Origin of the sequence: Bradyrhizobium sp. 22 (genome assembly GCF_000482425.1) — a bacterium.
In the GTDB taxonomy this organism is placed as follows: Bacteria; Pseudomonadota; Alphaproteobacteria; order Rhizobiales; family Xanthobacteraceae; genus Bradyrhizobium; species Bradyrhizobium japonicum_B.
The window spans coordinates 172,757-284,615 of record NZ_KI519399.1; the positions used below are offsets into that span (position 1 = coordinate 172,757).

The 111,859-nt window shown below is 65.6% G+C and carries 108 protein-coding genes and 2 tRNA genes (1 of these 110 only partly in view); 58 read left to right on the plus strand and 52 right to left on the minus strand.

Annotated elements, in window-relative coordinates:
- On the plus strand, positions 1–221 hold a 221-nt coding region (locus tag K410_RS36390; RefSeq protein ID WP_155253595.1), incomplete at its 5' end, for a transposase.
- Between the two features lie 132 nt (positions 222–353).
- Here K410_RS36390 and mtaB read toward each other — a convergent pair.
- Both mtaB and dapF read right to left on the minus strand, forming a co-directional pair.
- Positions 354–1,607, minus strand: coding sequence for a tRNA (N(6)-L-threonylcarbamoyladenosine(37)-C(2))-methylthiotransferase MtaB (gene mtaB / locus K410_RS0102070; protein ID WP_028133296.1), 1,254 nt, complete (start codon positions 1,605–1,607; stop codon positions 354–356).
- On the minus strand, positions 1,607–2,482 hold the full coding sequence (gene dapF, locus K410_RS0102075; RefSeq protein ID WP_028133297.1) for a diaminopimelate epimerase: 876 nt from the start codon (positions 2,480–2,482) through the stop codon (positions 1,607–1,609). Before dapF ends, mtaB begins: the two co-directional genes overlap by 1 nt.
- Before the next feature lie 299 nt (positions 2,483–2,781).
- Between dapF and K410_RS37935 the strand changes: the two genes are divergently transcribed.
- Both K410_RS37935 and K410_RS0102090 read left to right on the plus strand, forming a co-directional pair.
- Positions 2,782–3,585, plus strand: coding sequence for a GyrI-like domain-containing protein (locus tag K410_RS37935; protein WP_028133298.1), 804 nt, complete (start codon positions 2,782–2,784; stop codon positions 3,583–3,585).
- On the plus strand, positions 3,582–4,307 hold the full coding sequence (locus tag K410_RS0102090; RefSeq protein ID WP_155253196.1) for an SIMPL domain-containing protein: 726 nt from the start codon (positions 3,582–3,584) through the stop codon (positions 4,305–4,307). The genes K410_RS37935 and K410_RS0102090 overlap by 4 nt, the downstream gene beginning before the upstream one ends.
- Positions 4,308–4,413: 106 nt before the next feature.
- On the opposite strand, the gene K410_RS0102095 is transcribed toward K410_RS0102090, so the two are convergent.
- Positions 4,414–5,478, minus strand: a complete 1,065-nt coding sequence (locus K410_RS0102095) for an MBL fold metallo-hydrolase (RefSeq protein WP_028133300.1) — start codon at positions 5,476–5,478, stop codon at positions 4,414–4,416.
- Positions 5,479–5,849: 371 nt separating this feature from the next.
- On the opposite strand from K410_RS0102095, the gene ffh reads away from it, so the two are divergent.
- From ffh to K410_RS0102140, 8 genes are all read left to right on the plus strand, one after another.
- Positions 5,850–7,397, plus strand: coding sequence for a signal recognition particle protein (gene ffh, locus K410_RS0102100; protein ID WP_028133301.1), 1,548 nt, complete (start codon positions 5,850–5,852; stop codon positions 7,395–7,397).
- An 85-nt stretch (positions 7,398–7,482) separates the two neighbouring features.
- The gene (gene rpsP / locus K410_RS0102105; protein WP_028133302.1) at positions 7,483–7,815 is read left to right on the plus strand and encodes a 30S ribosomal protein S16; all 333 of its coding nucleotides are present in this window, start codon (positions 7,483–7,485) and stop codon (positions 7,813–7,815) included.
- A gap of 9 nt (positions 7,816–7,824) precedes the next feature.
- Positions 7,825–8,400, plus strand: coding sequence for a ribosome maturation factor RimM (gene rimM / locus K410_RS36405; protein ID WP_049819900.1), 576 nt, complete (start codon positions 7,825–7,827; stop codon positions 8,398–8,400).
- A 119-nt stretch (positions 8,401–8,519) separates the two neighbouring features.
- Positions 8,520–9,275, plus strand: coding sequence for a tRNA (guanosine(37)-N1)-methyltransferase TrmD (gene trmD, locus K410_RS0102115; RefSeq protein WP_028133303.1), 756 nt, complete (start codon positions 8,520–8,522; stop codon positions 9,273–9,275).
- A gap of 110 nt (positions 9,276–9,385) precedes the next feature.
- Positions 9,386–9,769: a 50S ribosomal protein L19 gene (gene rplS, locus K410_RS0102120; protein WP_028133304.1), complete on the plus strand. Its 384-nt coding sequence runs from the start codon at positions 9,386–9,388 to the stop codon at positions 9,767–9,769.
- 349 nt (positions 9,770–10,118) lie between these two features.
- Positions 10,119–11,525, plus strand: a complete 1,407-nt coding sequence (gene leuC / locus K410_RS0102130; protein ID WP_028133305.1) for a 3-isopropylmalate dehydratase large subunit — start codon at positions 10,119–10,121, stop codon at positions 11,523–11,525.
- Positions 11,526–11,621: 96 nt separating this feature from the next.
- On the plus strand, positions 11,622–11,831 hold the full coding sequence (locus K410_RS0102135; protein WP_028133306.1) for a hypothetical protein: 210 nt from the start codon (positions 11,622–11,624) through the stop codon (positions 11,829–11,831).
- 90 nt (positions 11,832–11,921) lie between these two features.
- Complete coding sequence (locus K410_RS0102140; protein ID WP_028133307.1) at positions 11,922–12,215, plus strand: DUF1330 domain-containing protein; 294 nt, start codon at positions 11,922–11,924, stop codon at positions 12,213–12,215.
- A 4-nt stretch (positions 12,216–12,219) separates the two neighbouring features.
- On the opposite strand, the gene K410_RS41505 is transcribed toward K410_RS0102140, so the two are convergent.
- Together K410_RS41505 and K410_RS0102150 are read right to left on the minus strand one after the other, a co-directional pair.
- Positions 12,220–12,480: a hypothetical protein gene (locus K410_RS41505; RefSeq protein ID WP_028133308.1), complete on the minus strand. Its 261-nt coding sequence runs from the start codon at positions 12,478–12,480 to the stop codon at positions 12,220–12,222.
- 27 nt (positions 12,481–12,507) lie between these two features.
- Positions 12,508–12,789, minus strand: a complete 282-nt coding sequence (locus K410_RS0102150) for a hypothetical protein (RefSeq protein ID WP_028133309.1) — start codon at positions 12,787–12,789, stop codon at positions 12,508–12,510.
- 154 nt (positions 12,790–12,943) lie between these two features.
- Here K410_RS0102150 and K410_RS0102155 point away from each other — a divergent pair, with 154 nt between their 5' ends.
- The 4 genes from K410_RS0102155 (at position 12,944) to K410_RS0102170 (ending at position 15,578) form a co-directional block, all read left to right on the plus strand.
- The gene (locus K410_RS0102155) at positions 12,944–13,342 is read left to right on the plus strand and encodes a metallopeptidase family protein (RefSeq protein ID WP_028133310.1); all 399 of its coding nucleotides are present in this window, start codon (positions 12,944–12,946) and stop codon (positions 13,340–13,342) included.
- A gap of 122 nt (positions 13,343–13,464) precedes the next feature.
- Entirely contained in the window at positions 13,465–14,070 is a 606-nt protein-coding gene (gene leuD / locus K410_RS0102160; protein WP_027573022.1) for a 3-isopropylmalate dehydratase small subunit, read from the plus strand.
- Between the two features lie 80 nt (positions 14,071–14,150).
- Positions 14,151–14,936, plus strand: coding sequence for a glycosyltransferase family 32 protein (locus tag K410_RS0102165; protein WP_028133311.1), 786 nt, complete (start codon positions 14,151–14,153; stop codon positions 14,934–14,936).
- 222 nt (positions 14,937–15,158) lie between these two features.
- Entirely contained in the window at positions 15,159–15,578 is a 420-nt protein-coding gene (locus K410_RS0102170) for a hypothetical protein (RefSeq protein WP_028133312.1), read from the plus strand.
- Positions 15,579–15,596: 18 nt separating this feature from the next.
- On the opposite strand, the gene K410_RS0102175 is transcribed toward K410_RS0102170, so the two are convergent.
- Together K410_RS0102175 and K410_RS0102180 are read right to left on the minus strand one after the other, a co-directional pair.
- Positions 15,597–17,078 (minus strand): tetratricopeptide repeat protein, encoded by a 1,482-nt coding sequence (locus K410_RS0102175; RefSeq protein ID WP_049819901.1) that lies wholly within the window; start codon positions 17,076–17,078, stop codon positions 15,597–15,599.
- A gap of 159 nt (positions 17,079–17,237) precedes the next feature.
- Positions 17,238–18,914 (minus strand): methyl-accepting chemotaxis protein, encoded by a 1,677-nt coding sequence (locus tag K410_RS0102180; protein WP_028133314.1) that lies wholly within the window; start codon positions 18,912–18,914, stop codon positions 17,238–17,240.
- 509 nt (positions 18,915–19,423) lie between these two features.
- Here K410_RS0102180 and K410_RS0102185 point away from each other — a divergent pair.
- A complete protein-coding gene (locus K410_RS0102185) occupies positions 19,424–20,362 on the plus strand; it encodes a helix-turn-helix transcriptional regulator (protein WP_245269314.1) in 939 nt (312 codons plus the stop codon).
- A gap of 38 nt (positions 20,363–20,400) precedes the next feature.
- Here K410_RS0102185 and K410_RS0102190 read toward each other — a convergent pair whose 3' ends face one another.
- The gene (locus K410_RS0102190; protein ID WP_028133316.1) at positions 20,401–21,282 is read right to left on the minus strand and encodes an HpcH/HpaI aldolase/citrate lyase family protein; all 882 of its coding nucleotides are present in this window, start codon (positions 21,280–21,282) and stop codon (positions 20,401–20,403) included.
- Between the two features lie 111 nt (positions 21,283–21,393).
- Here K410_RS0102190 and K410_RS0102195 point away from each other — a divergent pair, with 111 nt between their 5' ends.
- Entirely contained in the window at positions 21,394–22,038 is a 645-nt protein-coding gene (locus tag K410_RS0102195) for a carbonic anhydrase (protein WP_028133317.1), read from the plus strand.
- 124 nt (positions 22,039–22,162) lie between these two features.
- On the opposite strand, the gene K410_RS0102200 is transcribed toward K410_RS0102195, so the two are convergent.
- Entirely contained in the window at positions 22,163–23,197 is a 1,035-nt protein-coding gene (locus K410_RS0102200; protein WP_028133318.1) for an aspartate-semialdehyde dehydrogenase, read from the minus strand.
- Between the two features lie 117 nt (positions 23,198–23,314).
- Here K410_RS0102200 and K410_RS0102205 point away from each other — a divergent pair, with 117 nt between their 5' ends.
- The gene (locus K410_RS0102205; RefSeq protein ID WP_028133319.1) at positions 23,315–24,100 is read left to right on the plus strand and encodes a hypothetical protein; all 786 of its coding nucleotides are present in this window, start codon (positions 23,315–23,317) and stop codon (positions 24,098–24,100) included.
- Positions 24,101–24,256: 156 nt separating this feature from the next.
- On the plus strand, positions 24,257–24,646 hold the full coding sequence (locus K410_RS0102210) for a hypothetical protein (protein WP_028133320.1): 390 nt from the start codon (positions 24,257–24,259) through the stop codon (positions 24,644–24,646).
- Positions 24,647–24,708: 62 nt separating this feature from the next.
- On the opposite strand, the gene K410_RS0102215 is transcribed toward K410_RS0102210, so the two are convergent.
- Together K410_RS0102215 and leuB are read right to left on the minus strand one after the other, a co-directional pair.
- Positions 24,709–25,344: a DapH/DapD/GlmU-related protein gene (locus K410_RS0102215; RefSeq protein ID WP_028133321.1), complete on the minus strand. Its 636-nt coding sequence runs from the start codon at positions 25,342–25,344 to the stop codon at positions 24,709–24,711.
- Positions 25,345–25,495: 151 nt separating this feature from the next.
- Positions 25,496–26,608 carry a 3-isopropylmalate dehydrogenase gene (leuB, locus tag K410_RS0102220; RefSeq protein ID WP_028133322.1) on the minus strand — a complete coding sequence of 371 codons (1,113 nt, stop codon included), beginning with the start codon at positions 26,606–26,608 and terminating at the stop codon, positions 25,496–25,498.
- Between the two features lie 220 nt (positions 26,609–26,828).
- On the opposite strand from leuB, the gene K410_RS0102225 reads away from it, so the two are divergent.
- Positions 26,829–28,025 carry a YbfB/YjiJ family MFS transporter gene (locus tag K410_RS0102225; protein WP_028133323.1) on the plus strand — a complete coding sequence of 399 codons (1,197 nt, stop codon included), beginning with the start codon at positions 26,829–26,831 and terminating at the stop codon, positions 28,023–28,025.
- A 126-nt stretch (positions 28,026–28,151) separates the two neighbouring features.
- On the opposite strand, the gene K410_RS0102230 is transcribed toward K410_RS0102225, so the two are convergent.
- From K410_RS0102230 to K410_RS0102245, 4 genes are all read right to left on the minus strand, one after another.
- On the minus strand, positions 28,152–28,934 hold the full coding sequence (locus K410_RS0102230) for a molybdopterin-dependent oxidoreductase (protein WP_028133324.1): 783 nt from the start codon (positions 28,932–28,934) through the stop codon (positions 28,152–28,154).
- Positions 28,935–28,947: 13 nt separating this feature from the next.
- Entirely contained in the window at positions 28,948–29,577 is a 630-nt protein-coding gene (locus tag K410_RS0102235) for a cytochrome b/b6 domain-containing protein (protein ID WP_028133325.1), read from the minus strand.
- A gap of 183 nt (positions 29,578–29,760) precedes the next feature.
- On the minus strand, positions 29,761–30,315 hold the full coding sequence (locus K410_RS0102240; protein WP_028133326.1) for a fasciclin domain-containing protein: 555 nt from the start codon (positions 30,313–30,315) through the stop codon (positions 29,761–29,763).
- Positions 30,316–30,713: 398 nt separating this feature from the next.
- Entirely contained in the window at positions 30,714–31,475 is a 762-nt protein-coding gene (locus K410_RS0102245; RefSeq protein WP_028133327.1) for an SDR family oxidoreductase, read from the minus strand.
- A 115-nt stretch (positions 31,476–31,590) separates the two neighbouring features.
- Between K410_RS0102245 and K410_RS0102250 the strand changes: the two genes are divergently transcribed.
- Entirely contained in the window at positions 31,591–33,120 is a 1,530-nt protein-coding gene (locus K410_RS0102250) for a malonate--CoA ligase (RefSeq protein WP_028133328.1), read from the plus strand.
- 120 nt (positions 33,121–33,240) lie between these two features.
- On the opposite strand, the gene K410_RS0102255 is transcribed toward K410_RS0102250, so the two are convergent.
- The gene (locus K410_RS0102255) at positions 33,241–34,101 is read right to left on the minus strand and encodes a sulfite exporter TauE/SafE family protein (protein ID WP_028133329.1); all 861 of its coding nucleotides are present in this window, start codon (positions 34,099–34,101) and stop codon (positions 33,241–33,243) included.
- A gap of 476 nt (positions 34,102–34,577) precedes the next feature.
- Here K410_RS0102255 and sdhC point away from each other — a divergent pair, with 476 nt between their 5' ends.
- The 4 genes from sdhC to K410_RS0102275 all read left to right on the plus strand — a co-directional run bounded on the left by sdhC (position 34,578) and on the right by K410_RS0102275 (position 38,119).
- Positions 34,578–34,976, plus strand: coding sequence for a succinate dehydrogenase, cytochrome b556 subunit (gene sdhC, locus K410_RS0102260; protein ID WP_028133330.1), 399 nt, complete (start codon positions 34,578–34,580; stop codon positions 34,974–34,976).
- Complete coding sequence (sdhD, locus tag K410_RS0102265; protein WP_049819902.1) at positions 34,973–35,389, plus strand: succinate dehydrogenase, hydrophobic membrane anchor protein; 417 nt, start codon at positions 34,973–34,975, stop codon at positions 35,387–35,389. Before sdhC ends, sdhD begins: the two co-directional genes overlap by 4 nt.
- A 4-nt stretch (positions 35,390–35,393) precedes the next feature.
- Entirely contained in the window at positions 35,394–37,229 is a 1,836-nt protein-coding gene (gene sdhA / locus K410_RS0102270; RefSeq protein ID WP_028133332.1) for a succinate dehydrogenase flavoprotein subunit, read from the plus strand.
- Between the two features lie 107 nt (positions 37,230–37,336).
- A complete protein-coding gene (locus K410_RS0102275; protein WP_028133333.1) occupies positions 37,337–38,119 on the plus strand; it encodes a succinate dehydrogenase iron-sulfur subunit in 783 nt (260 codons plus the stop codon).
- 45 nt (positions 38,120–38,164) lie between these two features.
- Here K410_RS0102275 and K410_RS36410 read toward each other — a convergent pair whose 3' ends face one another.
- The gene (locus K410_RS36410; protein ID WP_245269315.1) at positions 38,165–39,475 is read right to left on the minus strand and encodes a GAF domain-containing protein; all 1,311 of its coding nucleotides are present in this window, start codon (positions 39,473–39,475) and stop codon (positions 38,165–38,167) included.
- A 238-nt stretch (positions 39,476–39,713) separates the two neighbouring features.
- On the opposite strand from K410_RS36410, the gene K410_RS0102285 reads away from it, so the two are divergent.
- The 8 genes from K410_RS0102285 (at position 39,714) to K410_RS37940 (ending at position 50,508) form a co-directional block, all read left to right on the plus strand.
- On the plus strand, positions 39,714–41,327 hold the full coding sequence (locus K410_RS0102285) for a GMC family oxidoreductase (protein ID WP_028133334.1): 1,614 nt from the start codon (positions 39,714–39,716) through the stop codon (positions 41,325–41,327).
- A gap of 324 nt (positions 41,328–41,651) precedes the next feature.
- Positions 41,652–43,838 (plus strand): hybrid sensor histidine kinase/response regulator, encoded by a 2,187-nt coding sequence (locus K410_RS0102290; RefSeq protein ID WP_028133335.1) that lies wholly within the window; start codon positions 41,652–41,654, stop codon positions 43,836–43,838.
- Between the two features lie 52 nt (positions 43,839–43,890).
- A complete protein-coding gene (locus K410_RS0102295) occupies positions 43,891–45,843 on the plus strand; it encodes an ABC transporter ATP-binding protein/permease (protein WP_028133336.1) in 1,953 nt (650 codons plus the stop codon).
- A 236-nt stretch (positions 45,844–46,079) separates the two neighbouring features.
- Positions 46,080–46,904, plus strand: a complete 825-nt coding sequence (locus tag K410_RS0102300) for an FkbM family methyltransferase (protein ID WP_028133337.1) — start codon at positions 46,080–46,082, stop codon at positions 46,902–46,904.
- Positions 46,905–46,929: 25 nt separating this feature from the next.
- Positions 46,930–47,316: a VOC family protein gene (locus tag K410_RS0102305; protein WP_028133338.1), complete on the plus strand. Its 387-nt coding sequence runs from the start codon at positions 46,930–46,932 to the stop codon at positions 47,314–47,316.
- 65 nt (positions 47,317–47,381) lie between these two features.
- Complete coding sequence (locus K410_RS0102310; protein WP_028133339.1) at positions 47,382–47,867, plus strand: pyridoxamine 5'-phosphate oxidase family protein; 486 nt, start codon at positions 47,382–47,384, stop codon at positions 47,865–47,867.
- Positions 47,867–48,109 (plus strand): hypothetical protein, encoded by a 243-nt coding sequence (locus tag K410_RS40935; protein WP_028133340.1) that lies wholly within the window; start codon positions 47,867–47,869, stop codon positions 48,107–48,109. The genes K410_RS0102310 and K410_RS40935 overlap by 1 nt, the downstream gene beginning before the upstream one ends.
- Positions 48,110–48,294: 185 nt before the next feature.
- A complete protein-coding gene (locus tag K410_RS37940) occupies positions 48,295–50,508 on the plus strand; it encodes an OmpA family protein (RefSeq protein ID WP_063831404.1) in 2,214 nt (737 codons plus the stop codon).
- Positions 50,509–50,566: 58 nt separating this feature from the next.
- Here K410_RS37940 and K410_RS0102335 read toward each other — a convergent pair whose 3' ends face one another.
- A complete protein-coding gene (locus K410_RS0102335) occupies positions 50,567–51,523 on the minus strand; it encodes a homocysteine S-methyltransferase family protein (RefSeq protein WP_028133344.1) in 957 nt (318 codons plus the stop codon).
- Positions 51,524–51,752: 229 nt separating this feature from the next.
- On the opposite strand from K410_RS0102335, the gene K410_RS0102340 reads away from it, so the two are divergent.
- On the plus strand, positions 51,753–52,373 hold the full coding sequence (locus K410_RS0102340) for a TetR/AcrR family transcriptional regulator (RefSeq protein WP_028133345.1): 621 nt from the start codon (positions 51,753–51,755) through the stop codon (positions 52,371–52,373).
- Positions 52,374–52,382: 9 nt separating this feature from the next.
- On the opposite strand, the gene K410_RS0102345 is transcribed toward K410_RS0102340, so the two are convergent.
- The 7 genes from K410_RS0102345 to K410_RS0102375 all read right to left on the minus strand — a co-directional run bounded on the left by K410_RS0102345 (position 52,383) and on the right by K410_RS0102375 (position 60,198).
- Positions 52,383–54,140 carry an alkaline phosphatase gene (locus K410_RS0102345; protein ID WP_028133346.1) on the minus strand — a complete coding sequence of 586 codons (1,758 nt, stop codon included), beginning with the start codon at positions 54,138–54,140 and terminating at the stop codon, positions 52,383–52,385.
- 164 nt (positions 54,141–54,304) lie between these two features.
- Positions 54,305–55,642: an argininosuccinate synthase gene (argG, locus tag K410_RS0102350; RefSeq protein WP_028133347.1), complete on the minus strand. Its 1,338-nt coding sequence runs from the start codon at positions 55,640–55,642 to the stop codon at positions 54,305–54,307.
- Positions 55,643–55,736: 94 nt separating this feature from the next.
- Positions 55,737–56,513, minus strand: coding sequence for a phosphatase PAP2 family protein (locus K410_RS0102355; protein WP_028133348.1), 777 nt, complete (start codon positions 56,511–56,513; stop codon positions 55,737–55,739).
- A 54-nt stretch (positions 56,514–56,567) separates the two neighbouring features.
- Positions 56,568–57,062 carry a hypothetical protein gene (locus K410_RS0102360; protein ID WP_028133349.1) on the minus strand — a complete coding sequence of 165 codons (495 nt, stop codon included), beginning with the start codon at positions 57,060–57,062 and terminating at the stop codon, positions 56,568–56,570.
- A 127-nt stretch (positions 57,063–57,189) separates the two neighbouring features.
- Positions 57,190–58,392, minus strand: coding sequence for a dual-specificity RNA methyltransferase RlmN (gene rlmN, locus K410_RS0102365; protein ID WP_028133350.1), 1,203 nt, complete (start codon positions 58,390–58,392; stop codon positions 57,190–57,192).
- Between the two features lie 193 nt (positions 58,393–58,585).
- Positions 58,586–59,251: an invasion associated locus B family protein gene (locus K410_RS0102370; protein ID WP_028133351.1), complete on the minus strand. Its 666-nt coding sequence runs from the start codon at positions 59,249–59,251 to the stop codon at positions 58,586–58,588.
- Between the two features lie 107 nt (positions 59,252–59,358).
- Positions 59,359–60,198, minus strand: a complete 840-nt coding sequence (locus K410_RS0102375) for an SDR family oxidoreductase (RefSeq protein WP_028133352.1) — start codon at positions 60,196–60,198, stop codon at positions 59,359–59,361.
- A gap of 221 nt (positions 60,199–60,419) precedes the next feature.
- Here K410_RS0102375 and K410_RS0102380 point away from each other — a divergent pair, with 221 nt between their 5' ends.
- Entirely contained in the window at positions 60,420–61,394 is a 975-nt protein-coding gene (locus tag K410_RS0102380) for an NADPH:quinone oxidoreductase family protein (RefSeq protein WP_028133353.1), read from the plus strand.
- 29 nt (positions 61,395–61,423) lie between these two features.
- On the opposite strand, the gene K410_RS0102385 is transcribed toward K410_RS0102380, so the two are convergent.
- Both K410_RS0102385 and K410_RS0102390 read right to left on the minus strand, forming a co-directional pair.
- Complete coding sequence (locus K410_RS0102385; protein ID WP_028133354.1) at positions 61,424–61,816, minus strand: YkvA family protein; 393 nt, start codon at positions 61,814–61,816, stop codon at positions 61,424–61,426.
- Positions 61,817–61,917: 101 nt separating this feature from the next.
- The gene (locus K410_RS0102390; protein ID WP_028133355.1) at positions 61,918–62,208 is read right to left on the minus strand and encodes a 4a-hydroxytetrahydrobiopterin dehydratase; all 291 of its coding nucleotides are present in this window, start codon (positions 62,206–62,208) and stop codon (positions 61,918–61,920) included.
- Positions 62,209–62,360: 152 nt separating this feature from the next.
- Here K410_RS0102390 and K410_RS0102395 point away from each other — a divergent pair, with 152 nt between their 5' ends.
- Both K410_RS0102395 and K410_RS0102400 read left to right on the plus strand, forming a co-directional pair.
- Complete coding sequence (locus tag K410_RS0102395; protein ID WP_028133356.1) at positions 62,361–63,806, plus strand: TAXI family TRAP transporter solute-binding subunit; 1,446 nt, start codon at positions 62,361–62,363, stop codon at positions 63,804–63,806.
- Positions 63,807–63,979: 173 nt separating this feature from the next.
- On the plus strand, positions 63,980–65,521 hold the full coding sequence (locus K410_RS0102400) for an alkaline phosphatase D family protein (RefSeq protein ID WP_028133357.1): 1,542 nt from the start codon (positions 63,980–63,982) through the stop codon (positions 65,519–65,521).
- Positions 65,522–65,544: 23 nt separating this feature from the next.
- Here the strand turns inward: K410_RS0102400 and K410_RS0102405 are convergent, their stop codons facing one another.
- Positions 65,545–65,928, minus strand: a complete 384-nt coding sequence (locus K410_RS0102405; protein ID WP_049819903.1) for a response regulator — start codon at positions 65,926–65,928, stop codon at positions 65,545–65,547.
- Between the two features lie 181 nt (positions 65,929–66,109).
- Between K410_RS0102405 and K410_RS0102410 the strand changes: the two genes are divergently transcribed.
- From K410_RS0102410 to K410_RS0102435, 6 genes are all read left to right on the plus strand, one after another.
- The gene (locus tag K410_RS0102410) at positions 66,110–66,874 is read left to right on the plus strand and encodes a Crp/Fnr family transcriptional regulator (protein WP_028133359.1); all 765 of its coding nucleotides are present in this window, start codon (positions 66,110–66,112) and stop codon (positions 66,872–66,874) included.
- A gap of 72 nt (positions 66,875–66,946) precedes the next feature.
- On the plus strand, positions 66,947–67,663 hold the full coding sequence (locus tag K410_RS0102415) for a prolipoprotein diacylglyceryl transferase (protein ID WP_028133360.1): 717 nt from the start codon (positions 66,947–66,949) through the stop codon (positions 67,661–67,663).
- Complete coding sequence (locus K410_RS0102420) at positions 67,660–69,090, plus strand: radical SAM protein (RefSeq protein ID WP_028133361.1); 1,431 nt, start codon at positions 67,660–67,662, stop codon at positions 69,088–69,090. Before K410_RS0102415 ends, K410_RS0102420 begins: the two co-directional genes overlap by 4 nt.
- Complete coding sequence (locus tag K410_RS0102425) at positions 69,087–69,377, plus strand: hypothetical protein (RefSeq protein WP_028133362.1); 291 nt, start codon at positions 69,087–69,089, stop codon at positions 69,375–69,377. Before K410_RS0102420 ends, K410_RS0102425 begins: the two co-directional genes overlap by 4 nt.
- 238 nt (positions 69,378–69,615) lie before the next feature.
- Positions 69,616–71,442: a translational GTPase TypA gene (typA, locus tag K410_RS0102430; protein WP_028133363.1), complete on the plus strand. Its 1,827-nt coding sequence runs from the start codon at positions 69,616–69,618 to the stop codon at positions 71,440–71,442.
- A gap of 205 nt (positions 71,443–71,647) precedes the next feature.
- Positions 71,648–72,892 (plus strand): flavin monoamine oxidase family protein, encoded by a 1,245-nt coding sequence (locus K410_RS0102435; RefSeq protein ID WP_028133364.1) that lies wholly within the window; start codon positions 71,648–71,650, stop codon positions 72,890–72,892.
- A gap of 101 nt (positions 72,893–72,993) precedes the next feature.
- Here the strand turns inward: K410_RS0102435 and K410_RS0102440 are convergent, their stop codons facing one another.
- The 4 genes from K410_RS0102440 to K410_RS0102455 are packed head-to-tail and all read right to left on the minus strand — an operon-like array spanning position 72,994 to position 76,095.
- Positions 72,994–73,401, minus strand: a complete 408-nt coding sequence (locus tag K410_RS0102440; RefSeq protein ID WP_028133365.1) for a thiol-disulfide oxidoreductase DCC family protein — start codon at positions 73,399–73,401, stop codon at positions 72,994–72,996.
- The gene (locus K410_RS0102445) at positions 73,401–74,720 is read right to left on the minus strand and encodes an SDR family oxidoreductase (protein ID WP_028133366.1); all 1,320 of its coding nucleotides are present in this window, start codon (positions 74,718–74,720) and stop codon (positions 73,401–73,403) included. The genes K410_RS0102440 and K410_RS0102445 overlap by 1 nt, the downstream gene beginning before the upstream one ends.
- Positions 74,721–74,728: 8 nt before the next feature.
- Positions 74,729–75,199, minus strand: a complete 471-nt coding sequence (locus K410_RS0102450) for a DUF2269 family protein (RefSeq protein ID WP_028133367.1) — start codon at positions 75,197–75,199, stop codon at positions 74,729–74,731.
- Entirely contained in the window at positions 75,196–76,095 is a 900-nt protein-coding gene (locus K410_RS0102455) for a dienelactone hydrolase family protein (RefSeq protein WP_028133368.1), read from the minus strand. Before K410_RS0102455 ends, K410_RS0102450 begins: the two co-directional genes overlap by 4 nt.
- Positions 76,096–76,361: 266 nt before the next feature.
- Between K410_RS0102455 and K410_RS0102460 the strand changes: the two genes are divergently transcribed.
- Together K410_RS0102460 and ppa are read left to right on the plus strand one after the other, a co-directional pair.
- Positions 76,362–76,871, plus strand: coding sequence for a GNAT family N-acetyltransferase (locus K410_RS0102460; protein WP_024338772.1), 510 nt, complete (start codon positions 76,362–76,364; stop codon positions 76,869–76,871).
- 194 nt (positions 76,872–77,065) lie between these two features.
- A complete protein-coding gene (gene ppa / locus K410_RS0102465) occupies positions 77,066–77,602 on the plus strand; it encodes an inorganic diphosphatase (RefSeq protein WP_028133369.1) in 537 nt (178 codons plus the stop codon).
- A 178-nt stretch (positions 77,603–77,780) separates the two neighbouring features.
- On the opposite strand, the gene folD is transcribed toward ppa, so the two are convergent.
- Genes folD through K410_RS0102480 form a run of 3 tightly spaced genes read right to left on the minus strand, consistent with a single transcriptional unit; the run spans position 77,781 to position 79,341 of the window.
- Positions 77,781–78,665, minus strand: a complete 885-nt coding sequence (folD, locus tag K410_RS0102470; RefSeq protein ID WP_028133370.1) for a bifunctional methylenetetrahydrofolate dehydrogenase/methenyltetrahydrofolate cyclohydrolase FolD — start codon at positions 78,663–78,665, stop codon at positions 77,781–77,783.
- A gap of 10 nt (positions 78,666–78,675) precedes the next feature.
- Complete coding sequence (locus K410_RS0102475) at positions 78,676–79,035, minus strand: DUF167 domain-containing protein (protein WP_028133371.1); 360 nt, start codon at positions 79,033–79,035, stop codon at positions 78,676–78,678.
- A 15-nt stretch (positions 79,036–79,050) separates the two neighbouring features.
- Positions 79,051–79,341, minus strand: coding sequence for a YggT family protein (locus K410_RS0102480; RefSeq protein WP_028133372.1), 291 nt, complete (start codon positions 79,339–79,341; stop codon positions 79,051–79,053).
- A 201-nt stretch (positions 79,342–79,542) separates the two neighbouring features.
- On the opposite strand from K410_RS0102480, the gene K410_RS0102485 reads away from it, so the two are divergent.
- Positions 79,543–79,618 (plus strand) — tRNA-Ala (locus tag K410_RS0102485).
- A gap of 111 nt (positions 79,619–79,729) precedes the next feature.
- Here K410_RS0102485 and K410_RS0102490 read toward each other — a convergent pair.
- From K410_RS0102490 to K410_RS0102520, 7 genes are all read right to left on the minus strand, one after another.
- Positions 79,730–80,542, minus strand: coding sequence for an enoyl-CoA hydratase (locus K410_RS0102490; RefSeq protein ID WP_028133373.1), 813 nt, complete (start codon positions 80,540–80,542; stop codon positions 79,730–79,732).
- A 114-nt stretch (positions 80,543–80,656) separates the two neighbouring features.
- Entirely contained in the window at positions 80,657–81,451 is a 795-nt protein-coding gene (locus K410_RS0102495; RefSeq protein ID WP_028133374.1) for a glutamine amidotransferase, read from the minus strand.
- A 124-nt stretch (positions 81,452–81,575) separates the two neighbouring features.
- Positions 81,576–82,355 carry an SDR family NAD(P)-dependent oxidoreductase gene (locus K410_RS0102500; RefSeq protein ID WP_028133375.1) on the minus strand — a complete coding sequence of 260 codons (780 nt, stop codon included), beginning with the start codon at positions 82,353–82,355 and terminating at the stop codon, positions 81,576–81,578.
- A gap of 185 nt (positions 82,356–82,540) precedes the next feature.
- Positions 82,541–83,071 carry a tellurite resistance TerB family protein gene (locus K410_RS36415; RefSeq protein WP_049819904.1) on the minus strand — a complete coding sequence of 177 codons (531 nt, stop codon included), beginning with the start codon at positions 83,069–83,071 and terminating at the stop codon, positions 82,541–82,543.
- Between the two features lie 220 nt (positions 83,072–83,291).
- Entirely contained in the window at positions 83,292–84,701 is a 1,410-nt protein-coding gene (locus K410_RS0102510; protein WP_028133376.1) for an adenylate/guanylate cyclase domain-containing protein, read from the minus strand.
- A gap of 51 nt (positions 84,702–84,752) precedes the next feature.
- Positions 84,753–86,123 (minus strand): cytochrome P450, encoded by a 1,371-nt coding sequence (locus tag K410_RS0102515; protein ID WP_028133377.1) that lies wholly within the window; start codon positions 86,121–86,123, stop codon positions 84,753–84,755.
- 34 nt (positions 86,124–86,157) lie between these two features.
- Positions 86,158–87,528, minus strand: coding sequence for a hydrolase (locus K410_RS0102520; RefSeq protein WP_028133378.1), 1,371 nt, complete (start codon positions 87,526–87,528; stop codon positions 86,158–86,160).
- A gap of 147 nt (positions 87,529–87,675) precedes the next feature.
- Between K410_RS0102520 and K410_RS0102525 the strand changes: the two genes are divergently transcribed.
- Positions 87,676–89,364, plus strand: a complete 1,689-nt coding sequence (locus tag K410_RS0102525; RefSeq protein ID WP_028133379.1) for an MFS transporter — start codon at positions 87,676–87,678, stop codon at positions 89,362–89,364.
- A gap of 83 nt (positions 89,365–89,447) precedes the next feature.
- Here the strand turns inward: K410_RS0102525 and K410_RS0102530 are convergent, their stop codons facing one another.
- Complete coding sequence (locus K410_RS0102530) at positions 89,448–89,663, minus strand: hypothetical protein (protein ID WP_028133380.1); 216 nt, start codon at positions 89,661–89,663, stop codon at positions 89,448–89,450.
- A gap of 174 nt (positions 89,664–89,837) precedes the next feature.
- Positions 89,838–90,146, minus strand: coding sequence for a hypothetical protein (locus K410_RS0102535; RefSeq protein ID WP_028133381.1), 309 nt, complete (start codon positions 90,144–90,146; stop codon positions 89,838–89,840).
- 253 nt (positions 90,147–90,399) lie between these two features.
- Between K410_RS0102535 and K410_RS0102540 the strand changes: the two genes are divergently transcribed.
- Complete coding sequence (locus tag K410_RS0102540; protein WP_028133382.1) at positions 90,400–91,449, plus strand: polysaccharide deacetylase family protein; 1,050 nt, start codon at positions 90,400–90,402, stop codon at positions 91,447–91,449.
- A gap of 67 nt (positions 91,450–91,516) precedes the next feature.
- On the opposite strand, the gene K410_RS0102545 is transcribed toward K410_RS0102540, so the two are convergent.
- From K410_RS0102545 to K410_RS0102565, 5 genes are all read right to left on the minus strand, one after another.
- Positions 91,517–91,909 (minus strand): hypothetical protein, encoded by a 393-nt coding sequence (locus tag K410_RS0102545; RefSeq protein ID WP_028133383.1) that lies wholly within the window; start codon positions 91,907–91,909, stop codon positions 91,517–91,519.
- Between the two features lie 356 nt (positions 91,910–92,265).
- Positions 92,266–92,341, minus strand: a tRNA-Thr gene (locus K410_RS0102550).
- Between the two features lie 99 nt (positions 92,342–92,440).
- Entirely contained in the window at positions 92,441–94,210 is a 1,770-nt protein-coding gene (locus K410_RS0102555) for a heme biosynthesis HemY N-terminal domain-containing protein (RefSeq protein ID WP_028133384.1), read from the minus strand.
- Between the two features lie 36 nt (positions 94,211–94,246).
- Positions 94,247–95,485 carry a COG4223 family protein gene (locus K410_RS0102560; RefSeq protein WP_028133385.1) on the minus strand — a complete coding sequence of 413 codons (1,239 nt, stop codon included), beginning with the start codon at positions 95,483–95,485 and terminating at the stop codon, positions 94,247–94,249.
- A gap of 64 nt (positions 95,486–95,549) precedes the next feature.
- Positions 95,550–96,296, minus strand: coding sequence for a uroporphyrinogen-III synthase (locus K410_RS0102565; protein ID WP_028133386.1), 747 nt, complete (start codon positions 96,294–96,296; stop codon positions 95,550–95,552).
- Between the two features lie 158 nt (positions 96,297–96,454).
- On the opposite strand from K410_RS0102565, the gene tsaD reads away from it, so the two are divergent.
- The 3 genes from tsaD to K410_RS0102580 all read left to right on the plus strand — a co-directional run bounded on the left by tsaD (position 96,455) and on the right by K410_RS0102580 (position 99,036).
- Complete coding sequence (gene tsaD / locus K410_RS0102570; RefSeq protein WP_196236047.1) at positions 96,455–97,522, plus strand: tRNA (adenosine(37)-N6)-threonylcarbamoyltransferase complex transferase subunit TsaD; 1,068 nt, start codon at positions 96,455–96,457, stop codon at positions 97,520–97,522.
- A gap of 1 nt (position 97,523) precedes the next feature.
- A complete protein-coding gene (locus tag K410_RS0102575) occupies positions 97,524–98,504 on the plus strand; it encodes an NAD(P)H-dependent glycerol-3-phosphate dehydrogenase (protein WP_028133388.1) in 981 nt (326 codons plus the stop codon).
- Between the two features lie 118 nt (positions 98,505–98,622).
- The gene (locus tag K410_RS0102580) at positions 98,623–99,036 is read left to right on the plus strand and encodes an EVE domain-containing protein (RefSeq protein WP_028133389.1); all 414 of its coding nucleotides are present in this window, start codon (positions 98,623–98,625) and stop codon (positions 99,034–99,036) included.
- A 122-nt stretch (positions 99,037–99,158) separates the two neighbouring features.
- Here K410_RS0102580 and K410_RS0102585 read toward each other — a convergent pair whose 3' ends face one another.
- Positions 99,159–100,325, minus strand: coding sequence for a DNA topoisomerase IB (locus K410_RS0102585; protein WP_028133390.1), 1,167 nt, complete (start codon positions 100,323–100,325; stop codon positions 99,159–99,161).
- 400 nt (positions 100,326–100,725) lie between these two features.
- Here K410_RS0102585 and acs point away from each other — a divergent pair, with 400 nt between their 5' ends.
- Both acs and K410_RS0102595 read left to right on the plus strand, forming a co-directional pair.
- Positions 100,726–102,672 (plus strand): acetate--CoA ligase, encoded by a 1,947-nt coding sequence (gene acs, locus K410_RS0102590; RefSeq protein ID WP_028133391.1) that lies wholly within the window; start codon positions 100,726–100,728, stop codon positions 102,670–102,672.
- A 421-nt stretch (positions 102,673–103,093) separates the two neighbouring features.
- Complete coding sequence (locus K410_RS0102595) at positions 103,094–103,609, plus strand: L,D-transpeptidase (RefSeq protein ID WP_028133392.1); 516 nt, start codon at positions 103,094–103,096, stop codon at positions 103,607–103,609.
- Between the two features lie 54 nt (positions 103,610–103,663).
- Here K410_RS0102595 and K410_RS0102600 read toward each other — a convergent pair whose 3' ends face one another.
- On the minus strand, positions 103,664–104,245 hold the full coding sequence (locus tag K410_RS0102600; protein WP_049819905.1) for a thermonuclease family protein: 582 nt from the start codon (positions 104,243–104,245) through the stop codon (positions 103,664–103,666).
- Positions 104,246–104,445: 200 nt separating this feature from the next.
- Between K410_RS0102600 and K410_RS0102605 the strand changes: the two genes are divergently transcribed.
- The 4 genes from K410_RS0102605 (at position 104,446) to cysN (ending at position 110,201) form a co-directional block, all read left to right on the plus strand.
- Positions 104,446–106,164 carry a methyl-accepting chemotaxis protein gene (locus tag K410_RS0102605; protein ID WP_028133394.1) on the plus strand — a complete coding sequence of 573 codons (1,719 nt, stop codon included), beginning with the start codon at positions 104,446–104,448 and terminating at the stop codon, positions 106,162–106,164.
- A gap of 154 nt (positions 106,165–106,318) precedes the next feature.
- On the plus strand, positions 106,319–107,338 hold the full coding sequence (locus K410_RS0102615) for a sulfotransferase family protein (RefSeq protein WP_028133395.1): 1,020 nt from the start codon (positions 106,319–106,321) through the stop codon (positions 107,336–107,338).
- A 5-nt stretch (positions 107,339–107,343) separates the two neighbouring features.
- A complete protein-coding gene (gene cysD / locus K410_RS0102620; RefSeq protein WP_028133396.1) occupies positions 107,344–108,306 on the plus strand; it encodes a sulfate adenylyltransferase subunit CysD in 963 nt (320 codons plus the stop codon).
- Positions 108,306–110,201 carry a sulfate adenylyltransferase subunit CysN gene (cysN, locus tag K410_RS0102625; RefSeq protein WP_028133397.1) on the plus strand — a complete coding sequence of 632 codons (1,896 nt, stop codon included), beginning with the start codon at positions 108,306–108,308 and terminating at the stop codon, positions 110,199–110,201. The genes cysD and cysN overlap by 1 nt, the downstream gene beginning before the upstream one ends.
- A 77-nt stretch (positions 110,202–110,278) precedes the next feature.
- On the opposite strand, the gene K410_RS0102630 is transcribed toward cysN, so the two are convergent.
- On the minus strand, positions 110,279–110,488 hold the full coding sequence (locus tag K410_RS0102630; protein ID WP_028133398.1) for a DUF1674 domain-containing protein: 210 nt from the start codon (positions 110,486–110,488) through the stop codon (positions 110,279–110,281).
- Positions 110,489–110,678: 190 nt separating this feature from the next.
- On the opposite strand from K410_RS0102630, the gene K410_RS0102635 reads away from it, so the two are divergent.
- Positions 110,679–111,859, plus strand: partial view of an RsmB/NOP family class I SAM-dependent RNA methyltransferase gene (locus K410_RS0102635; protein WP_028133399.1) — the 5' portion only. It continues 166 nt past the right edge of the window; 1,181 of the gene's 1,347 nt are visible here — the first part of the coding sequence; its start codon is at positions 110,679–110,681; its stop codon lies beyond the right edge, outside the window.

Genomic DNA, 111,859 nt, shown 5'->3' on the forward strand with positions numbered 1-111,859 from the left:
TCCGTCCCAACAGGCACCATCCGGAACTGCCGGCCCGGCTCAAACGCTACAATCTTCTCATCGCGCGACGACGAGCCCAGGTCGAGACCACTTTCGCCACCCTCAAACGCCGCATGCGACTGACCTGCATCCGCTACGTTGGTCTGATGAAGGCAAGCGGGCAGGTCCTACTCGCCTCGATCGCCTTCAACATGAGGCGGTGGGCCACGATCGCGGCCTGAGCCGCCCACCGAGGGCGACAACTACAGACTTGCCGGGCAATTGCCGTGTCCGTGTCCCTCTCTCCTGACGGCCTCAGCCTCAAAGGCCGATAATGCAACAGGCCCACAAGGGGAGAAGGGAAAAGCAGCGAGCTACGCAGTCAGCCGCTCGCCATCGCTGCCGGTAATCTTGCGCGACACCAAGCTTCCAACACGCTCGCCTGCAATCGCCACCGGCAGATAATGCTCGGTGCGGCCCTGCGCCTCGCTCTCGATCAGCACCTGCCGCGTCATTCCCACCTCCGCTTGCAGCCGCTTGCGCAGCGCCGCTTCGCCTACCGCGCGCAGCCGTTTCGCACGCTCCTTGATCGCCGGCCCCGCCACCTGCGGCATCCGCGCGGCCGGCGTGCCTGGGCGGGGCGAATAGGGGAAGACGTGCAGGAACGTCAGCCCGCACTCCTCGACGAGGTCGAGCGAACGCGAGAACATCTCGTCCGTCTCGGTCGGGAAGCCCGCGATGATGTCGGCGCCGAACACGATGTCGGGGCGCAGGCGGCGGACCTGGTCGCAGAACGCGATCGCGTCCTGCCGCGAATGCCGCCGCTTCATGCGCTTCAGGATCATGTCGTCGCCGGATTGCAGCGACAGGTGCAGATGCGGCATCAGCCGCGCGTCATCGGCGATGGCATCGAGCAGATCGGAATCCGCCTCGATCGAATCGATCGAGGAGATGCGCAGGCGCTTCAGCTCCGGCACGTGCCGCAGGATCTGCTTGGTCAGCAGGCCGAGCTTCGGCGCGCCCGGCAGGTCGGTGCCGTAGCTGGTGAGATCGACGCCGGTCAGCACGATCTCGGCATGGCCGCGCATGGCTAGCGTCCGGACCTGCTCGACCACCGCGCCCATCGGCACCGACCGCGAGTTGCCGCGGCCGTAGGGGATGATGCAGAAGGTGCAGCGATGGTCGCAGCCGTTCTGCACCTGCACGAACACGCGCGGCAGGCCGCTCGCATAGCCGTCGACGAGGTGCGGCGCCATCGCCCTGACAGCCATGATGTCGCTGACGGCCATCTTCTCGCAGGCGCCGAGGTCCAGAGCGCTGCGCGTCTCCTGCCACGCAGACGCGCGCATCTTGTCGTCATTGCCGAGGACGCGATCGACCTCGGCCATGTCGGCGAACATCGCCGCTTGCGTCTGTGCCGCACAGCCGGTCACGACGATGCGCGCACCGGGCCGTTCGCGCTTCAATTTGCGGATCGATTGCCGCGCCTGCGCCACCGCCTCGTTGGTGACCGCGCAACTGTTGATGACGATGGTGTCCTCGAGCCCGGCAGCTTCGGCTTCGCGGCGCATCACCTCGGCCTCGAAGGCGTTGAGGCGGCAGCCGAAGGTGACGATGTCGACGGCCATCAGGCGACCGGCGCGAACAGCGCCGGATCGAACCTGCCCTCATATTCGAAGGTCGCGGGGCCCGTCATCAGCACGTGGTCGTCGCGCTCGCGCCATTCGATGCCGAGCTTGCCGCCGGGCAGCGTGATCTCGACCTTGCGCTCGGCACGCTTCAGGCGCGCCGCGGCGACCGCGGTGGCGCAGGCCGCCGAGCCGCAGGCCTTGGTCAGGCCGGCACCGCGCTCCCAGGTGCGAATCGTGATGTGCTTGTCATCGACGATATGGGCGAGCGTGATGTTGGCGCGCTCCGGAAAGATCGGATGGTTTTCCAGCAGCGGGCCGAAACGCTCAAGATCGTAGCCGTCGACGTCGTCGACCCAGAAGATCGCGTGCGGATTGCCCATGCTGACCACGGAGGGCGAATGCAGGATCGGATTGTCGATCGGCCCGATCTGCAATTCGATGTAGCGGGTGTCGCGGAACTCTTCCGCCAGCGGAATGTCCTGCCAGCCGAACTTCGGCGCGCCCATGTCCACGGTGTAGAGATCGGGCGACGGACCCTGCCAGGCGTTGAGCAGGCCCGCAGCGGTCTCGAACGTCGCACTGGTCTGCCCGGTCTTCTCGAAGATGCGGCGGACCACGCAACGCATGCCGTTGCCACAGGCGCCGGCCTCCGAGCCGTCATTGTTGTAGATGCTGATGAAGGCCTCGGTGCCGCCCAGCCGCGGCCTCGAGAGCACCATGAGCTGGTCGTAAGCCACGCCGCCATTCGCGGACGCCACCGCGCGGGCGTCGTCCGGCGTCACCCGGCCAGCGGAATCGCGCATGTCGACAACGACGATCTCGTTGCCGATGCCGTTCATCTTGGCAAATGTGTGGTTGGCCAGCGCGCTCATGAAAATTCCTGAATTTCGCCCGTCTTATATGGCGATCCTTGGCCCTCTTGGCCAGTGATTTGCGGTTGCGGCAAGAGGTCTGCCAAGGACCTGCCATGACGCATCTGTCATGGGACGAATTCCGCACTCGCGTGTTAGAACGGCGCCGCTCGCCGCGAGCCGGGATGCGGGGCCGGGCTCGAGCCGGATGAGGCCTTGGTGGGCAAGGTCTTGGTGATTAAGGCCTTGGTGGTGAAGGCCTTAGTGGTGAAGGTCTTAGTGGTGAAGGCCTTGATTTTGAAGGTCTTGGGGAGAATGAAATGATCGGGTTTCGTCGTCTTGCTCTGGCCGCGCTGATCCCGGCAGCGGCCTTGTCGCTTGGCCTGCCTGAGGTTCTGGCACAAACCCCAAGCGCCGCAACGCCAAGCCCCGCAACGCCAAGCCCGGCACCGGCCGCCTCCGCAAGTCCCTCGCCGGTCCCGTCGGCGACCCCCTCCCCGGCCGCGAGCGCGTCGCCCGCACCTGCGGCAGCGCCGTCGCCAGCAGCCAGCGCTTCGCCGGCACCTGCCGCAACGCCCTCGCCCGCCGCCAGCGCCTCACCCTCGGCCAGCCCAACGGCCCCGCCGCCGGCGGCCGCTGCAACCCCCGCCCCGGTTCAGACCGCCGATCCGTTCGGCCTGGAGACCACGCTCGAGGCCAGGAAGGTCGTGATGGTCAAGGGCACCGCGAACTGGGACTCGGCCTTCGACACGCTGATCGACGCTTTCAAGGCACTGAACACGCTGCTGGACAAGCAGGGTATCAAGGCGGCCGGCAATGCGATGGTCGTCTACACCTCGACCGACGACACCGGTTTCACCTTCCTGGCCGAGATCCCGGTCGAGCAGGACCCCAAGAACTTGCCCAAGGACATGAGCATCGGCAAATCGCCGGAGGGCAAGGTGCTGAAATTCGTCCATCGCGGCTCCTACGACAACATGGACAACACCTACGAGGCGATCACCAATCACCTCGACGACAAGAGGCTGGAAGCCAAGGACACCTTCATCGAGGAATACCTCACCGACCCCCTGAAGACCGTTGAAGACAAGCTGGTGATCAACGTTTTCGTGCCGCTGAAATGAGATTCATGAAGAGCCCTGCCATCCTTGCCGCGTCCCTTGCCGCCGTTGTTGCCGCCGCGCTGCCGGCAACGCCCGCGCGCGCCGATGATTTTCCGTCCGCCATTTCGGTCAGCGGCGAAGCCAATATCTCGGTGGCGCCGGATCTCGCGCAGATCGACGCCGGCGTCGCCAACGACGCCAAGACCGCGAAAGAAGCCTCCGACGCCAACAACGCCGCGATGGGTAAGGTGCTGCTGGCGCTGAAGGGCGCCGGCATCGCCGAGAAGGATTACCAGACCTCGCGCCTGTCGCTGCAGCCGCAATACGGCCAGAACAGATCCACCGGCGCATCCCCGGTGGTCGGCTTCCGCGCCTCTAACCGCGTCACCGTCAAGATTCGCGACGTCACCAAGGTCGCGGCCATCATCGACACGCTGGTCGGCGCCGGCGCCAACGACATCGGCAACATCTCCTTCGAGGTGACGCAGGCCTCGAAGCTGCTCGACGACGCACGTGAGCAGGCCGTCGCGGACGCGCGGCGCAAGGCCGAGATCTACGCCAAGGCAACGGGCGTGACGCTCGGCGCCCCGCTGAGCGTGTCCGAGGGCGGCGCGCCGGTGCCGCTGTTCAAGCCGCGGATGGCCGACCGAATGGCCGCAGCCCCGCAGGCCGCGGTCGCGCCGGGCGAGGAGACGCTGTCGGTGACGGTGAATGTGAGCTGGGCGATCAAGCAGGTGCAATAGCTCCCGCGTCCCGGACGCGCTGCAGCGTGAAACGCTGCTGCGCAGAGCCGGGACCCAGCAGCGCATCACTAACGTGCTGCGCTGCGTCCGGGGCACGCGGAGAGACCTAAATCTCCACCACCTGTCCCGGCTGCATCGCCACGAACCGCTCCTGCGGAATCTTCGCCGCATCGAGAGCCTCGACCAGCGCCTTCGCCGGCGCATCGATCGCCTCATCCGTCAGCTGGAACGTGCCATGGTGATGCCCGAGCGCGGCCTCGGCGCCGCAATCCGCCAGCGCCTTCACCGCATCTTCCGGGTTCATGTGCTGGTCGCGCATGAACCAGCGCGGCTCGTAGGCGCCGATGGGAAGGATGGCGAGGCGCAGCTTGCCGTGCCTCTCGGCGACGCGGCGAAAATGCCGGCCATCGCCATAGCCGGAATCGCAGACGACGTAGATCTTCCCGGCCGGCGTCTCCAGGACGAAGCTCGCCCACAGCGCCTTGTTGCGATCGAACATGCCGCGCGCCGTCCAGTGCCGGGTCGGCGCCAGATGCACGGCGATGCCGCTGCCGAGCTCGACGCGGTCATGCCAGTCGAACGCCTCGACCTTGATGCTGGAATCCCAGCTGCGCATCGTGACGTCGTTGCCGAGCGGGGTGACCACGCGCGGGGCAAAATTCTTGGTGAGCCGCGACAGCGTCGCGATGTCGAGATGATCGTAGTGCCCGTGCGAGACCAGCACGACGTCGATCTTCGGCAGCTTCTCGAAGGCGATGCCGGGATCGTTGTGCCGCTTCGGCCCGGCGAAGGCGACCGGCGACACCCGCATCGACCAGACCGGATCGACCAGGATGTTGAGGCCGCCGGCCTGGATCAGCCAGCTGGCGTGGCCGACGAAGGAGAGCCGCACCTTGTCGCCGTCGACCCGCTCCGGCGGGGTGTCGGCGTGGGGGCTGGGGGCCCAATCCGGCCATGCCGCGCGCTGGCGCTTGCCGCCCAACTGCCAGCGCAGCACCTCACGCAACGATTTCGGCGGGGCTCCGTCCGGATCGAAAAAGGTGAGGCCGTCGAAATGATCGGAGACCGGGCCGTCATAGGTCTTCATACGGGACATCCAGAGCGAGGGAGCACCGACCAGGGCGCCGGCCCCGGCAAACAGTCCGAACAGGCGGCGGCGGGTGATCGGCACGGGGGTTTCAGCGGTGGTAACGGAGGCGGGTCATCAGTTCTATATGGGCGGATCCCGGCGAAAAGGAACCGGCAGCCGAAATCGCTCTCTTTTCAAGATCTTGCCCTGGCAACGCCGCCCCGGCACCCTAACTTTCCTTGACTTTTGGGCGGGAGCGGCGTTTAACCCCGCCACTTTCTCGGAAAGGCTTTCTTTTCGACCCGCCGACCGGCCCTCGGGGCCGGAGGTCAACGCCCGACAGCGCTGTGCGCCCTCGGGCGCAAAGGTGTTTGGAAGATCGTTTAGCCAAGGAAGCGGTCATCCCCGCGAAGGCGGGGCATGACAGCGGTGAACGCGGCAACCCTGCGCGAGCAGGACAAAGGACAACGGCATTGTTCGACAATCTGTCGGAACGGCTTGGCGGAATTCTCGATCGTCTGACGGGGCGCGGTGCGCTGACCGAAAAGGACGTCGACGCCGCGATGCGCGAGGTGCGCCGCGCGCTGCTGGAGGCTGACGTCGCGCTCGAGGTGGTCCGCAGCTTCACCGAGCGCGTCCGCGAGCAGGCGATCGGCGCCACCGTCGTCAAGTCGGTCACACCCGGCCAGATGGTGGTCAAGATCGTCCATGACGAGCTGGTCAATACGCTGGGCAGCGAAGGCCAGACCATCGACGTCAATTCCGTGCCGCCGGTGCCGATCATGATGGTCGGCCTGCAGGGCTCGGGTAAGACCACCACCACCGCAAAGCTCGCCCGCCGCCTGGTCCAGCGCGACAAGCGCAAGGTGCTGATGGCCTCGCTCGACGTCTATCGTCCGGCGGCGATGGAGCAGCTCGCCGTGCTCGGCCGCGACCTCGACATTCCGACGCTGCCGATCGTCGCCGGACAGCAGCCGCCGCAGATTGCCAAGCGCGCGCTGGAGGCCGGCAAGCTCGGCGGCTACGACGTCGTGCTGCTCGACACCGCCGGCCGCACCACGCTCGACGAAGACATGATGGCGGAGGCGGCCGCCATCAAAGCGGCGGCGAATCCACATGAAGTGCTGCTGGTCGCGGACAGCCTCACCGGCCAGGACGCCGTGAATCTCGCGCGCTCGTTCGACCAGCGCGTCGGCCTTACCGGCATCGTGCTGACACGTGTGGACGGCGACGGCCGCGGCGGCGCCGCGCTGTCGATGCGCGCCGTTACCGGCAAGCCGATCAAGCTGCTCGGCACCGGCGAAAAGACCGATGCGCTGGAGGATTTCCACCCCGACCGTATCGCCGGCCGCATCCTCGGCATGGGCGACGTTGTCTCGCTGGTCGAGCGCGCCGCCGCCAACATCGACGCCGAGAAGGCCGCGCGCACCGCCGAGCGCATGCGCAAAGGTCAGTTCGACCTCAACGACATGCGCGAGCAGCTGTCGCAGATGTCGAGCATGGGCGGCATCAGCGGGCTGATGGGCATGATGCCCGGCATCTCCAAGATGAAGAACCAGATCGCGGCCGCCGGTATCGACGACAAGATCCTGAAGCGCCAGGTCGCCATCATCGATTCCATGACCCGCGACGAGCGCCGTCATCCCGACCTGCTCAAGGCCAGCCGCAAGAAGCGCATCGCCGCGGGCAGCGGCCAGAGCGTCGAGCAGGTCAACAAGCTGCTGAAGATGCACCGGAACATGGCCGACGTGATGAAGGCCATGGGCTCGGGCAAGCGCGGCCCGCTCGCCGGCATCGCGCAGGCCATGGGTTTTGGCGGCGGCATGAAGATGCCGTCTCCCGAAGAGATGAAGGCCATGCAGGAGAAGATGCAGGCCGGCGGCGGCCAGGGCCTGCCGAGCCTGCCGAAGGATCTGCCGCCCGGTCTTCGCCAGGGCCTACCGAATGTGCCGGGGCTCACGGGCCTCAGCGGCAAGCCGACCCTTCCGGGGCTCGGCGGCTTCCCCGGCAAGAAGAAATGAGGAATTCGTCGCACGAGATCATCAGCGTCTCGTGCAACGCGGAATACCAATCAATCGAACAAACCGTACTTTGAAGGAGAACTGAATGTCCGTCGTTATCCGCCTCGCCCGCGCAGGCACCAAGAAGCGTCCCGTCTATCACGTCGTCGTCGCCGATTCCCGCTTTCCCCGCGACGGCCGCTTCATCGAGCGTCTCGGCTATTTCAACCCGCTGCTGCCGAAGGACAACGAGACCCGTCTCAAGCTCGACATGGAGAAGGTGAAGGCCTGGCTCGCCAAGGGCGCGCAGCCGTCGGACCGCGTGGCGCGCTTCCTCGACGCCGCCGGCGTCAAGAAGCGCGAAGCGCGCAACAACCCCGAGAAGGCCGTGCCGCGCAAGGAGCGCAAGGCGCAGGCCGAAGCCGCCGCGAAGGGCTAAGGCCAGATCATGTCGGCGCTGGTCTGCGTCGCGCGGATCGGCGCCGCGCATGGTGTTCGCGGTGCGGTCAAATTGTGGACCTTCACCGAAGATCCCTTTGCCGTGAAGCGCTATGGCCCGCTGCTGTCCAAGGACGGCAAGCGCCAGTTCGAAGTCGCACAGGCGCGTGAGGCGAAGGACCATTTGGTCGCGACGTTCAAGGGCGTCACGACCCGCGATGAGGCCGAGCGCCTCAACGGCATCGAGCTCTACGTCGCGCGCGACAAGCTGCCCGCGACGGAAGAGGACGAATATTACCACACCGACCTGATCGGGCTCGCCGCCATCACGACGGACGGCGATGCGCTCGGCCGCGTGCTCGCGATCCACAATTTCGGCGCCGGCGACATCATCGAGATCGCCCCGCCCAAGGGCGCGACGATGCTGCTGCCGTTCTCGAACGCGGTGGTGCCGGAGGTTGACGTTGCGGGAGGCCGCGTCGTGATCGCGCTGCCGCAGGAGGTCGAGGGGGAGGACAAGGACAACGATCCATCCGCGAGTCGTCCCCGCCTAGTGCGCAAAGCGCACGGGGGCGGGGACCCATAGCCACAGGCCGTGGTTTTTTAGCTAAGCTGATAGCTCCGATCATCGCAAAATGACGTGCGGTGGTTATGGATCCCGGGCTCGCGCTTCGCGCGCCCCGGGATGACGAGAACTGAGATCCGATGCCCCATCCCTCACCCTGGCGCGCGACGGTGCTGACGCTGTTTCCGGAGATGTTTCCGGGGCCGCTGGGCGTGAGCCTCGCCGGCCGGGCGCTGGCGTCCGGGATCTGGCAGCTCGAGGCGCGGGACATCAGGGCCTCCGCCACCGACCGCCACCGCAGCGTCGACGACACCCCGGCCGGCGGCGGCCCGGGCATGGTGCTGCGGGCCGATGTCCTGGCGGCGGCCATCGATGCGGCGGAGGCAGGACCCGAACGGCCACGCCTGCTGATGAGCCCGCGCGGTCGGCCATTGACCCAGGCCCGTGTCCAGGAGCTCGCCTGCGGGCCCGGCCCGCTGATCGTCTGCGGGCGCTTCGAGGGGGTCGACCAGCGGGTCATCGACAAGCGGGGGCTGGAGGAGGTCTCGATCGGCGATTACGTGCTGTCCGGGGGCGAAATCGCCGCGTTAGCCCTGATCGACGCCTGCGTCCGGCTGTTGCCGGGGGTGATGGGCAAGGAGGCCTCGGGAACCGAGGAAAGCTTCTCCGAGGGCCTGCTGGAATACCCCCAATACACCCGGCCGCAGCTGTTCGAGGGAGCTCCGATCCCGGAGGTGCTGACCTCCGGCGACCACGCCAAGGTCGCGGCCTGGCGGCGGACGCAATCGGAGGCGCTCACCGAGGCGCGGCGGCCGGATTTATGGGCCCGGATCCCGCTCAAGCCGGCGAATCGGGCCGGGCGCCAAAAAACGCCAAAAAACAAGACAGACGGGTGACAAACGCTCCGGCTTGCCTTATAGGAGCGGCCAAATCCGCAATGGCTGGATAGACGAATTTTGCGCAGCCCCCCGTTTCCAGGGCTGGGCGCGCCGATGGAGATTTACCCATGAACCTGATCAAGCAGCTCGAGCAAGAGCAATTCGACAAGCTGTCCGCCGGCAAGGACATTCCGGAATTCGGTCCCGGCGACACCGTGATCGTCAACGTGAAGGTCGTCGAAGGCGACCGCACCCGCGTGCAGGCCTATGAAGGCGTCTGCATCGGCCGTTCCGGCGGTGGCCTCAACGAGAGCTTCACCGTGCGCAAGATCTCCTACGGCGAGGGCGTGGAGCGCGTGTTCCCGGTGATGTCGCCGATGATCGACTCGATCAAGGTGGTGCGCCGCGGCAAGGTGCGTCGCGCCAAGCTCTATTACCTCCGCAACCTGCGCGGCAAGTCGGCCCGCATCGTCGAGAAGACCGAGCACGCCAAGGCTGCCGTCAACGAGTAAGCCTCGCTGCTCCATGCGAGTTTCGAAAGCGCGGGGCTCGGCTCCGCGCTTTTTTGTTGGGCCTCAAGCCGCGCATGCGGTGCCGCCCTCACCGTGCATTGAAACCACTCGCGATTTCAATTCGGCCTGCTATATATTCCTGGAATGTTTCCAGATCCGACCAGCTTCGCCCCCATCCAGCGCATCGTCATCGACGATCGCTCGCGGCTGCCTGGGCGGTTCTTCGGCCGCTTCGCGACCTCGGCAACGTCAGAGCTTATTCGCGCAGCCTGAAAGGCTGCGCTGACGATTTTGTTGCCCGCGCGTGACCGCGCACATCCGCTACCAACATTCTTTGGAGCTGACGCTCATGTCCAAGCCGACCACATTGTACGACAAGATCTGGAACGACCATCTGGTGCACGAAGCCGAGGACGGCACCTGCCTGCTCTATATCGACCGCCATCTGGTGCACGAGGTGACCTCGCCCCAGGCGTTCGAGGGCCTGCGCGCCACGGGGCGCAAGGTTCACGCGCCGGAGAAGACGCTCGCCGTCGTCGACCACAACGTGCCGACCACCGATCGCACCAAGCCGAATCCCGATCCTGAGAGCATCGAGCAGATCAAGGCGCTGGCCGAGAACGCCAAGGAATTCGGCATCGAATATTACAACGAGTTCGACAAGCGCCAGGGCGTCGTCCACGTCATCGGCCCCGAGCAGGGCTTCACCCTGCCCGGCACCACCATCGTCTGCGGTGACAGCCACACCTCGACGCATGGCGCGTTCGGCGCGCTCGCGCACGGCATCGGCACGAGCGAGGTCGAGCACGTGCTGGCGACGCAGACGCTGATCCAGAAGAAGGCGAAAAACATGCGCGTCACCGTCGACGGCAAATTGCCGGACGGTGTCACGGGCAAGGACATCATCCTGGCCATCATCGGCGAGATCGGCACCGCAGGCGGCACCGGCTACGTGCTGGAATATGCCGGCGATGCGATCAGTGCGCTCAGCATGGAAGGCCGCATGACGGTCTGCAACATGTCGATCGAAGGCGGCGCCCGCGCCGGTCTCGTCGCGCCCGACCAGAAGGCGTTCGACTTCCTGCGCGGCCGCCCGAAGGCCCCGAAGGGCGCGGACTGGGATGCGGCCATGCGCTATTGGGAGAAGCTGCGCTCCGACGACGGCGCGCATTTCGACAACGAGCTGCGCCTCGACGCCGCCAAGCTGCCGCCGATCGTGACCTGGGGCACGTCGCCTGAGGACGTCGTCTCCGTGACCGGCATCGTGCCGGACCCCGACAAGATCGCGGACGAAGCCAAGCGTCTCTCCAAGCATCGCGCGCTGAAATACATGGGCCTCACCGCGGGAACGAAGATCACCGACATCAAGGTCGACCGCATCTTCATCGGCTCCTGCACCAACGGCCGCATCGAAGACCTGCGCGCTGCCGCCAAGATCGCGGAAGGCAAGCACGTCTCCGGACATGTCAACGCCATGGTCGTGCCGGGCTCCGGCCTCGTGAAGGAGCAGGCCGAAGCCGAGGGTCTCGACAAGATCTTCATCAAGGCCGGCTTCGAATGGCGCGAGCCGGGCTGCTCGATGTGCCTCGCCATGAACCCGGACAAGCTGGCCCCGGAAGAGCGCTGCGCCTCGACCTCGAATCGCAATTTCGAGGGCCGCCAGGGCTTCAAGGGCCGCACGCATCTGGTCTCGCCGGCGATGGCGGCGGCAGCGGCAATCGCAGGCCACTTCGTCGATATCAGGGACTGGCGCTAAGCCGGCCCTGCAAATTGTAGCGATCGCGGCAAACCGCCGTTAATCGATCGCCTGACACTCTCGTCCTCGCGATGATTTTCGCGAGGACGCGTGCCCATGGCCAACAAGCCGGAATATGTCGACCTGATCAGCGAGGCCACGCGCCAGCGCCGCCGCCGCGCGGCACCCTTGCGCATCGTCGCGAAGCCCGAGATCGAGGAGACCTCGCGGCTGAGCCGCTGGCCGCCGGCGATGTTCAAGCAATGGAAGCTGGACAATCTGATGCGGTGGAAAGCTGCGTCGTGGAAGCTGAAGGACTGGCTGTAGCCGCGTTCCGGGCGTATTCCAACCATCCACGATCTTCATGCGCGCCCTCCACGAACGCGGACGGTGCCGCGACGAGAGGGGTTTTTGGAAATGACCGTCTATGCGATCGCGCAGCTGAAGATGACCGACCGCGCGGCCTATGACCGCTACCAGGCGCGTTTCTTCGATGTGTTCAGGAAATTCAATGGACGGCTGCTCGCCGCCGATGAGCATCCGCGCGTGCTCGAAGGGGCGTGGCCGCACGACAAGCTCGTCATGATGTCGTTTCCCGATGAGGCCGCCTTCCTCGCCTTCTCGAACTCACCCGACTACGAGGAGATTTCGCGCGACCGCAAGGCCGGCGCGCAGGCGACCGTGCTGCTGGTGCAGGGATTCGCCGGCTAGCAACTCACCAGAACGGGCCGTAGCCGAACACGAAGGGTGCGGGCACGCCGTAGGGATAGGGACGGTAGTGGACCGGCCGCGCGAAATAGCGGGGATCACGGCGCACGAGGGGCCGCACGTTGGGTTGGGTTCGCACAGGTCGCCGCGCATCGAAAACGGCGATCCCCGCCGAGGCCTCCGGGATCGTCACCGCTGGCGCAGCGAAAGCATGCGTCAGGCCGGCGGCGAGTGCGACAGCAACGGATAACGCAACCCATCTCGCCATGACCACCTACCAGGCTCCCGCGCCGGCTCAGCCGCGGCGCCAGTAGCAGCTCACACGCGGCACGATCACCGTGCCGCTAGGCCGAAATTCCTGCACATAGGTCGCGTTGCAGACGCGGACCGCATCGGGACCGGGATTGTAGCGCGGATAGACGCCGTCAGGTGCGTAATAGGGTGTGACGCGCAGGCGCGCGGGCGGCCGCTTGCGCGGCGCCGGGATGTCGTCCGGTGAGGCCGCCTGCGCCAGCCTGACACCGGGGGCCGCCGTCTGCGCCTCCGCGCCGACGCAAAACTGCGAAAACAACCCCATGCACAGTAGCGTCAGCGCTGTTTTTGCTCGCATTTTTCGTCCACCTGAACCGTCTTGCTCGAGCCCCACGCTCCCCGTTTTGGCGGCGCCCGTCAACCTCGCCGCGCTTATAAAGCGGGATGCATCGCCAAGAAACCCGCGCTAAGACAAGCCCATGTGGACGGAATTGAAAGCGCCCTCGCTGGCCGAGATGGAAGCGACGGCGCTCGAAATCTTCGAGGGCCTGCCGGCGGAGTTTCGCGCCCTGTGCAAAGGCGTGATCATCCGCGTCGACGACTTCCCGACCGAGGAGGTCCTCGACGAGATGGACTGCGAGAGCGAGTTCGACCTGCTCGGCCTGTTCCAGGGCGTCGGCCTGCCGCAGCAGAGCCTCGGCGACGTGGCGCGGCTGCCCAACATGGTCTGGCTCTACCGCCGGCCGATCCTGGACTATTGGGCCGAGCATGATGAGAGCCTCGGCCATATCGTCCGCCACGTCCTGATCCACGAGATCGGCCACCATTTTGGTCTGTCGGACGACGATATGGCCGCGATCGAGGCACGGGCGGAGTAGAGCACCGTTGCTGCCGCGGCTTGATCCCGCCAAGCAGACTAGCCCTGCCCAATTCGGCCTAGGATTCCCGGCTGGATCGCGATAAATACGCCTTCCCTGACCACCTGCGGGAAAGCGCAACCATGGACAAGTTCACCACGCTGGAAGGCGTCGCGGCGCCGCTGAAGATCATCAATGTCGACACCGACATGATCATTCCGAAGCAGTACCTCAAGACCATCAAGCGTACCGGCCTTGGCAAGGGGCTCTTCTCCGAGCAGCGCTACAAGGACGACGGCAGCGAGAACCCGGACTTCGTGCTCAACCAGCCCGCCTATCGCAACGCGAAGGTGCTGGTCGCCGGCGACAATTTCGGCTGCGGCTCGAGCCGCGAGCACGCGCCCTGGGCGCTGCTCGACTTCGGCATCCGCTGCGTGATCTCGACCTCGTTCGGCGACATCTTCTACAACAACTGCTTCAAGAACGGCATCCTGCCGATCCGCGTCTCCCAGGAAGACCTCGACAAGCTGTTCGACGACGCCGAGCGCGGCGCCAACGCGACGCTGACGATCGACCTGCCGAACCAGGAGATCCGCGGCCCCGACGGCGGCAAGGTCAAGTTCGAGATCGACCCGTTCCGCAAGCACTGCCTGATCAACGGCCTCGACGACATCGGCCTCACCATGGAGAAGAAGGCCTCGATCGACAGCTACGAGGACAAGCTCAAGCGCGAGCGCGCCTGGGCCTGAGATCGCTCTCTGCTTCGAGCCCCGGTGCGGTCAGCGCCGGGGCTTTTTCTTTGCCCTCGTTATCCCTATGGCTTCGCCGCATGCTGCCCGAGATCGTCACCTTCTGGCATGGCCCGATGGACGCGCTGCGCCAGACCTGTCTGCGCTCGCAGCTCGCTGCCGGCCACAAGGTCACGGTCTACAGCTTTGATCCCATTCCCGGCCTGCCGGCGGGCGTCGCCAATGCGGAGGCCGAAGCGATCCTGCCGCACGCATTCTCCGAACGCTTGCGGCCGCCGCAGCCGGACGGCAGCTGGCGCGACTGGACCATTCTGCAGTTCAGCGACTTCTTCCGCATGAAGCTGATGGCGAAGAGCCTCGGCCTCTGGCTCGATGCCGACGTGCTGCTGCTCAAGCCGGTGGAGATCGATCCGGCAAGACCCTACTTCGCCTGGGAGCGACCGCGCCAGCTCGGCAATTCCGTGATCTATCTGCCGCCCGGGCACGGCATCGTCGCCGCCTTCGAAGAGCTGATGCAGCAGGAGGAGCTGACGCCGGACTGGCTGTCGTTGCGCCACCGCATCACCTTCATGGTGCGCCGCCTGCGCGGCGGCTCCAATCGCCTCGCGGACATCCGCGTCGCGATCTACGGACCCGCGGCACTGACCGCGCTGGCGCGCCGCACCGGCGAGCTGGCATGCGCGCTGCCGAAGCAATCGTTCTACGCCGTGCATGCCGAGCCGAAACTGTTCTTCGATCCCTCCAGCTATCTCGGCCTCGTCACCAACCCTGACATCATCGGCCTGCACATCTCGCCCAAGGGCCGTGGCGGCGAAAAGCCAATTCCGGGCAGCCTGTATGCCTGGGCGACGGAGCGGTTTGTGTAGCTCTCGTGCCCCGGCAGCGCAGCGCTTCTTCAGCGGTGCGCTGCAGAGCCGGGGCCCAGCACAGCGGTGAGATGGGTCCCGGCTCTGCGCAGCAGCGTTGCACGCTGCAGCGCGTCCGGGACACGAGACCGCTTTTCACCACCCCCAGTTTGATCCAGCGCAACGCGCCCCTGCAACATTGTGCTTAAGTCGCTCCAATTCCGCCGTCCGAAGGAGCTTTCCATGAGCACCGCAAGCAGGCCCTATCCCATCGTCCAGGACCTCATCGAGTCCTTTGCCGACTGGTTGAAGCACCGCCGCGAGATCAGCGAGATGCGTCAGCTCGATCGCGCCGATTTCGACCGGATCGCGAACGACTTGCGGATCGCGCCCGACGATCTGGAGGAGCTGGTCCGCCACGGCAAGCATTCTGCCGACGAACTGCCCAAGATGCTGGAGCAGCTCGGCATCAGCGCCGAAGGCCTCGGCCGCGCGCAACCGCTGCTGCTCCGCGATCTGGAGCGAGTGTGCTCGCTGTGCAACCACAAGGGACAATGCGACCGCGATCTCGCCGACGGCACCGCCGCGGAGCATTACCACGAGTATTGCGCCAATGCCTCGACCCTGGAGTCGCTCGACCGCACCGACGTCGCCCCGCGCTGAGGCGCGACTTCTAGGAAGTTATTTGCCGGCCACGAAATAGAAGTCCTGCCGGCCGGAGATCGAGCCGTAGCTGAACGGCTTTTGCCTGCGGCCGGTTGCTTCCATGACGTCGTCGCGAACGAAGTCGAACAGCCTGCGGACTTCGAGGCCCGGCGTCGGAACGTTCTTGACGAAGGCGGCTGCGAACGGACTGTTGCTCCCGTCGCCGTCGAGCGCGGTCTCGCCATCCTTGGCGGCATAGACCACCAGCGTGCCCGCCTCCGGCTCGACGGGGGCCAGACCCCGCGACACCGAGCGCGACGCGACCGTCATCGTGCGCTTCATCTGGGCTGCGAACGGATTATCCCGGCAGGCATCGAGGATGACGAGGCGCAGCTTCCTGGCGCGCTCCGCAGCGTTGAGAACCTGATCAACCGGCACGGCTTCAAACGCGATTTCGCGATCCGCCGCGATCTTCGCATCCGTCGGGATGAGATAATTGATGCCGCCGACCTCCATGCCATGTCCGGCATAATACACCACGGCCCAGTCCGCCGTCTCCGCACGTGCCGCGAACTCGCGCAAGGCATTCACCAGGGCATCCTTGCGCAGATCGGTCAGCAGCGTAACGGCTTCGAAGCCGGTGAGCTTCAGCACGTCGGCGACGAGGCTTGCATCGCGCACGGGGTTTGGCAGGGCGGCGACGTTTTCATAGGCCGAGTTGCCGATGACGAGAGCGATGCGGCGATCCGTGTTCGCAGCCCCGGGTACCGCGACAAGCGGAGCGACGCCGGTCTTCTCGACCAGGATCGTTGCCGGTCGCGGCGAAGGCAGGACGGCAAGCCGCTCCCGTGCCTTATCGAGGGCCCATCTCGTGGCGGTATGGGTGAGGCCAAGCGTGGCGTTGAAGTCGGCCCTCGCCCTGGCGAAATCGCCGCGCTTCTCGTAGGCCAGTCCGCGGTTGAGATAGGCGTTCGCATAGGTGGAATCCGCGCGTATCGCTTCGGTGTAGTCCGCGATGGCACGATCGGTCTCGCCCTTGCGCCCATAGGCGTTGCCGCGGTTGAAATACGCGTTCGCATTGGTCGGCTGCAGGCGCACGGTTTCGGTGTAATCGGCGATGGCGCGATCGGTGTGGCCCTTGTTGCTGTAGGCATTGCCCCGGTTGTAATAGGCGTTTGCGTAGCCCGGATCGAGCCGGATCGTCGCCGAATAGTCCGCGATCGCACGCTCCGTATCGCCCTTGCTGCTGTAGGAATTGCCGCGATTGTAATAGGCATTGGCGTGCGCCGGATCGAGCCGGATCGTCGCGGTGTAGTCGGCTATGGCGCGGTCGGTATCGCCATTGGCGGCATAAGCGTTTCCGCGGTTGTAATACGCATTCGCGTCCTGGGAATCTCGCCGTATCGCCTCGGAAGCCGTGGCAATCGCAGCGTTCGCCTCGGCTTTGGCGCGATCATTGGCGCTTGCCGGGCCAGCGAAGACAAGAAGTGCAAAGCAATAAAGTAATTTGCGAAGCATATGAAAGCCCACGCGCGATATCGAGGACTGGGAGCGTTAATTAAGCGACGCAAATTTACCGAAGCAACCTCCCGGATTGTGTGATCTAAATCACAAAAATGCGGCCGCACCAGGCATCGGCGGCCGCAACCTGCATCCTGGATATCCGTGGCGGCTTGATCAAGCCCGCGCTGCCATTGCGGCGGCTTCCGCCGCAGCGCGCTGCATGCTGGTCGACATCTCGTTCGTCACGGTGCTCTGCTCCTCGATCGCCGCGGCCGTCGACGTCACGTATTCGCTGACATTGTTGATGGCCTGCTTGATCGCGCCGAGCGCGCTGACGACGTCGCCGGAGATGCCGTTGAGGCTGCCGATCTCCGCGCCGATCTTGTCGGTGGCCTGCTTGGCCTGGTTGGCAAGGCTCTTGACCTCCGAGGCGACCACCGCGAAGCCGCGGCCGGCCTCGCCCGCACGCGCCGATTCGATCGTGGCGTTGAGCGCGAGCAGGTTGATCTGTCCGGTGATGTTGTTGATCAACTCGACGATGCCGCTCATCGCCTGCGCCGCTTCCGTGAGGCGCTGCGCCTGCGCGTCCGCGGTGGCGACCTGGTCCACCGCGCTCATCGCGGTCTCGCGCGATTTGGTCATCGCCTCGGAGATCTCCCGCACCGAGGCGTTGAGCTCCTCCGAACCCGCCGCGACCGATTCCATCATGCCGCGCACCCGCTCGTTGCCCATGCGGACCAGCACCTGCCTGGTGACGTCGGTGGCGTATTTGACGACCTTGAACGGCTTGCCGTTGAGATCCATGATCGGATTGTAGGAGGCCTGGATGTAGACCTCCTTGCCGCCCTTGCCGATCCGCTTGTATTCGGCCGCCTGGTATTCGCCGCGGTTGAGCGCCGCCCAGAACTCGCGATAGGCGCCGCTGTCGCGCTCGCCGGGCTCGACGAACATGCTGTGATGATGGCCCTTGATCTCGGCCAGCGAATAGCCGAGCGCGCCGAGGAAGTTGGCGTTCGCGGTGATGATCGTGCCGTCCATGTTGAACTCGATCACGGCCTGGGCCTTGTCGATCGCCGCGAGCTGGCCGGCGAGATCGGCGTTCTTCAGCTTCTCCGCGGTCACGTCGGTCGCGAACTTGACGACGCCGTAGGGCTTGCCGTTCTCGTCGAGCAGCGGATTGTAGGAGGCGAGGATCCAGATCTCGCGGCCGCCCTTGCCGATGCGCTTGAACTCCCCAGCCTGGTAGTCGCCGCGGTTGAGCTTGGCCCAGAACTCGCGATAGGCGGCGCCGTTGCGCTCGGCCTCGGCGACGAACATGCCGTGGTGCTTGCCCTCGATCTCGGACAACGAATAGCCGAGCGCCTTGCAGAAATTCTCGTTGGCACTGACGATGGTACCGTCGAGCCTGAACTCGATCACGGCCTGGGCGCGGCTGATGGCGGCGATCTTCGAAGCATCCGTCATGCTGCGGATCTTCTTCGCGGTGATGTCGGTCGCAATCTTGGCGACCATCACCGTCTTGCCGTTGCCGTCGAGCACCGGATTGTAGGAAGCCTCGATCCAGACCTCGCGGCCATCCTTCGCGATCCGCTTGAACTCCCGCGCCTGATACTCGCCACGGTTCAATGCAGCCCAGAACGCCTTGTACTCGGCGCTGTCGCGCTGGTCGGCCGGCACGAACATGGAATGATGCTTGCCCTGGATCTCGTCGAGCCGATAGCCGAGGGCGTCGAGGAAGTTCTTGTTGGCCGTGATGATCGTGCCATCAAGATTGAATTCGATCATGGCCTGCGAGCGGCCGATCGCATCAATCCGGGCTTGGGCGTCGGGGCGGGATTTACGGCCGAACATTTTGATAGCTCCGCAATTGATGCTCGTTTGCAGCGCGTGAGCCTGCAAACCGTTGCAATATTCATTGGTCTGACTCGGGATCCCGTGCGGACCAACTTCGTCCGCTCCGCGACCCCGCACCATGCAGGAGGTATACGAATCGAATTATCAGAGTATTTGTCCGATCGAAGACACAATGGCCGGATTCTGCCAGCGCGATTAACCGGCCGGAGACATCCGGCGCCTTGCTGGCACGCCGAGGCCTTGAATTGCGAACGCCGGCCTAAGATCGCTATCGGTATTCGGCAACGATCTGCATCGATCAATCATCCTCCCCTGCGCGATCGGGCATGTGCATGGGTCCAGACAATTTGTCGCATCCGATGCAAGTGCGCGCTCCAGGGAGACTCAGGCTGCGCCTGGCGACATCGATGCAATTTCCAATTGGTAGCGCCCGAAAGGCGATGCACTAATTTCTCTCGTCAGAGGTTTCTGATTTGGGCTCCGTTTCTTTTCTCGACCGGTATCCTTTGCTTCAGTCCCGCGACAGCGAGTTCGCGCGCGACCGCCTGTTCGCCACGTATGGCGCCGACCGCTTCGAAAAGCATGGCGGTGAGTTCGGCATCCAGGCCAACTTTGCCCGCCTGCAATCGATCGGCATCGCCTTCTGCGCCTATGAAGGTGCAGCGTCGCTGTCCTTTCCCGAATCCTCGATCCTCCGCCAATTCTTCTCCATTCAGGGTGCTGCGGCTTTCAGGACCAAAGGACAGGGCCGGCCGATATCGGCCTGGAGTCCGATCGTCTCCGGCGAAGCCAGGCTGGATCTCGACTTTGCGCCGGGCTACCGCCAGCTGGTGCTGAGAATGGAAGCCGGCGCACTCGAGCGTTTGCTGAAGGGAATGCTCGGCGACAGCAGCGACGTGGCACTGCGTTTCACGGAAGGCGAAGCGGATCCGACGGCAATGACCCAGGTGCGTCAGGACGTCTTCAGGTTTGTCGAGGAGCTGGAAAAATTCGGACAGGATTACTCTCCCATCGCCATCGCCGAGCTCGAGCGGGCGCTGATGGTTCGAATCCTTCTGGCGCACCAGCACAACTTCACCGACCGGCTGCTGCGCCCCGTACCAGGCGCCAACCGGTCTGTCGTCGACATCGTGGAATCCTATATCGAGGCGCATTGGGACGAGCCTCTCGACCTGGAGAAGCTCGCGAGGATTGCCAATGTCAGCGTGCGGACGATTTTCCGCGAGTTCTCCGATGCCGGACGGGGATCACCCGGCCAGTGCGCGAGGCGTTTCAGGATTCAGCGGGCCGCGGAGTTGTTGCGGCGGCCCGACGAGCAGACCAGCGTCGTTGCCGTGGCGTTCAGATGCGGCTTCCAGAATCTCGGCCGCTTCGCCTCGGAATATCGGCAAGCCGTCGGTGAGCTGCCATCCGAAACTCTGAGGAACGCGAGAAGACGACAGTGACGCGGCGACGATGCCGCTGAGTTCGCAGCAAAGCCACCTCAACCCTTCCCCATCGCAGCGATCGCATCCGCGATGGCGATCGTGCGCCTGGCCATGTCGGCGTGCAGGCGTTCCACCATCGCGCCATCGAGACGAATCGCGCCGCGCGAGGCATTCTCCGGCAGCTCGAACGCCGCGATGATTTTTCGCGCGCGCGCAACCTCCTCCTCTGGCGGGGTGAAGATCGCGTTGCAGGCGTCGATCTGCGAAGGATGGATCAGGGTCTTGCCGTCGAAGCCGAGATCGCGGGCTTGCGCGCATTCGGTGGCGAAGCCGTCGGGGTTGGCGATGTCGCTGTAGGGGCCGTCGAGGATCTCGAGGCCGTGAGCGCGCGTCGCCAGGATGCAATGGGTGATCATCGGAAGCATCGCGGCGCGGCCGGGCAGCATCCTGATCCGCGTCTCGCGCGAAATGTCGTTGGGGCCGAACACGAAGCCGGAGAGACGCCGCGACGGATCGCGCCCGGCCTCGGCCAGCTCCTCCGCATGCAGCACGGCGCGCGCGGTTTCGATCATGGCCCAGACCTTCACCGTCGGCGCGGCGCCAAGCTCGGTAAGGCGGAGGCCGATGGTGTCGAGATCCTCGATGCTTGAAACTTTTGGAACCAGGATGCCGTCGGGCGAGGCCTTGGCGGCCATGGCGACGTCGTCGGCCCACCAGGGCGTATCGAGGCCGTTGGTCCGGATCAGGATCTCGCGCTTGCCAAAACCCTTGGCTGCGATCGCGGCGGCGATGCCGTCGCGCGCCACTGCCTTGGCGTCGGGGGCAACGGAATCTTCCAGGTCCAGGATCAGGCCGTCGGCGGCGAGGTGACGCGCCTTTTCCAGCGCACGAGGATTGGAGCCGGGCATGAACAGATGGCTGCGGCGCGGGCGGGTCATGCGAGCGTTCCTTCCGGGTTCCTCGAAGCTATTCTGGCCGGAGCCGATAGCATCTGGCCTGCTCATTCGAAAGGCTTGTTCGCTCCAGCGGTATATGATTAGGCATAGGCCATGATGACATTCCCGAAGCATTTGCTGGAAGGCTACAAGGCCTTCGCCACCCAGCGGCTGCCGACCGAGCAGAGCCGCTATCGCGAGCTGTCTGTAAAGGGGCAGTTCCCGGAAGTGATGGTGATCGGCTGCTGCGACAGCCGCGTCTCGCCCGAGGTGATCTTCGACGTCGGCCCGGGCGAGTTGTTCGTGGTCCGCAACATCGCCAACCTGGTGCCGGTGTATCAGCCCGACGGCGCCGCGCACGGCGTCTCGGCGGCGCTGGAATATGCCGTGACGGTGCTGAAGGTGAAGCACATCGTCATCCTCGGCCACGCGCAATGCGGCGGCATCCGCGCCTTCGTCGACAAGATCGAGCCGCTGACGCCGGGCGACTTCATCGGCAAATGGATGCAGATGTTCATCAAGCCCGGCGAGGTGGTGGAGCAGCGCGACCACGAAACCATGGCGCAGTTCGTCGAGCGGATCGAGAAAGCCGCAGTGTTCCGCAGCCTGGAAAACCTGATGACCTTCCCGTTCGTGCGCAAGGCCGTGGAGTCAGGCCAGATGCAGACCCACGGCGCCTATTTCGGCGTCGCCGAGGGATCGCTGTTCGTGCTCGACAAGGTCGCGAAGGAATTTCGGAACGCGCGCAGCGTGGCTTGATCTCGTAGGGTGGGTTAGCCAAAGGCGTAACCCACCACTTCTGTCACCGCGGAAACTAAAGGTGGGTTACGCCGAGCGACTGCGCTTCGCGCAGCCGCGCTGCTAACCCACCCTAGATTCTTTCTCAGGCTGCCTTCTTCTTGGCGCTGATCAGCTTGCGGTTGATCAGCACTTCCGCGATCTGGATCGCGTTGAGGGCCGCGCCCTTGCGCAGATTGTCGGACACGCACCACAGCACGAGGCCGTTCTCCACCGTGGCGTCCTCGCGGATGCGGCTGATGTAGGTGGCGTCCTCGCCGGCCGCCTCATACGGCGTGGCGTAGCCCCCGGGCTCCTGCTTGTCGATGACGAGGCAGCCGGGCGCCTTGCGCAGGATCTCGCGGGCTTCATCGGCGCTGATCGGATTCTCGAACTCGATGTTGACGGCCTCGGAATGGCCGACGAACACCGGCACGCGCACGCAGGTGGCGGTGAGCTTGATCCTGGGATCGAGGATCTTCTTGGTCTCCGCCATCATCTTCCACTCTTCCTTGGTGAAGCCGTCCTCCATGAAGACGTCGATCTGGGGGATGATGTTGAAGGCGATGCGCGCGGGAAACTTCTTATTGACGATCTCGCTGTTGGTGTAGACGGCCTTGGTCTGCGAGAACAATTCGTCCATCGCGTCCTTGCCGGCGCCCGAGACCGATTGATAGGTCGAGACCACCACGCGCTTGATGGTCGCCTTGTCGTGCAGCGGCTTGAGCGCCACCACGAGCTGCGCGGTCGAGCAGTTCGGGTTGGCGATGATGTTCTTCTTCTTGAAGCCTTCGGTCGCGGCCGCGTTGACCTCCGGCACGATCAGCGGCACGTCCGGATCCATGCGCCAGGCCGAGGAATTGTCGATCACCACAGCGCCGGCGGCGCCGATCTTCGGCGACCATTCCTTCGACACCGCGCCGCCCGCCGACATCAGGCAGATGTCGACGTCGGAGAAGTCGTAATGCTCGAGCGCTTTGACCTTCAGGGTGCGGTCGCCATAGGAGACCTCGACGCCCATGCTGCGGCGTGAGGCCAGGGCTACGACCTCGTCCGCGGGGAATTTGCGCTCATCCAGGATGTTGAGCATTTCCCGTCCGACATTGCCGGTCGCGCCGACGATAGCGACTTTGTAACCCATCGTTCACTCTCCGGTGAAAAAGCCCGTTCCCGAAGCTGACGCTTAAACAGGAAGAGCAGCGCTTCTATGCGAGAACCGGCCTCAAGACAACGTGGGACCATTGCCTTAGGGACGTGGATGCAGTCGCCCGAGGCCAGCACGGCCGCAATCTCGACCCGGACCAGCCTCCATCTGGCGCTGGCGGCCTTTGCTGATGAGGTCGTCGGCACGCTGGCGCGGCTGATCGCCTATGTGGGGGCGCTCGCGCTCTTTGCCATCCTTGGCCTTGCGGCGCTCGGCCAGCTGCCCGATCTGCGCGACGACGAGCTGGCGCCGAAACCCAGCTGGAGCGTAGCCGACCGCTCGCAGCCGGCCTTCGCCCTCAGCCGGCTTGATTCGTCAGAGAAAACAGCCTCTTACACCATCCTTCGACATCCCGAAGGCGGCCGCCGCGACGTCATGCGCTGGACCGGCGCGGCGGACAAGGTGCTGGCCGAGCTCGAGATCTACCGGCAGGGCGGCGAATTCGACGTGACCCGTCCGGCAACCATGGACCTTGCCGTCCAGATGGGCCTGACCGCGGCGACCACGCTCGAGCAGGCCGGCCTGATCGAGACGAAATTCGGCCCCGTGGCGCTGTTCCGGCCGACCGGCGCGGCGCAATCATGCCTCGGCTACCTCAAGCGCAGTGAGGAGCCCGCCTTGCAGATCTCCGGCTTCTCCTGCCAGGGCGACACCCTGCCCGCCCAGCGCGCGGCCATCGCCTGCACGCTGAACCGGCTGACACTGTTGACCTCCGGCAACGAGCCGAAGCTGGCGGGCCTGTTCGCCCAGGCCGAGCTGAAGCGCCGGGCTTGCGACCTCCAGGGCTCGCCAGACTGGCTGCTGGGCGCCGCGAATGCGCAATTGCGCGGGGCGCTTTGAGCGGCATCAAGTCCAAGTGGCTGGTATTGATGCAACTTTTGCCGGCGCCCACGATTATTCCGCGCCGGTGTGACCCAATAGACCTAGTTGCGCTGACCCCGGCCGGGCTAGTATGGGGTGAAATCGACTGGCGGTGCGCCGCTTGAAGGGGACGTGATGAGCTCGAAATTCTCTGCCAAATTGGCGACCTTGTTTGCTGCGGGCGCCGTGATTGCGATGTCCTCTGCCGTGTTCCTGGCGACGCCGGCCTCGGCCGACAACAAGACCAAGCGCTATGACGAGCGCGGCCGCCACTATTACGGCCCGAGCGGCCCCAACGCCGTCTACCAGCAGGGCCGCACCCGCATCTATGTCAGCAAGCGCTCCTGGCTCGACGGCGGCACCGAGGTCAATCCGGGCGACCGCAAGTACAGCGACTATGCCTTCCCGCCGGCGGTGGGCTATCCGTCCTTCGCCCGCGAGAATCTCAACCGTCCGATCGACCGCCAGCCGCTCTCGCCGCCGCAGGATGTCGGCGGCTATCCGCAGAATTTCCCGCTCTACTGAGCGGACGTCACGACCGAATCAAAAGGCCGGGCTCGCACCCGGCCTTTTTGTTTCTGCCCGCCTTACGCGTTGGCCGCCGGGTCGTAACGCCTGCAAAATTCATCGATCGCCTCGGAGCGGAAATCGGCGAGCCGTTCGAAGATGAGCTCGTCCGGCCAATCCCACCAGGAAATGCGGCGCAGGCTTGCCGCAACGGCATCGTCGAAGCGCTTGCGGATGGGACGGGCGGGAACGCCGCCGACGATCGTGTAGGGCGCAACGTTGCGGCTGACGACCGCGCCAGCGGCGATCACCGCGCCGTCGCCGACGTTCACGCCCGGCAGCAGGATGGCGGCGTGCCCGATCCAGACGTCATTGCCGACGACGACGCGGTCGCCGCGGCGGTCCGCAAAGAAGTCGCGGTCGCGCATCGCGCCGGCCTCGTAATATTCGGGACAATAGGTGAAGCGATGCTGGGACGGCCGGCCCATCGGATGATTGGGCGCTCCGATCCGCACCGAATTGGCGATCGCCGTGAACTTGCCGATCGCGGCATCGGCAACGTCGCAATCCTCGCCGAGATAGGAATAGTCGCCGAGCGAGGCATATTCGATCCGCGTGCCCGCGAGCACCTCGCACCGGCGCCCGATCTGCGCCTCGCGCAGGCGCACCGTTTCATGGATGACGGTTTCCGCGATCTTGGGGCGGGGTAAATCCATGAGATGGTTCCGAGTGCAGGTGCCGTAGGGTGGGTTAGCCGAAGGCGTAACCCACCAGCTTAGTTTCCGCGGAGACAGAAGAGGTGGGTTGCGCCCCGCGGTCTGCGCTTCGCGCAGTCTGCGTGGCTAACGAGTGCGGTGCTCGCGCGCCTTACGCGTGCAGCTTCTGCAATTCCTTCAGGATCGCTTCGCCCATCTGCGTGGTGGACGCGGCCGTGGTGCCCTCCGACTTGATGTCGGCGGTGCGCAGGCCGCTGGCCAGCACGGCGGCGATCGCGGCATCGACCTTGTCGGCGAGCGCGCCCATGTCGAAGGAATAACGCAGCGCCATGCCGAAGGATGAGATCATCGCAATGGGATTGGCGAGGCCTTGGCCTGCGATGTCAGGCGCCGAGCCGTGCACGGGCTCGTACAGCGCCTTGCGCTTCTTGGTCTTCACATCCACTTCGCCGAGCGAAGCCGAGGGCAGCATGCCGAGCGAGCCCGTCAGCATCGCCGCGATGTCGGACAGCATGTCGCCGAACAGATTGTCGGTGACGATGACGTCGAACTGCTTCGGCCATTTCACCAGCATCATGCCGCCGGAATCGGCGAGCTGGTGCTCGAGCGTGACATCGGGATATTCGCGCTTGTGGACGGCCGTCATGACCTCGTTCCAGAGCACGCCCGACTTCATGACGTTGCGCTTCTCCATCGACGTCACCTTGTTCTTGCGCTTCCTGGCAAGCTCGAAGGCGACGCGGCCGATGCGCTCGATCTCATAGGTGTCGTAGACCTGGGTATCGATGGCGCGCTTCTGGCCGTTGCCGAGATCGGTGATGGTCTTGGGCTCGCCGAAATAGACGCCGCCGGTGAGCTCGCGCACGATCATGATGTCGAGGCCCTCGACCGCCTCGCGTTTCAGGCTGGAGGCATCGGCCAGCGCCGGGTAGCACACCGCGGGGCGCAGGTTGGCGAATAGCGCCAGATCCTTGCGCAGGCGAAGCAGGCCGGCTTCGGGGCGCACCTCGTAAGGCACGGCATCCCACTTGGGACCGCCGACCGCGCCGAAGATCACGGCGTCGGCGTCCTTGGCCTTGGCCATGTCGCCCTCGGAGATCGACACCTTGTGCGCGTCATAGGCGGAGCCGCCGACGAGGCCGGTGTCGGTCTCGAAGCTGGCGATCCCGGCCGAATTGAGCCAGTCGATCAGCCGCTTCACCTCGCCCATCACCTCGGGGCCGATACCGTCGCCGGGGAGCAGCAGCAGTTTGTGGGTCGCCATGGTCGTGTCCTCAGTTTGTCTCGTCATTGCGGGGCTTGACCCGGCAATCCAGCTTTCTTGAAAGATGGATGCCCGGCACAAGGCCGGGCATGACGGCATCTCGTGAATTTCGGCCGGAGTGCTAGAGCGGCGTTGCGCGCTTGGCAAGACACCATTGCCGGGGTGCGGCTGTGCAAGGCGGGCGGGGCCTGCCACACTGCGATACGCCGGAGTACCCCCCTTGCACGCACCCGACCGCGCCCCGCCCTACGCGCATCCCGCGCGGCTGATCCTGACGCTGTCGCTGGCCGCCACCGTCGGGCTCGGCATCGGCCGCTTCGCCTATGCGCTGGTGCTGCCCGACATGCGGGAGGACCTCGGCTGGTCCTACTCGGCGGCCGGATTCATGAACACCATCAACGCCGTCGGCTATCTCGTCGGCGCGCTTGCAGCGTCCCGGCTGATCCAGCGCGTCGGCTGGGCGGCGGCCATCCGCGGCGGAACCCTCGCCTGCGTTGCCGCGCTCGCGACCTGCGCGCTGACGGAGAATTTCGTCGCGCTGAGCCTGGCGCGGCTCGTGCTGGGCCTCGGGGCCGCGGCCGGCTTCGTCGCCGGCGGCGCGCTCGCCGCCACCATTGCCCAGACACAGCCCGCGCGGGCCAATTTCCTGCTCAGCCTGTTCTATGCCGGACCCGGCATCGGCATTCTGTCCTCGGGGCTGATCGCCCCGTTCACGCTGCAATATTTCGGGCCGGGCTCGTGGTGGATCGTGTGGTGGGCGCTGACGCTGCTGTCAGTCGCGATGACGATCCCGCTGCTCCTGATCCGGATCGAGAGCAGCGTCCGCTTCTCGGACGGCGGCCAGGCCTCGTTCGCAATCCTGCCCGTGCTGATCTACCTCGCCAGCTATTTCCTGTTCGGCGCCGGCTACATCGCCTACATGACCTTCATGATCGCCTATGTGCGCGACGGCGGCGGCGGGGCCGCGGCGCAGGCGGGTTTCTGGGGCCTCATTGGCCTCAGCGCCTTCGTCACGCCCTGGGCCTGGCGCGGCGTGCTGGCGCTCGATCGCGGCGGGCTTGCCACCGCCATCATCCTCGGCACCAACGCATTGGGTGCCGCCTTGCCGATGCTCGGGCATTCGCCGGCATGGCTCGCGGTCTCGGCGATCGTGTTCGGCGTCGCCTTCTTCGCCGTAGTCGGCTCGACCACCGCCTTCGTGCGCTTCAACTATCCGCCAGAGGTGTGGCCGACCGCGATCGCGGCGATGACGATCTCGTTCGGCGTCGGCCAGACGCTGGGCCCGATCGTTGTCGGCGCGATCACGGATGCGCTGGGGAGCCTGAGCTACGCGCTCAATGTATCGGCGGCGCTGCTGGCGCTGGGCGCGGTGGCGGCGCTGTGCCAGCGGAAGGTGGCCAAGCAACCGGTGCCGTAGGGTGGATTAGCGAAGCGTAATCCACCAACTTCGTTCGGCGAGCGCTGAAGCATGGTGGATTACGCCAAGCGACTGCGCTTCGCACAGCCGCTCGGCTAATCCACCCTACGGCCACGGAGTTCGAGGCTAGCTCCCGCTGAACGAATTGTAGCCCTGGTCTTCCCAATAGCCGCCCTTGTAGTCGTTGGTGACTTCCATCGAGACCACGTATTTCGGGTTCTTGAAGCCGAGCTTGGTCGGCACGCGGATCTTCATGGGAAAGCCGTAGGCGCGCGGCAATATCTCGTTGGCATATTTGAACGTCATCTGGGTCTGCGGATGCAGGGCGCTGCGCATGTCCAGGGGCGAATTGTAGCCGTCCTTGTCGGCGCACTGGAACCAGACATATTTCGCGCGCGTGTCGGCGCCGATCAATTTCAGGAAATCGCGCATGGGCGTGCCGGTCCAGCTGCCGATCGCACTCCAGCCCTCGACGCAGATGTGACGGGTGATTTGCGTGACCTGCGGCAGCTTGTGGAGCTCGTCCAGCGTCCATGACTTCTTGTTGTCGACGAGGCCGCGCACCTCGAGCTTCCAGTCGGCGGCATCGATATCGGGCGCGTCGTCGAGATCGTAATAGGCGTTGAACGGGAACGGCTTGGTGATCGCGCTCTCGGGGAAGGTCGGCGCCAGCGCGTCGGGATTGAACATCCAGGCCTGCACCGCGTCATTGAACTTCGAGACCTTGGCCAGCATGGTCTCGGCCGAGGACGAGTCGATCACGTCGCAGCCCGTGAGCAGCGTCAGCGCGCCCAGGCTGGCGCCGCCCGCGATGAAGCGGCGCCGGGCGAGGTCCGGCATGGTCTTGATGGAATCCTTGATCAGCAGCCGCTTGTCGACGCCGGGGATCAGGAAGGGACGCTTGGCCATGATGGGTCTCCTATCAACGGCCGATGATCATCGCGCGCAGGCTCTTCGGCACGAGCAGCGCAAGCAAGACGTGAACGACCAGGAACGCGCAGATCGCGGCCATGCAGAAGAAGTGGACATAGCGCGCGGCCGGATAGTCGCCGAAGAGCATAACGAGATAATAGAGCTGCACCGGCTTCCAAATCGCAAGCCCCGACAGCACGATCAGCACGCCGACCACGAGGATGCCGGCATAGAGCAGCCGCTGCACGTAATTGTAGACGGTGAGATCGTCATGGCCGAGCTTGAAGGTCAGGGCGGCCCTGACGTCGCGGAGCACGCCTGACGCCGTGATCGGGAACAGTTTCTTGCGGAAGCGGCCGGTAACGAAGCCGGTGACGAGATAGGCGAGGCCGTTGATCATCAGCAGCCACATCGCCGCGAAATGCCAGAGCAGGCCGCCGCCGAGCCAGCCGCCGAGCGTATATTCGCGCGGGAAGCGGAAGTCGAACAGCGGCGAGGCGTTGTAGATCTGCCAGCCCGACAGGATCATCAGGATCATGGCAAGGGCGTTGATCCAGTGCATGACCCGGACCCAGGCCGGCTGGATCACTTTGGCCGGGGTGACTCCGACCTTCTCGTCGGTGACTGTGAGGCTCGCCATGATGGTTCCGTTCTGAACGTCCGTGCGACAGCAATTATACGCCGGTATTTCGCTTTTCGTTACGCCCTGCCGGCCATCGAATCGATGCCGCCGGGCTATTGTGGTCACAAAAAAGCGAGCCGGGTATCCCCGGCTCGCGGTCTGAAACCATCCTGTTCGGGGATGAAACGGGATCGTCTGGTGTTACGTCGCCGGCATCAGCACGGTGTCGACCACATGGATCACGCCATTCGACTGGTTGACGTTGGAGATCGTCACCATCGAGGTGCCGCCCTTGGCATCGACGATCCAGACCTTGCCGTCCATCTTCTTGACCGTCAGCTCCTCGCCCTCTGCGGTCTTCAGCTTCTTGCCGTCAGAGAGGTCGGCGGCCGCGAGCTTGCCCGGCACGACGTGATAGGTGAGGATCTTGGTCAGAGTCGCCTTGTTCTCGGGCTTGACGAGGTTGTCGACGGTGCCGGCCGGCAGCTTGCTGAAGGCGGCGTTGGTCGGCGCGAACACCGTGAATGGGCCCTTGCCTTCCAGCGTCGGCACCAGGCCCGCGGCCTTCACCGCCGCCACCAGCGTGGTGTGGTCCTTCGAGTTGACCGCGTTCTGGACGATGTTCTTCGAGGGGAACATCGCGGCGCCGCCGACCATGACGGTCTTCTCCTCGGCGCTCACGGGCGCGACGATTGTCGCGGTGACGGCCAGGGCGCTGAAGGCGGCGGCAGCGAGATAGGCAATGCGCTTCGACATGAGAGACTCCCGATTGAATTGGTACCGGCGATGGCCGGTGTTGGGTTGGGGCAACAACGGCGACTGCGACAGTCGAGGTGATGCAGCAGTGCCGTCGTTGAACCGAACTACGGGAGGTTCTGCGAAGTGGTTTCGAGGAAAAATTCTTTGTGATGGGTGAAACTACCGGCGGAGATGTTCGTGGGGGGCGAGGGCGCGCGACACACTCCGCTGTCGTCCCGGACAAGCGCAGCGAAGCGGAGCGCAGATCCGGGACCCATAGCCACGGGGAATGGTTTGGCGAAGACTCGGAGTGTCCCGTCGCGTACGACAACTTCTCCCTGTGGTCATGGGTCCCGGGTTCGCGACTTCGTCGCGCCCCGGGACGACAGCGGAGAATGTAGCCCGCGCTGTGCGCCTCAATCCCTGTTGTTCGGCGTCTGGATGAAGCCGCGATTATGGGTCGGGCTGATCAGGAGCTCGTTGATGCAAACGCGCGCCGGCATGCTCGCGATGAACGCGATGGTGCGGCCGAGGTCTTCAGGCTGCAGCATCTTCGCCTGCTCCTCCTTGCTCGGCACCACCGGACGCAGCTCCAGGATCGGGGTCGCGACCTCGCCCGGCATCAGGCAGCAGGCGCGCAGGCCGTTGACGCATTCGTCTATGTTGAAGGAATGGGTCAGCGCCAGCACCGCATGCTTGGTGGTGGTGTAGGCCGGGCCCGGCATTTTCGAGACGTGGCGGCCGGCCCAGGACGAGACGTTGATGATCGCGCCGTCCTGCTGCTTGCGCATCGTCGGCAGCACGGCGCGCATGCAATAGAGCACGCCGTTGAGATTGACCTGGACCAGCTTGTCCCAGCCCTCCAGCTCCATGTCCTTCCAGCTGCGCTTGGGAACATTGATGCCGGCATTGTTGACGAGCAGGTCGATGCGGCCGTGCCTGGCGACGATCCGGTCGGCCGCCTTCTGGGCTTCGGCCGCATCGGAGACGTCGAGTGCAATGGCCTCCGCGGCTCCGCCCGCCTCGATGATCTTCGCCACCACGGCATCCAGGGCCGACTGCCGGCGGCCCGAGACCACCACTATCCAGCCGTCGGCAGCCAGCGCCGCCGCGCCGGCCTCTCCGATCCCGCTGCCACCGCCCGTGACCCAGGCCACGCGTTTCCCAACTCTGGTCATGCAAACTGTCTCCGTTGCTTCTGCGGGGCGGTTTTTGCTAATCCAGCCCTCGGTTTTGACCGGCCTTGTCCAACAAGCCTTGTTGTACAAGTCCCTGCGGTCGAGGAAATCTTGCATGAACCCAGCAGCCAACGCCAACCTGTTTTCCCGCCTGTTCGACGGCCTCGACAACCCTGCGCGCCTCGCCATCGAGACGCATGACGGGGGCCGCATCAGCTATGGCGAACTGATCGCGCGGGCGGGGCAGATGGCGAACGTGCTGGTCGCGCGCGGGGTGAAGCCGGGGGACCGCGTCGCGGTGCAGGTCGAAAAATCCGTCGCCAACATCGTGCTGTATCTCGGCACGGTGCGGGCCGGCGCGGTCTATCTGCCGCTCAACACCGCCTATACGCTGAACGAGCTCGACTATTTCATCGGCGATGCCGAACCGTCGCTGGTGGTGTGCGATCCCGCCAAGGCCGAAGGCCTCGCTCCGATCGCCGCCAAGGTGAACGCCAGGATCGAGACGCTCGGACCCGACGGCAAGGGCTCGCTGACCGAGGCTGCCGACAAGGCCGGCAGCGACTTCACCACGGTGCCGCGGGCGAACGACGACCTCGCCGCGATCCTCTACACCTCGGGCACGACCGGCCGCTCCAAGGGCGCGATGCTCAGCCACGACAATCTCGCCTCGAACTCGCTCTCGCTCGTCGACTATTGGCGCTTCACCGACAAGGACGTCTTGATCCACGCGCTGCCGATCTATCACACCCATGGGCTGTTCGTGGCGACCAACGTGACGCTGTTCGCGCGGGCGTCGATGATCTTCCTGCCGAAGCTCGATCCGGACCTCATCATCAAGCTGATGGCGCGCGCCACGGTGCTGATGGGCGTGCCGACCTTCTACACGCGGCTGCTGCAGAATGCGGCGCTGTCGCACGAGACGACCAGGCACATGCGGCTGTTCATCTCGGGCTCGGCGCCGCTGCTGGCCGAGACCCATCGCGAATGGTCGGCGCGCACCGGGCACGCGGTGCTCGAGCGCTACGGCATGACCGAGACCAACATGAACACGTCGAACCCCTATGACGGCGAGCGGGTGCCCGGCGCGGTCGGCTTTCCGTTGCCGGGCGTCTCGGTGCGCGTCACCGATCCCGAAACCGGGAAGGAATTGCCGCGTGACGAGATCGGCATGATCGAGGTGAAGGGGCCGAACGTCTTCAAGGGCTATTGGCGCATGCCGGAGAAGACCAAGGCCGAATTCCGCCCCGACGGCTTCTTCATCACCGGCGATCTCGGCAAGATCGACGCCAAGGGCTACGTGCACATTCTCGGCCGCGGCAAAGATCTCGTCATCTCCGGCGGCTTCAACGTCTACCCCAAGGAGATCGAGAGCGAGATCGACGCCATGCCCGGCGTGATCGAGTCCGCCGTGATCGGCGTGCCGCATGCCGATTTCGGCGAGGGCGTCACCGCGGTCCTGGTGCGCCAGCCCGGCGCCAGCATCGACGAAGCCGCGGTCCTGAAGGGACTGGACGGACGCCTTGCCAAGTTCAAGATGCCCAAGCGCGTCTTCGTCGTCGACGAGTTGCCGCGCAATACCATGGGCAAGGTGCAGAAGAACATCTTGCGCGAGACCTACAAGGATATTTACGCGAAGAAGTGAGGCGCGCACGCTCTCGCTTTCGTCATTGCGAGGAGCCCTTGCGACGAAGCAATCCAGACTGCCTCCGCGGAAAGATTCTGGATTGCTTCGCTGCGCTCGCAATGACGGAGCTTGGAGCGGCTACTGCCCGCTGATCAGACTCAGCACGAACCGGCTGCCGACGATGAGCAGATAGCACCCGAACGCCACTTCCAGGCTGCGCTTCGACATCGCATGCGCCGCCCTCACGCCCAGCGGCGCGGTGACGAGGCTCATCGGCATCACCAGGACGGCGCCGATCAGCGAGACGTAACCGAGCGCGAACGGAACTTGCAGCGCGGCGACGGCCGGATAGGTCGTCGCCGCCGGCCAGCCGGCATAGACGTAGCCGATCGCGCCGGGAATCGAGATCAGCACCGCGAGCGCCGATGAGGTCGCAACCGCCTGATGGATCGGGCGGCCGTAAAAGGTCATCAGCAGGTTCGAGAACAGCCCGCCGCCGATGCCCATCAGCGTCGAGAGAATGCCGACGCAGAAGCCATAGGCACGCATCAACGGCCCCTCCGGCAGATCCTCGCCGAACCTCCAGCCTTCGCGCGCGAAGATGAGGCGCGCCGCCGCGGAATAGGCGACGGCAACGAAAACGATCTTGAACAGGCGCTCCGGCGCGTAGCGCGCGATCACGGCGCCGGCGGCGACGCCGATCACGATCGGCAGCCACCACCTGCGCAGGATCGTCATGTCGACGGCGCCGCGCCTGTAATGCGCCTGGAACGAACGGATCGAGGTCGGGATGATCACCGCGAGCGAGGTGCCGACGCAGAGCGGCATGCGCACCTCGAGCGGCACGCCGGCGATGCGGAAGCATTCGTAGAACACCGGCACCAGGATCGCGCCGCCGCCGATGCCGAACACGCCGGCCAGGAATCCCGAAAGCGCGCCGGTTGCGATCAGCAACACCGCGAGCTCGACAATCTCCTTGATATCGAGACCTGCAATCACTCCTGACCTGCCCCAGCGACCTCGTCGCAGCGGCTCGGTTCAGAGGCTGCATCCGGGAGCATTAGGCGATCTGGTTCCCGCGGTCGACACGCTGGGCTTGCCGGCTGGGGTGGGATGCAGCGAGCGCATATCCAGAACCGATCGCGCGGAGGACGCAGAATGGGATGCGCCTGCGGGCAGCGCTCGGGCCGTCCGGGTTTGAGCGGCATGTCCCGCTTAGATGCGTTCCAATAGTAATTTCAACGAACCTCGCTCCGGCCAAAAAAGTGGATTCTTATTCATTCTTTCGCTGGCGGACGCGTGTGCTGGTATACCAAGGCCCTGATTGGCCCTGCATCATCAAGGCTCTAGAGCTGAACGAAGGTTCGATTTATGGCGATTTGGTGATTGCGCGGGCCAGATCGACTCCGTAAATAGAGCCGACCTTTCCGATCCCCGCGCGCCCTCTGTTGGGCCGCAACACAACATCAAAGCCCATGACCGCACGGATCGAACGACCGCTTTCGCCACACATGCAAGTCTACCGCTGGACGCTGACGATGGCGCTGTCCATCGTCCATCGCGCCACCGGCATCGCACTTTACGTCGGAACGCTGCTGCTGGTCTGGTGGCTGGTCGCGGCGGCCTCCGGCCCGGCCGCCTATGCCCATGTCCAGGCCTTCGCCGGCAGCATCATCGGCCGGCTGATCGTGTTCGGCTACACCTGGGCGCTGATGCACCACATGCTCAGCGGTATCAGGCATTTCGTCTGGGACCTCGGCTACGGCTTCAAGGCCAATGAGCGGGAGGCGCTGACCTGGGGCGCGCTGATCGGCGGCATCGCGCTGACCGTGCTGGTCTGGATCATCGCCTATGCGATCGGAGGCGGACGATGAGCTTCGACGAATCCCACGGCTCTCCGAAGCGCACCTCGATGCGGACCCCGCTCGGCCGCGTCCGCAATCTCGGCGCAGCGCATTCCGGCACCTCCGATTTCTGGCGCCAGCGCATCACCGGCGTCGCCATGACGCTGCTGATGATCCCGGTGCTGGTGATCATCATGATGCTGCTCGGCCGCAACCAGGTCGGCGCAGCGCAGATCCTCAGCTCAATTCCCGTCGCGGTGATCCTGCTGCTGTTCATCTTCGCCAGCACCTGGCACATGAAGATCGGCATGCAGGTGGTGATCGAGGACTACGTCCATAACGAGAAGCTGAAGCTCATCTCGATCATGCTCAACAACTTCTTCTCGGTCGCCGTGGCGCTCGCCTCGACCTACGCGATCCTGAAACTTTCCTCCGGAGTGTAAACCCATGGCCAATGCAACGAATGGCTCGGGCAACGGCGCTCCCGCCACCAACGGCAAAGCCTATCCGATCGAAGACCACACCTACGACGTCGTCGTGGTCGGCGCCGGCGGCGCGGGCCTGCGCGCCGTCGTCGGCTGCAGCGAGGCCGGCCTGCGCACGGCCTGCATCACCAAGGTGTTTCCGACCCGCTCGCACACCGTCGCAGCGCAGGGCGGCATCTCCGCCTCGCTCGGCAACATGCACAAGGACGACTGGCGCTGGCACATGTACGACACCGTGAAGGGGTCGGACTGGCTGGGGGATCAGGACGCGATCGAATACATGGTGCGCAACGCGCCCGCGGCGGTCTACGAGCTCGAGCATTGGGGCGTGCCGTTCTCGCGCACCGAGGACGGCAAGATCTACCAGCGTCCGTTCGGCGGCATGACCATGGACTTCGGCAAGGGCCAGGCGCAGCGCACCTGCGCCGCCGCCGACCGTACCGGCCACGCCATGCTGCACACGATGTACGGCCAGTCGCTGCGCCATGCGGCCGAGTTCTTCATCGAGTTCTTCGCCATCGACCTGATCATGGACGACCAGGGCGCCTGCCGCGGCGTGATCGCGCTCAAGCTCGACGACGGCACGCTGCATCGCTTCCGCGCCCAGACCACGATCCTGGCCACCGGCGGCTATGGCCGCGTCTACGCCTCCTGCACCTCGGCGCACACCTGCACCGGCGACGGCGGCGGCATGGTGCTGCGCGCCGGCCTGCCGCTGCAGGACATGGAGTTCGTGCAGTTTCACCCGACCGGCATCTACGGCGCGGGCTGCCTCGTCACCGAAGGCGCGCGCGGCGAAGGCGGCTACCTCGTCAATTCCGAGGGCGAGCGCTTCATGGAGCGCTACGCGCCGTCGGCCAAGGATCTCGCCTCGCGCGACGTCGTCTCGCGCGCGATGACCATCGAGATCCGCGAGGGACGCGGCGTCGGCAAGAAGAAGGACCATATCTTCCTGCATCTCGACCATCTCGATCCCGCGGTGCTGGCCGAGCGGCTGCCCGGCATCTCCGAGTCCGCAAAGATCTTCGCCAATGTCGACGTGACGCGCGAGCCGATCCCGATCGTGCCGACCACGCACTACAACATGGGCGGCATTCCCACCAACTACCACGGCGAAGTGCTGACCAAGCGGGACGGCGACGACAATGCCGTGGTTCCCGGCCTGATGGCGCTGGGCGAAGCCGCCTGCGTCTCCGTGCATGGCGCCAACCGGCTCGGCTCCAACTCGCTGATCGACCTCGTCGTGTTCGGCCGCGCCGCGGCGCTGCGCTGCGCCGCGAAGCTGACGCCCAACGCCGAGCAACCGGAACTGCCGGCGAACTCGGCGGAGAAGGCGCTCAGCCGTCTCGATCATTACCGCTACGCCTCCGGCGGCACCCCGACCGCGAAGCTGCGCGAAGGCATGCAGCACGTGATGCAGAACAATTGCGCGGTGTTCCGCACCGGCGAAGTGCTGAGCGAAGGCCAGAACCTGATCGCGAAGGTCCACAGCGGCATCACCGACATCGCGGTGTCCGACCGCTCGCTGGTGTGGAATTCCGACCTCGTCGAGACGCTGGAATTCGACAACCTCATCGCGCAGGCGGTGGTGACGATGAACTCGGCCGCCAACCGCACCGAGAGCCGCGGCGCGCATGCCCGCGAGGACTTCTCCGAGCGCGACGACAAGAACTGGATGAAGCACACGCTGGCCTGGCTCGACGATGCCGGCAAGGTCAAGATCGACTACCGTCCGGTTCACGACTACACCATGACCAACGACGTGCAGTACATCCCGCCGAAGGCGCGTGTGTACTGAGCGAACATCAGCCGTCATTCCGGAGCGATGCGCAGCATCGAATCCGGAATCTCGAGATTCCGGGTCTGGTCCTTCGGACCATCCCGGAATGACGAAAGGTTAGAGCAATGGTAGAATTCGCACTTCCGAAGAACTCCAAGATCACCGGCGGCAAGACCTGGCCGAAGCCCGCGGGCGCGACCGAGCTTCGCGAGTTTCGTGTCTATCGCTGGAATCCGGACGACGGCAAGAATCCGAGCGTCGACACCTATTACGTCGACACCAACGATTGCGGTCCGATGGTGCTGGACGGCCTGATCTGGATCAAGAACCACATCGACCCGTCGCTGACCTTCCGCCGCTCCTGCCGCGAAGGCGTCTGCGGCTCCTGCGCCATGAACATCGACGGCCAGAACACGCTGGCCTGCACCCGCTCGATGCACGACGTCAAGGACGGCGCGGTGAAGGTCAATCCGCTGCCGCACCAGCCGGTGGTGAAGGACCTCGTCCCCGACCTCACCAATTTCTACGCGCAGTACGCCTCGGTCGAGCCGTGGCTGAAGACGACCTCGCCGACGCCGCAGAAGGAATGGCGCCAGAGCCACGAGGACCGCGAGAAGCTCGACGGCCTCTACGAATGCATCCTCTGCGCCTGCTGCTCGACCTCGTGCCCGAGCTATTGGTGGAACAGCGAACGCTATCTCGGCCCCGCCGCGCTGCTCCAGGCCAACCGCTGGGTGTCCGATTCGCGGGACGAGGCGACCGGCGAGCGGCTCGACAATCTCGAGGATCCGTTCCGGCTCTACCGCTGCCACACCATCATGAACTGCGCCAAGGCCTGTCCGAAGGGACTCAATCCCGCCGAAGCCATCGCGGAGCTCAAGCTCAAGATGGTCGAGCGCCAGGTCTGACAGGCCGTGTTGCGTGACACCCGCCGGGTGTCACGCGGTGTCTTGTCACGCAGTGCCCTGCCGAGCATCGCGCTTGTTGAAGGATCGGGCTTGCGCACTTGGCTTCGAAATCCCGGGCTCGGCCGCCCGGCGCAATTGCCGGTCGGTGACGCGTAGCTTGATCTCGTCTGAAGCGAGCGCGGCGAGACTGGCGAGGATCTGCTTCTGGATGTCGTCGAGCGTGCGCGGCCTCGTGTCGATCACGCAGAGTGATCCGAGCGTGAAGCCATCGGGATCCACCACCGGGCAGCCCGCGTAGAACCGAAACCCAAGTTCTCCCGACACGGCCGGATTCTCGGTGAAGCGCGGATCGGTCGCGAGGTTCTCCGCGACCATGATGTCTTTCTCCAGAATGGTGTAATTGCAGAACGCCCAGCCGCGGGGCGTATCGGCCATGTCGAGCCCGTAGCGCGACTTGAACCATTGCCGGGTCGGGGTGAGCAGCGTCAGCAGTGCGACGGGAGCGTCGAGGCTATGCGCGGCCAACCAGGTCAGGCGATCAAAGGCGTCCTCCGGCGGCGTGTCGACCAGGCCGGAGCGTTCGAGCGCCACGAGGCGCTGGCCCTCATTGGCCGGAAACGGAAAGGATGGCGGCGTGTCGAACGGGACGGGAGGCTCCACGGCGCCCCGAATCGCCGCCTCGACCGCCTCCGGTAACGCTTCCAATCCATCGATGAAACGCGTCATTCCCATATCTGCCGAAGAGTGGCCGACAACGAGAAGCTGGGTGGCTCCAAGGGCCGGATCAGATCGCAAGCTCTCCAGCAGAGCCAACCTGCCGGCGTCCGATGGCTCGGCTTCGATGACAATCGCCGACGGCAGCCGGGAGCCGATCCCGAGCAGCGCAGCATAGACGTCGGTATAGCGCTCGACGACGCAGTATTTGACCTTCGCAAGCGCCCTTGCGTAGTCGGCGATGCGTTCCGGACGTGCAATCACGATCACCCGCGCGGAAGCCGTCATCGGCTGAGCGAGGCCGGTGATCTGCGCAAGGACGTCGCGGCGGTAGACGCGCCGATGACCGCCCGGAGTTTTCCAAGAGGGGATTGTCCCGCCTTCGATCAGAAGCTGCGCCGTGCGGATCGAGACCCCCAAAATCTTGGCAGCCTCTGCCGTCGTCAGGATGTCCTTGTCCATCGCGCCCATCTCTGCCCTCGGCCGTTTGCCGGCCGGGCCTGTCCCCTCCTCACAATGTCGTGCTTCCGGCTCCGTTGACAAGGAGGTATTCCTGCTATTTTGATAAATTTGATGATACTGATAGATTTGATAAATCTGATAGGTTGGCTGCGGGCTCTCTGGCAGATGCGCCGCGCCCACCCTCCCCTCAGAAGGAGCAAGCGATGGCCTGACAGCCCAAGCCCCCATCCGCCCCACAAAGCCGGGAAATCGCCCTCGCACGACCCAACCCGTGCCTCGGCCAAACCCGGGCGTCAGCTGCAGGACAGGCGCGATCCATGACCGCCTTCCCCAGCTGACAAACTGACCCTCTTTCCTTCCTCACCCGCGTCGCCCGGAAGCTCCCTTTCGGCCGCGCGCAACTGCCTGGAGTGACCTCATGAAAGACGTCCTGCCGTCCGACCTTCCCGAGTTTGCCGACCGCGCTGCTGCCAACCAGCGCCAGCTCAATCAGACTCTGCGCCGCAGTTACGACTTCATCGTCTGCGGCGCCGGCAGCTCGGGCTCGGTGGTCGCCGGCCGCCTCGCCGAAAATCCGTCCGTCGCTGTGCTGCTGATCGAAGCCGGGGGCAGCGATGAGGTGCCGACCGTCATGGACCCGGCGTCGTGGCCCGGCAACCTCGGCAGCGCGACCGATTGGGGTTTTGTCGCCGAGCCAAATCCGCATCTGAACGGGCGCGCCCTTCCGATGTCGATGGGCAAGGTCGTCGGCGGCGGTTCGAGCATCAACGTGATGCTGTGGGCGCGCGGTCACCGCAGCGACTGGGATTTCTTCGCCGAGCAAAGCGGCGACGAGAGCTGGGGTTACGATTCGGTCTCAAAGATTTTTCGGGAGATCGAGAACTGGCAGGGCACGCCCGATCCGCGTCATCGCGGCACCGGCGGCCCGGTCTTCGTGCAGCCGTCGCCCGATCCTGGGCCGGCCGCGTTGGCGATGCTGGACGCGGCGAAGGAGATCGGCATTCCGACGTTCGAAAGCCCCAACGGCGAGATGATGGAAGGCGATGGCGGCTGCGCCATCACTGACATTCTCGTCCGCAATGGCAGGCGCAACTCCATCTTCCGGGCCTATACCTATCCTTTTCTCGATCGACCGAATCTCACGCTGCTGACGGGAACGCAGGTCTCTCGCATCCTGATCGAGCACGGCAGGGCCGTCGGCATCGAAGCGATCCGTGACGGGCGCGCCTTGCGGATCGGCGCCGCGCGGGAAGTCGTGCTCGCGCTCGGAGCGATCCAGACGCCGGCGGTGCTGATGCGCTCCGGCGTCGGCGACGAGAACGAGCTCCGAGCATTTGATATACCCGTGGTCCAGCACCTGCCGGGGGTCGGCCAGAATCTGCAGGATCACGTCTCGTTCGGATGCATTTGGGAGTATCGCGAGCCGATCGCGCCGCGCAACACCGGCAATGCGGCGACGTTGTACTGGAAATCCCACGCCGCGCTCGAATCTCCGGACCTTCTGTTCTGCCAGGTCGAGTTTCCGGTGCCGAGCCCCGAGACGGCAGCCGGGGCGCCTGCTCATGGCTGGACGATGTTTGCAGGCCTCGCTTTGCCGAAGAGCCGAGGCCGGGTCAGGCTCCGGAACGCCGAACCCCTTGCAGCACCGCGCATCGAAGCCAACATGCTGTCGCATCCTGACGATTTGAAGACGGCGATCGCCTGTGTGGACCTCTGCCGTTCGCTCGGTAATACGAGAGCGTTCGAGCCATTGGTGGCACGCGAGTCGATGCCCGGCCCTCTTGATGCCACCGAGATGGAGCGTTTCGTGCGCGACTCCGCGGTGACTTATTGGCACCAGACATGCTCGGCGAAGATGGGGCGCGACGCGATGTCGGTGGTCGACGGCACGCTCAGGGTTTACGGCGTCGACCGGCTCCGCATTGCCGACGGCTCGGTGATGCCGCGGATCACCACGGGCAACACGATGGCGCCGTGCGTCATCATCGGAGAGAAAGCGGCCCGGTCATTGCGCGAGGCGCACGCGATCTGACCACCTGGCCCGGCAGTGGGATGGTTCCGGGTGTAGCTCCACATCCTCGCGCAAATCTGCAGCCCCTCGATCGAACAGGCGAGGGGCTGCAGCCCTCAGCGAGCCTCGACTTCAGTTCCCGTCATTGTGCTGCCGGCGAGATGGACAGTCCACCCAAGGACATTGGAGCTGAATGACACACACAACATCGGTGAAAATTTGAGCAGAATCCCCATCACCTCAGTTGCACGAGAATTGATGATATTGCAACCAGTGGTTATTGTCATAAGCTGCTTCCTTCCGGGGACCAAGTTCAGCTAAGTTTCCGTCAGGGACGGAGCGACTGTGCAGAGGGCGCAACGCAACTCGCTGAGGCTGTTGCAGTGGATGATGGCGGCATCCCTGGCGCTGCCGGTTGCGCTGTTCGTGATCGCGGCCAGCATCTCCTACGGCTCGACCAGGGACATCGCCGACCGGGAGATCGAGCGCACGCTCGACGTCGCGCATGAGCACGCACTCAAGGTGTTCGAGACCATCGATCGCAGCCTGGCCGAGCTCAACGAGGTGGTCCGCGGCCTGTCCGACGACACCATCCGTGCGCGCGAGCCGGCGCTGCACCGCCGCCTGAAGCGGCTGACCGACGCGCTGCCGCAGCTGAAATCGGCATGGATCTTCGACGCGGACGGGAAGGCGCTGGTCAACAGCCTCGTCTCGCCGCCGCCGGAGCTGAGCTTCGCCGACCGCGACTATTTCTACGCCCATGTCGACCAGGCCATCGGCACGTTCATCGGCGCGGCGCTGACGCCGCGTCCGCCCTATCAGGGCGCGCGCTTCTTTGGGGTGAGCCGCCGCCGCGATTCCGACGACGGCCGTTTCATCGGGGTGATCCAGGCCTCGGTCCTCCCCGAATATTTCGAGAGCTTCTACGCCCGCCTCGGATCGGATCCCGGCATCTTCTTCGCGATGGGCCGCACCGACGGCGCGATGCTCACGCATGTCCCGCGGCTCGACCGCGACGTCAGGCTCGATCCGAGCGGACCGGTCGGTCGGGAGATCGCGGCGCGCCCCGAGCACGGCCTCATCACCATTGCCTGGCCGTCCGACGGGATCGAGCGTCGGATCGGCTACCGGCGCGTCGCGGAATACCCGATCTATGTCAGCGCCGGGCTCGAGACCTCGGCGATCCGCGCGCGCTGGCTGGCCACGATCGGCCAGCATCTGGTGTTCGGCCTTCCCGCCACCGCGCTGCTGTTTCTGCTGCTGGCGCTGGCGTTGCGGCGCACCCAGCAAATTCAGGCCGAAGCCGCCAAGCGGCGCGAGGCCGAGGAGGCGCTCAAGCACAGCCAGCGCCTGGAGGCGCTCGGACAGCTCACCGGCGGCGTCGCGCACGATTTCAACAATCTGCTGACGGTGATCCGCGCCTCCGTCGACCTCCTCAACCGGCCGCAGCTGACGGAGGAGCGGCGCCAGCGCTACATCACGGCCATTGCGGACGCGGTGGCCCGCGCGGCCAAGCTGACCTCGCAGCTGCTCGCCTTTGCGCGGCGTCAGACCCTGAAGCCGGAGGTGTTCGACGTCGGCGAACGGATGCAGTCACTGCGCGACATGCTGGCGCCCCTGCTGGGACCGGCCATCGAGATCGCCATGCGCCTGCCCACCGAGCCCTGCCTCGTCCGTGCCGATGCCGGCCAGTTCGAGACGGCGCTGATCAACATGGCAACCAACGCGCGCGACGCCATGCAAGGCAAGGGCAGGATCACCTTCAAGGTCGAGCCAACGACCACCGTTCCGGACACACTGACCGGCCAGAACTTGGGCAGCCAGAATTTGGGCAGCCAGAATTTGGGCAGCCAGAGCTCGGCCAACCATGGCTTCGTCAGCGTGACCGTCAGCGACACCGGCATCGGCATTCCTGCCGCCCGATTGGGGCGCATCTTCGAGCCGTTCTTCACCACCAAGCAGGTCGGCCACGGCACCGGCCTTGGCCTGTCCCAGGTGTTCGGCTTCGCCCGGCAATCCGGCGGCGAGGTGACGGTCACCAGCGACGTGGGACACGGCAGCACCTTCTCGCTCTATCTACCGCGCGTACCGCCCGAGCTGCTGCCGCAGCGGCAGGCGCCCAACACGGCGCCGGCGGTGGCAGGCAACGGCATGTCGGTGCTGGTGGTCGAGGACAATATCGAGCTTGCCAATTTCGCCGCCGATGGCCTCACCGAGCTCGGCTACAGCATCACGCTGGTCGACAATGCAACCGATGCGCTCGCGGAGCTCGTTCTGGATGCGGACCGCTTCGACGTCGTGTTCTCGGACGTGGTGATGCCCGGAATGACCGGGCTCGATCTGGCGCAGGCCATCTGCGACCGCGGCATCGACGTTCCGGTCGTACTGACCACGGGCTACAGCCAGGCTCTGTCGCAAGAGGGCGCGGCCGGCTTCGATCTGGTGCAGAAGCCCTATTCGATCGAGGAATTGTCGCGCGTTCTGCATCGCGCGGCCCGGATCCGGCGCGTCAGGGACGGTGCCGCCGAATAAGCGCCCTGCGGAACCGGAGGGAACCCGCGAGTTCCCTTGGCGTTGTCGGCCTATGCACAAGCCCGCCGCGAAACGCGAACAGGACAAGCCGCCGATCGTTGGCATCAAGGGCGAGAACGGCGACGAGGTCGAACCGCCGCCGCCGGAGCTGCTCGAGCCTGATCCGGAGCTCTCGCCCGAGGAGGCCGAGCAGGTCCGCAAGGATTACCTGCTGGCGCGGTTCTGGATCAGCGCGCGCGGCTTCTGGGGACGCAACGGCGATCGCCTCGCCTGGCCGTTCTCGATCGGCCTCGGCCTCCTGATCGTCCTCACCGTCGGCTTTCAGTACGGCATCAATGTCTGGAACCGCGCGATCTTCGATGCGATCGAGAAGCGCGATGCGGGATCGGTCTTCCATCTCACCGCGGTGTTCTTTCCGCTCGCGATCGGCAGCATCGTGCTCGGCGTCGCGCAGGTGTTCGCGCGGATGGGCATCCAGCGGCGCTGGCGGGCCTGGCTGACGGCGAGCGTGCTGACGCGGTGGCTCGCCAACGGACGCTACTACCAGCTCAACCTGGTCAGCGGCGATCACCAAAACCCCGAATACCGGATCGCGGAAGATCTGCGCATCGCGACCGACTCCCCGGTCGATTTCCTCGCCGGCGTCACCTCGGCGCTGCTGTCGGCGGCGACCTTCATCGTCGTGCTCTGGACCATCGGCGGCGCGCTCACCGTCACGCTCGGCGGCACGAGCATCACCATTCCGGGCTTCCTCGTGATCGCCGCGATGCTCTATGCCGCAATTGCCTCGAGCTCCATCCTGGTGATCGGCCGCCGCTTCGTGCAGGTGTCCGAGGACAAGAACCAGGCCGAAGCCGATTTCCGGTACACGCTGACGCGCGTGCGCGAGAACGGCGAGAGCATCGCGCTGCTCGGCGGCGAGGAGGAGGAGCGCGACGGCATCGACCGCAACTTCACCAGCGTGATCCGGCAATGGGCGCGGCTCGCGGGTCAGCATATGCGCACCACGCTGGTGTCGCAGGGCTCGAGCCTCGTTGCGCCCGTGGTCCCTCTCCTGCTCTGCGCGCCGAAATTTCTCGACGGCAGCATGACGCTGGGGCAGGTGATGCAGGCGGCCTCCGCCTTCACCATCGTGCAGAGTGCGTTCGGCTGGCTGGTCGACAATTATCCGCGCCTCGCCGACTGGAACGCCTGCGCGCGCCGCATCGCCTCGCTGATGATGTCGCTCGACGGCCTCGAGCGCGCCGAGCAGGGCGATGGTCTCGGCCGCATCAAGCGCGGCGAGACGCGCAACGACGCCATGCTGGAGATGAAGGATCTCTCGGTCACGCTCGATGACGGCACCGCGGTGGTCGGCGAGACCGAAGTGGTGATCGAGCCCGGCGAGCGGCTGCTGGTGGCCGGCGAATCCGGCACCGGCAAGAGCACGCTGGTGCGTGCCATCGCAGGCCTCTGGCCCTGGGGCGGCGGCAGCGTGAATTTCCATCCCGACCGGCGGCTGTTCATGCTGCCGCAGCGGCCTTACGTGCCGTCGGGATCGCTGCGCCGCGCCGTCGCCTATCCCGGCGCCGCCGATCACTGGACCGTGGACGAGATCGGCGACGCCCTGCACAAGGTCGGGCTGGATCATCTCAAGGAGAAGATCGAGGAGGAAGGTCCCTGGGACCAGACGCTGTCGGGCGGCGAGAAGCAGCGCCTCGCCTTCGCGCGGCTCCTGCTGCACAACCCCGACATCGTCGTGCTCGACGAGGCGACCTCGGCGCTCGACGAAAAGAGCCAGGACAAGATGATGAAGATGGTCACCGATGAGCTGCCGAAGGCGACCATCGTCAGCGTCGCGCATCGCGCCGAGCTGGAAGCCTTCCACAGCCGCAAGATCGTGCTGGAGCGGCGCAAGGGCGGCGCCAAGCTCGTCAGCGACATCGCCCTGATCCCGCGCAAGGGCAAGCGCCGGCTGCTCGGCCGATTCCTGCGGCAGCGCAAGGCGCCGAAGAAGGCGGCGTAGCACACTTTCTCCGTCATCCCGGACAAGCGCACCACAAGCGCGCGCAGATCCGGAATCCATACCCACAGGGAGAAATTTGGCGAAGACTCGGAGTGGGCATCTCGCGTCAAACTGCTCCCTGGGGCTATGGGTCTCCGCCTTCGCGGGCACGACACCGAAGTTGCGGCCCGCATCGAGCGTTGGAGTCCTCCGCAAAACCGGCTATGCATGCGCCGCCTGCAATGAGGATCTGCTGCTTGACGCCCGACAATGCCCCTTCGTCCGCGCCGTTCGGCGCGTTTGCGCCGAACGCAGCGCAGGCCGCGATCATCCGCCTCGCGACGCAATCGGGGCTGAAGCGCGGCGCATTCCGGCCGTGGATGTCGCGGCTGGTCAACCTGCTGCGGAGCGGCCCCGTCGACGTGCAATATCAGGGCGCCTCGTTCCGGCTCTATCACCAGGGCAGCGCGACCGAGCGCGGCGCCCTGTTCAATCCCGATTACAATCTCGACGAGCTCGATTTCCTGCGCCAGCACACCCCTTTGGGTGGCACCTTCGTCGACGTCGGCGCCAATGTCGGCACGTTTGCATTGGTGATGGCGCGGCAGGTCGGCAGCACGGGCAAAGTGATCGCGATCGAGCCGCATCCGCTGACGTTTGGACGGCTCTCCTTCAACCAAGCCGCATCCAAAGCTGCGCAGGTGCGCCTGGTGCAGGCCGCGGCCGGCGACAGCGACGGCGAGCTGATGATCGAGAGCGGCGGCGGCAATCTCGGCGCCACCCACGTCGTCACCGGCACCGCCGGCACTGAGGCGATCAAGGTGCCGTCGCTGCGGCTGACGCGCATCCTCGGCGAGGCCGGCGTCACCCAGATCGATTCGCTCAAGATCGACGTCGAGGGTTTTGAAGACCGCGTGCTGATCGGCTTCTTCCGCGACGCGCCGCCGTCGCTGTGGCCGCGCGCGGTGGTGATCGAGCACCTGTCGCAAGACGAATGGCAGCAGGATTGTATCGCCGACATGGTCGCTCGCGGCTTTGCGATCGTGCGCAAGACACGAAGCAATACATTCCTGTCACGCTGACGAGAAACGAACAACGGAGCTAGCGATGATCGACCATTTGGGTTTTTCCGTCTCCGACTACGAGCGCGCGAAGGCGTTCTACACCAAGGCGCTGGCGCCGCTCGGCTACGGCCTGATCATGGAAGTGACGGCCGAGCAGACCGGGCACGCTGCGGCCGCGGGTTTCGGCGCCGACGGCAAGCCGGATTTCTGGTTCGGCGCGGAAGGCGCCATGAACAAGCCCGTGCATATCGCCATTCGTGCTGGAGATCGCGCCACGGTCGACGCGTTCTACAAGGCGGCGATCGCGGCCGGCGGACGCGACAATGGCCCGCCCGGCATCCGCCCGCACTACCACCCGAGCTATTATGGCGCCTTCGTGCTCGACCCTGACGGCCACAATATCGAGGCGGTCTGCCACGCGCCGGAATAGCCAGGTTCCTGCCGGAACCTCGCATCTCGCGGGCCGTTATCGTTGCTTGCAACAAGGAGCACGACATGGCCAACGACAATGACCGCGACGTCGATCGCGCCTGGGATCTGATGAAGAAGATCGGGTTTGCGATGCTGGTGACGCGCGACGGCGACAAGCTGCGCGCGCGACCGATGAGCGCTTATCTCGACCGCGAGGCGAACACGATTTTCTTCCTCACCGACGCACGTCGCCACAAGGACGAGGAGATCGCGCGCAATCCCTCGATCAACCTGTCGTTCGCGGATGCCGGCAGTCAGAAATATGTCTCGCTGACCGGTACGGCCGTCGTCTCCAACGATCGTGCGAAGATCAAGGAGCTGTTCTCGACGCCGGCGAAAGCATGGTGGGACAGTGCCGAGGACCCCAACATCCGCGTGCTCAAGGTGACGCCTGATGACGCCGAGTTCTGGGATTCGCCGGGCACTATGATCTCCTATGTGAAGATGGCTGCGGCGGTGGTGACGAACACGCGGCCCGACATCGGAGAGAACCGCAAGGTCACGATGTGATGCCGATCGAGCCGCCCGAGATTCCACCCTCGACACCGGGCACGCCGACCGAGCCGCCGCCGGGAATTCCGCCCGGCAATCCGGAGCCCGAAATCGCGCCGCCGGTGCGCGAGCCCGGCGAATCCCCGCGGCCCGACGAATTGCCCGGCCGCATGCCTGAAGAGATTCCATCGCGCGGGCCGAACGGCCCGCTCACGCCCAATCCTGCGACGGATGCAAGTTCACCGCAGGATCGCGCATGAGGCGGCATTGCATGTGTGGCGATTGCAACCTGCGTCTGAATGCGCAATGAACGTCATCATAATGAGTCGATTTCCGTGCAGAAATAAATCGGGCCGCGACCGCTTCGCCCGCCACAATCCGGCCTAACGCGTAGCCGTTCATCAAACACACTTCGTCAAAGAACCTTCCGGGGAAGTTCGCCACCATGACCAATCTTCGTTTCGTGCTGCTTGCGACGACGGCTCTGACCGCGATGCAATTCGCAAGCTCTGCATCGCAAGCGCAAAGTGCGCCGCCGCTCGTGCTCGCGCAGGCCCAGCCGCAAGACACGGGCCCTGACGGAAAACCGAAGCAGCCGCCGAAGGGACCGCCAGCAGCGGCACCGCCTGCCGCGCCCCCGCGGCCCGCCGCACCGCCGCCCGCGGCTGCACCTCCGCCCGCTCCACCGCCGCCCGCGGTCGCTCCGCCGCGCCCGGCCGCGCCACCACCGCCTCCCCCGCCACCTGCTGCCCGCCCGGCCCCGCCGCCGCCACCTGCCCCGCCGCCTGCAGCCCGCCCGGCCCCCCCGCCGCCGCCACCGCCTGCTGCCGCACCGAAACAGCCGTCGCCACCCCCGGCCGCGGCTCCGCAGCAGCATGCCCCGACACCGCCGCCTGCGGCACGCCCGACTCCCCCGCCGCCACCGCCGCCTGCTGCCGCACCGAAACAGCCGTCGCCGCCCCCGGCTGCGGCGCCCACGCCTCCGGCGCCGTCCGGCGCGCGCCCCGCTCCGACGCCCCCGGCTCCGCCTCCCGCGGCAGCTCCTCAGGGCCGTCCTGCGCCGGCACCTACGGCGACGCCTTCGCCCGCGCCGGCAGCGCCGGCGGCACGACCGGGAGCGCCGGCGCCGACCGCCACACCCGCACCGACTGCGACACCCGCGCCGACGACAACACCGGCGCCGACCGCAACGCCGACGCCGGGCAGCACGCCTGGCGCGGCGCCGGCTGGCCGCCCCGGCACGCCGCCGCCCGGTCGTCCCGGCGCGCCTCCGCCGGCAGGATCACCGGCTCCCGGTGCCACGCCCACGCCGACAGCGACGCCTTCTCCTGGTGCTACGCCGACGCCCCCGCCCGGGCGCCCGGGTGCAGCCCCGACACCTGCGCCCGGCGCGACCCCGGCACCGACTGCGACGCCGACCCCCGGCCAACAAGGCGCAACACCTCCTGCTGGTGCGCCGGCCGCCGGAACTCCGTCCGCAGCGCCGCAGGCTGGCACCCTGCCGCGGCCGCCGGCACCTCCCGCCGGCGCCGCAGCACCGACGGTCGTCCCCGGCACGCCGGCCGCTGCCCCGCCGCCCGACAGGGCGCAGTACAGACCGCCGACGGTTGCGCCGGCTTTCCGGGCCGCCCCGACGGTCGCCGCGCCCTTGCCGCCGCCGCCGCGTCCGCCGCAGCGTGACCTGACGCCGCTCGCGATCGGTGCAGGCGTGGTAGCCGGCGCCGTGATCGGCGCCACCATCGCCGACCTCCACAACCAGCGGCGCGAGACCATCGAAGGCGGCCGCACCGTCTACACCGAGCCGGACCGCATCATCATCCGCGATCCGGGCGGCCAGGCCTATGTCCGCGGCAACGATCTCTATCGCTTCCGCTATGGCGCACGCGACATCCGCACCGACACGGTCGGCGGCGAAACCCGCACGGTCGTGATTCGTCCTGACGGCAGCCAGATCATCACCATTGTCGGCGCCGATGGCCGGCTGATGCGGCGCATCCGCAGGGATCCCCGCGGACACGAGCTCATCATCATCGACAACACCTACCGCGATCCGCGGGCGGTCGGCGGCTTCTATGTCGACGTGCCTCCGCCGGTCGTGAACATCCCCTACGATCGCTACATCGTCGATGCCCAGGAAGCGTCGCCGGACGTCATCTACCAGACCATGGTGGCGCCGCCGGTGCAGCGGATCGATCGGCGTTATTCGCTCGACGAGATCCGCTACAGCCCCAATGTTCGCATGCAGATGCCGAGCATCGACGTCAACACGATCATCTTCGAGACGGGATCGTGGACCATCCCGCCGGACCAGGCGGCCCGGCTACAGGTGATCGCCGACGGCCTCAACCAGGCGATCCAGCGCAATCCGCGCGAGGTCTTCCTGATCGAGGGCCACACCGACGCGGTCGGCAACGAAGTCGACAATCTGTCATTGTCGGACCGTCGTGCGCAAGCCGCGGCCGAACTGCTGACGCAGCAGTTCGGGGTGCCCGCCGAGAACCTGACGTCGCAGGGCTACGGCGAGCAGTACCTGAAGGAGCAGACGCAGGGGCCGAGCGCGATCAACCGTCGCGTCACGATCCGCAACATCACGCCGCTGCTCAACGGCGGCCAGGCCTCGCTGCCGCCGCCCCCGCCCGGCACCGCGCCGCCGCGCTGAGGCGAGACCACGAACGCAAATGGCCGGGAGCGATCCCGGCCATTTCATTTTGCATGTATTACGCACTCATCGCCTCTGGCGGCAGGCAGGCCTCGCAAACGGCCGCAACGTGCCGGTGATCGGTGCCGCAGCAGCCGCCGAGAATCCGCATCTGCGGAAACGCGCGCCTGAGCGAGAGGTAACGGCGGCCGAGATCGACAGGATCGCCGCTGTCGAGGGTCTCCGACTCGTCGAGCTCGGCATGGCTCTTGGCCGACGCATTGGCCCTGATGCCGTGAATGCGCTGGACCCACGATTCGCCGGCCGCGAGCGCAGCCTCGAAATGGGTCGGGTGCGCGCAATTGATCAGGAAGTATTCGCAGGCACGTTCGGTTGCGTCGTCGACCGCTTCGATCGCCTCGCGCAACGACTCTCCCCTGACGAGGCGGCCATCGGTCTCGACCGTGAAGGAGATCGCGACCGGAATGTCTTGCCTCCTGGCTGCACGCACGACTCCGACGGCTTCGTTGATGCTGTTCAGCGTGAACGCAGTCACCATGTCGGCGCCCGCCTCGGTGAAGGCTGCAATCTGGCCCGAGTGGTAGGCTTCCGCCTCTGCCGCGTCCATGTTGCCGGCCTTGTAGCCGTCACCTCGCGGACCGATCGCGCCACTGATGACGCACGGCGTGCCGGGGAACTCCCAAGCTCCGCGCAATTCGTCGAGGAAGCGGATGGCGCGCATGTTGATGGCATCCAAACCGGCCGCGTCATAGCCGAGCTTGGCACCCCAATCCGGGTTGGCGCGCCAGGTCGGAGTGTCGAGCACGAAGCCGAGCCCATGCTGCCGCGCGATACGGAGATAGGCTTCGTAATAGCGTTTCAAATGCGCGCGGCCATCCGCGCTGTCGAGCAGCACGAAGGCCGCGAAGTGCGGCAGCTCCAGCCCCTCGTGAAAGATCAGGGTGGTTTCCATGCCGCCGTCGGTCAGGAAAATGCCGCCGCGGTGCTGCGGCAAACCATGTCTGTATCGGGCCATTGATCGCTCCATCATTGGACGGGCGGCTCTCGTCATTCGGTCGCGCCATGCCCGTCTTCGGTCTCGGCTTGTGGTGCCGCATAATGTCGCGTCGCTCTAGAAGCCCCGTGGTGCGGCTGAACTTCCATCCGCAAGCGGAGACAAATCAAAGACTTGCATGATCCATTCGGGCTGGTCGTCGGCCATCGGCGGCAAATTCCGCACCGCCGGTACGGTTTTGGAGACATCGATGGGAAAAGGAGAAGCGACGCGCGAGCGCATTCTCGAGATCGCGGAGGCGGCGGTGCTCGCAAAGGGCTTCGGCGCGACCTCGATCGACGAGGTCATCGCCGAGGCTGGGCTGACCAAGAGCGGTTTTTTCTATCACTTCAGGGACAAGAACGCCCTCGCACGGGAGATGCTACGCCGCTACGTGGAGACGAATGATCGCCTGTTCGACGAGATCTTCAGGCGGGGACGCGAGCTCTCCGATGACCCGCTGCAATCGTTCCTGATCTCGCTGAAACTGCTGGCCGAGATCATGGCCGATCTGCCGAACGGCCATCCCGGCTGCCTGATCGCCAGCATCTGCTATCAGGAGCGCCTGTTCGACCGCGAGGTTCGCGACCTGACCGCGCAATCGGTGCGGAGCTGGAACGCGCATTTCCGCGCGATCCTCGACGGCATTGCCGCGGTCTATCCGCCCCGCGAGGCGATCGACCTCGACGATCTCGCCGAGATGATCTCGTGCGTGGTGGATGGTGCGATCATCATGTCGAAGACTCTCAACGATCCGAAGCGGCTGGAGCGGCAGATCCTGCTGTTCCGCAGCTGTGTGAAGCTGGTCTTCACGCCGCCGCCTTCCCCGTGAACCGATGCGTCATTGCTGCGCAGCCAATCCCAACGCGTCGACCATGACACGAAAGACATCGGTGTTGTCCATCGAGCCGTGCACGCGCTCACTGCCTGGACCGGTCGCTGTCAGGATGACGTCCTCGCCCGAGTGCACGCTGGCGCCGATCATCGCCGACAGATTGCCGGGCCGGAGCACGGCGCCCGGGACGTCCTTGTATTTGTCGTTGGCCTTGAAGGTCCCGTCACCGCCGGCCTTCACGGTCGGCTCATTGGGATTGTCGAGCTTCGGACGGAACGTCTCGTAGTGATCCGGCAGGCTGGCCGAGAAGATGGCGAGCCGCCGGCTCACGTCGACGCGCGCCGGATAACCTTCCGCATCAGGAGCGGGATAGTTGGGAAATCCGGCTTGATCGTAGACGCCGACGCGCTCGCGCAGCGCCACGTTGGGCGTCGTGCCCATGTCGTCGTTCACCGTGCCGACGAGACTGTTGGGATGGTTGTGGTCGGCGAGCACCAGGATGAGGGTGTCGTCGCCGCGCGCCTGCGCCCATTCACGCGTCTGGCGTACCGCGTTGTCGAGCATGATCGTGTCGTAGACGGCCCGCTCCATGTCGAGCAGATGCGCGTATTTGTCGATCATACCGGATTCGACCATCAGGAAAAAACCGGCCTCGTTCCGCGATAGCAGCTTGAGCGCGGCCTGCACCTGCTCGGTCAGATCGGGCTGCTCGGGGAATTTCTTGACGCCGCCGCCCTTCAGGAATTTGCGGTCCAGCGCACCGTCCATGTTTCCCGTGGCGAACAGGCCGAGCAGCTTGCCTGTCTCCGGCTTTGCCGAGAGATCACCGAGCTCGCCCGCGGTGGTCGCCACCTGATATCCTGCATCGCGGAACTTGGCGATGTAATCGGTCTCGTCCTTGCGTTTCGAGCCTGCGGCCGACTTCGGCATGAAGTTCGCGCTACCCCCGCCCATCAGCACATCCGGCTTCGCCACGAAGAACTGCTCGACGACCTCGTCATAGGCGGCGCGGCGGCGCGTATGCGCGACCATCGCCGCCGGTGTCGCGTCTTCGACCTCGGTGTTGGTGACGACACCGATCGCCATGCCGAGCCGCCGTTTGGCGAGACTGGTGATGGTCTCGACCCGGGGATCGTCGAACGGGCTCGCGCTGCGATCCGCATAGACACCCATGGCGTTGACGGCGCTCTTGTGCCCGGTCGCATAGGCGCTGGCCGAGTTCGCGGAATCGGTGATGATCGAATCCGAGCCTGCGGTTGCCACCAGGGCCATATGGGGCATGTCGTCGATGGCGAGCTTGCCGCGGCTCTTGCCCTCCGAAATCCCCTTGGACAGGATTCGTGCGGCGACACGATGTGCCGGCGACATGCCATCGCCGATGAAAAGGATGACGTTCTTCGCCTTGCGCGGACCGGTGTCGTAGACCGTCCATGTGACGCTGCGCTGGCTCGTGCCGTCGCTCACGTCCACGGTCACGCTGCCCGGCTTGGGCAGCGTGACGTCGCGCAGGACCAAGGCCGACTGATCCTTGCCGTCCTCGCGGTCGATGAAGGTCCCGGCGCGGCCGAACGCGGTCGCGTAATCCGCGCCGTTCACAGTGATCTTCAACTTGGCCGGATCAACCAGTCCGGGGAACTCGACCTTGAAGTCGAACTGAGCCCCCGCCAGGATCTCGGCGCGATCGATCGGATAGAGCGTCTGCGCCCACAGCGACGATGTCCAACCGAGTACGATGAGAGAGGCAAGTGCCGATTTCCTGATCATTGGCGATGCTCCGAAATCCCATTCCGACAGAAATAGGAACGTAGCGATCGAGAATGACAGCGTCATTAAGCTCGTAGCCCGGATGGAGCGAAGCGCAATCCGGGATCTCATCGGCTTGGCAGCGGCTCCGGATTCCGCTTCGCTCCATCCGGGCTACGAAAGCATCAACCCTTGTCGCTCTCGAGCCGGAAGATCTGCGAGCCTTCGCTGCCGGAGAGCAGGCCGGTGTCGCTGTAGAGCTTCAGCTTGGTGCGGGTGTCCACGATGTCGAGGTTGCGCATGGTGAGCTGGCCGATGCGGTCGGCGGGCGTGAACGCGGCGTCCTCGACCTTCTCCATGCTGAGCCTTTCAGGCGCATAGGTGAGGTTCGGGCTCTCGGTGTTGAGGATCGAATAGTCGTTGCCGCGGCGCAGTTCGAGCGTGACCTCGCCGGTGACCGCGCGCGCGACCCAACGCTGCGCGGTCTCGCGCAGCATCAATGCCTGCGAGTCGAACCAGCGGCCCTGATAGAGCAGGCGGCCTAGGCGCATGCCGCTGATGCGGTATTGCTCGATGGTGTCCTCGTTGTGGATGCCGGTGACGAGGCGCTCATAAGCGATGTGCAGCAGCGCCATGCCGGGCGCCTCGTAGATGCCGCGGCTCTTGGCCTCGATGATGCGGTTCTCGATCTGGTCGCTCATGCCGAGGCCGTGCCGGCCGCCGACGGCGTTGGCTTCCAGGAACAGCGCGACCGGATCGGCGAAGGTCTGGCCGTTCAGCGCCGTGGGCTGGCCTTCCTCGAAGCGCACGACGACCTTCTCGGCCTTCACGGCGCAATCGTCGCGCCAGAACGGCACGCCCATGATCGGGTTGACGATCTTGATGCCGCTGTCGAGGCTTTCGAGATCCTTGGCCTCATGGGTGGCGCCGAGCAGATTGCTGTCGGTCGAATACGCCTTCTCGGCACTCATCTTGTAGGCAAAACCCTGCGCGGTCATGAATGCCGACATCTCGGCGCGGCCGCCGAGCTCGTCGATGAACTGCTGGTCGAGCCAGGGCTTGTAGATCTTCAGGCCGGGATTGGTGAGCAGGCCGTAGCGGTAGAAGCGCTCGATGTCGTTGCCCTTGAAGGTCGAGCCGTCGCCCCAGATGTTGACGCCGTCTTCCTTCATCGCCGCAACCAGCATGGTGCCGGTGACGGCGCGCCCCAGCGGCGTGGTGTTGAAATAGGTGATCCCGCCGGTCGAGATGTGGAAGGCGCCGGACTGGATCGCGGCGATGCCCTCGTGGACAAGCTGCGTGCGGCAATCGACGAGGCGCGCCTTCTCGGCGCCGAACTCCATCGCCTTGCGCGGGATCTCGTTGTAATCGGCCTCATCCGGCTGGCCGAGATTGGCGGTGTAGGCGTAGCAGCGCGCGCCCTTCTGCTTCATCCAGAGCAGCGCCGCGGAGGTGTCGAGGCCACCCGAAAAAGCGATGCCGACTTTCTCACCCTTGGGCAGGCTTTTCAGGATCGTGGTCATGGGGCTTCCAATCGGGTCTCAAGGGGCTGATGGAGGGTTCGAACTTGACCGCGCGAATATCAAATTTCGCAGGGATCGGCACGCATTTAATGGCTCAAAGCGACGGCTCGGGGCCGGTCTTGCGGCCGAACAGGCGCTGCCGGAGCCGGTAGGCCGGCATGTTGAGCCGGGTCAGGGCGGCATCGACCGCCTCGTCGGAAAACCGCGTCCGCGGCCAGCGGTAAATCAGCGCGTAGGCGAACCAGATCACGACGAAGGTGACGAGGCCGGCGATGGCCACGTCGGTGAAGAAGTGCCCGCCGAAGGCCATGCGCAGCCCGCTCGTCAAGGCGCCGAACATGACGGCGGCGCCATAGGCGAGCGGCCGCCACGCCGGCGGCGCCAGCGCGGCCGGCGCCAGCGTCCAGAACGCGGTCGCGCCTTCGCCCGAGAAGAACGAGCAATTGCGCGCGCAGCCGCCGCGCGGATCCCACCACGGCACGAATTTCTGGTCGCCGGCGAACTCCGTCACCACCACCGGGCGCGGCCGGCCCCAATAGGTCTTGAAGGTGAGGTTGGTGAGAATGCCGGCCGACATCGTCATCGTCACCAGCAAGAAGATGATCGTGCGCCCCCGCACCATCAGCGGCCGGTCCGGCCGGATCATCTTGACCACGAGCGCCACCAGCGACGGCAGCACGAAGGCCCACGCAACCCACATCGCAGCGTCGCGCGCAAAACTGGCCCAGCCGTTCAGCTTGAGCGGAAACGTCTTGGTCGCGGGATCGAAGAACAGCGACGCGAGCTTGAGATCGAGCTCGGGATAGAGCCCGAAAACGACGCCGATCACGAGCCACAGCGCGAGGCCGATGAAGAGTCCGGTACGGTTCATGGCGCGCGGTTTAGCGGAGTGGGGAGGAGATGAAAACCCCGGGCGCGGCGCGACTTATCGCGCATCCGGCCTCGAATTCGACGGCAAGGGCGGCGGCGGTTTCCGCGGAGGCGGCGGGATGCGCCAGGCGCCAGCATTGCGCCCGGCGATCAGCCAGTAGACGAAGCCGGCAACGATGCCGGCACCGGTCATGATCTCCAGATGGCGCCGCACGATGCCTTCGAACTGGAACGTGTCGGAGTGAAAGGGAACGAGACCGAGATAGCAGGCTAGCCCGACGAGGCCGCCGCCGAAGGCATAAGCGAGCGCGCTGCGGATATAGAGCGCCTCTGTGATCGCGACGATCACCGCCGCCGGCACCAGCGCGAAACCGGAGACGAAGATGAAGCCAAAGCCGAGCAGGATATCGATCGTGCCCTGATCCACGGGGCCCGCGCCGAGGTCGGCGAATTCCGGAAACAGCAGCGCAACGACGACGATCATGCCGCCGACGAAACAGGCGGCGAGGAAGCCGACGAAGATGACGATGAGGCGGCCGATCAGGGACATTGCGCCACCCTCACCGTCATTGCGAGGAGCGTAGCGACGAAGCAATCCAGACTGCCGCGGCGGAAAGTCTCTGGATTGCTTCGCTTCGCTCGCAATGACGGGGATGCGAGAGCGCGGGCATGACAACCTAATCCGTCATCGCCATGGCGCGCAGCGCCTGACGTTCGCGTGCGCTGAGCTTCTCGGTCTCCGACTTCAGCTGGCCGCAGGCGGCGAGGATATCGCGGCCGCGCGGTGTGCGCACCGGCGAGGAATAGCCGGCGTTGAAGATGTATTCGGAGAATTTTTCGATCTGGTCCCAGTCCGAGCACTCATAGGCGGTGCCGGGCCAGGGATTGAACGGGATCAGGTTGATCTTGGCGGGAATGCCCTTGAGCAGCTTCACCAGCAATTTCGCGTCGTCCAGCGAATCGTTGACGCCCTTGAGCATCACATATTCGAAGGTGATGCGCCGCGCGTTGGAGGCGCCGGGATAGTCGCGGCAGGCCTGCAAGAGCTCCTTGATCGGGTATTTGCGGTTGAGCGGCACCAGCTCGTTGCGCAGCTCGTCGCGCACCGCATGCAGCGAGATCGCGAGCATCACGCCGATCTCCTCGCCGGCGCGCACGATGTTGGGCACCACGCCCGAGGTCGACAGCGTGATGCGGCGGCGCGAGATGCCGATGCCCTCATTGTCGCCGGCGATCAAAAGTGCATCGCGCACCGCGTCGAAATTGTAGAGCGGCTCGCCCATGCCCATCATCACGATGTTGGTGACGCGGCGCGTGCCGTCCTCGCGATCGGCCCAATCGTTGAGGCGGTCGCGCGCAACCATCACCTGTCCAACGATCTCGCCGGCGGTGAGATTGCGCACCAGGCGCTGCGTGCCGGTGTGGCAGAACGAGCAATTCAAGGTGCAGCCGACCTGCGAGGAGACGCAAAGCGTGCCGCGATCGGTTTCGGGAATGTAGACGCACTCGACTTCATGCGCCTTCTGGAGGTTGTCGCCGCTCGGCAGCCGCAGCAGCCATTTGCGGGTGCCGTCGTTGGAGATCTGCTCGGCCACGACCTCGGGACGATCGACCGTGAAATGCTGCGCGAGCTCGGCGCGGATGCCCTTCGAGATCGAGGTCATGTCGTCGAAGCTCTGGGCGCCGCGGAAATAGAGCCAGTGCCACAGCTGCTGCACCCGCATCTTGCGCTGCGCAGGCGCGACTCCGATCTCGCCGAGCCGGTCGGCAAGCTCGGTGCGCGACAGGCCGATCAGCGACGGCTTTGCCGGCGGCACATAGGTTTCGAGTGGCGTCTTCTCCACTGGGATTGCGTTGCGCGGCTCGGTCGTCGGTTGCATTGGTTGCCTGAAATAGTTGCTGTCTCGTCATGCCCCGGCTTGTCCCGGGCATCGACGTTCTTTTCGCCTGAGTTAGCACGTGGATGGCCGGGACAAGCCCGGCCATGACGACTGAAATTGTGGAACCGGCTCTATATAGCAACCGGACCGTCCGATTGCGACCTTATCGCCCGCAGCCTTAACGCCTGCGCTCTTACCGCTTGCAATCCTGCGCGATCTTGTCGAGCGCCTGGGCGAGGCCCTTCAGCGAGAACGTGTCGGTCGTCTCGGTGCCCTTGGCCGAGACACCCTTGACCACGAGCTCGGCGGATTTGCGCATGGCCTCGACCATCCGCTCCTCCTCGGCCGCGTTCTTGATCCAGAGGCCGTCGCCCTGCGTGTACATCGCGTAAGCAGCGCCGCCGACCTCCACCGTCGATTCCGAGCCCGGCTTCAGCGCGTATCCGATCATCACTGAGACTTCGTTGTTCACCTTCTCGGCCGGCCGGGTGGAGACGAAGGCATAGGCGGGATCGCGCGGCCGATTCGGCGGATTGGTCTTCGACGAGGACGGCTTGGCCAGTGCGAAGCACACCTTCTTGCCGTTGGGCGTCGCCGAATAGGCCCCCCAGGTGCCGAACTGACCGATCAGGGTCGGCTCCGCGCCACCTGCAACCGAAGCGGGCGGGGCCGCCGCTTTGCTCTCCGGCTTTGCGGCCGACTTCCCATTCGTCGGGGCCGCCGGCGCCGCCGATTTCGGTGCCTCTTTTGGATGTGGCGCGGATTTCTGCGTCGGTTGCGCAGTCTGCGCCTGCGCGGAGACAGCGATTCCCCCGGCCGCCACGCCAGTCATCAAAGCTAAAATCAGCACCCGCCACATGCTGGAGTGGTTCCCTCAATATTGTGACTGGAAGATGGCCCGGCCGCGCTTTGTCCCCGTGGCAGGGATAGCCGGGAAAGCCCAATTTGGGAAGGCAGTTAGCGATATCAGCCTTTGGATCGCGCGGCGCGCTGGGCGGCCCATTGCGCCTCGGTCCAGAGAAGCAAATCCTCGGCGCCGGAACTGCGCAAATGCGCGCCACCATCGATGACGACCATCTCGCCGTTGATGTAGGCGGCACGATCCGAGACCAGGAAGCTGGCGAGATCGGCCAATTCGCCATGCTCTCCGGTGCGGCCCAGCGGATTGCGCGCGGTCCAGCCTTCGTCTCGGCCTTCGGGACGAAGCTGCCCAGAGGCACCCGCGGTCGGGAACGGACCCGGCGCAATGGCGACGGTGCGGATGCCTTTCGGCCCCCATTCCACCGCAAGGCTCCTGGTCATAGCCAGCAGCGCCGACTTCGCCATCGCCGACGGTACCGTGAAGGCGCGGCCGGTGACGGTCGAGGTCGAGAGAATCGAGAGCACGACGCCGCGATGCTTGTCCTCGATCCAGCGCCTGCCGGCCGCGAGCGTGCAGTACATCGCGCCATGCAGCGTCGACGCCAGGATCGCATCGGCCGCCCGGAACGAGAGATGCTCGCTCTGTGCGATGAACGTGGCGGCAGCGTTGTTGACGAGGATATCGAGCGGCGCCTCGCGCCAGATCCGGTCCATCATGTCGTCGACCGCGACACCATCGCGAATATCGCAGGCGATCGTCGTGACCTTGCCGCCGCTCTGCGCGCGCATCTCCGCGGCCGTCGCTTCCAGCCGGTCGAGCTTGCGTCCGCAAATGACGAGCTCGGCGCCGAGCGTGAGGAAGCGGTGTCCCATCGCGGCGCCAAGACCCGAGCCCCCGCCGGTGACGAGGATGCGCTTGTCCCTGAGCAGGCCTGTTTCAAACATCGTTTGAATCCTCGCTGTGTTCACATAGCCGTCATTGCGAACGCAGCGAGCAATCCAGCGGTCCGCGCCGCGGAAATTGCCTGGATTGCTTCGCTTTGCTCGCAATCACGAGGATAGGCCGAGGCGTGGCCTCAGACAAAGAATCCGGATTGTCGCCCGTGTCTAAATCCGGCAGAAACGGCCCAACTATAATTCCACTCGAAACGCCCCCAGGTGCCGCCATGAAAGCCATCCTCTGCTCGCAATATTGCCAGCCCGACGACCTCGTGCTCGCCGAGGTGCCGGATCCGGTGGCGGGTCCCGGCGAAGCGGTGATCGCGATCAAGGCCGCGGCGCTGAACTTCTTCGACATCCTGATGATTCAGGGCAAGTACCAGATCAAGCCGCCGTTCCCGTTCTCGCCGGCCGCGGAGGTCGCGGGCGTGATCGAGAGCATCGGTCCTGGCGTCACCGATCTGAAAGTCGGCGATCGCGTCGTTGCCTCTTGCGGCCACAACGGCGCACGCGAGAAGATCGCGCTGCCGGCGGCGTCCATCGTGAAGATTCCCGACAATCTCGACTACGACCGCGCCGCCGGCATCATCATCATCTACGGCACCGCGCTGCATGCGCTGGAGGATCGCGCCAGCCCGAAGCCGGGCGAGACGCTCGCGGTGCTGGGTGCGGCCGGCGGCACCGGCCTTGCCGCCTGCGAGCTCGGCAAGCTGATGGGATTGAAGGTGATCGCCTGCGCCTCGTCGGACGAGAAGCTCGAGTTCGCCAAGGCGCATGGCGCCGAGCTGACGCTGAACTACGCCAAGGAGGATCTGAAGGAAGGCCTGCGCAAGCTCACCGGTGGCAAGGGCGTCGACATCATCTTCGATCCCGTGGGCGGCGCCTATGCCGAGCAGGCGCTGCGCTCGATCGCTTGGGAGGGCCGCTTCCTCGTCATCGGCTTTGCCGCCGGCGACATCCCGAAGATGCCGCTGAACCTCGCGCTCTTGAAGGGCTGCGATATCCGCGGCGTGTTCTGGGGCGCATGGACGCGGCAGAATCCGGAAAAGAACCGCGCCAATCTGGAGAAGCTCGTGAGGTGGACGGCGGAAGGCAAGATCTCATCGCATGTCGATCGCACCTTCCCGCTGGCCCAGACCGCGGATGCGCTGAAGGTACTGGCGGGACGTCAAGCGATGGGCAAAGTCATCCTGCATCCGTGAGCTGATGCAGGTGGTTGAAGTCGCGTAGGCTACGCGACTTCTGCTTTACCGTCCGCCTCATCCACCCCACGCCGCAGCGCGGCGCGGGCGGCCTCGCGATGCTCGTTCGTGATGTGGCCGGCGACCATGCGGATGGCGGTGGCGAGCACGGCGGCGTCATCGGCGAAGCCGAGGATCGGCATCACGTCGGCGACGAAGTCGAACGGCAGGACGAAATAGGCGATCGCACCAAGCAGCGAGGCCTGGACGTGGCGCGGGGTCTGGCGGTCGAACGCGCAGTAATATGCCGCAAGCAGGTCCTCTGCGAAGGGCAGATGCGCGGCGACGCGCTTCAGCTTGCGCCAGAAGCGGCGGCGCACGCCTTCGCGATCTTCCGCGAGCCGATCGGCCGGCTCGAAACCGACGCTGTGTTCGGCAGCCATGTTCGACAAACTCCCCGTTCAGCCCGAGGCGGCGGAGCGCCGCATCCTGGCTGATCACAAGATGGGGATGTCGCCGGTCGCTGCAAGACGTCGGCAAGGTCTCAGCCCGCGATCGCGTTCATCGCCTTGGCCAACGCGACGTCGAGCGCCGTGACGCCGCCTGCGTCGTGGGTCGACAGCACCACCTCCACCGTCTTGTAGACGTTGCGCCATTCGGGGTGGTGATCCATCTTCTCGGCGACCAGCGCGGCGCGGGTCATGAAACCGAACGCCTCGTTGAAATCCTTGAAGATAAAGGTCTTCCCGATGGCATCCCGGCCCTGAACCTCGTTCCAGCCCGGAAGGCCGACGAGCGTCTGCTTGCGCGCCTCCGCCGAGAGCCGTTCTGCCATGGTCATCTCCGTCCTTCAGGGGAACTTTACCCTAACACCTTCGTGCGGCCCGGGTTCATACGGGGATTTCCGCCATCCGCTAACCATGACGGAGATGTAACCCCGACGGACAAGAAATTTGCTACAATTACAGACGTAAATCGCCGGCCAAGATGAAACTGAGCCTCAAGCGCCTGTTTGGGAGATCGATGACCGGGGGATTGGACCTGGCCGAAGCGCCCCCTCCGCCTTCGCCGCGATCCGCGGCGCGGAAGACGGCCTTGGTGTCTCTGGCGTTCCTGCTTGCGATCGTCGGCGTGGTCGCCGCCAGCTATTACTTCGCGATGCGTCCCGTGACGCTGAAGATCGCGGTCGGCCCCGCCAACAGCGACGACGTCAAGGTCGTGCAGGCGCTGACGCAGGCCTTCAGTCAGAGCAAGGGCCAGGTGCGACTGCGGCCGATCCAGACCGACGGCGCCACGGCCAGCGCCAATGCGCTCGCGGAAGGCAAGGTCGATCTCGCCATCGTGCGCGGCGACGTCGATGTGCCCAAGAACGCGCAGGCGGTCGCGACCCTGCGCAAGAACGTCGTGGTGCTGTGGTCCGTCCCGGGCAAAGGCAAGAAGCGCGGCGCGAAGATCACCAGGATCTCGCAGCTCGCCGGCCATCGCGTCGGCGTGGTCGGCCGCACCCAGGCCAACGTCAATCTGCTCAAGGTGATCCTGCAGCAATACGGCGTCGATCCCGCCAAGGTCGAGATCGTGCAATTCCCCGCCAACGAGGTGGCCGAGGCGATCAAAACTCAAAAGGCCGACGTCTATCTCGCTGCGGGCCCCGTCAACAGCAAGATCACGGCGGATGCGATCGCCGCCTCCAGCAAGGATTTCGGCGCGCCCAGCTTCATCGCGATCGATTCGGCGGATGCCATCGCGCAGAACCACCCGATTTACGAGGCGTCCGAGATTCCCGCCGGCACCTATGGCGGCTCGCCCGCCCGCCCGGAGGACGAGATCAAGACCATCGGCTTCTCGCACCACGTCGTGGCGCGCAAAGGCGTGTCCGAAACCACCATCGCGGCGTTCACGCGCCAGCTGTTCGCCGTGCGTCAGCAATTGGTGACCGAATTCCCGCTCGCGGCGAAGATCGAAACGCCCGATACCGACAAGGATGCGGTGATCCCGGTGCATCCGGGTGCGGCCGCCTTCGTCGACGGCGAGGAAAAGACCTTCCTCGACAAATACAGCGACTACATCTGGTGGAGCCTGATGGCGCTGTCAGCCATGGGCTCGGTCGGCGCCTGGTTCGCGGGCTACCTGAAAAAGGATGAGCGCGACAGCAACAATCATCAGCGCGAGCGCCTGCTCGACATGATCGCGGCCGCGCGCAAGTGCGAGACGACCGAAGAGCTCGACCAGATGCAGGCCGAAGCCGACGACATCCTGCGCGACACGCTGCGCTGCTACGATCACGGCGCGATCGAGGAAGGCGCGCTCACCGCCTTCAACATCGCGCTGGATCAGTTCCACTCCGCCGTTGCCGACCGCAAGGCGGTGCTGTTCAGCCTGCCGCCGAACCTGCAGCGCGCGGGCACGCAGTTCCGGGCCGCCGGCAACGCCTGAGCTCCGGCGCGCGTAGTCGCTGCGTCACATTGCCTCGATATTGGTTTGCCGTCATTCCGGGATGGTCCGAAGGACCAGACCGCAGGTGCGCAATTGCGCACCGGGGAATCTCGAGATTCCGGATTCGCGCTTCGCGCGCTCCGAAATGACAGCGAGAGATGCGCGAGCCAGCCATGAACATCAAATTCTCCCGTCGCCGCTTCCTCGCCACCGGCGCGGGTGCGCTCGGCACCATCGCGATGCCTTACCTGTCGCGCGCGGCCGATCGGCCAAGGGTCACTCACGGCGTACAGTCAGGCGACGTCACGGTCGATGGCGGCGTGGTGTGGGCGCGCACCGACCGGCCGTCGCAGATGCTGGTCGAGGTGGCGACGACCGACACGTTCAGGGATGCCCGCGTGCTGCCGACGATCGCGGCGCTCCCCGAAAGCGACTTCACCGCAAAGATGCTGATCGAGAACCTGCCGGGCGGCCAGGACATCTTTTACCGCGTCCGCTTCCGCGATCTCGCGCACAGCGCGGTCGAGGGCGAGGCGGTCGTCGGCCGTTTCCGCACCGCGCCGGCCGACCGCCGCGACGTCAGCTTCGTCTGGGGCGGAGACGTCGCCGGCCAGGGCTGGGGCATCAACCCCGACGACGGCGGCATGGTTGCCTTCGCGACGATGCGCAAGCACCGGCCGGACTTCTTCCTGCATTCCGGCGACACAATCTACGCCGACGGCCCGATTGCATCCGAGGTGAAGCTCGCCGACGGCAAGATCTGGAAGAACGTCACCATCCCCGAGAAGGCCAAGGTCGCCGAGACGCTGGACGAGTACCGCGCCGCGCACAAATACAATCTCATCGACGACAATCTGCGCGCCTTCAATGCCGAGGTGCCGATCTTCGTGCAGTGGGACGATCACGAAGTGACCAACAATTGGTCGCTCTCGAAAGAGCTGCCGGCGGCCTACAAGGAGCGCAACATCGCGCTGCTCGCCGCGCGCGGGGCGCGCGCCTTCCACGAGATGTATCCGCTGCGCGAAAGCATCCATGAGCCCGGCCGGGTCTATCGCCAGATCTCCTACGGCCCGCATCTCGACGTATTCATGCTCGACGAGCGCAGCTATCGCGGCGCGAACGGCCCCAATCTCGAAACCGCTTACGGCCCCGCCAGCTATTTCCTCGGCCCGGACCAGATCGCCTGGCTCAAGCGCGGCCTGCTCAATTCGCGCGCGACCTGGAAGGTGATCGCCTCCGACATGCCCCTGGGCCTGATCGTATCGGACACCTCGAAGGGCGGCTCGGAAGCCGTCGCGCAAGGCGACGGTCCGGTACGTGGCCGCGAGCTCGAGATCGCCGACATCCTGCGCTTCATCAAGATGGCGCCGATCAGCAACACGGTATGGCTGACCGCCGACGTGCACTACGCCGCCGCGCATTATTACGATCCGAACAAGGCGCAGTTCCAGGATTTCGAGCCGTTCTGGGAATTCGTGTCGGGGCCGCTGCATGCCGGCACGTTCGGTCCGAACGCGCTCGACAACACCTTTGGACCCGAGGTGCGCTTCGTCAAGGCGCCGGGCAAGGACAACCAGAACCTGCCGCCCTCGGCGGGCATGCAGTTCTTCGGTCACGTCAAGATCGACGGCACCTCCGGCCAGATGATCGTGACGTTGCGCGACCGCGCCGATGTCGCGCTGTGGTCGACGACGCTCGATCCGAAGCAGAGCTGACGGCTAGAGCCCTCAAAACGGGTCTAATCGGCGTCGCGCGTGCGCAACGCCGCCTCCAGCGCATCGCTCGAACACGGTTTCTGCAACCGTGGCTGACCGGAAAATTCCGGCGGAATGCGCGCCTCGGCGCCATAGCCGGTGACGAACACGAACGGGATCTTCAGGGCGAGAAGCCGTTCGGCGACCGCAAAGCTGGTCTCGCGGATCAGCTCGACATCGAGCAGCGCGAAGTCGGGCGCACGCTCGACAATGGCGCCCAGCGCCTGAGCCACCGACCCGACGGTCCGCACAACGGCGACGCCAAATCCAAGCAGGCGATCCTCGAAATCGATCGCGATGATGGGGTCGTCTTCGACAATCAGGACGTCGGCCGGCCGGCCTGTGCCATCGGGAACTAGGAGTGCCATGATCAGATCTTGGAGGTGGATGGGGGTTTTGGATCAGGACTGCCGCGACACGATGCCTGCCTGTAGCGCATCGGGGGTTCCCGGAACGAAACCCACCACATCGCCGTTCTCCAGTCTGTTCACTTGTGCACGCAGGAACGCGACGGAACTCGCTAAGATCGGGAGGAGAAGGGGGTTCACGATGGACGCGCGCATCAACAAGACAATCGAGGTCGAAAGCCGGCCGGCCAACAATCTGCTGCGGCGTTTGAGCCAAGCCGACTACGCTCTGCTCGCACCTCACGTCTCCGTCGAGGACTGCGCGGCAGGCGAGCTGCTCTACAATCCCGGCGATGACGTCCAGGTCGTCCACTTCCCCTGCGGACCGTCGCTCGCGACCTTTCTCGTTCCGAACGAGGACGGCCGCGACGTCGAAACCATCCTGGTCGGCCGCGAAGGCGCGGTGGGCGGTATCGTCAGCGAGGGCTACCTGCCGGCCTATACCCGGATCTGCGTGAAATTCGGCGGACCGTTCGCGCGCGTTCATGTCGCCAAGCTGGAAGCGGCCAAGCTGCGCTCGGCCTCGCTGCGCAACATCTTTGCCCGCTATGCCGATTGCATGCTGGCGCAGATCTTCCAGTCGACCGCCTGCAACGCGATCCATTCGATCGAGCAGCGGACCGCCAAATGGATTCTGGCGGCGATGGAGCGGACCGGCGACGAGAGCAGCGTGCCGCTGACCCACGAGCAGCTCGCGACGCTGCTCGGCGTTGGCCGCTCCTATGCCAGCCGCGTGCTTCAATCGTTCAAGGCAGAACGGATTCTCGACACGCGGCGCGGATCGATCCTGGTTCGCAGCCGTGACGGCCTGAAGCTTCGCGCCTGCCTCTGCAACGACGCGGTGAAGATGCACTTCGAAGAGGTGCTGCGCGGCGTCTACCCGACCGAGGAGCGGGAGGCGGGATAGCGAGTTCTTCCCCGGCGCAAGACGCGCGGGCGCACTATCCCGCGCGGCCGGAACCTGGCTAGTATCCCCGGCATGAGCGGGGCTTTGCTTCACACCATCTTCGACGTCTTGGCGTGGCTGGGGGCGGCCGCGGCCGCCTACGGGCTGACGCGACGGGGTTTGCGGTTTCCGGCGCAATCCTTGGCGCTGCCCTACATCGCCGCGCTGGTGTTTGGCGCAGGCCTCGGCGCCTATCTGTTCGGCTCCGCCAATCTGTGGCTGTCGGGTCAGAGCGGCATTGCGCGTTCGGTCGAGGGCGCGCTGGCCGGCGGCATCGTGGCGATCGAGCTCTACAAATGGACCGCCGGCATCAACGTGCGCACCGGCGCGCGGTTCGCGCTGCCGCTGGCCGTCGGCATCGCGATCGGCCGGCTCGGCTGCTATTTCGCAGGCCTCGACGACTTCACCTATGGCACGCCGACCACGCTGCCTTTCGGCCATGATTTCGGCGACGGCGTTCTGCGCCATCCCGTCCAGCTCTACGAGAGCGCAGCCATGGCCGTGTTCGCACTCGTCTATGTGCTGGCGGCCTTGAACCGGAACGCGTTCACGATCACCAATGGTTTCTGCCTGGCGCTCGCCTATTATGGAGCGCAGCGCTTCCTGTGGGAATTCCTCAAGCCCTACGGCACGCTGATCGGCCCCTTCACCCTGTTTCACCTGCTGTCGCTGTCCATCCTGCTCTACGCCGGCGTCATGCTGGCGACGGCGTCCAAAGCGAGACGCTTGCAAAGTGAGTTACTTGCATGAACGCGCCGTTGCGTAAGTCGCGTCCCTATGTTTTCTGGGGCCAGACCCAATCTCTCTGCGAAACCTGCCTGAAGCTGGTGCCGGCCAAGATCCAGATTCTGGACAACGAGGTCTGGTACGAAAAGCGCTGCAGGGAGCACGGCGTCCAGTCCACGCTGGTGTCGACCGATGCCGCCTATTGGCGCTTGTGCAAGGATTTCATCAAGCCCGGCGACCGGCCGCTGCAATTCCAGCAGCGCACCGAATTCGGCTGTCCCTACGATTGCGGGCTCTGTACCGACCACGAGCAGCATTCCTGCCTGGCGCTGATCGAGATCACCGAGCACTGCAACCTGACCTGCCCGGTCTGCTTCGCGGAATCCTCGCCGGCACGAACCAAATTCACCCCGCTCGCAACCGTCGAGAAGATGCTGGACGCGCTGGTCGCAAGCGAGGGTGAGCCCGATCTCGTGCAGATCTCCGGCGGCGAGCCGACGCTGCATCCTCATTTCTTCGAGATCCTGGACGCGGTGCGCGCCCGTCCGATCCGCCACGTCATGATCAACACCAACGGCCTGCGCATCGCGCGCGACAAGGATTTCGTGGCGCGGCTGGCCGAGAACAAGCGCGGGCTGGAGGTCTATCTCCAGTTCGATTCGCTGCAGCGCGACGCGTTGGTCGATCTGCGCGGCGCGGATTTGCGCAGGATTCGTCAGCAGGCGCTGGAAAATCTCGAACATTACGGCGTGTCGACCACGCTGGTCGCGACCATCAAGCGCGGCGTCAACGATGCCGAGGTCGGCGACATCGTCCGCCACGCCCTCACCTGGAAATGCGTGCGCGGCGTCACGCTGCAGCCGGTGCAGGACGCCGGTCGCAACGACAATTTCGATGGCAAGACCGACCGCATCATGCTGTCGGAGATCCGCAAGCGCGTGATCGAGACCGGCGTATTCGGCGACAAGGACATGATTCCGCTGCCCTGCAATCCCGAAAGCATCTCGATCGGCTACGGCCTGCGCAACGGCGAGAAGGTGCTGCCGCTGACCTCGCTGATCCCGCATGAGCAGCTGGTCGCAGTGATGCCCAACACCATCAGCCCGGAAAAATATCCGATGCTGCGGGAGAAATTCGTCGATCTGTTCTCGCTGTCGTCGGGTCCGCTCAACACGTCCGAACGGGTCTGCGAATTGCTGTGCTGCCTGCCGAGCTTTCAGGTGCCGGAGGGACTCTCCTATGAGAACGTCTTCCGCGTCACCATCGTGCAGTTTCTCGATCGCTTCAATTTCTGCGTCGGCAACGTCAAGCGCAGCTGCATCCATTTCGTGACGGAGCAGGGCGCGATCATTCCGTTCGACACCTACAATCTGTTCTACCGCAACGGCAAGATCGACGGCATCCGCGCGGCGCTGGCCGCGCAGGCAAGCGAAGGAGTCATGCAGGCATGAGCATCAGCGACCCACCGCCGCCGGCTCCTTCGGGGCCGCCTCCTGCCCCGAAGGAGAAGCGCGGCGGTTGCCTGACCGCGTTGATGGCGATCGCCGGGATCTTCATGCTGTTGCCGGGGCTGTGTGCGCTCCTGTTCGGCGGAATGGCGGTGGTCGACGGTGGCCGGATCCCCTCCGACATGGCGTCGCTGGTGTTCTTGGGGCTGGTCATCGGCATCGGAGGCGTCGTCCTGATCTGGGCGGCCATCATGGGGCGAAAGACCCCGCCGGCCCGCAACGACCGCTAAGCCCCGGAGATTCCCGGGCAAAATTCAGTCAACCAAGGCCCAAAGAACGCATTGTTTTTTGGCGGTTTTTGCATATATTGCGCCGCAACGCGCAGGGCGCCCGGTCGAGATGGCCGGGCTTCCTTTTTGGGCGGAAAGCGCCCCGTTTCCAGTCTTCCAGCGTTGTTTCGAGAAGAGGTCCCGGTCTGACCGGCGAGATCGCGCTTAACCCATTGTTCGACCGCAAAGAAGCTCACTCATGAATCTTCGTAACGTTGCCATCATCGCCCACGTCGACCACGGCAAGACGACCCTGGTCGACAAACTCCTCCAGCAGTCCGGCACGTTCCGCGAGAACCAGAAGGTGACGGATCGCGCCATGGATTCCAACGACCTGGAGCGCGAGCGCGGCATCACCATCCTGGCCAAGGCCGCCTCGGTGCAGTGGAAGGACACCCGCATCAACATCGTCGATACCCCCGGCCACGCCGATTTCGGCGGCGAGGTCGAGCGCATCCTCAACATGGTGGACGGCGCCCTGGTGCTGGTCGACGCCGCCGAAGGCCCGCTGCCGCAGACCAAGTTCGTGGTCTCCAAGGCGCTCAAGGTCGGCCTGAAGCCGATCGTCGTCATCAACAAGGTCGACCGCCCCGACGCGCGCCCGACGGAAGTCATCAACGAGGTGTTCGACCTGTTCGCGGCGCTCGATGCCAGCGAGGAGCAGCTCGACTTCCCGATCCTCTACGGGTCGGCCAAGCAGGGCTGGATGGCCGAAAGCCCGGAGGGTCCGAAGGACAAGGGCATGGAGCCGCTGTTCGACCTGATCCTGCGCCACGTCGCGCCGCCCAAGGTCGAGGAAGGTCCGTTCAGGATGATCGGCACCATCCTGGAAGCCAATCCCTATCTCGGCCGCATCATCACCGGCCGCATCTCCTCCGGCGTGCTCAAGCCGAACCAGCAGGTCAAGGTGCTGAACGCCGACGGCAAGCTGGTCGAGTCCGGGCGCATCACCAAGATCCTGGCCTTCCGCGGCCTCGAGCGTACGCCGCTCGATGAAGCCGAAGCCGGCGACATCGTCGCCATTGCCGGCCTGACCAAGGGCACCGTCGCCGACACCTTCTGCGATCCGACCGTCGAGGTGCCGCTGCCGGCGCAGCCGATCGATCCGCCGACCGTGTCGATGTCCTTCATCGTCAACAACTCCCCGCTCGCCGGCACCGAAGGCGACAAGGTGACGAGCCGCATGATCCGCGACCGCCTGCTGCGCGAGGCCGAAGGCAATGTCGCGCTGCGCGTGGTCGAAGCCGCCGACAAGGACGCGATGGAAGTCTCGGGCCGCGGCGAATTGCAGCTCGCGATCCTGATCGAGACCATGCGCCGCGAGGGCTTCGAGCTCTCGGTGTCGCGGCCGCGCGTCGTGTTCCAGAAGGACGAGGCCACCGGCGCCACGTTGGAGCCGATCGAGGAGGTCGTGATCGACGTCGACGAGGAGCATTCCGGCGTCGTCGTGCAGAAGATGAGCGAGCGCAAGTCCGAGCTGATCGAGATGAAGCCGTCGGGCGGCAACCGTCAGCGCCTGGTGTTCTACGCGCCGACCCGCGGCCTGATCGGCTACCAGGGCGAATTGCTCACCGATACCCGCGGCACCGCGATCATGAACCGCCTGTTCCACGGCTACGCGCCGTACAAGGGCGAGATCCAGGGCCGCCGCAACGGCGTGCTGATCTCCAACGACCAGGGCGAAGCGGTGGCTTACGCCATGTTCAAGCTGGAGGATCGCGGCCCGATGATGATCGAGCCGGGCTGGAAGGTCTACAAGGGCATGATCGTCGGCGAGCACACCCGCGACAACGATCTCGAGATCAACGTGCTCAAGGGCAAGCAGCTCACCAACATCCGCACGACCTCGAAGGACGAAGCCGTGCGCCTGACCCCGCCGATCCGCATGACGCTGGAGAAGGCCCTCGCCTATATCGAGGACGACGAGCTCGTCGAGGTCACCCCGAAGTCGATCCGCCTGCGCAAGAAGCACCTCGACCCGAACGAGCGCAAGCGCGCGGAAAAGGCCAAGGAAGCGGTGGCGTAAGGCTGCCGCTCTCGTGCCCCGGACGCGGCGCAGCGCGCACTTCGCGGTGCGCTGCAGAGCCGGGGCCCAGACATTCTCACCACCGGCCATCACCTTGGGTCCCGGCTCTGCGCAGCAGCGCAAGCGCGCTGCAGCGCGTCCGGGACACGAGAGCTGCATGTTTGCCCCGCTTCAGCGCGTCCAACAGACGTGCTAGATCCCACTCATGTCCCTCCCCTCCTCCGTCGACGTCGCGATCATCGGCGCCGGTGCCGCCGGCCTCGGCGCGGCGCATGCGCTGGCGGGCTCCGGCCTCTCGGCGATCGTGCTGGAGGCGCGTGACAGGCTCGGCGGCCGGGCCTGGACGGTGCAGGCCTCGCCCGAGGTCACCTTCGACGTCGGCTGCGGCTGGCTGCACTCCGCCGACAGGAACTCCTTCGTCGCGGTCGCACGGCAGCTTGGCTTCGAGCTCAACAAGGACCTGCCGCCCTGGCGCGAGCGCGCCTATGGCAACGCGTTTCCGCCGGCCGAGCGCGACGATTTCATGCGCGCGATGGAAGCGTTCTACGAGCGCCTCTGGCAGGCCGCGCAAAAGGGCCAGGACGAGCCCGCGAGCCTGAGCCTCGAAGTGGGCAATCGCTGGAATCCCATGATCGACGCGATCTCGACCTACATCAACGGCTGCGAGCTGAAGGACATGTCCACGCTCGACTGGGACGCCTATGAGGACACCGACCTGAACTGGCGCGTCCGCCGCGGCTATGGCGCGCTTGTCTCGGCCTACGGCGCGCCCTGCCCGGTGGCCCTGAATTGCAACGTCACGCTGATCGATCATTCCGGCAAGCGCATCCGCATCGAGACATCGCAGGGCACGCTGACCGCGGACACGGCGATCGTCACCGTGCCGACCAACCTGATCGCCGATGAGACGTTGCGCTTTTCGCCGCCGCTGCCGTCCAAGGTCGACGCCGCAGCCGGCCTGCCGCTCGGCGTCGACGACAAGGTGACGCTGGCGCTCGAAGACGCCGAAGCCTTTCCGAAGGAAGCCAATCTGCGCGGCGCCACCATGCGCACCGAGATGGGCACCTACCACATCCGCCCGTTCGGCCAACCCTGCATCGAAGGCTTTTTCGGCGGCAGCTTCGCGCGCGAGCTGGAGGATTCCGGCGAAGGTGCCATCGCCGCACAAGCCATCAACGAGATCGCGGGCTTCCTCGGCAACGATATCCGGCGCAAGCTGAAGCCGCTCTACGCGTCATGCTGGGCGCGCGATCCGTTCGCGCGGGGATCGTATTCGCACGCCCTGCCCGGCCACGCCGGCGATCGTGCCGTGCTGGCCGCGCCGGTGAACGGGCGGCTGTTCTTTGCCGGCGAGGCGACGTCGCCGGAGTTTTTCACGACGGCGCATGGCGCGCGGGACAGCGGTGAGCGGGCGGCGAAGGAAGTGTTAGCGGCTCTGGGCCAGCCGTAGCCACAACACTCCGTCATTGCGAGCGCAGCGAAGCATTCCAGAATCTGTCCGCGGTGACAGTCTGGATTGCTTCGTCGCAAGAGCTCCTCGCAATGACGTGGCTACTCGATCACCCGAGTTCGCAGATCAGAATCCGGTACAAAGCAGACGTCAGACTTGCCGAAGATTCGATAACGGTTGCGGGCGACAAGGCTGTAGACAAAATCTCGCATAGGCTTCGGCACGGCGAACAACGCGCGCACCCAGCCCCAACCGGGAAGCTGCGACAGCACGGTCAGTGCGGCGTCGGACTTCGTGAAGACCTCGCCATCATGAACCACGGCGTTGGTGTCGGGATCAGCGGGGTCGATGCCGAATGTGCGCGCCAAACGTGCGCCATAGTCCGACTGGATCGGCGTGAAACGAAACCGCTTCCGGGTGTCGCGCTTGGCCACGAAGCGGACCCAGCGCGAGCAGAAGATGCAGATGCCGTCGAACAGAATGACGTCGTCGTCGGGCCATCTAGGCATCAGCGATTATCCAGCATCAGGAGGCCGACCAGCATCAGCACGATCGCTGGACCGGTCTTGACCAGCGCGCCGAGCGGCTCGATCCAGAGGTCCGGCGTCAGGATCGCCGCGCCGGCCATATAACCGAGCGAAGCGACGATGCCCGCAACGAGACCGATCGCCGCGGTGCGGCGGAAGGCGATCAGCACGCCGATGCTCATGTCCATCAGGCTGGTTCCGACAGTGATGGGTTCGACCAGCGCCGGCGGAAAATCGTGCGCGGTCAGGATGCCGGCGGCGGCACGATAGGACACGAACAGCGCGATGAAGCCGGAGACGAGCCAGAACGCGACCAGGCTCGCGAAGATCAGCGCCTTGATCAGGAACAGGCGCGCGAACCATTTGTCCTGGATGGTGGCGGGATGACGGCCGATCGTCTCGGCAAGCGCCTTCGGCCTGATGCCGGTGGCGGCGATCCAGGCCGAGGGATCACCGCGCACGCCCCGGCGCAGTTCGGCGATGGCGGTGGAGCGCATCGGCGGCATCCAGCCGAGATAGCTGGCGAGATCACCGGTCCTGGCGCCGAGATCGAGCAGGATCGTCGGCATCGCGATGCGCGGCCAGCCGGACGTGCCGAACGCGCGGCGAAATTGCTCGATGACGCCGGCCATCGTGACCGGCTCTGCCTGCATCAGATCCCAGCTCACCGCGTTCACGGACGCATCGTCGATGTCCCGCGCGGCGAGCCAGGCGATGGTGGCCGAGATTTCCTCCACCGCGACGGGCTGGAACGGTGTTGCCATCTCCTTGCCCGGAAGATCGAACGGGAAGGCCGCGAGCGCGCGGAGCAAGGCGCTGCCGCCGTAGGCTGACGGTGCAACGACGAAACCGGGGCGCAGGACGGCATGGGGAATGCCGGACGCCGCGATCAGGCGCTCGGCCTCGCGCTTGGTCGTCGCAAACGCGGTGCGGTCGGCCTCCGCGGTTCCAGGAATTGAGATGTGCACCAGCCGGATCGCGCGGCCGCTGTTACCGATCGCGGCAAGGAGCCGCGCGACGAAATCGCGATGCACGGCGCCCGTATCGCTGCCTGGCCCGTCCTGAAGCACGCCGAGGCAATTTACGACAACGTCGACGGCGTGCTCGCGCAGGAGCCGCGCCAGCGCAGCTGCATCCAGCGAAAGGATCGGCAGCTCGATGTCCAACGCGCTCATTCTTTGTGACGGCGACAGGCTGCGCGCCATGCCGACGACGCGGAATCCCCGCGCGCGGAGGTCGTCGGTGACGAAGCGGCCGATCAGGCCGGAGGCGCCGAGCACCAGAATGGTTCGCTCACCCATCACGTCCCTCAAAACGGTTTTGCGATCATCAGCCAGAGGATCAGCATCGTCGCGCCGAAACCGGGAAAGCCGAATGCGAACCACCGGCGGAACAGCACGAAATAGCGCGGCGGCAGCGCACTGCGCTGATCGACAGCAGCCTGGCGCGCAAGATCTCGCATCTCGATCTGCATGAATACGACGGGGATCCAGAACAGGCCGGCGACGGCGTAGAGCGCCAGCGAGGCGAGCAGCCAGTGCTCGGTGATCGGTATCGCCGAGAGCATCATCAATAGACCGCCCGTGACCGGCTGGAGCAGCACGGCCGACAGCGTGAAGATCGTATCCGCGACCACCACCACCGAGGCAGTGCGCGCGATGAACGCCACATCGTTGGTGCGATGCGCCATCAGCATGAAGAATGCGATGCCGGTGCCTGTGCCGAGGATGACGATGGCGCCGAGCACATGCAGAAACTTGACCAGAACATACGGCGTCATGGCTTCTTGGTCGCCTTTGGCCTGTCCGGGTTCAGCGCACGCGCGAGATCGCCGCTTGCGGCTTCGACCCCGGCTTCGCTCTCGATCATCCAATGCCCCTCGCCGCCGACGGCCGGCAGGATGCGGAAGTCCACCTTGCCGCCACCGCCGCGAAACGCGTCGGCCAGGCTCTTCGAAAATGCCGGCGCGAAGTAGCTGTCATTGCCCGCAACGAGCCATGTGACGGGGATACGCGCGCCTCTGCCGAACTCCGCGGCAGCGGCAAGCAGCTTGGCTGGTGCGCAGATCCGGTTCGGCTCATCATTGGCATGGCCGCCGCGCCCCGGCGCGAACACCGCGATGGCGGAGATCGTCTTCGGGTCGGCATCGGCGAGCGCCAGCGCACCCCAACCGCCGGCGGAATGGCCGATCACGATCGCGGCCTCGTTGCGAATGAAATCCTGCTTTCGCAAATGGTCCAGCGCGAGCCGGATCTGCCCGGCCGTTGCACGGCCCGAACGCGCAGAGTCGGCCTCGTCACATCCGCCCTGATCCTCGACATAGCGGCCGCCGGTCGCGCCATGGCCGAGCCGCTCCGGCACCAGCACGGCATAGCCGCGCGCGACGAGATAGGCGGCAAGCGGACGGTATTCCGGCTGCGGCATCTGCGCCCGGCGCAAGCCATTCTGCGTCGAGGCGTGCGCGATGACCGCAAGCCGGAACGGACCTGCGCCGGCGGGGCGAAACAGCACGGCATGGGCGGCGATGCCGGTATCCAGCGACGGCACAAGCCATTTCTGTCGGCGAAGCGGCTCGCCCTCTTCGCCGGACGGGCCAGACGTGACCTGGGCGCACAGAGGCGACGCAGCCAGCGAGGCCAGCAGAGGCAGGAGCGCGATGATGTTGAGGAGCCGCATGAATGGCCGAGGGCGACACGAGAAGCGACCGCCACACTAGTTGGAACGAATCACTCTGGGCGGACTTTTTGCCCTGCCATTGTCGTTCATTCATTGCCGCAGAACGAGTTTTGCACCGACGCACGGCGTGCCGAGGCGATTTGAGTCGGCATCCTGTCTTTTTTCGGCACAACATGGTTAAGACACTGATGCACAAAGTCCACACGTTAACCGATAATTAACGATAGGACTTGCCGCCGAGGCGGCGACTTGGTTTGATTGTGTCCATGAGCACAACCCTGATCGAGGTCCGGCCGGCCAAAGCTGCAGATGCAACTGCGGTGGCGTCCACGCATGACGAAGCCTGGCGCTCCGCCTATCAGGGCATCATTCCCGGCGCCGAGCTGGAAAAGCTGATCAACCGCCGCGGCCCGCAATGGTGGGACAGTGCGATCCGCAAGGGCAGCCGCGTGAGCGTGCTGGTGTTCGGCGACAAGATCGCGGGTTACGCCAATTACGGTCGCAACCGCGCCCGCAGCCTGCATTTCGACGGCGAGATTTACGAGCTTTACCTGCGCCCGGAATTCCAGGGCCTCGGCTTCGGCCGTCGCCTGTTCGCCGCCGCTCGCCGCGACCTGATGCAGAGCGGGCTGAAGAGCATGGTGGTGTGGGCGCTCTCGGACAACGACCCCGCGACCGAGTTCTACCGGGCGCTCGGGGGCCGTATGGTGGCGCGCTCGTCGGAGCGTTTCGGGCCGAAGGCGCTCGACAAGGTTGCCTTCGCCTGGACCAACTAGATTTGGACCAATTGAGCTGCTGAAAGCAGACGCGAGCAGCGCTTCCCGTCCGTCGATACCGTTGCCTATGCGCCGGTGATTTCTGGATTCATTATTTCACAAAAACGCGATGGATCAGCGGGCCAAGCCCGCGTATGACAGCGCCAAAATCGGCTGCCGGGCGCGATTTTACCTCGGCAACAACGGAGCCTTGAATGCGTATCGATGCGATCTCGATCGGGAAAAGCGTACCGCACGAAGTCAACGTCCTCATCGAAGTCCCCGTGGGCGGCGAACCGATCAAATATGAGATGGACAAGGAGGCCGGCACGCTGGTGGTCGACCGCTTCCTTTACACGCCGATGCGTTACCCCGGTAATTACGGTTTCATCCCGCACACCCTGTCGGATGACGGCGACCCCTGCGACGTCCTGATCGTCAACACCCGCGCCATCATTCCCGGCGCCGTCATGAGCGTGCGCCCGGTCGGCGTGCTGTTCATGGAGGATGAAGCCGGCGGCGACGAGAAGATTCTGGCGGTGCCGTCGTCGAAGCTCACGCAGCGCTACGACAAGGTGAAGTCGTACTCCGACCTGCCCGACATCACGCTGCAGCAGATCCAGCACTTCTTCGAGCACTACAAGGATCTCGAGAAGGGCAAATGGGTGAAGATCCTGCGCTGGGGCGGCCCTGAGGAGGCGCACAAGCTGATCCTCGAGGGCATGGACCGCGAGAAGAAGAAGAAGGGCTGAAGCATCCGTGTCCCGGACGCGATGCGGCACGTCCCGGCGATGCGAAGCATCGTCCGGCGTGACGCGTCGCAGAGCCGGGACCCACGCCGCCACTGGGCCCCGGCTCAGCAGCGCACCGCTACTGGACGATGCTTCACATCGCCAGGGAAGCGCAGCGCTGCGTCCGGGGCACGAAAACTCACACCGCAGGCTTCGGCAACCCTGTGATTGCGCAGGCCGCGCGCAGCGTATTCACCAGTAGGCAGGCCACGGTCATCTGACCGACGCCGCCCGGCACCGGCGTGATGGCGCCGGCCACCTCAAGCGCTTCCTGATAGGCGACGTCGCCGACGAGGCGCGTCTTGCCGTCCTCCTTTGGGATGCGATTGATGCCGACATCGATCACAGTCGCGCCCGGCTTCAGCCAGTCGCCGCGCACCATCTCGGGCCTGCCGACTGCGGCGTAGACGAGATCGGCCTGCTTCACGAGCCCAGGCAGGTCGCGCGAGCGCGAATGCGCGATCGTCACCGTGGCGTTCTCGTTCAGCAGCAATTGCACGAGCGGACGGCCGACCAGATTGGAGCGGCCGATGACGATGGCGTTCATGCCTTCGAGCGAAGCGTGCACGCTCTTGGTCAGGATGATGCAGCCGAGCGGCGTGCACGGCGACAGCGCCTGGAAGCCGCCGGCGAGCCGGCCGGCATTGTTCGGATGCAGGCCGTCGACGTCCTTGGCGGGATCGATGGCGTTGATGACGGCTTCCGTGTTCAGGCCCTTCGGCAGCGGCAGCTGCACCAGGATGCCGTGCACGGCGGGATCGCGGTTGAGCTTTGCGACCAGCGCCAGGAGATCGGCCTGCGAGACGTCGGCCGGCAGCTTGTGCTCGAAGGAGGCCATGCCGGCGGCTTGGGTCTGGGTGTGCTTGGAGCGGACATAGACCTCGCTGGCGGGATCGTTGCCGACCAGAACCACCGCAAGACCCGGCACCAGATTGTGCTCGCGCCTGACCCGGGCGACCTCGTCGGCGACGCGGGCGCGCAGCTCGGCGGCGATGATTTTTCCATCGATAATCTTGGCGGTCATGTCAGTTCCCTCAGTCCTTCGATTTGGGGGCCGCAGATTTGAGTTGGACGAGCTGGCGCAGGGCTTCGCCGAGCCGTGCCGGATCGCCGTCGACCGCGATCTGCTTCAGCCGCGAGGTGGCACCGGACAGCAGTCTCACGCTGGCCTTGGGAACGCCGAGCGATTTCGCCAGCAGGACCAGCACGGCCTTGTTGGCCTCGCCGCCATCGGCGATGGCGCGCACCCGCACCTTGAGCACGCTGCGGCCATCGGCCAGCTGCTCGATCCCGTCGATGTCGTCGCGGCCGCCGCGCGGCGTCACCCGCAATGCGATGCTGATTCCTGCGGCCGCGTAGCGCCAAGGCTCCTTGCCGGCTTCTCGGGCAACCAAGGCGCTCCAGCCCGCTCAGACCACGTTGGGGTAGATGTAGTACAGGATCACCCGCTCGATGAACATGATGATCAGGATCAGGATGATCGGCGAGATGTCGAGGCCGCCGAGGCTGGGCAGGAAATTGCGAATCGGTGCCAGCACCGGCTCGGTGATCCGGTACAGGAACTCCGCCACCGCCGACACGAACTGGTTGCGCGTGTTCACGACGTTGAAAGCGATCAGCCAGGACAGGATCGCGGAGGCGATCAGCAGCCAGACGTAGAGGTCGAGCACGATGATGACGATGTCGAGAACGGCACGCATGGCGTTTGAAGACTCTGGCTTTTGATAATTCGGGCGGCGGTCGGATTGACGCCTTTTGCTAGATATCGGTTCCCCCCCGCCCAAACAAGGGAGTCACGGCCCGAATGGCGAAAACCGGGTGACACCCGTCCTTGACTTGACCTTGGCGGGGACTTAAATGGCGCCCGGTTGTCGGCCGCATTGACCAGAGCGGCCAGCAAAGGGGCCATAGCTCAGCTGGGAGAGCGCGTCGTTCGCAATGACGAGGTCGGCGGTTCGATCCCGCCTGGCTCCACCACGCTTCGCCCTTCGGGCTACGCGTGGCGCAGCCTCGTCGGAGCCGAGGGGCGAAGCGTGGTGTCCGGCGAAGCCCGCAGGGCGAAGACGGACTGTCTACCAAAACCTCCCCCTACCTCCCCGTAAACCTCGGCGGCCGCTTTTCCATGAAGCTCGCCACCCCCTCCCGGAAATCGCTGCCGGCCAGCGCTACCATCATCTCCCGATTGGCTTCGATCGTCGCCTCGGCCAGGGTCTGGAACGGCACCTCGTAGAGCTGGCGCTTGATCACGGCCATCGCACTCGGCGAGACGAAATCGGCGAGATCGCGGGCATAGGCGTAGGTCTCCTCGCGCAGCTTTTCAGGCGGGCAGAGCCGGTTGACCAGCCCGATCCGAAGGGCTTCCTCGCTCGACACGCGCCGCGCCGAAAGCAAGAGGTCCATCGCATTGGCATGACCGACGATGCGCGGCAGCATCCAGCTGATGCCGTGCTCGGCGATCAGCCCGCGCCGTGCGAAGGCTGTGGTGAACACCGTATTGTCAGCGGCAAAGCGTAGGTCGCAGTAGAGCGCGTGGACGAGGCCGATGCCCGCGGTGGCGCCGTTGAGCATGGCGATGACCGGCTTCCTGAGCGAGGGATAATAGCCGTAGCGCGTCTGCCAGTCCGGACGGCGGTTCATGTCGAAGGGCGGCAGGTTCGAGGCGCGCCTGACGTCGTCAGGGTCGAGCCCCTTCAACGCATCCATGTCGGCGCCGGCGCAGAACGCGCGGCCCGCGCCGGTGAGAACGATGACGCGGACATTGTCGTCGGCGCTTGACGCTTCCATCGCATGACGCACGTCGCGCTCCATGGTCGGCGTCCACGCATTCATGCGATCAGGGCGATTGAGCGTGATGGTCGCGATCTTGTCGCTCACCTCATAGAGAATGTGCTCGTAGGCCATGACGCTCTCCCTTGTTTGCCGGCACGCATTGGTGCGCGCTCGTTGGCGGAGAGCCGAGCATATCAGGGGGCGGCGCGAGGACTTGCGCCAAGAGCTTGCGCGAAGAGGCGCAGGTTACTCGGCGGCTTGGGCCAGCACCGGCCGCCGCGCCAGCCAGCGGTCGATAAAGTGATCGAGCCAGGCGCGCTCTGCGGCATCGTAGACCGCACGATCCGCGAAATGATGGTGCCGCTGCCGCGCACCGGGCGCGCTGAAGCCGTCGTAGCCACGTGTGGTCCAGCGATGCATCATCGCGTAGGTCACGTCAGGATGAAACTGCACGCCGAAGGCATTGCCGGCACGGAACGCCTGCACCGGAAAATCGTCGCCCTCCGCCAGCAGCTCGGCACCGGCAGGCAGCTCGAATCCCTCGCGATGCCAGTGATAGACCTGAGCCGGCCAGGCCGGGCAGAGCGCGCGGCCCGCGGCGGTCGGGCGGATCGGGTAGTAACCGATCTGGGTCAGCGCATCGGCATGCGGCGCGACGCGGGCCCCGAGCTGCATCGCGAGCATCTGGGCGCCAAGGCAGATGCCGAGGAACGGCCGCTGCTCGCGCAGTGGAATCTCGAGCCAGTCGATCTCGCGCCGGATGTAATCGTCGGGATCGTTGGCGCTCATCGGGCCGCCGAAGAAGACGGCACCGGCGTACTCGTCGAGCGTCTCCGGCAGCGGATCGCCGAAACGGGGACGGCGAATGTCCAGGGCGTGGCCAAGCGCGCGGAGCGCATTGCCGACCCGGCCAGGGGTCGAGCATTCCTGATGCAGGACGATCAAGACCGGCAACCGGCTCTCGGAGGCGGCAATGCTCGGCGCCTTCTTTCGGAAGGGCACCAGTTCTGCGCCACCAAACCTGTCCGTCCGGAACGACATGGCCTCTGCGAGTGCTATCGGTTCAGACCGCCAGCATAGCTAAGCGACGGTTAACATCGTGTGAGTTCGCGCACACATCGAAGGTGAAGCAAGCTCCGGGCCATTACGGGAGCACCAGGATTCTCTAATGCCTGCGCCTCTGGAACCGGCTCGTCGCGGCCAGGATGAAGCCGCGCGGGAAGAAGCGCAGCGCCAACGGCACAATCTTGATGCCGAGACCGGGCAGCACTGCCCGTTTGTTGGCCATCAGGCCACGGTACGCCTCCTGCGCGACATCGGCGGCTGAAACATTGAGAAGGGCGGTATCGTGTTGGGACCCGACGCCGGCGCGCGCCTGGAATTCGGTAGGCACGGGGCCCGGGCAAAGCACGGTGACGCGAACGCCGCGCGGCGCGAGCTCGGCCCGGAGCGCTTCGGTGAACGAAATCACGTAGGCCTTGGAGGCATAGTAGACGGCCATGCCGGGGCCGGGCAGGAAGCCCGCGACCGAGCCCACGTTGAGAAGACCGCCCTTGTTCCTGATCAGCTGATCGGCAAAGCGCAGCGACAGATCCGTCAGGGCCCGCACGTTGACATCGACGATCCCGATCTGCTCGTCGCGGTCGCGCTCGATGGCATCGCCGAACACGCCGAAGCCGGCATTGTTGACGAGGTGGTCGAGCTCGAGGCCTTCGGCGGCGAGCGCTGCCGCGATGGTCTCGCCTGCGGCGGGGTTCTCGAGATCGCAGGCGATCACGATCGGCTTCTTGCCGCCCTTGGCGGCGAGCTCGCGCGCGAGCTCCTCCAACCGATCCGCGCGCCGCGCCGTCAATGCCAGGCGATGTCCGTTGGCGGCGAATACGCGCGCCAGCTCCGTGCCTATGCCCGCCGAGGCCCCGGTGATCAACGTTACCCGCTCAGTCACGATCGAAGTCTCTTCAATTGAAGTTTTTTGGCCCCGCAATGGCTGAACGAGAGCACAAGCCGTGCGCGACAGGCAAGCGGCGCCGGCGGAATAGCGGCTTGAGCGGGCGACAGGGGAGCAGGAAGGGCAGGTCCTTGCAGGCGAATCGGCCAGGCTAGGGACGCCCGTCCTACATTAAAGTTTCGTCATGTGGCTCGCGTGGGAAGCAATCCACCAGGCGGGATAGGGTCAGCCGCCGACGGCGCATCCTTCCCCTGGCCACCGACACGCTCGGCCACAATATGCTTCAGCTCGATCCGGTCCCGCTGGGAAATCCCGAGCAGATCGGAGGCGCGCCAGACGACATTGTCCTCGAACTCGCTGACCTGGCCGTCGGCAAAGACCAGCTCCCACATCATCCGAACGATGCGCTTGCGCCCCTCCTCGTCGAGCGAGCGCATGATGATGCTGGTGAAGTGATAGAGGTCCACCGCCTCGCCTTCGACTTCGGTGGCGTCTGCGATCAGACGGTCCGCTGCGCCGTGATCGAGCCCAAAATGGCTTTCGATCAAGCTGTGCAGCTTGCGCCGCTCGGCGGCCGTCGGCTGGCCGTCCAGCGAGACCACGTGGACCAGCAGCGCGGTCGCCGCCAACCGATAGTCGCTGTCAGCGAAGGTGCGGCTCTGGTCATGAGGGGCGACAATGTCGGCGATGAATTGGCGCAGGCCGTCGAGCATAATGGTCCTTACCGAAATCGATCCAGCCGCGAGGAGCGCGGGCTGTTACTGGTATTATATGAGCAGGAAACTCAACCGGCGCAACGTGCGTCAGTTCCCCGCACTGCATTACGTTTCGGCAATCTCTTCACCGTCATTCCGGGGCGCGCAAAGCGCGAACCCGGAAACTCGAGATTCCGGGTTCGATGCTAACGCATCGCCCCGGAATGACGATCCGAACTCACGGAATCTCGTACACCACTATCTTGTCGGCGATGCCGCGCAGCGCCGCCTGCTTCTGGATCGGCTTGATCGCGCGCTGCTCCAGCACTTCCGCAACCGCGGGCGCGTCGAGCACCGGGCCGGTGATGTGGATTTCCTGCGCTGTCGACAGGCTCTGCACGCGGGCGGCGATGTTGACGGTCTGGCCGAAATAATCCTGCCGCTCGTTGAGCATCACCGCGAGGCAAGGGCCTTCATGGATGCCGATCTTGACGATGAGATCGTCGGTGCCGCGCTGCTTGTTGAGCTCGTCCATGGCCGCGCGCATCCGCAAGCCCGCGACGATGGCGTGCTCGGGACGGACGAAGGTCGCCATCACGGCATCGCCGATGGTCTTCACCACCGCGCCCTTTTCGGAGGAGATGATCCCGAGCAGCGCATGGAAATGCGCGCGCACGAGGTCGAAGGCGGCGAGATCGCCGACCCGTTCATAGAGCGCGGTCGAACCCTTCAGATCGGTGAACAGGAAGGTGAGCGAGGTGATCTGGAGCCGCTGATCGAGACTGAGATTGTCCGCCTTGAACACGTCCCGGAAGGTCTGGTTCGACAGCATCCGCTTGGCGGTGAGGAACGGCTTGCGCTTGCCGATGAGATGGTGGAGCGCTTCGGCCGCGATGAACACCGACGGCAGCACGCGCACCCCGGCCTGGTTCTCCAGCGACAGCCGCAACGGGCCGGGCCGCATGGTCGTGGTCCCGGTCGGGGCCTGCACCTTGTTGTACATGATGGCGAGTTGCTGCCGGTCCTTGGTCGGCTCGCCCTGAACGTCGATGAAATGGGCGGCGTGCGTCACCGGCTCGAAGATGATGACGAAGTCGCTCGGCAGCTGAAGCGACATGGTCGCCTTCTCGCCTGCCGGCAGCTCCATCGTGTCGAGCGTCACCTCGTTGGCTAGCGTCGCGAACGATTCCTTGTTGAAGTCGACGCCGGAGCTCCAGAACACATGCTTGAAATAATCCCACACGGGAAGCGTATCAGGGTCGTGCGCCGCGATGCGCCGGACGCGCGGGTTGACGGTGAAGGAGACCTCGACCTGATCGTCGACGGAAGCCTTGTAGCCGCAGGCGCAGAGTGCGCAATGATAGTCGTCGGGCTTGAGCGCCTTCAGCGTCGAATGCGCGCCGAGCACGCCGCCGCATCCCGGGCACAGCACGTTCCAGCCGAGATCGAACAGCCCGAGCCGCGCCGAATGCAGGAAGGCGGAGATCGCGCGCTCCTCGTCGAGGCCGTGCTGCGCGGAGAAATCGAGGACGTTGACGCGGTTGAGCTCGTGATCCTCGCCATCCTCGATCAGGCGCACGATCGCATCGACCACCCTGGCGTCGGCGGTCTGCTTCAGAACGGAAAACTGGGCCTGGATGTCGCTCATGGCAGGACTCTGTCTCGGGCGGATCGCGCCGCCGGCCAGGCACGCGGCCTGTCACCGGCGCGTGATGCGGAACATGGGTGAGTGGTCCGGCTGGGTCGTGACGACGCCGAGCGGGACCACCGGATTTGCGGTATCGGCGAGCTCGACACGGAAGGCGCCGATCAGCCGGGCCAGCGCCAGCACGGATTCGGCTTGCGCGAACGGCGCGCCGATGCAGACGCGCGGACCCGCGCCGAACGGCAGGTAGGCGAAGCGGTCGGGCGCCTCGTTCGACATGAAGCGTTTTGGAATGAACGCGTTCGGCTGGTCCCACAGCTTCTCGTGCCGGTGCAGCAGCCAGGGCGCGATCATGATGATGTCGCCCTTGCCGATCTCGATTCCGGCCGCATTGTCCTTGTCGCGCGCGGCACGTGCGACCAGGAACGCCGGCGGATAGAGCCGCATGGTCTCGTCGATCACCGCGCGGGTGAGCTTCTGCCGGTCGATGTCGGCCATGCTGTCGAGATGCTCGCCGCGCGTCTCGGAGGCGACCTCCTCTTGCGTGTCGGAATCGAGCGCGAGCAGATAGAGCGCCCAGAACAGCGCCGTGGCCGTGGTCTCGTGACCGGCGAGGATCATGGTCGCGACCTCGTCGACGAGTTGCTCGTCGGAAAAACCCCTGCCGGTCTCAGGATCGCGCGCAGCGTCCATGAGATCGAACAGGTCGCGCGGCGGCGCGCCGTCCTTCTTGCCCATCGTGCGCCGCTCGGCAATCAGCATGGCGACGAACTCGGTCCAGCGCTTGCGGAAACGGGCGCGGGCGAAATCCATCGGGCTCGGCCAGGACACCGGCAGCAGCATGTCGAGGAAGTACGGCCGCCCCAGCCGCGCGGCATATTCCACGATGAAGTTGCGCAAGGTCGCGCCATGCCGCTCCATGCCGAACGAGAACATCGTGCGCCCGGCGATCTCCAGCGTCATGCGCTGCAAGATCTCGCGCAGGTCGATATCTTCCCCCACGCGCGCGTCCAGCTTGGCGATGGTCTCGTCGAGCACCGCCGTCATGTGCGGAACGAGGTTCGCGGTGGCGCGCGGCGTGAAGGCCGGCGCGAGGGTGCGGCGCTGGAACGTCCAGGAATGACCCTCCGCGATCAGGAGCCCGTCACCCAGCACCGGGCGCAACATGCGGATGCCCGCCGGCGTGCGCGTGTAGTTTTCGTAGTTGGTCAGCAGGACGTGCCGGATCGCGTCCGGCTGGTTCAGGATGAAGCTGTTGCGGAAGAAGAAGCGGCCCTTGATGACGTCTTCCTCATAGGCACGCTGGCCCCAGGTCGCGATCATGTTGCGCCGGATCACGGCGAGACGGCCGAAGAACGACATGTCGTCGGGCGCACGCGGAGGAGCCGGAGGGATGATGGGCCGACGCACGCTGGCGATATTCATGGCTCTCTCCCGCAGGGTGTACGCAGGCAAACAGCTAGTAAGTCAGCTCGGCAATCGCAATCCTGTTCTCCTGGGCGGCCCAGGCGCGCGCCACAATCCGTTCTTCGCCGAATTGAGCCACGATGTTACGTCCAACCTCGCCGGCTGCAAGCCGCAATGTTGCCGCCGAATCGGTCGGCACGCCCGGCTTGACATCGGCTGGCTCCTTGCCATCCAGCAGCACCACGTCCCGCGGCCGGCCGAAATAGCCGCGCGGCCGCGACATGATGACGACCGCGCCGGCGTCCTTGTCGGACGGCCCGAGCGGCCGTGCGGCGCGCAAATGGACGACGTCCGACGAGCGCGGGAAGGGCGAGCGATAGATGTGCGTGATCGGCGCGCCCGGCGACGTCAGAACGAATTCGAGCGACCAGGAGGGCTCGACCTGCGCCGGCCCCCAGCGGCCGTCGGCGCCCGTGGTCGCGCTGTGCACGGCGCCGCCCTTGCGCTCACCGGTGTCAGGATCGACGCGGAAGATATCGACGGTTGCGCCCGCCACCGGCCGATTGGTCGGCACGCCGCCGGGCGTGCCGGTGACGAGGCCGCTCAGCCTGACGACCGGCTCCGGCACGATTGCGATGCGCGCGGGTTCCCGGCCGGCGATGAACTTGTAGATCTCGCGAAATGCCCTGGGGTGAAAGGCCACCTCGCGATGGTCGAGCGCACCGAGCACGAGGTTGGTGGCGCCCTTCAGCTCCGGCCCTTCGTTGGTGACGCCGGTCGGCGTGCCGGGCTTGCCGATGAAGCGGCCGTCGGCCTGGGCGTATTTGTCCATGCCGTCGCTGCGCAGCGTCAGGAAGGCGACGCCCGGCGCCACCTCGCTCTCGCCCTCGTTGAGCGCGCGCAGGAACGCACCGCGGCCGTTGAACTCGCTGTTAGGCTGGTCGTCTGTTGCAAACACGCCGTGGTTGGGCGTGCCGCACAAAACGGCGTGGCTGACGTCGCCGGCGCCGCCATTCTTGATCACGTTGCGAATGGCATAGCCGCCGCGCGAGCTGCCGACCAGCGCGACACGCGCCGCGCCGGTCCGGCGCTTGAGCTCGGCGATGGCAGCCGTGAGCTCGCGGCGCTGGTCCTCGGTCGAGGAGCGGTTCGCCTGCTCGACCTTGTCGTCGGTGCGCGCATTGGGATCGGTGAAATTGATCGCCGCCATGCGCTCGCGCGCGACGCCGTTGGATTCCATCCGCCACAAGGTCGTCATCCAGAGCGCGTCATAGTCGCCATTGCCGTGCACGAACAGGATCGGCGGCACCTCATTGCCCGGCGTGGCAGCTATGGTCTGGGCGATTGCGCCCGTCCGCAAGCTCGCACTTGCGAAGGGCAAGCTGCCGGCCCCCAGCAGGATCATCCGTCGCGACAGCTTCATCTGTTCCTCCCCGGCAAACCGTCTCTTTGCACCGCTTATAGCGGCCTAACCACTGGACAGCGAAGGACTTTCGCAGGCATCAAAGAATTTGCCGGAATTGCCTAAGATCGCCCAGGACCGCTTCTGCCAGCCCATATGGAAGGGGATATGACCGAGCAGCCAAACCGTCAGAAGATGGCCGCCGACGGCATCACCGCGCCGCTGCGCTACACCGTGTTCCGGCGCATCTGGCTCGCCAGCCTGCTCTCCAATCTCGGCCTGCTGATTCAGGGCGTCGGCGCAGCCTGGGCGATGACACAGATGTCGGCATCGGCCGACCAGGTGGCGCTGGTGCAGACCGCCCTGATGCTGCCGATCATGCTGATTTCGATGCCGGCCGGCGCCATCGCCGACATGTATGACCGCCGCATCGTCGCGCTGATCTCGCTGTCGATCGCGTTGATCGGCGCCAGCGCGCTCACCGTGCTGGCCGGATTTAATCTCATCACCCCGGAAACATTACTGGCCTTCTGCTTCGTGGTCGGCAGCGGCAACGCGTTGTTCGGCCCGGCGTGGCAGTCTTCGGTCAACGAACAGGTGCCGCCCGACGCGCTGCCTTCGGCCGTCGCGTTGAACGGCATCAGCTACAATATCGCGCGAAGCTTCGGTCCCGCGGTCGGCGGCGTCATCGTCGCCGCGCTTGGCGCGGTGGCCGCGTTCGCCTGCAACGCGATCCTCTATCTTCCGCTGTTGGTGGTGCTGCTGCTCTGGCGCCGCTCGGTCGAGCCTTCACGGCTGCCGCGGGAAAAGCTCAATCGCGCCATGGTCTCGGGCTTCCGCTACATCACCAATTCGCCGCCGATCAAGATCGTGCTGTTGCGCACGCTGGTGATGGGCCTGATCGGCGGCGCCATCATGGCGCTGATGCCACTGGTCGCGCGCGACCTGCTGCACGGCGGTGCGCAGACCTACGGCATCATGCTCGGCGCCTTCGGCATGGGCGCCGTGATCGGCGCGCTCAACATCCACGAACTGCGCAAGCGCATGAGCGGCGAGGCCGCGATCCGCGCCTGCACCATCTCGATGGCGTTCGCGATGGCCGCGCTGGCCCTGAGCACGGAGCCGGTGCTGACGGCCGCGGCGCTGGTGCTGGCCGGCGCGGTCTGGATGGCCGCGATTGCGCTGTTCAACATCGGCGTGCAGCTCTCGGCGCCGCGCTGGGTCGCCGGCCGCTCGCTCGCTGCGTTCCAGGCCGCGATCGCCGGCGGCATCGCGATCGGCGCCTGGGGCTGGGGCCATCTCACCGACTACGCCGGTGTCGAGGTCGCGCTGCTGACCGCAGCCGGCCTGATGCTGATCTCGCCGCTGCTCGGCATCTGGCTCACGATGCCGCGCGTCGGCGCCCGCAACGAGGATGCGGACATGCTGGCCGATCCCGAGGTGAAGCTGTCGCTGACGGGCCGCAGCGGGCCGCTCGTGGTCGAGATCGAATATCGCGTCGCGCAGGAGAACGCGCGCGCGTTCCACAACGTGATGCAGGACGTGCAGCTCTCGCGGCAGCGCAATGGCGCCTATGGCTGGTCGATCGCGCGCGACATCGCCGATCCTGAGCTGTGGACGGAGCGCTACCACTGCCCGACCTGGTTCGACTACTTGCGCCAGCGCAACCGGTCGACCCAGTCGGAACGCGCGCTGCATCAGCAGGCGATCGGTTTCCACGTCGGCCCCGAGCCGGTGCGGATCCGCCGCATGCTGGAGCGGCCGTTCGGCTCGGTGCGCTGGCAGGAAGAGACGCCGGATCGCGCCAGCGGCGAGGTGCTGCCGGTGGTCGCGACCGCGGCGGGAAGCAGCACTTAGTTTTTGTTTCGTCATTCCGGGGCGCGCGAAGCGCGAGCCCGGAATCCATTCCTCTCAAGAATTTGCCGCCCGATGGATTCCGATCACTGCCCGTGCTCGGCCAGCACCTTGTCGCAACCTTTGCTCAGCCGCGTTCGATTCTGCTTCAGGCAAGCGAGCACGGCGCCGTCGCCGTTGTTCATCACGGGACGGCAGAAGCGCGTGACGTCGCGCGCGCAGGCATCGTGGCCGGGCTGCTGCTGCGCGGATGCGACCGAGGCGCACAGGAGCAAAGGAATGATGAAAAGAAATCTGGTCATCGCGTAATGCCTCTTACCCGGAAAGACGTGCGGGGAAGCTAGTGCGACGATCCCGCACCTGCAACGGCTTTATTGCCGGGCGGGAAGGATGCCGCCGCAGGGCCCCGGCATGACGCCGGGGTGCATCGCGGGCGGGGAGCTGGCCGGCGCGAGGATCGTTGTCGTCGCGCGTTGTTACTGGCTGACCTCGGCGTCAGCGACCTTGCGCGAGGCGCCCTTGGCGAGATTCTTGTCCATCACCGCGCGGCAGCCGGCGCTTAGGTCCGAACGATGCTTGATCATGCAGGCCGTGATCTTCGGGATGTTGGGGATTTCCGACGAGCACAGGCGGAAAGCATCGCCAGTGCACATCTGCTGCGCCTCGGCCGAGAAGGCGAAGCTCGAGCTCGTCGAAGCGATCGAGACGATGGCGGCAATGCCCAGAGCCAGGCTGGCGTCGCGCAGACTGGCAGAGAAGGACTTGGTGCTCGAAGACTTGGTCATTTGAAGCTCCCATTGGCACCGCGCAGAGCGGGCCCGTTGTTGATGGGAACGACGATGCTCCGGCAAAACAGTTTCCACCGTGATGACCGTCACGCGGCCCACCTCGACTGTGACGTCGGTCACGTTGGCGCACCGCCCTGAAATTCCTGCACAACCGCCGTCGCGTTGGTGTCACGTTAACTGTTACTTCGCATTAATGGCGTGTCGCGCGGGAAATTCCGCAGGTTTGGTTGCGTAATTGGAAAGAGTAGCGATGCGTAATGCGTTGGGCCTGATGCTGGCCAGTGTAGTTGCGGCGGTCGTGATCGCCGCCGGCGGTTGGTTTTATTATTCCGCGCGCGCCGATCAGGGCGCTCCCAAGACAATTGCTGCCCGTGCCGCCGATCCATTGCCGGCACCGGCGAAGCTCGCCGCCAGGGATGACGTCGAGACCACCGCGACGGTGGCGGCCAAGCCGGCGGCAGCCGCGCCGGCGCCCGCTCCCGTCATGCCGGTGCAGCCGAAGCAGGCCTGTGCCAATCCGAACGCGCTCGGCGTCTCCCGCGTGGTCGAGATCGACACGACGGGCGGCCCCGGCTTCGGCTTCGATCATTTCAAGCAGTTCGACTTCCTAACCGAGAAAGAGGTCGTGTTGACCTTCGACGACGGTCCCTGGCCGGTGAACACGCCCGCGGTGCTGAAGGCGCTCGCCGACGAATGCACCAAGGGCCTGTTCTTCTCGGTCGGCAAGCACGCGACCTACCATCCGGAGATCCTGAAGCAGGTGCTGGCCCAGGGCCACACGGTCGGCACGCACACCTGGTCGCACGTCAATCTGAACGGCAAGAAGATGACCGAGCAGATGGCCAAGGACGAGGTCGAGAAGGGCGTCAGCGCGGTGAAGTTCGCGCTCGGTGCCAACCCGGCTCCGTTCTTCCGCTTCCCGCAGCTTCAGCACAATCCCGCGATCGTGAGCTATTTCGGCACCCGCAACGTCGCGATGTTCTCGACCGACGTCGATTCCTTCGATTTCCGCAAGGGCGCCACGCCAGAGAAGATCATCGAGACGGTGATGACGCGGCTCGACAAGCTCGGCAAGGGCATCATCCTGATGCACGATTTCCAGAAGAACACCGGCATAGCCCTGCCGGCGCTGCTCGCGCGCCTCAAGGCCGGCGGTTACAAGGTCGTGCAGATGAAGGCCAAGACCACGATGCAGACGCTGCCGGAATATGACGAGGCGCTGATGAAGGACATGAAGGTGCCGACGGCAGGCACGAATACGCGTCCGATCGCGAGTGTCGTGCAGACGATTTCGCAGTAAGAGCGACCATCACTTCGACAACGCTACGGCCGGGCTTTCGCCCGGCCGTTTGCGTTGGACGAGAGGCTCACCAATAGATGCCGTGCCGATGCAGCTCGCTGATGATGCGGCGCTCGGTCCAGCTGCGCTTGGGCTTCGGCTTGTCTGAACTTGCGGTTTTCTTGGCGGCCGGCTTGGCCGTTGCGACCGGCGCCGGGGCGCTGGTCGGCGCGGTGGTCGCAGGTGCGGCTGTCGTGGCCGGCGGCGCAGACAGCGTCACCGCCGGCGGACGATCGGAATATTTCGGCGCCTCAATGGCCGGCGCAGCTTCGCTCGCCTGCGCCGTGGTTGTGGTCGTCGACGCGGTCAGCGGAGCGGGAGCCTGAGCGCCCGACGCTGCAAGGGACAGGCTGCGGGAGCCGGCTGCCTGGGCCGATGCGGCACTCAGGACCATGGCGGCAACCAGAATGATCTTGCGCATGTGAAATCTCCCCGTGTTGGCGTGATCGGGACATTACGGACAACGTGCTCGGGGTTAAGTGATTGGCCTCACATAAGCGCGCCGCAATTTCGAACCGACCGGCCGCGGTCAACACCCGCGCCGATGGAACCCGCAGCGTTACGTCCGGAAAACTCGTGCGGTTGAGCAGGCGAACGCCCTTTTCAGCGTCCGTGCTAGCGACGGATCGGCGCCGAGCCCACCGCGTCAGATCCGCAAACGCGACCAATCTGGAGTGAAAGCTTTGAAACCCCCGACAACCTGTTCGGCACGAGGTTGTCACCCATGTCTCAGGTACGATTTGCTACCTATGTGCCCGGGCCGGACAATCGAGGCGCTGGTGCCGCAAGAGGGATTCGAACCCCCGACCCCGTCATTACGAATGACGTGCTCTACCGACTGAGCTATTGCGGCGAACCCTGTCGGGACCCTGGCGATGCCGGCCCCGATACGCGCGCTCCTGATATCGGTCATGGCCCGAATTGGCAAGGACAAGCCGGCTTCGAATTGCGCTCACGCGCCCCAGCGTGACCAGAACCCGCGCCACCCTCCGGCCTGGGCCTTGGGCGTACCGATTTGTTCCGTGAATTCATCGCTCGGACCCTCGTCGTCGATCCCGGGATCGTCGGGGGCCCGGACGAGGGGGATGACCGCCGGAATCGGCGCTGGAGCGGGTTTGCCGAGGTCGGCGCGGGTCCGGAACACCGGGGTAGCCGCCGGCGGCGATGATTCGGCGGGCTCAGCAACCGGCTGGACCGGCTCGGCGGGCGCGACCGCCGGCTCTTCCGTCACCGTTTCCTTGGTGGATTCTTTGGCGGCTTCCTTGGACTCGGGCGGCGTATTGTCCTGGGCGGCGGGAGCCGGGGTTTCCGGCGCGGGCGGTTCCGCCGGGGCTTCGCTGACCGCCGCCGTCACGCGCTTCGGTGGCGGCGCCGCCAGCATGGCTTCCTCGAAGGCCGAGGACTCGATCGTGGTGCTCCTGTCCGAGGGCAGGCTCGCGACCGGCGTCTGCCACTGGAACGCATCGAGGCGGCCGGTGACCGGGGAGACCGGGCGCCAAGTGTCGCTGACGTAACCGTCCGCGGTCCAGGCGGGATCAAGGCGGGCGCGCACCGCGCGCAGGGTCCAGGCGCGGGCGCGGCCGCTATCCCCATGCTCGGCGCGCTCGATCTCGGCCATCAGCAGCGCGACGCGCTGGGTCGGATCGCCGACATAGGGCGCGAGCACCTCGCGCGCGCGGGCGAATTCGGAGGCATCGATCGCGGCGCGCGCGATCGCGAGCTGGCCCTCGACATGGCCGGGCTTGTCGGCCGGCGTCTTCGCGGCGAGGGTCTCGATCCGCTGCAGGCGGTGCCAGGCGGTGTCGCCGAGCTTCACATGCGCATAGGCCTCGGCAAGATCGGGATGCGGATTGGCGAGCCAGGCGGCTTCCACCAGCTTCATGGCGCGGCGCACCTGATGCGCCTCGCTCTCGAATTTCGCCGCGAGCACCGCGGCCGGCACCAGCGTCGGCGCAAGCTTGACCGCTTCCATCGCGCTCTCACGCGCGACGTCGCGGTCCATGGTCTCCAGCTCCAGCGCGCGCGCCGTCAGCAGCACGCCGCGCTGCCGGCGATAGGTCTGCTTGTCGATCTGACCTGCGCGCAGATTCGAGTCGAGGATCGCGAGCGCGCCGCTCCAGTCGCCGCGCGCGCAGCGGAAGCCAAGCACCGCATGCGAGGCCCAGGTCGAGGCCGGCGACAGCTTGATCGCTTCCTGCGCGATCAACACCGCGCCGACCGCATCGTCGGCGCGCTGCGCCTCGATGAACAGGCCACGCAGGCCGAGCAGGCGCGTGTCCTCGCGCTCGGCCATCACGCGGAAGACGCGCTGCGCCTCCTCGCGATTGCCTTCGAGCTGCGCCGACTGCGCGTGCAGCAGCAGCGCGAGCGGATCGTTCGGTGCATGCCGCCGCGCCGCTTCGGCGTGACGGCGGGCGAGTGCGGAATCGCCATGGCCGATCGCGAGCAGGCCGTGAGTGATGGCGTTGCGGCCCTTTGCCTGGCGCTTGTCTTGGCGGCGCCGCCGCAGGCGCTTCGGCGTGCGCCAGACCATCGTCAAGATGCTCCAGACCAGCACGACAGCCGCGGCAAACAGGCCGAGCAGGAACACGAATCTGGGAAGCGTCGTCGAGATCCGGAAACTACCTGCGGTCAGCACGAGATCGCCGGGCTGGTCGGCAACCCAGGCCGCGCCGGCCGCCGCCAGCGCGATCAGGACGAGAAAGAGGACGATGCGAAGCATGACGATCCCTATTACGCGCCGATTGTTGCGCGAATCTTATTGAGCAGGCTTGGCCGGATCAGACTTGGCCGGATCAGATTTGGCCGGATCAGATTTGGCGAGATCCGCCATCGCATCGTCGGCGAATTTGCGGGACGCAGCGAGCGCGGCGTCGCGGGCATCGGCCTTGTCGAGCCAGACCTGCGCCGCTGTGCGATCGGCCTCCGGCAGCGACTTCAGCTCGCGCCGCGCCTCCACGAAATCGTTACGCAGCGCGGCCGCCGTCACGCGCGCCACGATCGCGCCGCGGTCGTTGCCGACGCCGTCGGTGCGCTCGATGCGGACCAGTTTTGAGGCTCCGGCCTGGAGACGCTCGACGATGCCGGCACTCGCGGCCGGGGCTTCCGCCGGCGGCGACAGCTTCGGCACGATGGTGAGCAGCTCGCGGCTCAGCGCGACCTGCGTCGGGATGCCCGACGATGCGAACGTGTCGAGCGGCTTCAGCGTGTCGGGCTTGGCTGCCAGCGACCGCGCCGCGGCCAATTGCTGCTGATAAGGATCGCCGTGGCGAACAGCCACGTCGAGCAGAGCCGCCGCCACCACGCTACGCAGCCGCTTGTCGTCCTTCGCCGTGGCATCGGCGATCTTCTCGCCCTGTTGCGCGAGCTCCGCCCGTTCGGCCCTGCTGGCGCGTTCGAGCTGTGCGAAGCGTTCGTTGAGCGCGGAAAGATCGGGCGCGGCAGCACCTGGCGCGGACTTCACGTCGTTCAGTGCACTCGCCGTCTTGTCGGCCTGCGTACGCAGATTGGCGACGTCGCTCCGCAAACTGCCGATCGATTTCTCGATCGCGTCGATCCGCGCCGCCATGGCCGGATCGGTCACGGGCTTGCCGGCCTTGGCCTCGACCGCGCTGACGCGCCCGCTCAGCGCGTCAACCGTCGCGCTCGTGACTTGCGGTGCGGCAGGCGGCGCCTGCACCGCCGGCCAGCCCAGCATCCAGCCGACCGCGATCACGATTGCAGCCGCGGCAGCGCCGGAGAACGGCGCAACGACCCAGGGCGAAATCGACGATGCCGGAGCCTGCGCTTCGACGCGCTCCGGCTCTGCGTCAACCACGTCGGGTTCTGCCTGTTCAGACGCGGCGTGCTCCGGCGCTGGCTGGGTCTCGGGCTCGGCCGCCGTCTCCTGCGGCTGGGTCGCGACTTCGGTGGCTTCGAGATCAATGGTGGGCGGAGTGCGCTTGGCACGACCGCTGTCGGGCGCCAATCCTGCGTCTTCAGGCTTGTCGTCGGCCATCGTGACGGTTCCTCACACTTCCATATCAAGGTGAACTAGATTGCATCGGATTCGGCCCGACCTCTTACGCCAAACGGGTCCGCAAAGCACGCTCCAAGGTGGCAAACAAGGCATTTTCGTCCGGTGTCGCGGCAACCAGAACCTGCGACGCGCCGGCCTCGCGCAGCGCGCCCGCGACCGCCTCGGACAGACAGCATTGCGGTATCGCCAGCGCCGAGATTTCGACGCCTTCGTCCCGTGCCGCATCCAGGAACGCCCGGGCGCTACGCCGGGAGTAGTGCAGCACCGCCTCGACCCCGTGGGCGGCAAAGCCCTCGCAGACCTCGCGCGGCAGATGCTTGACGGGCGTCATCCGATAGGTGGTCTGCGTGACCACGGAGAAGCCCTCCGCATCGAGCTCACCGCCGAGGTCGCGCGACAGATCCGCGCCCGCGAGATACAGCAGCGTGCTCTTCTTCTTCAGCACCTTGTCGCGCGCGCTCTGCATCACCTTGTCGCGCAAGGACGCGGCATCGCCGCCGGCGACGATCACCCGGGTAAAGCCGGCGTCGCGCGCAGCAGTGGCCGTATGCTCGCCGACCGCAAACAACGGTAGCTCCAGCAGACCAAGGTCGCGCAATTGCGGCGCGACGGCGCGGATCGCATTGGCCGACGTGACGAGGACGGCGCCGTAGGGAGCTTCACCTTTGTCATGGAAGGCGACCGGCTCGAACTTGAGCGCCGGCGCAAGCAGCACCGCATGCCCCCGCGCGCGTAGATTGGCCGCGGTCGCTTCATTGTCGGGATGCGGCCGTGTAACAAGAATGGACATCGCTGCTGTTCCCGAACCAATTGGCGGTGACGCACGACCCGGACGGCTTGCTTCGTGACGATTGCGCAATCTGGTCCCGGAATGCTACCGGACGTACCAGAACTCTGCTTTACGGATGAGCGCAAGGGCGCAAATTGGATAACAATTCGCCAATGCTGGTGCTGGGCATCGAAACCACCTGCGACGAGACCGCCGCGGCTGTGATCGAACGCGCCTCTGACGGCAGCGGCAGGATCCTGTCCAACATCGTGCGGTCGCAGATCGAGGAGCATGCCCGCTTCGGCGGCGTGGTGCCGGAGATCGCCGCCCGCGCCCATGTCGACCTGCTCGACGGCATCGTCGATCGCGCCATGCGCGAGGCCGGCATCGGCTTCGGCGAGCTCGGCGGCGTCGCGGCCGCCGCGGGGCCGGGCCTGATCGGCGGCGTCATCGTCGGGCTCACCACCGCGAAGGCGATCGCGATGGTGCACGACACGCCGCTGGTCGCAGTGAACCATCTGGAGGCGCATGCGCTGACGCCGCGCCTCACCGATGGCATCGCGTTTCCCTATTGCCTGTTTCTCGCCTCCGGCGGCCATACCCAGATCGTCGCGGTCACCGGCGTCGGCCAATATGTGCGGCTCGGCACCACCGTCGACGATGCGATCGGCGAGGCCTTCGACAAGGTCGCGAAGATGCTGGGCCTGCCCTATCCCGGCGGCCCGCAGGTCGAGCGCGCGGCGGCGAGCGGCGATGCCACCCGCTTTGCGTTCCCGCGGCCGATGCAAGGCAGGCCCGATGCGAATTTCTCGCTGTCGGGATTGAAGACGGCGGTGCGCACCGAGGCGAGCCGATTGCCAGAGATCACGCCGCAGGACATCAGCGATCTCTGCGCGAGCTTTCAGGCTGCGGTGCTCGAATCGACGGCCGACCGGTTGAACGTCGGCTTGAGACTTTTCCGCGAGAAATTCGGCACGCCCTGCGCGCTGGTGGCCGCCGGCGGCGTTGCCGCCAATCAGGCGATCCGCGGCGCCCTCGACGAGGTCGCACGGCAAGCCGGGACGCAATTGATCATGCCGCCGCCCGCGCTCTGCACCGACAATGGCGCGATGATCGCCTGGGCCGGCGCCGAGCGCCTCGCGCTCGGGATGACCGACACGATGGACGCGCAGCCGCGGGCGCGCTGGCTGCTCGACGCCAACGCAACGGCGCCGGCCGGCTACGGCAAGACGCGGGCGGGATACTAGAATGTCCGCGTTCCAATCCGTCGCGGTGATCGGCGCGGGCGCCTGGGGCACGGCGCTGGCGACCGTGGCCGCACGGGCCGGGCGCGCCGTGACGCTTTGGGCGCGCAACGCCGAACATGCCGCGCGGATCGCATCGACGCGCGACAATCCGCGGCTGCCCGGCGTGCGGATCGCCGCCGAGATCGTCGTCACGAGCGACCTCGCCGAGGCGTCGCGCGCGGACATGCTGCTGATCGCGACGCCGGCGCAGCATCTGCGCGGCGCGGTCAACATGCTGGCCTCGCATCTGGCAAGGCCCGCGCCGATCGTGGCCTGCGCCAAGGGCATCGAGCACGGCACCCACAAATTCATGACCGACGTGATTGCGGAAGCCGCCCCCAGCGCGCAGCCGGCGATCCTGTCGGGACCGAGCTTCGCCGATGACGTCGCGCGCGGCCTGCCGACCGCGGTGACGCTGGCGGCCGGCGATGAGCGGTTGGCAAGCGCGCTGGTGCAGGCGCTGGGCTCGCCGACATTCCGCCCCTATCACTCGACCGACATCCGCGGCGTCGAGATCGGCGGCGCCGCCAAGAACGTGCTGGCGATCGCAGTCGGCATCGCGGTCGGGCGCAAGCTCGGCGCCTCCGCCCAGGCCGCGCTGACGACGCGCGGCTTTGCCGAACTGACCCGCCTCGGCCGCGCGCTCGGGGCACGCAGCGAGACGCTCGCGGGGCTCTCCGGTCTCGGTGACCTCATCCTGACCTGCGCGAGCCCGCAATCGCGCAACTTCGCGCTGGGGCTCGCGCTCGGACGCGGCGAGCCGTCGCCGGCCGGCAAGCTCGCCGAAGGCGAGTTCACCGCGCCGGTCTTGATCGAGCTCGCAGCTTCGCGAAACATCGAGATGCCGGTCTCGGAAGCGGTCGCGGCGATCCTGGGCGGCCGGAGCACGATCGACGCGGCGATTTCGGGGCTGCTGACGCGCCCCTTCAAGTCTGAGGAATGACGTCTTCTCGTCATGCCCGCGCTTGTCGCGGGCATCCACGTCTTGATATTGAACTGGTGACGAAGACGTGGATGGCCGGGACAAGCCCGGCCATGACGAATGGACAGGGCGCGTTGTCATGAACTACTGGCTGGTGAAATCCGAACCGTCGGTGTGGTCCTGGGACCAGCAGGTGGCGAAGGGCGCCAAGGGCGAGGCCTGGACCGGCGTGCGCAATTACACCGCGCGCCAGAACCTCGTCGCCATGAAGAAGGGCGACAAGGCGTTCTACTATCATTCCAACGAGGGCAAGGAGATCGTCGGCATCGCGGAGGTCATCAAGGAGGCCTATCCCGATCCGACCGACAAGACCGGCAAATTCGTCTGCGTCGACATCAAGGCCGACAAGCCCTTGAAGAATCCGGTGACGATGGCCGCGATCAAGGCCGAGAAGAAGCTGGCCGATATGGCGCTGGTGAAATATTCGCGGCTCTCGGTGCAGCCGGTGACGGCGGAGGAGTGGAAGCTCGTCTGCAAGATGGGCGGGATTTAGTCGCCGCACGTATAGCTCTCGTAGGGTGTGAAAGGCGCACTCCGCGCCGTGCCCACGAACTCTCTCGATATTTGTTAGAAATGGTGGGCACGCTTCGCTTTGCCCACCCTTCGGCACCGGCGTTACACCGCCGCTGTGGCCACCACTTGCGCCAGCAGCTGCTCGCGCCGCGCCTGCGAGCGCTGGCCCTTCATGGTCGCGGCAAAGCGTTCGAGGATGCCCTCCTCGAAGGCGGTGACGATGGTGTCGTGGACGTAGCTCTTGCGGCAGATCGCCGGCGTGTTGGAGAGCTTGTCGGCGGCGGCGCGGATCGCGTCCAGCACCTGCTTGTTGCGGCCGCGCTGGCTGGTCGCCGGCGTGATGCGTGACAAGGATTCGACGACCACGGCGGAGGCCATCAGCGTGCGAAAATCCTTCAGCGAGATCTTGATGCCGGCGATCTCGCGCAGGAACGCGTTCACCTGCGTGGTGCTGACCGCACGCACGATGCCGTTGGCATCGCGATACTGGAACATCCGCTTGCCGGGGACGCCCTGCAAGATGCCGATGGCGCGCACCAGCTTGGCCGCGTCGCATTCCTTGCGCACGGCCTTGCCGCCCTTCGCCTTGAAGGTCAGCACGAAGCAATCGTCTTCCAGCGTGACGTTCGACTTCAGCAGCGTTGTCGCGCCGCGGGTGCCGTTGAGGCGGGCATAGGATTCGTTGCCGGGGCGGATCGCGGTGCGCGCGATCAGCTCGATGACGGCGGAGAGCGCAAATTCACGCGTCGGCTCGTCACCCGACAGGAACGCCGAGACCTTGCGCCGGATCTTGGGCAGCGCACCGACGAGCTTCTCCAGGCGATGTGCCTTGCGATGCTCGCGGACCTTCTCCCAATCGGCGTGATAGCGATATTGCAGCCGGCCCGCGGCATCGCGGCCCACGGCCTGAAGATGCGAGCTCGGATCGGCCGAATAGCGCACCTCGCGATAGGCCGGCGGCACCGCCATGGCGTGCAGCCGGCGGATGGTGCGGGCATCGCGGATGTGGGCGCCGTTGGGACGGACGAAGGAATAGCCCTTGCCGCGCCTGATGCGGCGAATGGTCAGCTCGTTCTGGTCGCCAAGCCGCAGGCCGAGTTCCTTGGCAAGCGCCTCGACCGTCGCCGGCGCCGTGTCAAAGGTCTTTTTGGGGCTGGGACCCCTGAAAGGGGCCGATTTGGGCCATTGTCCGAGGGCCTTGGCCAGCGCAATGGCCGCAGGATCGGCTGAAGCGGGCCGTATCGTCCCGAGATTCTGCTGATCCATCATAGTCTTATGCCTTAGCCCTGTCTGTTATCGGTCAATGCCGCAATTCTGATTTTTGTTCCGAAGAGCCTCTTTGGACCCGGGTTGGCCATTTAGGGTGTTCCGAACCGCATTGCGAGTCCCGAATCAGTGACCAGAGGTTACCCAATACCGGCCGCACCGCATGGACGCCCTGCGTCGGCCGATTTCTGAGGCTTGGGTGGAGGCCTGAACGCTCCCCAGGTCCTGTTTCAGATCTGCGACAGTCGCCGCAGGCGGGCTTGATCTTCCGCATGGCCGGCGACCCGCCGAAGGTCCAGCTTGTGCTCCTTGTCGGGTCCGGTTAGCCCGACGCATAATCAGTCAATGATCAAGTCGGCTCGCCGGTCGCTCGCGTTCGGCCTGCCGAATGTGGAGGGAAAGCATGTCCGAGAAGATCTACGACGTCCCTGCGGAGTGGGCGAAGCGCGCCTGGGTCGACCAGGCCAAGTACAAGGAGATGTACGCTCGCTCGATCTCGGACCCGAACGGTTTCTGGGCGGAGCAGGCCAAGCGCATCGACTGGATGCATGCGCCGACGAAGATCGAGAACGTCTCGTTCGCACCCGGCAACATCTCGATCAAGTGGTTCGAGGACGGCATCCTCAACGTCGCCTACAATTGCATCGACCGGCATCTCGCCAAGCGCGGCAACCAGACCGCGATCATCTGGGAAGGCGACGATCCCTCGCAGTCCAAGCACATCACCTACCAGGAGCTGCACGACGAGGTCTGCCGGATGGCCAACATCCTGCGCACCCGCAATGTCGGGAAAGGCGACCGCGTCACCATCTACCTGCCGATGATTCCGGAAGCGGCCTATGCGATGCTCGCCTGCGCCCGCATCGGCGCGATCCACTCCGTGGTGTTCGCGGGCTTCTCGCCGGACAGCCTCGCCCAGCGCATCAACGACTGCAAATCCAAGGTCATCATCACCGCGGACGAAGGCCTGCGCGGCGGCAAGAAGGTGCCGCTGAAGGCCAATGTCGACGCAGCGCTCGCCAAGGCCGACGGCGTCGACTGGGTCGTCGTGGTCAAGCGCACCGGCGCCAAGATCGACATGAATCCGACGCGCGACCTCTGGTATCACGAGGCGGCGGCCATGGTGACGACGGAATGCCCGGTCGAGCACATGCACGCCGAGGACCCGCTGTTCATCCTCTACACGTCGGGCTCGACCGGCCAGCCCAAGGGCGTGCTGCACACCTCAGCCGGCTATCTCGTGTTCGCCTCGATGACGCATCAATACGTCTTCGACTATCACGACGGCGACATCTACTGGTGCACCGCGGATGTCGGCTGGGTCACCGGCCACAGCTACATCCTCTATGGGCCGCTCGCGAACGGCGCGACCACGCTGATGTTCGAAGGCGTGCCGAATTACCCGGATAATTCCAGGTTCTGGAACGTCATCGACAAGCACAAGGTCAACATCTTCTACACCGCGCCGACCGCGATCCGCGCGCTGATGCAGTCGGGCGACGAGCCGGTGAAGAAGACCTCGCGCGCGAGCTTGCGCCTGCTCGGCTCGGTCGGCGAGCCCATCAACCCGGAAGCCTGGGAATGGTATCATCGCGTCGTCGGCGACGATCGCTGCCCGATCGTCGACACCTGGTGGCAGACCGAGACCGGCGGCATCCTGATCACGCCGCTGCCGGGCGCGACCAAGCTCAAGCCCGGCTCGGCGACCCAGCCGTTCTTCGGCGTGGTGCCCGAGATCGTCGATGCCGACGGCAAGGTGCTCGAGGGCGAAACCTCAGGCAATCTCTGCCTCACCCGCTCATGGCCGGGCCAGATGCGCACCGTCTATGGCGACCATGCCCGCTTCGAGCAGACCTATTTCTCGACCTACAAGGGCAAGTATTTCACCGGCGACGGCTGCCGGCGCGATGCCGACGGCTATTACTGGATCACCGGCCGCGTCGACGACGTCATCAACGTCTCCGGCCATCGCATGGGCACCGCGGAAGTCGAGAGCGCGCTGGTGGCACATGAGAAGGTCTCGGAGGCCGCGGTGGTCGGCTTCCCGCACGACATCAAGGGCCAGGGCATCTACGCCTACGTCACCCTGATGGCCGGCATCGAGCCGACCGAGGATCTGCGCAAGGAGCTCGTCACCTGGGTGCGCAAGGAGATCGGTCCGATCGCCTCGCCCGACCAGATCCAGTTCGCGCCGGGCCTGCCAAAGACCCGTTCCGGCAAGATCATGCGCCGCATCCTGCGCAAGATCGCCGAGGACGAGCCGGGCAGCCTGGGCGACACCTCGACCCTGGCCGATCCCGCCGTGGTCGATGACCTCGTCAAGAACCGGCAGAACCGGAAGCCGGCGTAAGGCAAGCCCGTGCCCCGGACGCAGCGCAGCACGCAAGTGATGCGCTGCCGAGCCGGGGCCCATCCTGCCGTGGAAGAAAGAACTAGGTCCCGGGTCGGCGCTCCGCTTCGCTGCGCTTGTCCGGGACACGAGAGCGGCTGTTGAGCTCGCCTTCAACCAACAGCCGTTCATAGCCTCACGCGCTTGTCAGCGCGCGCCGCGGCGCGGCGGTATATTTCCCGCCGAGTGTTGTTTTCAGGTCATTTACTTTATTTCGAACATTTCCTTTGTTCCCCCTGCTGGCCGGCCTTCGGTGGCCGCGCGTGGAAACCATCCGGTTAACGGGCGCGGTTAAGAATGTCCCCTCACGAGGACTTGGCGCGGCGGCGATTGCGGGTTCTGCGTCATTTTGGATGATCCGATTGGGGCAAGGGGGAGATCGATGTCGATGAGGATTGCGGTGGCGATGGCCGCCATCATCGGAGCCGGGATCTTGATGTCGACGGCGGCAGAAGCGCGGCCGGAAATAGTGGGCACGCGCCTTGCGGACTATTCGCCGGGCACGATCGTGGTCAAAACCAGCGAGCGCAAACTCTATCTCGTTCTCGATAACGGCCACGCCGTGCGCTATCCGGTCGGCGTCGGCAAGTCCGGCAAGCAATGGGCCGGCACGACGAAGATCGACGGCAAGTATCGCAACCCGGCCTGGGCGCCGCCGGCCGAGGTCAAGCGCGACAAGCCCAACATTCCCGACATGATTCCCGGCGGCTCGCCCCGCAACCCGATGGGCGTCGCGGCGCTGACGCTGGCCGGCGGCGAATACGCCATCCACGGCACCAACGTGCCGGGCTCGATCGGCGGCTTCGTCTCCTATGGCTGCATCCGCATGCTCAACGACGACATCACCGATCTCTATAGCCGCGTCTCCGTCGGCACCACGGTGGTCGTGACGCGCTGATCCCGCGATCGGCCGCGACAACAACGAGCCGCGTCTTTGGACGCGGCTTTTTTGTTACCAGAACCGCCAGCCGCGTGCGCACCAGCCGTCGCGATGGCCGCCGTTGTAGCTGCGCACGAAGCCGCCGGCGAGCAACGCCGCGGAAACGTTCGCGGTCCGCCGCGTCGCGACATCGGCGAGCACGCGGCCATATTTGTCCGGACCGAGATTGGTGATGGTCACGCCGCCCTGGCCGAGCAGATCGCGCAAGGCACGGGCCGCGGCTTCGGCCTTGTCCAGCTCCTCCTGGCAGGATGCTTTCAGTTCGGGCGCATCGATGCCGCGCAGCCGAATGCGCACGACGTGATCGCGTCCCTCACGCACACGAACACGCGCGAGAAAAGTATCGCCATCGACTGCACGGATGAATTCGACGGGACGCACATCCGCGTGGCCGGTCTGCTGAAGAACGATCTCGGCATCTCCGGTACGATCGGCCTCGGGAACGAGCCAATGCGTTCCATGACGAAATGTGAGCACGACGGCCAGCGCGATGCTCACCACGAACATCCAGGGCAGTAGGCCGGTGAAGCGGCGGCCGAACGGCGAGCCGCCGAACTGCGGACGATAGGAATGGGGACGATCCTTGAAACGCATCAGCTCACGCTAGGACTGAGTCGGGGGAACTCACAAGCGCAAGCGCGCACCCGGCGGAACCGGATCCGCTGTGAGCTTGCACGAAATTTCCGCTTCGACAGCGCGTCAGCCGTAGTTCTACTGGGCGACCGCGAATCTTTTCAAATTCTCAATCATTGGTTGCGCATACCTGTTATACGACAAATCGAGGGGAGATTGCCGTGGGGTCATTCAGGTTTCGCATTGGAACAAAGCTCGGCATCGTCACGGGCGTGAGCGTCGTGTTGGTCGGCGGCATGCTGACCAATCAAATGCTCGGCAACCGCTCGATTGCGGAATCCAATCGTCTCGTCACGATCAACTATCTCAACAAGGGCAATGCGCAGGCGGCGCAGACGGCGATGGCACGGGCGCAGCTCGCCGCTCTCGAGCTCGGCTCGGCACCGTCGGCCGGTGAAGCGGACAGGCTGCTCGAGCTTCTCCGCACCCGGGCGGGCGAAGCCGGCACGGAGATCCACGCAGCGATGGAGCGGGCGACCCGGAAGGTCACGCAGGACGCCTACCGCGAGACCAAGAAATTCGTCGACGCGTATCTGGCCAGCGGCGTCGAGCTGGCGGCGGCGCAAAAGGCCGTCATTGCCGCTCCTGCAGGGGGTGCCAAGCTTGCAGCCGAATCGGCCAGGGCAAGCATTCTCGCCGAGCAGATGCGGCCGGCAGCCCAGGAGGTCAGCAAGCGGATCGACGATCTCGTCGGCGTCGCCAACGAATTCGCCGCGCGCCGCAAGGGCGAGATGCTGGCCGAACTGGACCGGGTCGCGAACTTCGCCTTGATCGTCGGTCTCTTCGTGGTCCTGACGCTGATCGGCTCCGCGGTCTTTTCCGTCTTGAACGTCGCCCGCCCGATCCGGCGCATCGGCGACGTGCTCCTGCAACTCGCGGGAGGCAACAAGGCGGTCGAAATTCCCTACACGAGCCGCGGCGACGAGGTCGGTGACAACGCCCGCGCAGCACAGACCTTCAAGGAAAATCTGATTCGCATCGAGCAGATGGAAGCCGAGCAGAAGAACCAGGAAGCCGCAGCCGCCGCCCAGCGCAAGCAGGAGATGACCCGGCTCGCCAACGCGTTCGAAACTGCGGTCGGCGGCATCATCGACTCGGTGTCGACCGCCTCCCAGCAGCTCGAAGCCGCGGCCGGCACGTTGTCGGGCACGGCCGAACAGACCCAGCAGCTCTCTGGAATGGTCGCCGCCGCCTCGGAGGAAGCCTCCACCAATGTGGGAGCCGTGGCGTCCGCGGCCGAGGAAATGAGCACGTCGGTCGTCGAGATCGGCCGCCAGGTGCACGATTCCAGCCGCATCGCCGGCGATGCGGTCAAGCAGGCCGAGCGCACCGATGCCCGGATCAACGAGCTGCTCAAGGCGGCGGGCCGCATCGGCGACGTCGTCAAACTGATTACGGCCATCGCCGAGCAGACCAACCTCCTGGCGCTGAACGCAACGATCGAGGCCGCCCGCGCCGGCGAATCCGGCCGCGGCTTTGCGGTCGTGGCGAGCGAGGTCAAGGCGCTCGCGGCGCAAACCGCGCGTGCGACCGAGGAAATCAGCTCACAGATCGCCGGCATGCAATCGGCAACGGAGGACTCCGTTGGAGCGATCAAGGAAATTGGGACGACCATCGGCCGCATCTCCGACATCTCGACGACCATTGCCGCGACGATCGAACAGCAGGGCGCCGCGACGGCCGAGATTGCGCGAAACGTCAGCGAAGCGGCCAAGGGAACGGTCGAAGTCGCGGACAAGATCGCCCACGTCAGCCAGGGCGCCAGCGCGACCGGCGCGGCATCGGGACAGGTGTTGGCGTCGGCGCGCTCGCTGTCGCGCGAGAGCGGTCTCCTGAAGACCGAGGTCGAGAAGTTCCTCGACACCGTGCGCGCCGCATAGGTCAGCAACGACGCGGCGAGCACAATTGCCGTGCTCGCCGGACATTCACAACCCCCGGGATTACCCGGGTTTGACCGGCGCCCTTGGCAACGATAGGTTGAACATAGAAGCGTAAGCAACTTGCTTGCGGAACTTGTTCAGCGAGTCCCCCACCATGAACATCGACGCATCGTCCCCCGATTCGCTCGAGCGAATCGCCGATCTCGTTCGTCAGCAACATCCTTCACTCGAAACCACGCTGCTTTCGCCGGTGGACGGATTCCAAACCAGGACCGTCGCGCTCGAAACGCTGATGCGCGAGGTGACGGAGTGCCTGGCCGACGGCTTCAAGCATCGTCCGCCGCAAGATTTTCCCATGCTCTATTTTGCATGCGGCAAGGCGCGCGTCGGATCGACGGCCCTGAGCAATCTGTTCGGCATGACGGGGATGCCTTCCTATTACCAGCCGTTGAAGGCCATGCTGCGCGATGCGCTCGTCGGGCACAGGCCGGCACCGTGGATCGTGCCGTCGGCGGACGACGAGCCGCATATCTTCAGCAAGGAAACGATCGGACCCTACGTGCTCGCCGAGAGCCTGTTCAATCCGCTCAAGTTGCTGATCGAGGCGGGCTATCCGCCGCACCGCCTGTACCTCATCATGCTCGACCGCGAGCCGGCGAGCTCGCTGGCGTCGTGGCTCGACAAGCTGATCTCGCGCGCGCCTGCAGATGTACTGCTGCGGCACTATGTCGTTGCCGCGCTCAGCGCGGCTCAGGTCGCCAGCTACGCCCAGCGACACGACGTTGCCGTCACTCACTACGTCTACGAGGTGAGCAAGGAGGCCGTGTCGTCGATCCGCGTGCTGTTCGACCGGATCGGCCTTTCGGGCAGCTTCAACGAGAATGCCGTGACGTCCTGGCGGGAACCGGGAGAGGCGCAAGCGAACAACGCGCGCGTCATCTTCCCGAGCGAAGCGACCATCTACAAGGTGCCCAATCTGCACACCTCCGACAGTGCCTATCGCTACCAGCGCCGTGCCACCGCCTCTCTGAGCGAAGCGCAACGCGAGGTTCTGGAGCGCTGTGGTGTCAACGATGCCTATCGCGCCTCGGTCGCAGCCTGCGTTCGCGACCTCGGCCTGAATGCGGCGCTGTCGCAACGTCTGTTCGGCGACTGGTTCGCTGCGGCCGCGTGATCGTCATGCTGGACATTCCCACCAACGCCGATCCCACCCTCCGTGAAGATGCAGGCGGCAAGCAGCTTCCTGTCGCCAGCCATCTCCGACGCCTGGAAGCGGAAAGCATCCACATCCTCAGGGAGACGGCAGCCGAGTTCCGCAAGCCGGTCATGCTCTACTCGATCGGCAAGGATTCCTCGGTGCTGCTGCATCTGGCGATGAAGGCGTTTCATCCCGGCAAGCCGCCGTTTCCGCTGCTGCACGTCGACACCACCTGGAAGTTCCGCGAGATGATCGCATTTCGCGACCGCCGCGCACACGAACTCGGCCTCGATCTGATCGTCCATACCAACAACGACGGATTGCGCGAGGGCATCGACCCCTTCACCCACGGCTCGGCCCGCTACACCGATGTCATGAAGACGCAGGCGTTGCGGCAGGCGCTCGAATGTCACGGCTTCGATGCCGCGATCGGGGGAGCGCGGCGCGACGAGGAGAAGTCGCGTGCCAAGGAGCGCGTGTTCTCGCACCGGAGCGCGGCGCATCGCTGGGATCCGAAGAACCAGCGGCCCGAGCTATGGAGCCTGTACAACACGATGCTCGCGCCCGGCGAGAGCATGCGGGTGTTTCCGCTGTCGAACTGGACCGAGCTCGACGTCTGGGACTACATCCTGCTCGAGGACATCCCGATCGTTCCACTCTATCTGGCGGCCTCGCGCCCCGTGGTCGAGCGCGACGGCGCGTTGATCATGGTGGACGACGAACGGCTGCCGCTGCATGCAAGTGAACAGCCGCAATGGCGCTCGGTCAGATTTCGCACCCTGGGCTGCTATCCGCTCAGCGGTGCCACGATCTCGACGGCGGCAACCCTGCCCGAGATCGTGCGGGAGATGACGGCCTCGCGCACCTCCGAACGGCAGGGACGCATGATCGACCGGGACAGTCCGGCATCGATGGAGCGCAAGAAAGCGGAAGGCTACTTCTGATGTCCTATCACGAAGCCCCCACGATCGCCGCTTCCGGTGCGCCGCGGCTGGACCAGGACGACCGTCCGACGCTGCGTTTCGTCACTTGCGGCAGCGTCGACGACGGCAAGAGCACGCTGGTCGGCCGCCTGCTCTACGATTCCAAGACGCTGCTCGACGACCAGCTCGACGCGCTGGCGTCCGAGAGCAAGACCGTCGGCACCACCGGCGGCGATCTCGATTTCGCGCTGCTGGTCGACGGCTTGCAGGCGGAGCGCGAGCAGGGCATCACCATCGACGTCGCCTACCGCTTCTTTGCCACCAGGCTGCGCCGCTTCATCGTCGCCGACACGCCAGGCCATGCGCAATATACGCGCAACATGGCGACGGGCGCCTCCAACGCCGAGCTCGCCGTGGTGCTGGTCGACGCCCGCAAGGGCGTGATCACACAGACGCGGCGCCATAGCCATATCCTGTCGCTGCTGGGTATCCGTCACGTCGTGCTCGCCGTGAACAAGATGGATCTGATCGGATTCGACGGAGATCGCTTTGCGGCCATCACTGCCGAATACCTGACCATGGCCGGGCAGCTCGGGATATCGCAGGTCCAGTGCATTCCGGTGGTGGCGCCCGACGGCGACAACATCGTCGCCGCGAGCGCGCGGATGCCCTGGTACGCCGGGCCGACCGTCACGGCCTATCTGGAATCGGTCGACGTGTCCGGCGACGCCTCGCAGCGGCCATTCCGGTTGCCGGTGCAATGGGTCAACCGGCCGAACGCGGAGTTTCGCGGCTTCTGCGGCCGGATCGCCAGCGGAACGATTGCGACCGGCGAGACCGTCGCGGTGCAGCCCTCGGGCCGTCAGACCCGCGTCGCGCGCATTCTCACCCCCGGCGGCGAACGCGATCGCGCGGCGGCGGGCGAATCGATCACGCTCACATTGGCCGACGAGATCGACGTCAGCCGCGGCGACGTGCTGACGGCCGGTCCCGCGCCGCAGCTCTCGGATCAATTGGCCGCCCACCTCGTCTGGTTCGACGACGAACCCATGGTCGCGGGCCGGCGCTATATGCTCAAATGCGGCACGGCCTCGACCGGTGCGGTGGTCACGACGCTCAAGCATCGCATCGCCATCGACACCATGGCCCAGGAGAGCGCCGCAACGCTCGATGCCAACGAGATCGGCTTCGCCGATCTCAACCTCGACCGTCCATTGGCGTTCGAGGCCTATCGCGACGACCGCGACATGGGCAGCTTCATTCTGGTCGACCCGATCAGCCACCGCACCGCCGCGGCGGGAATGATCGAGCATTCGCTCCGCCGCGCCACCAACGTTCATTGGCAGCGGCTTGCCGTCGACAAATCGGTGCGCGCGCGGCTGAAGCAGCAACGGCCATGCGTGCTCTGGTTCACGGGACTGAGCGGTGCCGGCAAATCGACGATCGCCGATCTCGTCGACCGCAGGCTCGCCGAGCTCGGCCGCCACGCCGCGTTGCTCGACGGCGACAATCTTCGCCACGGCATCAACGGCGACCTCGGCTTCTCCAGCGCGGACCGGGCCGAGAACGTCCGGCGCGCCGGGGAGATCGCCGCGCTGTTCGTCGATGCCGGCATGATCGCGCTGGTCGCGCTGATCTCGCCGTTCCGCAGCGAGCGCGAGCTGGCGCGCCAGCGGGTCGAGGCGGGCGAATTCATCGAGATCCATGTCGCGACCCCGCTCGCCGAATGCGAGCGTCGCGATCCCAAGGGACTCTATCGCAAGGCACGGGCAGGCGAGATACCGGCGTTCACCGGCATCGACCAGCCTTACGAGGCGCCGCAGGCGCCGGAAATCACCATCGATAGCTCGGAGCTGTCGACCGACGCGGCTTGTGAGCGCATCATCGGTTACTTGCGAGAACGCAATTACCTGTAACGACCGGCCCTGACTCCGATACAGCCACGAAGGAGGTGCGCTCCCTCTCCGCTTGCGGGAGAGGTCAAGCGTGAGGCTCAGAAGTCGGAGGCGATGCCCTTGCGCTCCCAGTCACCGTAGCGGGTCGGCTCGGGTCCCTTCGGTCCCTGCAGTTCCTTCGCCTTGGCCGTGGCCTCGCTGCCGGCTTCCGCGGCAGCAGCCTGCCGGCGTGCCTCGGCTTCGGCCAGCGCGCGCTGGGCTGCCGGCGTGAGCGGCTTGCGATCGGGAACAGGAGGCTGGTCACTCATCGTCCGGTCTTCTAGCGCAGGACGGGCCGCAATGCGACGTGCAATAACGCATTCCTGAAATCAGGCCCGAAAGGGCTGAAAAAGCCGGAAGCGATTCTTACATTTGGCATATTCGCGTGCCAGAGATCGCCTTCTCGAGGCATGCGCCCATTGCGGCGGAACTGCCGCTCGCTCAGAACCTTGCTTCCGCATGCCATCTCAACGTTTTGCTCCTCCGCCCGAAGTGCCAGGCCTTGCGGCACGACGGATTGCCGCCGACATCGTCGACGGCGTGCTGCACAAGCGCCGCACGCTTGACGACCAGCTCGACGGCAGCGGTGCCCATCCCGGACTGAAGTCGCTGGCCGATCGCGACCGGGCGTTGATGCGGCGCCTGGTTGCCACCGTGCTGCGCCGGCTCGGCACGCTCGGCCACGTGCTGTCGCGCCTGCTCGACAAGGGCATTCCCTCCGACGCGCCGCGTGCGCAGAGCGCGCTGCTGATCGGCGCGGCGCAGATCCTCTGGATGGACGTGCCGGATCACGCCGCCGTCGATCTCTCCGTTCGCCTGGTGCAATCCGACCGGCGCGCCGCGCGCTATGCCGGCCTCGTCAATGCCGTGCTGCGCCGCTGCGCGCGCGAGGGCAAGGCGCTGGTCGAGGAGGTCGCCACGCAATCGCTCGACCTTCCGCCATGGCTGCTCGCGCGCTGGAGCGCACATTATGGCGAAGCCACCGCACGAGAGATGGCGCTGGCGCTCGGCCACGAGCCCTCGCTCGATCTCACTGTGAAGTCGGATCCCGCGCAATGGGCGAGCCGCCTGCACGGCGAGATGCTGCCGACCGGGACGGTGCGGATGCTGCTGCACGGCTCGGTGACGATGCTGCCCGGCTTCACCGAGGGACAATGGTGGGTGCAGGACGCCGCCGCCGCGCTGCCGGCCCGGCTGTTCGGCGACGTCAAAGGCAAGTCCATTGCAGATCTCTGCGCCGCCCCTGGCGGCAAGACCGCACAACTGGCGCTGGCGGGCGCGCAGGTCACGGCGATCGACCGCTCGCCGGCCCGGGTGGCACGGCTGCGCGAGAACCTGGCGCGGCTGTCGCTCCAGGCCGAGACCGTCGTCGCCGACGCCGTGGAATGGGCCGGCCCGGCCGAGGGCTTCGACGGTGTCCTGATCGATGCGCCCTGCACCTCGACCGGCACGATCCGCCGCCATCCCGACGTGGCTTGGCTGCGGCAGGAATCCGACATCGCCCCCCTGACCGCGCTCCAGCAACGGCTGCTGCGAAAATCGGTGTCGCTGCTCAAGCCGGGCGGTACGCTGATCTACTGCACCTGCTCGCTGGAACCCGAAGAAGGCGAGCAGGCCGTGGCGACGCTGCTGGCGGCCGA

What these genes read in the sequence shown, in the direction of transcription:
- K410_RS0102565 (WP_028133386.1), bottom strand. Translation starts at nt 96,296, where the DNA reads ATGTCCATTCTTGTTACACGGCCGCATCCCGACAATGAAGCGACCGCG.
- K410_RS0102600 (WP_049819905.1), bottom strand. Translation starts at nt 104,245, where the DNA reads ATGCGTTTCAAGGATCGTCCCCATTCCTATCGTCCGCAGTTCGGCGGC.
- rlmN (WP_028133350.1), bottom strand. Translation starts at nt 58,392, where the DNA reads ATGCAACCGACGACCGAGCCGCGCAACGCAATCCCAGTGGAGAAGACG.
- K410_RS0102380 (WP_028133353.1), top strand. Translation starts at nt 60,420, where the DNA reads ATGAAAGCCATCCTCTGCTCGCAATATTGCCAGCCCGACGACCTCGTG.
- K410_RS0102215 (WP_028133321.1), bottom strand. Translation starts at nt 25,344, where the DNA reads ATGGATTTACCCCGCCCCAAGATCGCGGAAACCGTCATCCATGAAACG.
- K410_RS0102175 (WP_049819901.1), bottom strand. Translation starts at nt 17,078, where the DNA reads ATGCTTCGCAAATTACTTTATTGCTTTGCACTTCTTGTCTTCGCTGGC.
- K410_RS0102090 (WP_155253196.1), top strand. Translation starts at nt 3,582, where the DNA reads ATGAGATTCATGAAGAGCCCTGCCATCCTTGCCGCGTCCCTTGCCGCC.
- K410_RS40935 (WP_028133340.1), top strand. Translation starts at nt 47,867, where the DNA reads ATGCCGATCGAGCCGCCCGAGATTCCACCCTCGACACCGGGCACGCCG.
- K410_RS0102520 (WP_028133378.1), bottom strand. Translation starts at nt 87,528, where the DNA reads ATGAAGCTGTCGCGACGGATGATCCTGCTGGGGGCCGGCAGCTTGCCC.
- K410_RS0102135 (WP_028133306.1), top strand. Translation starts at nt 11,622, where the DNA reads ATGGCCAACAAGCCGGAATATGTCGACCTGATCAGCGAGGCCACGCGC.
- K410_RS0102450 (WP_028133367.1), bottom strand. Translation starts at nt 75,199, where the DNA reads ATGACGCCGTATGTTCTGGTCAAGTTTCTGCATGTGCTCGGCGCCATC.
- K410_RS0102420 (WP_028133361.1), top strand. Translation starts at nt 67,660, where the DNA reads ATGAACGCGCCGTTGCGTAAGTCGCGTCCCTATGTTTTCTGGGGCCAG.
- sdhA (WP_028133332.1), top strand. Translation starts at nt 35,394, where the DNA reads ATGGCCAATGCAACGAATGGCTCGGGCAACGGCGCTCCCGCCACCAAC.
- leuD (WP_027573022.1), top strand. Translation starts at nt 13,465, where the DNA reads ATGGACAAGTTCACCACGCTGGAAGGCGTCGCGGCGCCGCTGAAGATC.
- K410_RS0102340 (WP_028133345.1), top strand. Translation starts at nt 51,753, where the DNA reads ATGGGAAAAGGAGAAGCGACGCGCGAGCGCATTCTCGAGATCGCGGAG.
- K410_RS0102310 (WP_028133339.1), top strand. Translation starts at nt 47,382, where the DNA reads ATGGCCAACGACAATGACCGCGACGTCGATCGCGCCTGGGATCTGATG.
- K410_RS0102540 (WP_028133382.1), top strand. Translation starts at nt 90,400, where the DNA reads ATGCGTAATGCGTTGGGCCTGATGCTGGCCAGTGTAGTTGCGGCGGTC.
- K410_RS0102515 (WP_028133377.1), bottom strand. Translation starts at nt 86,123, where the DNA reads ATGAATATCGCCAGCGTGCGTCGGCCCATCATCCCTCCGGCTCCTCCG.
- sdhD (WP_049819902.1), top strand. Translation starts at nt 34,973, where the DNA reads ATGAGCTTCGACGAATCCCACGGCTCTCCGAAGCGCACCTCGATGCGG.
- rplS (WP_028133304.1), top strand. Translation starts at nt 9,386, where the DNA reads ATGAACCTGATCAAGCAGCTCGAGCAAGAGCAATTCGACAAGCTGTCC.
- K410_RS0102395 (WP_028133356.1), top strand. Translation starts at nt 62,361, where the DNA reads ATGAAACTGAGCCTCAAGCGCCTGTTTGGGAGATCGATGACCGGGGGA.
- K410_RS0102425 (WP_028133362.1), top strand. Translation starts at nt 69,087, where the DNA reads ATGAGCATCAGCGACCCACCGCCGCCGGCTCCTTCGGGGCCGCCTCCT.
- K410_RS37935 (WP_028133298.1), top strand. Translation starts at nt 2,782, where the DNA reads ATGATCGGGTTTCGTCGTCTTGCTCTGGCCGCGCTGATCCCGGCAGCG.
- K410_RS0102480 (WP_028133372.1), bottom strand. Translation starts at nt 79,341, where the DNA reads ATGCGTGCCGTTCTCGACATCGTCATCATCGTGCTCGACCTCTACGTC.
- dapF (WP_028133297.1), bottom strand. Translation starts at nt 2,482, where the DNA reads ATGAGCGCGCTGGCCAACCACACATTTGCCAAGATGAACGGCATCGGC.
- K410_RS0102375 (WP_028133352.1), bottom strand. Translation starts at nt 60,198, where the DNA reads ATGTTTGAAACAGGCCTGCTCAGGGACAAGCGCATCCTCGTCACCGGC.
- leuC (WP_028133305.1), top strand. Translation starts at nt 10,119, where the DNA reads ATGTCCAAGCCGACCACATTGTACGACAAGATCTGGAACGACCATCTG.
- K410_RS0102165 (WP_028133311.1), top strand. Translation starts at nt 14,151, where the DNA reads ATGCTGCCCGAGATCGTCACCTTCTGGCATGGCCCGATGGACGCGCTG.
- K410_RS0102440 (WP_028133365.1), bottom strand. Translation starts at nt 73,401, where the DNA reads ATGCCTAGATGGCCCGACGACGACGTCATTCTGTTCGACGGCATCTGC.
- K410_RS0102210 (WP_028133320.1), top strand. Translation starts at nt 24,257, where the DNA reads ATGAGCTCGAAATTCTCTGCCAAATTGGCGACCTTGTTTGCTGCGGGC.
- rimM (WP_049819900.1), top strand. Translation starts at nt 7,825, where the DNA reads ATGTCGGCGCTGGTCTGCGTCGCGCGGATCGGCGCCGCGCATGGTGTT.
- K410_RS0102410 (WP_028133359.1), top strand. Translation starts at nt 66,110, where the DNA reads ATGGACGCGCGCATCAACAAGACAATCGAGGTCGAAAGCCGGCCGGCC.
- folD (WP_028133370.1), bottom strand. Translation starts at nt 78,665, where the DNA reads ATGACCGCCAAGATTATCGATGGAAAAATCATCGCCGCCGAGCTGCGC.
- K410_RS0102245 (WP_028133327.1), bottom strand. Translation starts at nt 31,475, where the DNA reads ATGACCAGAGTTGGGAAACGCGTGGCCTGGGTCACGGGCGGTGGCAGC.
- K410_RS0102495 (WP_028133374.1), bottom strand. Translation starts at nt 81,451, where the DNA reads ATGTCGTTCCGGACGGACAGGTTTGGTGGCGCAGAACTGGTGCCCTTC.
- K410_RS0102205 (WP_028133319.1), top strand. Translation starts at nt 23,315, where the DNA reads ATGCAGTCGCCCGAGGCCAGCACGGCCGCAATCTCGACCCGGACCAGC.
- K410_RS0102235 (WP_028133325.1), bottom strand. Translation starts at nt 29,577, where the DNA reads ATGGCGAGCCTCACAGTCACCGACGAGAAGGTCGGAGTCACCCCGGCC.
- K410_RS0102455 (WP_028133368.1), bottom strand. Translation starts at nt 76,095, where the DNA reads ATGCGGCTCCTCAACATCATCGCGCTCCTGCCTCTGCTGGCCTCGCTG.
- K410_RS37940 (WP_063831404.1), top strand. Translation starts at nt 48,295, where the DNA reads ATGACCAATCTTCGTTTCGTGCTGCTTGCGACGACGGCTCTGACCGCG.
- acs (WP_028133391.1), top strand. Translation starts at nt 100,726, where the DNA reads ATGTCCGAGAAGATCTACGACGTCCCTGCGGAGTGGGCGAAGCGCGCC.
- K410_RS0102195 (WP_028133317.1), top strand. Translation starts at nt 21,394, where the DNA reads ATGATGACATTCCCGAAGCATTTGCTGGAAGGCTACAAGGCCTTCGCC.
- K410_RS0102385 (WP_028133354.1), bottom strand. Translation starts at nt 61,816, where the DNA reads ATGGCTGCCGAACACAGCGTCGGTTTCGAGCCGGCCGATCGGCTCGCG.
- K410_RS0102200 (WP_028133318.1), bottom strand. Translation starts at nt 23,197, where the DNA reads ATGGGTTACAAAGTCGCTATCGTCGGCGCGACCGGCAATGTCGGACGG.
- K410_RS0102295 (WP_028133336.1), top strand. Translation starts at nt 43,891, where the DNA reads ATGCACAAGCCCGCCGCGAAACGCGAACAGGACAAGCCGCCGATCGTT.
- ppa (WP_028133369.1), top strand. Translation starts at nt 77,066, where the DNA reads ATGCGTATCGATGCGATCTCGATCGGGAAAAGCGTACCGCACGAAGTC.
- typA (WP_028133363.1), top strand. Translation starts at nt 69,616, where the DNA reads ATGAATCTTCGTAACGTTGCCATCATCGCCCACGTCGACCACGGCAAG.
- K410_RS0102170 (WP_028133312.1), top strand. Translation starts at nt 15,159, where the DNA reads ATGAGCACCGCAAGCAGGCCCTATCCCATCGTCCAGGACCTCATCGAG.
- K410_RS0102250 (WP_028133328.1), top strand. Translation starts at nt 31,591, where the DNA reads ATGAACCCAGCAGCCAACGCCAACCTGTTTTCCCGCCTGTTCGACGGC.
- sdhC (WP_028133330.1), top strand. Translation starts at nt 34,578, where the DNA reads ATGACCGCACGGATCGAACGACCGCTTTCGCCACACATGCAAGTCTAC.
- K410_RS0102580 (WP_028133389.1), top strand. Translation starts at nt 98,623, where the DNA reads ATGAACTACTGGCTGGTGAAATCCGAACCGTCGGTGTGGTCCTGGGAC.
- K410_RS0102285 (WP_028133334.1), top strand. Translation starts at nt 39,714, where the DNA reads ATGAAAGACGTCCTGCCGTCCGACCTTCCCGAGTTTGCCGACCGCGCT.
- K410_RS0102345 (WP_028133346.1), bottom strand. Translation starts at nt 54,140, where the DNA reads ATGATCAGGAAATCGGCACTTGCCTCTCTCATCGTACTCGGTTGGACA.
- K410_RS0102460 (WP_024338772.1), top strand. Translation starts at nt 76,362, where the DNA reads ATGAGCACAACCCTGATCGAGGTCCGGCCGGCCAAAGCTGCAGATGCA.
- K410_RS0102390 (WP_028133355.1), bottom strand. Translation starts at nt 62,208, where the DNA reads ATGGCAGAACGGCTCTCGGCGGAGGCGCGCAAGCAGACGCTCGTCGGC.
- K410_RS0102405 (WP_049819903.1), bottom strand. Translation starts at nt 65,928, where the DNA reads ATGGCACTCCTAGTTCCCGATGGCACAGGCCGGCCGGCCGACGTCCTG.
- K410_RS0102585 (WP_028133390.1), bottom strand. Translation starts at nt 100,325, where the DNA reads ATGATGGATCAGCAGAATCTCGGGACGATACGGCCCGCTTCAGCCGAT.
- K410_RS0102490 (WP_028133373.1), bottom strand. Translation starts at nt 80,542, where the DNA reads ATGGCCTACGAGCACATTCTCTATGAGGTGAGCGACAAGATCGCGACC.
- K410_RS0102230 (WP_028133324.1), bottom strand. Translation starts at nt 28,934, where the DNA reads ATGGCCAAGCGTCCCTTCCTGATCCCCGGCGTCGACAAGCGGCTGCTG.
- K410_RS0102545 (WP_028133383.1), bottom strand. Translation starts at nt 91,909, where the DNA reads ATGCGCAAGATCATTCTGGTTGCCGCCATGGTCCTGAGTGCCGCATCG.
- K410_RS0102595 (WP_028133392.1), top strand. Translation starts at nt 103,094, where the DNA reads ATGTCGATGAGGATTGCGGTGGCGATGGCCGCCATCATCGGAGCCGGG.
- K410_RS0102435 (WP_028133364.1), top strand. Translation starts at nt 71,648, where the DNA reads ATGTCCCTCCCCTCCTCCGTCGACGTCGCGATCATCGGCGCCGGTGCC.
- K410_RS36415 (WP_049819904.1), bottom strand. Translation starts at nt 83,071, where the DNA reads ATGCTCGACGGCCTGCGCCAATTCATCGCCGACATTGTCGCCCCTCAT.
- K410_RS0102335 (WP_028133344.1), bottom strand. Translation starts at nt 51,523, where the DNA reads ATGGCCCGATACAGACATGGTTTGCCGCAGCACCGCGGCGGCATTTTC.
- K410_RS0102575 (WP_028133388.1), top strand. Translation starts at nt 97,524, where the DNA reads ATGTCCGCGTTCCAATCCGTCGCGGTGATCGGCGCGGGCGCCTGGGGC.
- K410_RS41505 (WP_028133308.1), bottom strand. Translation starts at nt 12,480, where the DNA reads ATGGCGAGATGGGTTGCGTTATCCGTTGCTGTCGCACTCGCCGCCGGC.
- trmD (WP_028133303.1), top strand. Translation starts at nt 8,520, where the DNA reads ATGCCCCATCCCTCACCCTGGCGCGCGACGGTGCTGACGCTGTTTCCG.
- leuB (WP_028133322.1), bottom strand. Translation starts at nt 26,608, where the DNA reads ATGGCGACCCACAAACTGCTGCTGCTCCCCGGCGACGGTATCGGCCCC.
- K410_RS0102560 (WP_028133385.1), bottom strand. Translation starts at nt 95,485, where the DNA reads ATGGCCGACGACAAGCCTGAAGACGCAGGATTGGCGCCCGACAGCGGT.
- K410_RS0102180 (WP_028133314.1), bottom strand. Translation starts at nt 18,914, where the DNA reads ATGTTCGGCCGTAAATCCCGCCCCGACGCCCAAGCCCGGATTGATGCG.
- K410_RS0102355 (WP_028133348.1), bottom strand. Translation starts at nt 56,513, where the DNA reads ATGAACCGTACCGGACTCTTCATCGGCCTCGCGCTGTGGCTCGTGATC.
- K410_RS0102535 (WP_028133381.1), bottom strand. Translation starts at nt 90,146, where the DNA reads ATGACCAAGTCTTCGAGCACCAAGTCCTTCTCTGCCAGTCTGCGCGAC.
- K410_RS0102370 (WP_028133351.1), bottom strand. Translation starts at nt 59,251, where the DNA reads ATGTGGCGGGTGCTGATTTTAGCTTTGATGACTGGCGTGGCGGCCGGG.
- cysN (WP_028133397.1), top strand. Translation starts at nt 108,306, where the DNA reads ATGTCCTATCACGAAGCCCCCACGATCGCCGCTTCCGGTGCGCCGCGG.
- K410_RS0102190 (WP_028133316.1), bottom strand. Translation starts at nt 21,282, where the DNA reads ATGACCCGCCCGCGCCGCAGCCATCTGTTCATGCCCGGCTCCAATCCT.
- mtaB (WP_028133296.1), bottom strand. Translation starts at nt 1,607, where the DNA reads ATGGCCGTCGACATCGTCACCTTCGGCTGCCGCCTCAACGCCTTCGAG.
- K410_RS0102150 (WP_028133309.1), bottom strand. Translation starts at nt 12,789, where the DNA reads ATGGGGTTGTTTTCGCAGTTTTGCGTCGGCGCGGAGGCGCAGACGGCG.
- K410_RS0102530 (WP_028133380.1), bottom strand. Translation starts at nt 89,663, where the DNA reads ATGACCAGATTTCTTTTCATCATTCCTTTGCTCCTGTGCGCCTCGGTC.
- K410_RS0102275 (WP_028133333.1), top strand. Translation starts at nt 37,337, where the DNA reads ATGGTAGAATTCGCACTTCCGAAGAACTCCAAGATCACCGGCGGCAAG.
- K410_RS0102555 (WP_028133384.1), bottom strand. Translation starts at nt 94,210, where the DNA reads ATGCTTCGCATCGTCCTCTTTCTCGTCCTGATCGCGCTGGCGGCGGCC.
- rpsP (WP_028133302.1), top strand. Translation starts at nt 7,483, where the DNA reads ATGTCCGTCGTTATCCGCCTCGCCCGCGCAGGCACCAAGAAGCGTCCC.
- K410_RS0102445 (WP_028133366.1), bottom strand. Translation starts at nt 74,720, where the DNA reads ATGGGTGAGCGAACCATTCTGGTGCTCGGCGCCTCCGGCCTGATCGGC.
- K410_RS0102630 (WP_028133398.1), bottom strand. Translation starts at nt 110,488, where the DNA reads ATGAGTGACCAGCCTCCTGTTCCCGATCGCAAGCCGCTCACGCCGGCA.
- cysD (WP_028133396.1), top strand. Translation starts at nt 107,344, where the DNA reads ATGCTGGACATTCCCACCAACGCCGATCCCACCCTCCGTGAAGATGCA.
- K410_RS0102615 (WP_028133395.1), top strand. Translation starts at nt 106,319, where the DNA reads ATGAACATCGACGCATCGTCCCCCGATTCGCTCGAGCGAATCGCCGAT.
- K410_RS0102525 (WP_028133379.1), top strand. Translation starts at nt 87,676, where the DNA reads ATGACCGAGCAGCCAAACCGTCAGAAGATGGCCGCCGACGGCATCACC.
- K410_RS0102305 (WP_028133338.1), top strand. Translation starts at nt 46,930, where the DNA reads ATGATCGACCATTTGGGTTTTTCCGTCTCCGACTACGAGCGCGCGAAG.
- K410_RS0102415 (WP_028133360.1), top strand. Translation starts at nt 66,947, where the DNA reads ATGAGCGGGGCTTTGCTTCACACCATCTTCGACGTCTTGGCGTGGCTG.
- K410_RS0102155 (WP_028133310.1), top strand. Translation starts at nt 12,944, where the DNA reads ATGTGGACGGAATTGAAAGCGCCCTCGCTGGCCGAGATGGAAGCGACG.
- K410_RS0102510 (WP_028133376.1), bottom strand. Translation starts at nt 84,701, where the DNA reads ATGAGCGACATCCAGGCCCAGTTTTCCGTTCTGAAGCAGACCGCCGAC.
- argG (WP_028133347.1), bottom strand. Translation starts at nt 55,642, where the DNA reads ATGACCACGATCCTGAAAAGCCTGCCCAAGGGTGAGAAAGTCGGCATC.
- K410_RS0102240 (WP_028133326.1), bottom strand. Translation starts at nt 30,315, where the DNA reads ATGTCGAAGCGCATTGCCTATCTCGCTGCCGCCGCCTTCAGCGCCCTG.
- K410_RS0102140 (WP_028133307.1), top strand. Translation starts at nt 11,922, where the DNA reads ATGACCGTCTATGCGATCGCGCAGCTGAAGATGACCGACCGCGCGGCC.
- K410_RS0102360 (WP_028133349.1), bottom strand. Translation starts at nt 57,062, where the DNA reads ATGTCCCTGATCGGCCGCCTCATCGTCATCTTCGTCGGCTTCCTCGCC.
- K410_RS0102400 (WP_028133357.1), top strand. Translation starts at nt 63,980, where the DNA reads ATGAACATCAAATTCTCCCGTCGCCGCTTCCTCGCCACCGGCGCGGGT.